Here is a 112349-nt window from a genome sequence, read left to right as displayed (position 1 = left end):
CAGCTTTTCCAGGGTTTCAACGGTCACGGTCATGGTCATCTCCAAAAAGAGGGCGGGGCCAGCCAGCCTGTCTGGCCGGCCCGGGAAACGGGGCTGTGGTGAGTCGTGGTGCGCGGGGGGGGACTCGAACCCCCACACCATTGCTGGCGTCAGGACCTAAACCTGGTGCGTCTACCAATTTCGCCACCCGCGCGCCGGCTTGTGCATCCGCCCGCGGCGCCGGGCGCCAACCCGGCCACGCGGCACCGGTGGCCACCTCACGGCAACCTTCGATTGTAGCCGCCCGGGGCGCCGCCGGGTCGCGGGTGGGGCTCTGCCGGGATGTCAGCCTGGCGTGACGCCCGGCGTGTCACGACGGATCCGGAACCACGCGGCGTACATCGCCGGCAGGGCCAGCAAGGTGAGCACCGTGGCCACGATCAACCCGCCCATGATCGCCACCGCCATCGGCCCCCAGAACACGCTGCGCGACAGCGGAATCATCGCCAGCACCGCCGCCGCGGCGGTGAGCACGATGGGGCGCATCCGGCGCACGGCCGCTTCCACGATGGCCTCCCACGCCGGCACGCCACGCGCGCGGTCCTGCTCGATCTGGTCGATCAGGATCACCGAGTTGCGCTGAATCATGCCCATGAGCGCAATCACCCCCAGCAGGGCGACGAAGCCGAAGGGCCGGTTCAGCAGCAGCAGCGCCAGCGCCACGCCGGCAATGCCCATGAATCCGGTGAGGAAGGCCAGCATCGACCGGCTGAAACTCTGCAGCTGGATCATCAGCAGCGTGAACACGATGAAGAGCATCACCGGAAGACCGGCGGCGATGGAGCTAGATCCCTTGCTGCTCTCTTCCACAGCGCCGGCGACTTCAATGCGCACGTCGTTGCGCCCTTCGCTGCGCCAGCGCGCCTGCAAGCCATCGAGCACGGGTTTGAGCTGGGCCGTCACCGTGGCGCCCTGCAGCCCTTCCACCACATCGCTTTGCACCGTGATGGCGTACTCGCGGTTCTCGCGCCACATGACACCCGGCTCCCAGCCAAACCGCGGCTGGGCGATTTGCAGCAAGGGCACCGGCGGCCCGCTGGCGGTGGGCAGGTAGGCGTTGGCCAGGTCGGTCATGGCGTCGCGCTCGGACAGTGGCTGGCGCAACACGATGTCGATGAGTTCATCGCCTTCGCGGTACTGGCCCACGGTGGTGCCGGACAGCAGCGTGCGCGCCGCCTGGGCGATGCTCTGGCTGGACACGCCGAGGGCGCGCGCCTTGGTCTGGTCGATGTCCAGCGTGAGGCGCTTGACCGACTCGTTCCAGTTGTCGTTCACGCCCCGCGTGTTGGGGTTTTCGCGGAACACCTGCTTCACCTCGTCGGCCAGGACGCGCAACGACGCAGGATCGCCGCCCACCACACGGAACTGCACCGGATACGGAACGGGCGGTCCGTTGGGCAGCAGCTTCACGCGACCACGGACCTCGGGGAACTCGGCGGCCAGCAGCGCCGGCAGCGCCTGGCGGATGCGCTCGCGTTCCTTCAGGTCACTGGGCAACACGATCATCTGCGACACGTTGGTCTGCGGGAAGATCTGGTCCAGCGGCAGGTAGAACCGCGGCACGCCCGACCCGACCCAGGTGGTCACGCTGTCCACGCCCGGCTCGTTCTGCAAGCGCTGCTCGAGCCGGCGGCTCACCGCATCCATCGCCGCGATGCTGCTGCCTTCGGGCAGCCAGATGTCGACAAGGATCTCTGGCCGGCTGGAATCGGGGAAGAACTGCTGCTGCACCTTGCCCATGCCGACGATGCCCAGCACAAAGGTCAGGATCGTCAGGCCGATGGTGATCCAGCGGTGCTGCACGCACCAGTCGACCAGCCCCCGAAAGCGCACGTAAAACGGCCCGTCGAACACCTCGTGCGGCTCGTCGCCCGCGCCGTGCGGCTTTACCTTGAGCAGCTTCACGCCGAGGTAGGGAACAAACATCACCGCCACAAACCACGAAATCACCAACGCGACCACCGTCACGGCAAAGATCGCGAAGGTGTATTCGCCGGTGGTGGACTTGGCCAGCCCGATCGGCAGGAAGCCGGCCGCGGTGATCAGCGTGCCGGTGAGCATCGGCATGGCGGTGGCGTCCCAGGTGTAGGTGGCCGCGCGCACCATGTCGTGGCCCTCCTCCAGCTTGCGGACCATCATCTCCACCGCGATGATCGCGTCGTCCACCAGCAGGCCCAGCGCGATGATCAGCGAGCCCAGCGAGATCTTGTGCAGACCGATGCCCCAGTACTGCATCACCAGAAAGGTGATCGCCAGCACCAGCGGAATGGTGATGAACACCACCAGCCCGGGGCGGGCGTCGATCGTGTAGCGGCGCCAGCCGGTGCCGCCGGGGCGCTTGTGCAGGCCCAGCGACAGGAAGCTCACCGCCAGCACGATCACCACCGCCTCGATCAGCACCTTCACGAATTCATTGACCGACCGCGCCACCGCGCGCGGCTGGTCCTGCACCTGCACCAGCGACATGCCCGCCGGCAGCGTGGCCTGGATCTGAGCCACCGTCCCCTGCAGCGCCCGGCCCAGCGCAATGATGTCGCCACCCTTGGCCATGGAGATGCCCAGCGCGATGCTGTCCCGCCCGTCGTGGCGCACCAACACCCGGGCCGGATCGATGCTCCCGCGCACCACCGTGGCGATGTCGCCCAGCCGCAGCTGGCGCCCGGCGGGCGTGCGGATCGGCATGGCCTGCAGGGCCTCGACCGAGTTGAACGCACCGCCCACGCGCACCTGCACCACGTCGTTGGGCGACTGCACCGTGCCGGCCGACACCACCGCGTTCTGCTGGCCCAGCTGCTCCAGCACCGCGTTGAGGTCCAGGCCCAGCGTGGCGGCGCGCTGCTGCGACAGCTCGATGAAGATCCTGGCGTCCTGCACGCCAAACAGCTCCACCTTGGCCACGTCCTTCACGCGCAGCAGCTGCTGGCGCACCGCGTCGGCCGCGTCCTTGCGCTCGGCGTCGGTGAAGCCCTCACCCTGCAGCGCGTAGATCACGCCGAAGACGTCGCCGAACTCGTCGTTGAAAAACGGACCCTGCACGCCGGCGGGAAGCTGCCCGCGGATGTCGCCCACCTTCTTGCGCACCGTGTACCAGAGCTGGGGCACCTCGTGCGGCGGCGAGGAGTCCTTGACCTGGAAGATGATCAGCGCCTCGCCCGGTTTGGCGTAGCTGCGGATCTTGTCGGCGTAAGGCACCTCCTGCAGCGTGCGCTCGATGCGGTCGCTCACCTGCTCGGCGACCTGCTGCGCGGTGGCACCCGGCCAGAACACCTGCACCACCATCGCGCGGAAGGTGAAGGGCGGGTCTTCGTCCTGCCCGAGCTGGAAATAGGCGGCGATGCCCAGCACCATCAGCACCACCATCAGGTAGCGGGTGAACGCCGGGTGGTCGATCGACCACTGGGACAGGTTGAATCGCGAGGTCACGCTCATGGCCGCCTCACTGCGCCGCGGCGACAAAACGCGTCACCTTCTGGCCCGGCGCCAGCACATGGCCACCAGTCACCACCACCTCGTCGCCCGGCTTGAGGCCACTGGCGATGACCAGCTCGTTGCCATCGGCGGTCGCCACCGTCACCGGGCGCGGCTGCACGGTGCTGCTGCCCGCGTCGAACACCCAGACCATGCTGCCGCGGCGGTCGCCTTCGGTGGATTGCATCAACGCGCTGGTCGGCAGCTTGATCGCCACCGGGGCTGCCCCGCCGGTCGCGGCCAGCGTGACCGTGGCGGTGGTGCCGAGGGCCACCGGCGCATCGGCGGGCAGCGAGACCTTGACCGCGAAGGTGCGCCCGGCCGCGTCGGCGCTGGCCGCCACCTCCCGCACCACGCCCGCCAGCGGCGCGGCAGCGCCACCCGAGGACCACAGCCGCACCTGCGCGGCCTGCCCCACCTTCACCTGCGCCACGCGGTCCTCCGGCACGCCGAACACCACATCCCGCGCGCCGTCCCGGGCCAGCACCACCACCGGCGCGCCCGCCGACACCACCTGCCCCGGCTCGGCCAGCACCGCCACCACCACGCCCGCCGCGTCGGCGGTCAGCCGCGCGTACGCCGCCTGGTTGCCCTGCACTGCGCCCTGCGCCTGCGCCTGCTGCAGCGTGGCTTCGGCCGCGCGCAGCGCGGTCTGGCGGCGGTCGAGTTCGGCACCGCTGACGAAGCCCTGGGCGACGAGGTCCTGCGTGCGCTTGAGATCCGCGGCGGCCAGGTCACGCTGCGTGCGCGCGGCCGTCACCGCGGCCTGCGCCGCCTGGCTGGCCAGCGCCAAGTCCTGCGCGTCCAGCGCGGCCAGGAGCTGGCCCGCGCCCACGCGTTGCCCCACCTCGGCCGGGCGCTGCACCAGCTTGCCGCCCACGCGAAAGCCCAGCCGCGATTCGGTGCGCGCGCGCACCTCGCCGGCGTATTCGGCGGTGGCGCCGATCGCGCCGGCACCCACGGTCATCAGCTTGACCGCGCGCACCGGCTCGGACGCTGCCGGCGGGCGGGAACAGGCCGCCAGCAGCACGGCGGCGGTCACGATCAGGACAAAATGCGGCGTTTTCATCGCAGAAACCCTCGAAATGGCGCCCCGCAAGCCGGGCTGGAATTAATGACTGACCGGTTAGTAAACAAAATTGTAGGGGAAAACCGCGACACGCCGATGCCGCTGGGCGGCACGGTCGGGCACTACGAGAATTTCCCCGTGGCCTCCTGGCTCTGCCCGGCCCACCTGCGCGCGGCGGTCGCGGCGATCTACCACTTCGCCCGCACGGCCGACGACATCGCCGACGAGGGCGACTCGCCCGCCGAGACCCGCCTGGCCGACCTCGCCGCCTACCGCGAGGCGCTGCAGCACACGCTGGACGGCCGCCCCGTGCCACGCTGGAGCGCCCTCTTCTTCGCCCTGGGCCGCGCCATCCGGGCGCACGACCTGCCCGCCGCCCCGCTGCACGACCTGATCAGCGCGTTCGAGCAAGACGTGCGCCACACCGCCGCCGGTCACGTGTACGCCGACCTGCCCGAACTGCTGGCCTATTGCCGCCTGTCGGCCAACCCGGTGGGTCGCCTGCTGCTGCACCTCTGGGGCGTGCGCGGCGAGGACGCGCTGCGCGAGAGCGACGCCATCTGCAGCGCGCTGCAGCTCATCAACTTCTGGCAGGACATCGGCCGCGACCTGCCGCGCGGGCGCTGGTACCTGCCCCGCGACGCCCTCGGCCGCCACGGCCTGACGCCGGACCGCTTCGCCAGCGGCGACCCGGCCGACGACGCCGCGCGGGTGGCGCTGGTGACCGAGTTGTGCGCCCACGCGCGGGGGCTGATGCAGATGGGCGAACCGCTGGTGCACCGCGTCGGCGGACGCGCCGGCTGGGAGTTGCGGCTGGTGGTTCAGGGCGGGCTGGGTGTGCTGGACGCCATCGCCGGCATCGGCCACCGCAGCTGGGCGCAGCGGGTGGCGCTCTCGCGCCGCGACGCACCGCGCCTGGCGTGGCGGGCGCTGTGGATGTGACAGCGGCGCCAGGATCGCCCGGCCAATCGCCGACGGGCGGTCGTTAAACCGCCCAACTGTCAACTTTTCGTGACATACTGGGCCGTCATGGGACAGCCCTTTCCTTTTTCCGCCATCGTCGGCCAGGACGAGATGAAGACCGCGATCCTGATCGCGGCCGTGGACCCGGCCATCGGCGGCGTGCTGGTGCTGGGCGACCGCGGCACCGGCAAGTCCACCGCGGTGCGCGCGCTGGCCGCGCTATTGCCGCCGATGAAGGCGGTCGCCGGCTGCCGCTACGGCTGCGATCCGGCCGACACCGCGGCGCGCTGTGACCAATGCGCCGCGCTCAAGCCCGGTGGCCGCGCCAAGGCCGTGGAAACCCGGCCGGTGCCGGTGATTGACCTGCCGCTGGGCGCGACAGAGGACCGCGTGGTTGGCGCGCTCGACCTGGAACGCGCCCTCACGCAAGGCGTCAAGGCCTTTGAGCCGGGCCTGCTGGCGCAGGCGCACCGCGGCTTTCTCTACATCGACGAAGTCAACCTGCTGGAAGACCACCTCGTCGACCTGCTGATCGACGTGGCCGCCTCCGGTGAAAACGTGGTCGAGCGCGAGGGCCTGTCGGTGCGCCACCCGGCGCGCTTCGTGCTGGTCGGCAGCGGCAATCCCGAAGAAGGCGAACTGCGCCCGCAACTGCTGGACCGCTTCGGCCTGTCGGTCGAGGTGCGCACGCCCGACCGGCTCGACCAGCGCATCGAGGTCGTGCGACGCCGCGACGCCTTCGAACACGACCGTGATGCCTTCGTGGCCCAGTGGCATAAGGCCGACGCGCGGATTCGCCGCCAGATCGTGGCGGCGCGACGGCGGCTGCCCGGCGTGACCGTGCCCGACGCGGTGCGCGAGCGGATCTCCGCGCTGTGCATGGCGCTGGGCACCGATGGCCTGCGCGGCGACCTCACGCTGCTGCGCGCGGCACGCGCCCTCGCCGCGCTCGACGGCGACGAGGCCGTCACCGCCGCCCATGTGCGCCGCGTGGCCCCGCCCGCGCTGCGCCACCGCCTGCGCCGCAACCCGCTCGACAACACCGGCTCCAGCGCCCGGGTCGAGCGCGCGGTGACCGAACACCTGGGCGCATGAAACCGCCGCCCGCCGCCGCGCGCACGGCCTGGGCCGACGACGCGCTGGCGCGGGCCACGCAGGACGCCGCCCGCCTGGGTGCGGACGACGCGCTCGCCGCCGCGCTGCTCGCGACCGACCCCCACGGGCTGGGCGGCGCCTGGCTGCGCGCCGCCGCCGGCCCGCGCCGCGATGCCTGGTTGGCGCTGCTGCGCGCCCTGCTGCCCATTCCCGCGCCGTGGCGCCGGGTGCCGGCCCACGCGACCGACGCTGCCCTGCTCGGCGGGCTCGACATCGCCGCCACCCTGTCGGCCGGCCGACCCGTCGCCCAGTCGGGCCTGCTCACCGACGCCGACGGCGGCGCGCTGCTGCTCGCCTCGGCCGAGCGGGTGGGCGCGGGCGTGGCCGCGCTGCTCGGCGGCGCGCTCGACCGCGGCGCCCTCGCCCTGCAGCGCGAAGGGCTCGCCGGCGAGGTGCCGGCCCGCTGGGCGCTGATCGCGCTCGACGAGGCGCCCGACGACGAACCCGGCCTGCCGGCCGCGCTGGCCGACCGGCTGGCGCTGCGCCCGCGCCTGCAGCCGCCGCACGACCTCGTCGATGACGCCGACGACCCCGACGCCGAGGCCATCGACTGGCAGCCCGGCGACATCGCCCGCGCCCGCCAGCGGCTGGCGACGGTCGTGCTCCCGCCGGCCATCGCCGACGCACTGTGCGCGGCGGCCGCCGCGTGGGGCGTGGACGGGCTGCGAGCGCCGCTGCTCGCGGTGCGGGCCGCCCGGGCGCTGGCCGCGCTGAGCGCCGCCCCCGCCGTGGACGCCGGCCACGCCGAACTGGCGGCGCGGCTGGTGCTCGCCCCGCGCGCCACGCGCCTGCCCGCCCCCGACACGCAGGACAGGCAGGACGAATCACGAGACGAATCACAAGACGATCCCCCCGACGACGCCCCGCCCGACGAGCCGCCCCAGCCCGACACCGAGGCCCCGCAGGACACCACGCCCGACACCGCGCCCGACGAGCCCACCGCCGCCCGCGCGCTGGAAGACCGCCTCGTGGAAGCGGTGCGCGCCGCGCTCCCGGCCGACCTGCTCGCCGCCCTCGCCCAGGCCGCCGCCGGACCGCGCACGCGGGCCGCCGGCAGCGCCGGCGCGTGGCAGAAAAACACCCCCCGCGGCCGCCCGGTCGGCACCCGCCGCGGCGACCCGCGCCGCGGTCAGCGGCTGCACCTGCTCGACACCCTGCGCGCGGCCGCCCCCTGGCAGACGCTGCGACGCCGGGCCAGCGGCCGCGATGGCCTGCAGGTGCGCCCCTCCGATTTCCACGTGCAGCGCCTGCGCCAGCGGCGCCCCAGCACCACGGTGTTCGTCGTCGACGCGTCCGGCTCCTCGGCCCTGCACCGGCTGGCCGAGGCCAAGGGCGCGGTCGAGCTGCTGCTGGCGGACTGCTATGTGCGGCGCGACCGCGTGGCCGTGATCGCGTTCCGAGGTGCGGGCGCCGAGCTGCTGCTGCCGCCCACGCGCTCGCTCGCCCGCGCCAAGCGCGAACTCGCCGGCCTGCCCGGCGGTGGCGGCACACCGCTGGCCGCCGGACTCGATGCCGCGCGCGAACTTGGCGAGCGGCTGGCCCGCGGTGGCGACAGCCCGCTGCTGGTGGTGCTGACCGACGGCAAGGCCAACATCGCCCGCGCGGGCGCGCCCGGCCGGGCGCAGGCCGCGGACGACGCCCGCGCGGCCGCCGAAGCGCTGCGCGCCGCCGGCCTCCCGGCCCTGCTGATCGACACCTCGCCCCAGCCGGCCGAGACCGCCCGCACCCTGGCCGTGCACCTGGGCGCCACCTACCTGCCGCTGCCCCACGCCGGCGCCGCGGGCCTGTCGCAGGCGGTTCAGCGGCTGGGCGGCGCCGGGCGATGACGCCGCTGTCCAGCCGGCAGGGCCCGCTCGACTGGGCGGTCGACGGCCCGCACTGGCCCCACGCGGGCCGCAGCGGCTTCGTGACCGCGGGTGGGCTGCGCTGGCATGTGCAGACCTGGCCCGGCCCCGCCCCCGACGCGCCCGCGCTGCTGCTCCTGCACGGCACCGGCGCCTCGACCCATTCGTGGCGCGGCCTCGCACCGCGGCTGGCGGCGCGCTGGCGCGTCATCGCGCCCGACCTGCCCGGCCACGCCTTCACCGGCCTGCCGCCAGGCGGCGCCGCCGACCCGCGGCTGAGCCTGCCCGGCATGGCTGGCGCCGTGGCCGACCTGGTGGCCGCGCTGTCGGTGACGCCCGATCTCGTCGTGGGCCATTCGGCGGGCGCGGCCGTCGCGGTGCAAATGGCACTGGCTGGGCGTTGCACGCCGCGCCGTCTGGTTGGGCTCAACGCCGCCCTGCTGCCGCTGGGCGGGCTGGTCGGCCCCTTGTTCCGGCCACTGGCGCGGCTGGTCGCGGCGGCGCCGGGCGTGCCGCGGCTGGCGGCCTGGCAGACCCGCCAGCCGGCGGTGCTGCGCGGGCTGATCGACAGCACCGGCTCGCGCCTGGACGCGGAGGGCACCGCGCTGTACCGCCGGCTCGTGGCCAGCGCGGTCCACCACGAAGGCGTGCTGGGCATGATGGCCCAGTGGGACCTGCCCGGGCTCGCCCGCGCGCTCCCGGGCCTGGCGGTCCCGCTGGACCTGCTGGTGGGCTTGGCCGACGCCACCGTGCCCCCGGCGCAGGCCGCCGAGGTGATGCAGCGCCTGGCCCCGGCCGTGCGCGGCGCGCTGCACGCGCTGCCGGCCCTCGGTCACCTGGCCCACGAAGAAGACCCTGCGGCGGTGGCGACGTGGCTGCTGGGTCGCTGATCGTTCGTTGATCGTTCGCTGATCGCTCGCTGACTCCCCCGCTGAACGGCCGTCGCCAGACCGGTCAGGTGGTCAGCGAGGGCAGCGCTGGCAGGCTCACCTCGAAGCGGCTGCCGCGGTCGGGTTCGGAATGCACCGCGATGCGCCCGCCGTGCAGCTCGGCGATCTGCTGGCACAACGCCAGGCCCAGCCCCGTGCCTTCGTACTTGCGGCGCAGGTTGAGGCGCTGGAACGGACGGAACAGCTTGCCCAGGTCGCCCTCGGCGATGCCGATCCCGTTGTCCGCCACCGTGACGATCACCCGGTCGCCCTCGGTCCGGGCACTCACCTCGATCCGCGGTTGCCGGCCTGGCGGCATGAACTTCAGCGCGTTGGCCGTGAGGTTCTGGAACATCAGCGACAGCAGGCTCGCGTTGCCCATCACCCGCGGCAGCGGGCCGACGCGCAGCTCGGCGCCGGAGGACTCGATGCGCCCGGCCAGCGCCAGGCGCAGGTCGGCAAACAGCTCGTCCAGCGCCACCGGTTCGGGCTTCTGCGGGTCGCGCGCGTGCAGCTGCGCGTAACGCAGCACGTCGTCGAGCAAGGTGCGCATGCGGCCGCTGCTGCGCTGGACCAGATCGAGATAACGCTGGGCGTCCGGCGAGAGCCGGTCGCGTTCCTCGGCGATCAGGCCGGTGAACTGGGTGACCGTGTTGAGCGGCTCTCGCATGTCGTGGGAGGCGATGTGCACGAACTGCTCCAGCCGGTCGTTGGCGTGCTTGAGGTCGCGCGTGCGCTGCTCCAGCCGCGACTGGCCATCGCGGGTCTGGGCAATCGCCGCGGCCAGCAGATGGCATGGGGCCAGCGCGCCGGCGCAGGCGAGGTACACGAACACGTCCTGCCAGGCGGCGGTCACCGGCGGCGGCACCAGCACCCCAAAGGCGAGACAGGCGGCGAAGATGACCGCCACCGCCAGCGCGGCCAGCGCGGTGCCGGTCTGCTCCAGGCTCACGGCCGCGAGCATCAGGGGGATCGCCAGATAGACGAACGGATACGGCAGGTAGGCCAGCGACAGCACCGCCACCGACCCGCACAGCAACACCGACGACAACACCGGCACCGACAGCAGCTCGTCGCGCACCTCGCTGCCGGGCCGCTGCAGCACCAGCGCGGCCAGGGGCAGCACGGCCAGCGCCCCCAGCGCCGCGCCGGTGAACCAGCGCAGCCAGCCCTCGGGCAGCGGCACACCATCCACCAGACCCAGGGTGAGTGCGCCGACCGCCGCGCCCACGGCCGACGGCAGCAGCCCGCCCCACAACAGCAACACGCCCATGCGGCGCGGGCTGCGCACGTCGTGCGCGTGCAGGCCGCGCCGGCGCAGCAGGTAAGCCGCCAGAAAAATCTCCACGAGGTTGGCGGGCACCAGCCGCATGGCGTGCCACCAGCCCTCGCTGGCCGGCCAGTTGGCCAGCCCGCCCGCCACCACCAGCGCCGCGACCACGCCCAGCCGCGCGCCGCGCGGCGCGAAGGTCAGCGCGGCCACCCCCACCGCGTTGGCGAACCACAGCGCGGCGATGCTCCCCGGTTGCTCGGACAAGCCGATCGACAGCCAGCCCAGCCCCAGGTAGAACAGCCCGGTGAGCGACGCCCAGCGCCAGGCGTCGCCCTGCCCGGCGCGCCACGCCTCAACCATCGCGCGCTCCCACCCGCCGCCACGCCAGGGCGAGCGCCAGCGCCAACGCGCCCAGCCCCAACCACGCCGGCCACTGCCGGCGCGGCGCCATCGCCTCCACCGGCAGCGACGCCATCCACCGATCGGTGATGGCGCGCCGCTCCGCCGCCGGCAGGGCGGCCAGCGCGCGGTCCAGGGCTTCCACCACCTGCGGCTGACCCAGCCGCACACCAAAGGACAAGGGGTAGCTGAAGCCCACCCGGCCCACGCTGCGCAACGCGCCCAGGCCATGGCGCTCGATGATCCAGGCGGCGCTGGCCGCGTCGACCACCGCCGCCGCGAAATCGCCGCGCGCCACCCCGATGAGGGCCACCGTGTCGTCGCTCACCGCCCGCCACGCCACGCCGGGGTGGGCCTCGCGCATCGGGCGCTCCACCGCATATCCCGCACCCACCGCCACCGGCTGCCCCGCCAGGGCGGCCAACCCCCGGTCGGCCACACGGGCCGGCGCGTCGTCGCGCGCGAGCAGGATGGCGGGGACCTCGACATAAGGCCGGGTGAACGCCAGAAACGCGGCGCGCTCCGGCGTGGGCCGCAGGGACGTGATGAGATCGGCCTCGCCGCGCTGCAGTTGTGAGAGCAGGGTCGCCAGCGGCTGCGGGGGCAACGGCTGGATGCGCAAGCCCGCGCGGGCGGCCGCGGCGTCCAGTACGTCGATGGACAGGCCACGCGGGGTGCCGTCCGCGTCCACAAACACGAAGGGCGGGTAGTCGCGCTCCACCGCCAGGCGCAGCTCGGCAGCGGCCGCGCTCACCGTCAGCGCCGACAGGCACCAGGCCCAGGTCAGCGCATGGCGTCTCACGGCAGCCCCAGGCGTTCCATGAGGCCCCGGAGTTGCGCGGGGGTCACGGGCTTGGTGAGGTAGTCGCGCACGATCGGGTGGCGGCGCGCGCGCGACTCGTCCAGCGGGTTGGGCGACGAGGACAACACCGCCACCGGCGGGGGTGGCGCGGGACGCGACTGCAGCGCGTCGAGCAGCTCAAACCCGTCCATCGCGGGCATGTTGATGTCCATCAGGATGAGCGCCACCGCCGGGCCGTCATCGAGCGTGGCCAGCGCGTCATCGGCGGTCTCACAGGCCTCCAGGGCCACGTCCAGCCCCGCCCGCTCGAACATGAGCCGCGTGTACAGCAGATCGCCCTCGCTGTCGTCGACGAGCACCACCCGGTGTGTCATGAAACGTGTCTTCCCTGAACTTTTGTTTCAGAGGATGCTAGCGCCAAGGCAATCCCGCGTGGTGCGGTGGGATGACCACAAACGGGGGACAGCCAGTCGCGGTCGGGTCAGCGCGACCGCTCAGGGCCGCACGCGGTCGATGCGCAGCCGAAGGCCCTGCGCCGGTACGGCCACCGCCCGCGCCTCGCCCACCCAGTCGCCCGCCTGCGGCAGCGGCTGGCCGCTGCGGCTGACCCGCGCCTCGATCACCACGCGCTCGTGGCCCGCCAAGCCCTGGCCCGCGACCATCGCCTGCGCGGGCCCCAGCAGGAAGGCGCTGGCCGCCGCGCGCGCCGGCTGGCGCCACACCGCCAGCGGCGGTCCGCCGCCCTGCGCGCGCCGGGCCACCACATACAACACGTCGTCGGGGCGGAGGTCGGCCGCGAGCGCGGGCGCGATTTCCACCGAGCCGCGCAAGCTCGGGCCCTCGGGCGGCGCCGTGGCGGTGGCGGCCACGGGCGGCGCGCCCAGCGCGGCGAGCGAGGCGGCCAGGCCCTGGGCCAGCGGGCTGCCCGGTGGCGCGTGGCGCAGGGCTTCGGTCCAGAGGCGCTGTGCCTCGACCAGGTCCTGGCGGGCGTGGGCCGCGGCTCCGGCCAGCGCCAGCGCCTTGGGGTGGTTCGGTGCCACGGTCAGGGCGCGCGCGATCAGCCGCTCGGCCTGTGCAGCGCGGTCCGCGCCGGGCACCAGACCGAGCAGGTCGGCCCGATCGGCCAGCCAGTCGGGCTGGTCGGGCTGGCGCTCCAGCGCCTCGCCCAGCGACCGCTCGGCGTCGGCCCAGCGCTGCAGGCCGGCCTGGGCGCGGGCCAGCATGGCCCAGGCCACGGCGTCTTCGGCGCGGCCAGCCGGCTGCGCCGCCAGCGAGCGGGCCATGCGGTCCACCATGTCGGCCACATCGTCGCGGGCGACAGCGCTGTCGGCGCGGGGCGCCGCGAGGTCGGGCCGGCCATGCACGAGGTAGGCGCCGAGGGCCACGGCCACGGCCAGCGCCAGCCCCACGGCGCCGGGCAGGCTGCCACCGGGGCGGGTCATCACCGGCGCGCGCGGCACCGCCTCGGCCAGCGCGCGCTGCGCGATTTCGGCCAGTGCGCGGGCGTGGTCCGCGTCGTCCAGCACCCCGGCGCTGCGCTGCGCCGCCAGCGCGCGCCGCTGTCCGCGCAGCAGGTCGAGCGCGTCCAACGCGCCGCTTTCGGCCGGCGGGGGGCGGCGCCAGGCCCGCCACAGCGGCCAGCCGCTGGCGCCGACCAGCAGCAAGGCGGCGAGCAGAAAAGGCAGCGCGGCGGACAGGCCGGCGGCGGTGGTGCTGAGATCGGTCATGGCGGACTCCGGGGTTCGTCCAGCAGGCGCTGCGCGCGGCGCCAGTCGGCCTCGCTGAGCGCGGGCGGTGGCGCGGGCCGGCGGTTGCGCCGCACGAGCAGCACCACCGCAGCCAGCAGCGCGGCAAACGGCCCGAGCCACAGCAGGCCGGTGCGGGCCGACCACGGCGGGCGGTAGAGCACAAACTCGCCGTAGCGCGCGACCATGAAATCGCGCACCTCCGCGTCGCTGCGGCCCGCGGCGAGCTGCTCGCGGATCTGCGCGCGCAGGTCCTGCGCCAGCTCCGCGTGGGAAGCGGCCACGGTTTCGTTCTGGCAGACCAGACAGCGCAGCTGCTCGCCCAGGGCCTGGGCGCGGGCGTCCAGCGTCGGATCGGCCAGCGCCGCGCCGGCCCACAGCGCCACGGTGAGCAGGGCTGCGCGGCGGATTCGCCCGGCCGCCATCACCCGGCCCCCGGCGCGAGTTCGCGCAACAGCGGCAGCACGCGCTGCTGCACGGCCTCGGGCGTCAACGGGCCGGTGTGCTTGAGGCGAATGACGCCGGCGCGGTCGATCACGTACGTCTCGGGCACGCCATACACGCCGAAATCGAGCCCCACGCGGCCGGCGCTGTCCTGCACGGTGGCGCGGTAGGGATTGCCGTGGCGCGCCAGCCAGGCGCTGGCGGCCGCGGGCTGGTCCTTGTAGTTCAGCCCGATCACCGGCACGCCGGCCTGGCGCGCGAGGTCGATCAGCACCGGGTGTTCCGCCTGGCAGGCCACGCACCACGACGCCCAGACGTTGACCACCCAGACCTGCCCGCGCAGGCTCTGGCTGGACAGCGTGGCCGGCGTGGCGGGCGTGGCGGCCAGCAAGGGCAGCTCGAAGGTCGGCGCGGCGCGGCCCACCAGCGGGGACGGCACGTCGCGCGGGTCGCGCTGCAGCCCGGCGCCCAGCAGGCCGACCAGGGCCAGAAACACCAGCAGCGGCCAGACGAAGCGCCTCATGCGAAATCCCCCACCGCGGCAGGCGCGGGCTGGGCGGCCGACGCGGGCGCGCGGCGGCGGTAGCGGGCGTCGGCCGCCGCGAGCAGGCCGCCGAGCGCCATCAGCAGGCAGCCGATCCAGATGCCGTTGACCAGCGGCTTGTGGTGCAGCCGCAGGCTCCAGGCGGTGTCGCTCACCGGCTCCCCGAGGGCGACGTAGAGGTCGCCGCGCCAGCCGCGGTGGATGGCCACCTCGGTCATCGGCATGCGGCTGACGTTGTAGACGCGTCGCTCGGGCCGCAGCGTGGCCACCGGCTCGCCGTCCTGCGTGACCGCCACCCGGGCCCGGACCGCGCTGTGGTTGGGGCCTTGCACCACATCGAGGGCTTCCAGCGTGAAGCGGCGGCCGGCGACCTCGGCCCACTGGCCGGGCTCCAGGCGCACGTCGCGCTCGGTCTGGAAGGTGCTGACCACGGTGACCGCCAGCACGAACAGCGCCACGCCGCCGTGCGCCAGCTGCAGGCCCCACCAGCGCGCCGGCGGCCAGCGCTGCGGCATCTCGCGCAGGCGCGGCCACGCGCCGGCCACGGTGGCGGCGGCGAGCCAGGCGGCCAGCGCCAGGCCCAGCCCGGCCAGCGGCGTGAGCGCCTGCAGGGCCAACGCGGCGGCGGCCGCACTCACCAGCGCCACGCCAGCGGCCACGCGCAGGCGCCGCCCCAGCTCGGGCAGGGCCGCGCGGCGCCAGCGCGCCAGCGGCCCCACGCCCATGAGAAACAGGGCCGGGGCCATCAGCGGCACGAACACCGCGTTGAAGTACGGCGGGCCGACCGACAGCTTGCCCAGGCCGAGCGCGTCCAGCGCCAGCGGGTAGAGCGTGCCCAGCAGCACCGCGCCCGTGGCGCACAGGAGCAGCACGTTGTTGGCCAGCAGGAAGGTCTCGCGCGACACCGCGGCGAACGGTCCGCCCTCGCCCAGCGACGGCGCGCGCCACGCGTAGAGCGCCAGCGACCCGCCCACCACCACCGCCAGGAAGCCGAGGATGAACACCCCGCGCGCCGGGTCGGTGGCGAAGGCGTGGACCGAGCTGAGCACGCCGGAGCGCACGATGAAGGTGCCCAGCAGCGCGAGCGAAAACGCCAGCAGCGCCAGCAGCACGCTCCAGCGCGTGAGCGCGCCGCGCGTCTCGGTGACCGCCAGCGAGTGCAGCAGCGCGGTGCCCACCAGCCAGGGCATGAAGGACGCGTTTTCCACCGGGTCCCAGAACCACCAGCCCCCCCAGCCCAGCTCGTAATAGGCCCAGAAGCTGCCCAGCGCGATGCCCAGGGTGAGGAAGGCCCAGGCGGCGGCGGTCCAGGGCCGCGAGGCGTGGGCCCAGGCGGTGTCGACGCGCCCGCCGAGCAAGGCCGCGACCGCAAAGGCAAAGGCGACCACGAAACCCACGTAGCCCATGTAGAGCATCGGCGGGTGGATCGCCATGCCCGGGTCCTGCAGCAGCGGGTTGAGGTCCAGCCCGTCCGGCGGGGCGGGCAGCAGGCGCTCAAAGGGGTTGGAGACGAGCAGCGTGAACAGCAGGAAACCGGCGCTGATCAGGCCCATCACGCCGAGCACCCGGGCGCGCATGGCGGCGTCCAGCCCGCGCACCGCCCACACCGAGACCGCCACGCTCCAGCCGGCGAGGATCAGGGCCCAGAGCAGGATCGAGCCTTCGTGGTTGCCCCAGACCGCGCTGAGGCGGTAGATCAGCGGCAGCGTGGTGTGGGAGTGCGAGGCGGCGAGCTTGACGCTGAAGTCGGAGATGACGAAGGCGTGGGTCAGGCCGGCGTAGGCCAGCAGCAGCAGCACGGCCTGCACGCGCGCCGCGGGCACGGCCAGCGCCATCGCACCGGCGTGGCCGCGCGCCGCGCCCCACAGTGGCACCAGCCCTTGCAGCAGCGCGGCGGCCAGGGCGAGGGCCAGCGCGAGGTGGGAGAGTTCGACGATCATCGCGCGGCCTCCGGCGCCACGGTGCCCTGCCCCGCGCGGGCCCGGGCCAGCGCGTCGGCGGCCTCGGGTGCCATGTAGTTTTCATCGTGCTTGGCCAGCACCTGCTCGGCGCGGAACACGCCGTCGGCCCCGAGCTGTCCTTGCGCGACCACGCCTTTGCCCTCCTGAAACAGGTCGGGCAGCAGGCCGGTGTAGGTCACCGGCACACGCTTGACCGTGTCGGTGACCATGAAGCGCACCGTCAGGCCCTGCGCGCCGCGCACGACGCTGCCCTCCTCCACCAGTCCGCCGACGCGGAAGGTGCGTCCGGCCGGCACCTGCTGGGCCAGCACGTCGCTGGGGCTGTGGAAAAACACGAGGTTGCTGCGGAAGGCGTTGAGCACCAGCGCGCTGGCGGCGCCCACGGTGCCCAGCCCCACGACCAGGGCGAGCAGGCGGCGGCGGCGCGGCGTCATGGCGCGCTCTCCCGGCGCGCGCGCTCGGCCGGCGCGGCGGCGAGCGAGCCGGTGAGCGAAGCGGTCACCGCCTCGTCGTCGCGCTGGCGCCGCTGCAGCCGCGCGCGCAGCACGAGCAGCGCCACCTCGGCCACCAGCACCGCGGCGCACATCGCCAGCGCGCCCCACACGTAGCGGCCGTGGCCGCCGAGTTCCCACCAGTCCGATGCGTTCATGACCCCACCTCCATCGAGCGTTGCGCCCACGCGGTGTGCGCCTCGCGCTCGCGCAGCTCCAGCCGCGCGCGCGCCAGCGCCACCGCGATGCAATACGCCCAGGCGGCCAGCGCCATGAGCACCATGCCCGCCAGCATGGGCGCGGCCATGCTGGGGGGTTTGTTCAGCGTGACCGAGGCGCCCTGGTGCAGCGTGTTCCACCACTGCACCGAGAAATAGATCACCGGCAGGTTGACCACGCCCACGATCGCCAGCAGCCCGGCGGCGCGGTCGGCGCGCCGCTTGTCCTCGATGGCGCCGTGCAGGGCCATGAAGCCGAGGTAGAGGAACAGCAGCAGCAGCTCCGAGGTGAGGCGCGCGTCCCACACCCACCACGCGCCCCAGGTCGGCTTGCCCCAGAGCGCGCCGGTCCACAGCGCCAGAAAGGTCATGAGCGCGCCGGTGGGCGCCAGCGACACCGCCAGCACACTGGCCAGCCGCGCGTTGAACACCAGCCCGACCGCGGCCCAGAAGGCCATGGCGGCGTAGACGATCATCGACATCCAGGCCGTGGGGACGTGCACATAAATGATCCGGTAGGCCTCGCCCTGCACCGCGTCGGTCGGCGCGACGACGAAGCCGACGAACAGGCCGGCCACGGCCAGCAGCGCCGCCACCGCGCCGTACCACGGCACCAGCCGCGCCGCCAGCCGGTCGAAGCGGGCCGGGGCGGCGAAATGGCTCCAGCGCAGGGGGCGGGCGTTCATGGGCGGCTCCGGGGGGACTGACGGGTCATGGCGGACTCATTCGGTGGCGATGCGCAGGGCGGCGGCGGTGGCCAGCGCGGCGCCGGGGGCGGCGAGCAGCAGGGCCGCGCCGAGCAGGGACAGGTGGGGCGTGGCGCCCAGGCCGGCGGCCTGCGCCTGCACCGCGCCCGCCCCGAAGATCAGCACCGGCGCCAGCAGCGGCAGCACCAGCAGCGCGCCGAGCAGGACGCCGCCGCGCAGACCCAGGGTGAGGGCCGCGCCGAGCGCGCCCAGCAGCGCGATCACCGGCGTGCCCAGCGCGAGCGACGCCATCAGCACCAGCGTCTGCGAACCATCCAGCCCGAAGGGCAGCGCCATCAGCGGGGCGGCCAGCACCAGCGGCAGCCCGGTGGTGACCCAGTGCGCCGCCACGCGCGCGAGCACCAGCAGCGCCAGCGGGTCGGGCGACAGCATCAGGCCGTCGAGGGTGCCGTCGGCGAGGTCGTCGGCCCACAGGTGCGACAGCGGCAGCGTGGACGCCAGCAGCGCCGCCACCCACAGCACGCCGGGGCCCAGCGCGGTGAGCTGCGCCGGCGACGGGCCCACGCCGAGCGTGAACAACACGATCACCAGCGCGCACAGGACCAGCGGGCCCAGCGCGTCGGCGCGTCGGCGCCAGGCCAGGCGCAGGTCGCGCGCGAACAGCGCCCGAGCGCCGTCGAGCAGGCCGGGTTCGGCCGCGCGGGCGTCGGACACCGGGGGGTGGGCCAGCGCGGGTGCCTGCGGCGTGTTCACAGCGCCAGCTCCCGCGCGGCCACGCCGTCCAGGGCCAGCGGCCAGTGGCTGGTGACCACCGCGCAGCCGCCGCGCGCGAGGTGGGCGCGCAGGAGGCCATGCAGCCAGCCGGTGGCGGCGGCGTCGAGCGCGTTGAACGGCTCGTCGAGCACCCACAGCGGCTGCGCGCGGGCGAGCGCCAGTCGGGCCAGCGCGGCGCGGCGCCGCTGGCCTTGCGACAGCCGGCCCACCGGCACCCGGCACAGCGGCGCCAGACCCGCCTCGGCCAGCGCCTGAGCGGCCTGCGCGGGCGCCACCGGGTGTCCGGCCAGCCGGGTGGCGGCGAGCAGGTTGTCGGTGGGGTCGAGGCCGTCTTTCAGGCCGGGCTCGTGGCCCAGGAACAGGCGGTCGCGGGCGAAGCGCTCGCGCTGCTCCGCCAGCGGCGCCCCGCGCCAGCACACCCGGCCGGCGGCCGGCGGCAGCAGCCCGGCCATCAGGCGCAGCAGGCTGGTCTTGCCGGCGCCGTTGGCGCCCGTCACCCGCAGCAACTCACCGCCGCCCAGGCGCAGGCTCACCGGCGCGAACAGCGCGCGCCCGCCCCGCTCGACGCGCACGGCGTCGAGGCTCAGGTCGGGGGTGTCGGACATCGTGACGCCTTGATTTGTCAATTTACATTGACACTTATATCATCGGACCATGGTTGACACAACGCCGCCGAGCGATCCTGCCCCCGCCCGGCGCCTGTGCACCGACTGCGGTCTCTCCCGCACCGCCGAGCCCGACCGCTGCGGGCAGGCCTGCCAATTTCTCCACCCGGACTACCCCGCGCTGGAAACCGCCGCCCACGGCCGGCCGCGCCAGACGCAGGGCGACGAACGCCTGTTTGGCCCCACGCAGGCGATGTGGCAGGCCGCGCTGCGCCAGCCGCTGGCCGGCGCGCAGTGGACCGGGCTGACCACGCGCCTGGCCGAGCGGCTGCTCGAACGCGGCGAGGTCGACGCCGTGATCGCCATGGCGCCCCACCCCGACGACCCCTGGCGGCCCCTGCCGGTGACCATCACCCGCGCCGCCGACATGGCCCGCTGCCGCGGCATGCGCATGGGTTTCGCGCCGTTGCTGGCGCAGGTGGAGCCGGCGCTGGCCGCCGGCCACCGGCGGCTGGCGGTGATCGGCATTCCCTGCCAGGTGCACGCGCTGCGCGCCATCCAGCCGCAGCTCGAGCGCGAGCACGGCCTGCAGCGCCTCATCGTGATTGGCACGCCCTGCTCCGACAACACCCACACCGAGCGCTTCCACGAGTTCCTCGCCCTGCTCGACGCCCACCCCGAAGACATCACCTACTGCGAATTCCGCGCCGACTACCACGTCGAGCTGCGCTGGCGCGACGGCCGCGTGCGCACCATCCCCTTCCTGCAGCTGCCACTGTCCACGCTGCCGGGCGACTTTTTCCCGCTCACCTGCCGCACGTGCGTGGACTACGCCAACAGCCTGTCGGACCTCACGGTGGGCTACATGGGCGGGCGCGGCGAGCAGTGGCTGCTGGTGCGCAACCCCACCGGGCAGGCCGTGCTTGACGGTCTGGGCGACGAGGTCCGCCTGCGGCCACCCGGCAGCGCCGGGCGCCGGGCGGGCGCGGTGCGGGGCTTCCTGGCCAACCTGCAGCGCGCCGCCGGTGGCCTGCCGCTGCGGCGCATGCCCGGCTGGCTGCGGCCGGTGGTGGGCTGGCTGATGCCGCGGGTGGGCCCGCGCGGGCTGGAGTTCGCCCGCGCGCGGGTGGAAATGAAGGCGCTGGAGACGGTGGTGCACCTGCACCGCGAGGCGCCCGCGCGGCTGCGCTCCATGGTGCCGGCCCACGTCGCGGCGGTGGCGCGCGAACACGGGCTCGACCCCGAGCCACCACCCCGGCGCTGAAAAGACCCCGGGGCGGGCGTTGACATTTGCTGGTGTCATGTTAGATTGACACTGTGATTGTCAGCACCTGTTGACAACGCCCACGCCGCGAGGGCCCCATGGACCTGCTGTCACGCCTCCAACACGCGCTCGACGCGACCCTGCGGCACGCCGAAGACCCCGGCACCCCCCCGCGCCTGCAAGGCGCCCTGCGCCACGCCGTCTTTCCCGGCGGCGCGCGCATCCGCCCGCAGCTCTGCCTGGCCGTGGCCAGCGCCTGCGGCGACGACGCGCCCGGCCTGAGCGACGCCGCGGCCGTGGCCATCGAGCTGCTGCACTGCGCCTCGCTGGTGCACGACGACCTGCCCGCCTTCGACGACGCCGACACCCGCCGCGGCCAGCCCACGGTGCACAAGGTCTACGGCGAACCGCTGGCGCTGCTGTCCGGCGACGCCCTGATCGTGATGGCCTTCCAGGCGCTGGCCCGGGCCGGCGCCGAACACCCGGCGCGGCTGGCCGGGCTGGTGGCCACCGTGGCCAACGGGGTCGGCGCGCCCCACGGCATCGTCGCCGGGCAGGCCTGGGAGTGCGAACCCACCGCCGACCTCGGCCGCTACCAGCGCGCCAAGACCGGCGCGCTGTTCGTCGCCGCCACCCGCGCCGGGGCGCTGGCCGCCGGCGCCAACCCCGCCCACTGGAGCGCGCTGGGCGAATGCCTCGGCGAGGCCTACCAGGTGGCCGACGACATCCGCGACGTGCTGCTCGCCAGCGACCAGCTCGGCAAACCCGCCGGCCAGGACGCCGCCCACCACCGGCCCAGCGCCGCCAATGACCTCGGCCTGCGTGGGGCGCTCGACCACTTCCACGGCCTGATGCAGGCCGCGGTGGACGCCGTGCCGGAGGGGCCGGCCCGCGGCGCCCTGCAGGCGCTGGTCAGACACGAGGCCGAGCGCCTGCTGCCGGCCAGCGCGCTGCAGCGCCTGGGCCGCCTGCCTGTGGCCGTGGAAGCCACGCCGGTCCGCCGCGCGGTGGCCTGAGCCCATGGACACCGCCCCCGCCGGCAACCCGATGCCCCCGGTGACGCCCTCGTGGCGCGCCCGCTGGGCGCGGCAGGTCGACCGCTGGATGACCAGCCCCGCGCTGGGCGCCTGGGCCGCGGCCAACCCGCTCACCCGCGGCCTTGTGCGCCGCCGCTCCCACGACCTGTTCGACCTCATGGCCGGCTTCGTGCACAGCCAGGTGTTGCTGGCCTGCGTGCGGCTGCGGCTGTTTGAGCGCGTGCTGGCGCAGCCGCAGACCGTGGGCGAGATGGCCGAGGCGCTGCGACTCCCCGCGGCCATGCTGCAGCGGCTCACCGACTCGGCCGTGGCGCTGCGCCTGCTGGAGCGCCGCCCAGGCGGCCGCCTGGGCCTCGGTCCGCTCGGCGCGCCGGTGGCCACGCACGCCGGCATCCGCGACATGGTCGAACACAACGCCACGCTCTACGCCGACCTGACCGACCCGATCGCTCTGCTGCGCGACCCCGACCGCGCCCGCATGCACGCCTGGTGGCCCTACACCGACCACCGCGACGGCGAAGCGCAGCCGCCCGCACCGGCCGAGCATTTCGAGCGCTACTCGGCGCTGATGGCCAGCTCCCAGCGCTTCGTCATCGACGAACTGCTCGCCAGCCATGATTTCCGCCCCCACCGCACCGTGCTCGACGTCGGCGGCGGCCTGGCCGGCTGGCTGATCGCCCTCGCCCACGCCCACCCCCACCTGCGCCTGATCCACATGGACCTGCCGCCGGTGTCGGCGCTGGCGGCCGATCGCATCGCCACCGCCGGCCTCACCGAGCGCATCACCACCCACCCCGGCAGCTTCACGCAGGACGAGCTGCCCACCGGCGCGGACCTGGTCACGCTGGTGCGCGTGGCCCACGACCACCCGGACGCCACGGTGCTGGCCCTGCTGCGCCGCATCCACGCCGCGCTGCCGCCCGGCGGCGCGCTCCTGCTGGCCGAACCGATGGCCGAGGCCAGCGGCAGCCCCGCCCCGCCCGACCCGTACTACCACTTCTACCTGCTCGCCATGGGCTCCGGGCGGCTGCGCACCCCGGAAGCCCTCACCGCGCTGCTGCGCCAGGCCGGTTTCGCCACCGTCGACCGGCCGAGCAGCCGCCTGCCGTTGCACGCCACGCTGCTGCTCGCGCGCCGCGCCGGCGCACCGGCTGTCGGACCGGCCGCGGGTTTTCCCGCCGAGACACGCGATAGCGTCAATTTAAATTGACAGTTGTGTTTGTCACGCGTTAAATACACCTCATGAAAGCCAGCGCCATCGTCTTCCAGAGCCCCTGCCACCTGTCGGTGCGGGCGCTGCCGCTGCGGGCCCTGACCGACGGCGACATCGACGTGGCGGTGGAACACAGCGGCATCAGCACCGGCACCGAGCGCCTGCTCTGGGACGGCAGCATGCCGCCCTTCCCCGGCATGGGTTACCCGCTGGTGCCCGGCTACGAAACGGTGGGCCGGGTGCGCCGCGCCCCGGCCAACAGCCCGCTGCGCGAAGGCGACCGAGTGTTCGTGCCCGGCTCCTACAGCTTTGAAGGCGTGCACAACCTGTTCGGCGGCGCCGGTTCGCGCCTGGTGGTGCCCGCCGACCGGGTGGTGCGCCTGAAAGAAGGCGTGGCCGACGGCGCGGCCGCCGTGCTGCTGGCGCTGGCCGCCACGGCCTATCACACGGTGAGTTACGGCGGCACCCGCGATCCCGACACACCGCCCGACCTCATCGTCGGCCATGGCGTGATGGGCCGCCTGCTGGCGCGCCTGACCGTGGCCGCCGGCGCGCCCGCCCCGGTGGTCTGGGAAACCCAGGCCGCGCGCCAGGGCGGGGCCGACGGCTACGCCGTGATCCACCCGGACGACGACGACCGGCGCGACTACCGCGCGGTCTACGACGTCAGCGGCGACGCCGCGATCCTCGACCGCGTGATCCCGCGCCTGGCCAAGGGCGGCGAGGTCGTGCTGGCGGGCTTCTACACCCAGGACCTGCGCTTCGCCTACGCGCCGGCCTTCCTGCGCGAGGCCAGCATCCGCGTGGCCGCGGAATGGAAGCGCGCCGACCTGCTCGCCGTGACCGAACTGGTCAACACCGGGCGCCTGTCGCTCGACGGCCTGATCACCCACACCGAAAGTCCGCTGCGCGCCCACGGCGCCTACGAGACGGCCTTCGGCGACCCCCACTGCCTCAAGATGGTCCTCGACTGGAGACTCGGATGAACGCACCGGAAATCAGGGTCCACCCGGCCCATTACATGGACCGGCTGCGCGACGAAGCGGCCCAGGAACCACCGCCCGTGGCCACCGGCGAGGTGAAGAAAGAGACCCAGATCATCGCGATCTACGGCAAGGGCGGCATCGGCAAAAGCTTCACGCTGGCCAACCTCAGCTACATGATGGCGCAGCAGGGCAAGAAGGTGCTGCTGATCGGCTGCGACCCGAAGAGCGACACCACCAGCCTGCTGTTTGGCGGCAAGGCCACGCCCACCATCATCGAGACCAGCAGCCGCAAGAAGCTCGCCGGCGAGCCGGTGTCCATCGGCGACGTCTGCTTCAAGCGCGACGGCGTGTTCGCGATGGAGCTCGGCGGCCCCGAGGTCGGCCGCGGCTGCGGCGGACGCGGGATCATCCACGGCTTCGAGACGCTGGAGAAGCTCGGCTTCCACGACTGGGGCTTCGACTACGTGCTGCTGGATTTCCTAGGCGACGTGGTCTGCGGCGGCTTCGGCCTGCCGATCGCCCGCGACATGTGCCAGAAGGTCATCGTGGTGGGCAGCAACGACCTGCAGTCGCTCTACGTGGCCAACAACGTGTGCAGCGCGGTCGAGTATTTCCGCAAGCTCGGCGGCAACGTCGGCGTGGCCGGCATGGTGATCAACAAGGACGACGGCACCGGCCAGGCACAGGCCTTTGCGGCCAACGCCGGCATCCCGGTGCTGGCCAGCATCCCGGCCCACGAGGACATCCGCCGCAAGAGCGCCAGCTACGAAATCATCGGCAAGCCCGATGGCGAGTGGGGCCCGCTGTTCGCCGAACTGGCGAAAAACGTCGCCGAGGCGCCGCCGCAGCGGCCCAAGCCGCAGACGCAGGACGAATTGCTCGGCCTGTTTTCCGCCGAGGTCACCGGCCGCGACTTCCAGATGGAGCCGGCGACGCTGTTCGACATGTGCGGCCGCCAGGACCTGGTCAAGCCGTCGCTCGAAGTCGTGTACGACCAGGCCTGATCGATGAACCAGCCCGTCATCCCCATCGTCCCGGTGGCCGTGCCCACCGCGCTGGAAGGCGACGGCATGGGCTGCCACGCCGGCGGCGAGGCGCTGCTGGGCGCGGCCCGCCAGGCGGGCAAGAGCGAGGTGCTGGCGCGCTACGCGGCCGACTACCCGACCGACGCCGCGCGCGGCCCGCACGACCAGCCGCAAAGCATGTGCCCGGCCTTCGGCTCGCTGCGCGTGGGCCTGCGCATGAAGCGCACCCTGAGCATCCTCTCGGGCAGCGCCTGCTGTGTCTACGGCCTGACCTTCACCAGCCACTTCTACGGCGCGCGCCGCAGCGTGGGCTATGTGCCGTTCAACAGCGAGACGCTGGTGACCGGCAAGCTGTTCGAGGACATCCGCGAGGCCGTGCACGCGCAGGCCGACCCGGAGAAGCTTGACGCCATCGTCGTGACCAACCTGTGTGTGCCCACGGCCAGCGGCGTGCCGCTGCAGCTGCTGCCCAAGGCCATCAACGGCGTGCGCATCGTGGGCATCGACGTGCCGGGCTTCGGCGTGCCGACGCATGCGGAGGCCAAGGACGTGCTGGCCGGCGCGATGCTGCGCTACGCCCGCGACGAGGTGATGGCCGGCCCGGTACCGGCGCCGGCGCGCGGCCGCGGCGACCTGCCCGCTGTCACGCTGCTGGGCGAAATGTTTCCGGCCGATCCGGTGGGCATCGCGCAGCTGCTCGCCCCGATGGGCCTGGCGGTCGGCACCGTGGTGCCCACGCGCGAGTGGCGCGAGCTTTACGCGGCGCTGGACGGCGCGGTGGTCGCCGCCATCCACCCCTTCTACACCGCCAGCGTGCGCGAATTCCAGGCCGCGGGCCGCCCCGTGGTGGGCTCGGCGCCGGTGGGCGTGGACGGCACACACGCCTGGCTGGCCGCCATTGGCGACGCGCTGAACATCGCGCCGGCCGCGGTGGGCGCGGCGCAGGACCGCGCCACCAGCGCGATCCGCGGCCTGCTCGCGCAGCAGCGGATCCAGGGCCGCATCACGCTCTCCGGCTACGAGGGCTCCGAGCTGCTGGTTGGCCGGCTGCTCGTGGAGTGCGGCGCCGATCTGCGCTACGTGGGCTCCGCCTGCCCGGCCACGCCCTGGAACGCGGCCGATGCCGCCTGGCTGCAGGCCCACGGCGTGCAGGTGCGGTTCCGCGCCTCGCTGGAAGACGACATCGCCGCGGTGCACGAACACCGCCCCCAGCTGGCGATCGGCACCACGCCAGTCGTGCAGGCGGCCAAGCAGGCGCGCATCCCGGCGCTGTACTTCACCAACCTGATCTCGGCGCGGCCGCTGATGGGCGTGATGGGCGCGGGCTCGCTGGTGCCGGTGATCAACGCCGCCATCGCCAACCAGGCCCGCTTCGACCGCATGAGCGATTTCTTCGGCCAGACCGGCGAGGGCGACCGCGCCGGCGTCTGGACCGACGAGCCCGAGCTGCACCCCGAGTTCCGCGCCGAGCACAAGCGGCGCATGGACAAGGCCGCCAAGCGCCGCAAGGCAGAAGAGACGGGGCCCTGACATGCTGATCCTCGACCACGATCGCGCGGGCGGCTACTGGGGTGCCGTGTACGTGTTCACCGCCATCAAGGGCCTGCAGGTCGTCATTGACGGCCCGGTGGGTTGCGAAAACCTGCCGGTGACCAGCGTGCTGCACTACACCGACGCGCTGCCGCCGCATGAACTGCCGATCGTCGTGACCGGCCTGGCCGAGGAGCAACTCGGCCGCGAAGGCACCGAGGGCGCGATGAAGCGGGCCCACGCGGTGCTCGACCCCGAGCTGCCGGCCGTGGTGGTCACGGGATCCATCGCCGAGATGATCGGCGGCGGCGTCACCCCCGAAGGCACCGGCCTGCTGCGCTTCCTGCCGCGCACCATCGACGAAGACCAGTGGCAGTGCGCCAACCGCGCGCTGATGTGGCTCTGGACCGAGTACGGCATGAAGAAGGTGCCGGCCCGCGAACACCGCCCCGGCGTTCGCCCGCGCGTGAACCTGATCGGCCCGAGCTACGGGGTGTTCAACGGGCCGAGCGACGTGGCCGAAATCAAGCGGCTCGTGCAAGGCATCGGCTGCGAGGTGAACCTCGTGTTCCCGCTGGGCAGCCACCTGGCCGATGTGTCGCGCCTGGTGGAGGCCGACGTGAACATCTGCCTGTACCGCGAATTCGGACGTGGCCTGTGCGAGATGCTGGAGCGCCCGTACCTGCAGGCCCCGATCGGCCTGCACAGCACGACCGCGTTCCTGCGCGAGCTCGGCCGCCTGACCGGGCTGGACCCCGAGCCCTTCATCGAGCGCGAGAAGCACACGACGATCAAGCCGGTGTGGGACCTGTGGCGCAGCGTGACGCAGGACTTCTTCGCCACCGCGAGCTTCGGCATCGTGGCCGGTGAGACCTACGCCCGCGGCCTGCGGCACTTCCTGGAAGACGAGCTGGGTCTGCCCTGCCGCTTCGCGGTGTCGCGCAAGGCAGGCGAGAAAACCGACAACGCCGCGGTGCGCGAGCTGGTGCACACGAAGACGCCGCTGGTGCTGTTTGGCAGCGTCAACGAGCGCATGTACCTCGCCGAAGCGGGCAGCACCGGACCAATGCGCGCGGCCTACATCCCCGCGTCCTTTCCCGGCGCCATCATCCGCCGCGCCACCGGCACGCCCTTCATGGGCTACGCCGGGGCGACGTATGTGGTGCAGGAGGTGTGCAACGCGCTGTTTGACGCGCTGTTCCACATCCTGCCTCTGGGCACCGACATGGACCGCGGCGAGGCCACGCCCGCCCGCGAAAGCGCCCGCAACACGCCCTGGGACGACGCCGCGCAGGCCCGTCTGCAGGCCATCGTGGCGGGCCAGCCGGTGCTGGTGCAGATCAGCGCGGCGAAGCGGCTGCGCGATGCCGCCGAGCAGCAGGCGCGCACCCGCGGCGATGGCTGCGTGCAGACCGATCACGTCAATGCGGCCGGGCGAGCGCTCGGCCTGGGAGTGCCGGCATGAGCCAGACCCGCACCCCTCACCCACACGGTCCGCGCCGCGCGCGGACCACCCCGATGTCGAGGCGTTCTGCCCCGGCTGCCCACGGTCGCGCGGGTTGGGCGCACCACAGGCCAACCGGCCTTTAACGAGAAGGAGCCATCCATGTCATCTCGGACTTCCATATCCGGCCTGACGGACGACGAAGCTCAGGAGTTCCACCAGTACTGGGTCCAAGGCTTTGTGGGTTTCACGGCGATTGCCGTGGTCGCCCACTTGCTGGTCTGGTTCTGGCGGCCCTGGCTGTAAGTCAATCCGTTTCCCGCTCATGAGAGGAGAACTGCCATGAACGACGTCACCCATGCCGGCCACAAGGCCCCCGTCCGCGGGGACCGGCTGTCATTTGCGCTGATCTTCGCCCCGTGTTTCGTGTTGCTGCTCACGCTCGCGCTGCTTGGCCAACTGGTCGGGCTGCACTGGCAGGTGTGGCTGCCCGGTGCGGAGCACAAGGCCAGCATCTTTGCCGGCGTCCATGCCGCGGTTTACACCCTCATGTCCCACATCATCTAAGGAGCTCACATCATGTGGCGAATCTGGCGTTTGTACGACCCGCTGCGGGCCATGGTGGTCCAAGGCGTTTTCCTGTTCACCCTGGCGGCGATGATCCACCTCATCCTGCTCAGCACGAACAAGTTCAACTGGCTCGACGGTCCGAAGGCCAAGCCCGCCAACGCGGCGGTGATGCCTGCGGCGACCCCCGCGGCCAAGACCTCGTAGTCCCCACGAGGTCCGCAGGCCCGGTCGCACCCGGCGGTGCACCGAGCCTGCGCCCTCACCCCCCTTTCCTTGCTCTCGTCCCGAACAACGACTACCCCTGACTGGAGGGCCGAACCATGGCCATGCTGAACTTCGAGAAGAAATACCGGGTCCGCGGCGGCACCCTCGTCGGCGGCGACCTGTTCGACTTCTGGGTGGGGCCGTTCTATGTCGGTTTCTTCGGCGTCACGACCATCTTCTTCGCTGTGCTGGGCACAGCGATGATCCTGTGGGGTGCCTCACAGGGTCCGACCTGGAACCTCTGGCAGATCAACATCGCGCCCCCCGACCTGTCCTACGGCCTGCGTTTCGCGCCGTTGATGGAGGGCGGCCTGTGGCAGCTCATCACGGTCTGCGCCATCGGCGCCTTCGGCTCGTGGGCGCTGCGCGAGGTGGAGATCTGCCGAAAACTGGGCATGGGCTACCACGTGCCCGCGGCCTTCTCGGTGGCCATCCTGGCCTACGTCACGCTGGTGGTGATCCGCCCCGTGCTCATGGGCGCCTGGGGCCACGGCTTCCCGTACGGCATCTTCAGCCACCTCGACTGGGTGTCCAACGTGGGCTACCAGTACCTGCACTTCCACTACAACCCGGCACACATGCTGGCGGTGACCTTCTTCTTCACCACCACGCTGGCGCTGTCGCTGCACGGCGCCCTGGTGCTGTCGGCCACCAACCCGAAGAAGGGTCAGCCGGTCAAGGCGCCCGAGTACGAAGACACCTTCTTCCGCGACATCATCGGCTACTCCGTGGGCACCCTGGGCATCCACCGCCTGGGCCTGTTCCTCGCGCTGGCCGCCGTCCTGTTCAGCGCCCTGTGCATCGTGATCAGCGGCCCCTTCTGGAGCCGCGGCTGGCCGGAATGGTGGGGCTGGTGGCTGAACCTGCCGATCTGGGCCCAGTGGCCGCTGAAGTAAGCAACGGTCCGCACTCGAGGAGAACACCATGGCGCAATACCAGAACCTCTTCACCACCGTGCAGGCCGTCGGGCCGCTGCACCACGGGGTGGAACTCGGCCACGGCAACAGCCCCCGCACGGGCGAGCCGTTCCTGCTCTACTGGGCCGGCAAGCTGGGCAACGCCCAGATCGGCCCGATCTACCTGGGCGGTCTCGGCATCGCCTCGCTGATGCTGGGCCTGCTGGCCTTCAACATCATCGGCTTCAACATGCTGGCCTCGGTCAACTACGACCCGATCCAGTTTGTGCGCCAGCTCTTCTGGCTCTCGCTGGAGCCGCCGGGCCCGAACCACGGCCTGGGCCTGGCGCCGCTCAACCAGGGCGGCTGGTGGCAGATCGTCGGTCTGTTCCTGACCGCCTCGATCCTGCTGTGGTGGGTGCGCACCTACCGCCGCGCCCGCGAGCTGGGCATGGGCACGCACGTGCCCTGGGCTTTCGCCGCCGCCATCTGGCTGTTCCTGGTGCTGGGTCTCTTCCGCCCGGTGCTGATGGGCACCTGGAGCGAGGCCGTGCCCTTCGGCATCTTCTCCCACCTGGACTGGACGGCCGCCTTCTCGCTGCGCTACGGCAACCTGTTCTACAACCCGTTCCACGCGCTCTCCATCGCCTTCCTGTACGGCTCGGTGCTGCTGTTCGCGATGCACGGCGCCACCATCCTGGCGGTGGGCCGCTACGGCGGCGAGCGCGAGATCGAGCAGATCACCGACCGCGGCACCGCCAGCGAGCGCGCCGCCCTGTTCTGGCGCTGGACCATGGGCTTCAACGCCACGATGGAATCGATCCACCGCTGGGCGTGGTGGTTCGCCGTGCTGTGCCCGCTCACCGGCGGCATCGGCATCCTGCTCACCGGCACGGTGGTGGACAACTGGTACCTGTGGGCCATCAAACACGGTGTGGCGCCACCCTACCCCGATGTGTTTCCCGCGGTGACCGACCCGGCCCTGAACCTCGGAGGCAAGTGATGAACCGCAGCACCACCCCCCACCCTGCCGGTCGCGCCCGCGCCTGGCTGACCGCCGCGGCCCTCGCCGGCCTGGCCCTGCTCAGCGGCTGCGAGCGCCCGCCGATGGAAAGCGTGCAACACGGCTACCGCGGCACCGGCATGGTTCAGGTCTACAACCCGCGCACGCTGCTGGAAGTGGATGCCGCCAACGTGCTGCCGCCGGCCCAACCGCCGGCCGACGCCAGCGGCCCCAAAGCCGGCGCGATCTACCAGAACGTGAAGGTGCTGGGCGACCTCAGCGTGGGTGAGTTCACCCGCCTGATGGTGGCCATGACCGCCTGGGTCTCGCCCGAGCAGGGCTGCACCTACTGCCACGCCGGCGCCAACTTCGCGGACGACAGCCTCTACACCAAGGTGGTCGCCCGCAAGATGATCCAGATGACGCAGCACATCAACAGCGACTGGAAGCCCCACGTCAAGGAAACCGGCGTCACCTGCTACACCTGCCACCGCGGCCAGAACATCCCGCAGAACATCTGGTTCACCGCGAAGAGCGAGCCCTACGGCTCCAACTTCATGGGCGACAAGGCCGGCCAGAACACGCCCGCGCCGTCGGTGGGCCTGAGCACCCTGCCCTACGACCCCTTCACGCCCTACCTGCTCGGCGCCGAGCCGATCCGGGTGAACGCGAAGAACGCGCTGCCCATCAGCGGCCAGCAGGGCGAAAGCATCCGCCGCACCGAGACCACCTACGGCCTGATGATGCACATGTCGCAGGGTCTGGGCGTGAACTGCACCTACTGCCACAACTCGCAGAACTTCGGCAAGTGGGAGGGCGGCCCGCCGCAGCGCGTGACCGCGTGGCACGGCATCCGCATGGCCCGCGACATCAACCTGGCCTACATGGAGCCGCTGACCAACGTGTTCCCGGCGCACCGCAAGGGCGAGCTGGGCGACGTGGCCAAGGCCAACTGCGCCACCTGCCACAACGGTGCCTACAAGCCGCTGCTGGGCCAGTCGATGCTCAAGGACCACCCGGAGCTGGCCGCGTACCGGCCCTACACCGCCGCCGCTGCCGCGCCGGCGGCCCCGGCCGACGCCCCCCCGGGCGCCGCGCCCAAGCAGTGAGCCCCACCGCGGTGGCCGGCCCGGAGCGTTCGATGGAACTGGTCCTGGCCCAGCCCCGCGGTTTCTGTGCCGGGGTGACCCGCGCCATCGACACGGTGGAGCGGGCCTTGGCGCGTCACGGCGCGCCGGTCTACGTTTTCCACGAGATCGTCCACAACCAGTGGGTGGTCGATGACCTGCGCCAGCGCGGTGCGGTGTTCGTCGAAACCCTGTCGGCGGTGCCGGCCGGCGCGGTGGTGGTGTTCAGCGCCCACGGCGTGGCCCAGGCGGTGGTGGACGAGGCCGGCCAGCGCGGCCTGCGCGCCATCGACGCGACCTGCCCGCTGGTGAGCAAGGTGCACCAGCAGGCGCAGCGCTTTGCGCGCCAGGGACGGCGCCTGATCATGATCGGCCACGCCGGCCACGAGGAGGTGGTGGGCACGACCGGGCGGGTCCACGCGCCGGTGGCCCTGGTCGCTGCGGCGGCCGAGGTGGCCAGCCTCGACCTGCCGGTGTCCGCCCCCGCGGCGTACGTGACACAGACCACCCTCAGCCTGGACGACGCGCGCGAGACCATCGCCGCGCTGCAGGCCCGGTTCCCGGACCTCGCCGGCCCCGACACCGACGACATCTGCTACGCCACCCAGAACCGCCAGAACGCGGTCCACGCGCTGGCCCGCGAGGTCGACCGGGTGCTGGTGGTGGGCGCTCGCAACAGCAGCAACAGCAACCGCCTGCGCGAGGTGGCCGAGCGCGCCGGCGTGCCGGCCCGGCTGGTGCAGGACGCCACCGAGATCGACCACGACTGGCTGCTCGGCGCCCGGCGCGTGGGCATCACCTCCGGCGCCTCCACGCCGGAGCTGTTGGTCGAGCAGGTGATCGACGCCCTGTGCGCGCGCGGCGCCCGCGCGGTCACCCACCTGGGCGGCGTGCGCGAGGACGTCAGTTTTCGGCTGCCCGCCGATCTGGCGGTCTGACATGAACGCCGTCGCCCCAGACATCGTCACCCTCTCCGGGGTGGTCGTGGTGGTGCTGGTGAACTACCTGCGCCCCCACCAGGGCTGGGGCTGGATGCGCCTGATGCAGGGCCCGGGCGCGTTGCGCGATGTGCCGGGTCTGGCCTTCGCCAAGGTGATGGGCAGCGGCCACGGCGGCGGCTTCGGCCTGCGACCCAGCGCGACCCACCAGGGCCTGATCGCCCTGTTCGACCACGCCGACCAGGCCACGGCCTTCCTGCAGGGCGACACCGTGGCCGCCATGCGCGAACGGGCCGGGGACTGTTGGCGCGGGGTGCTGGAGGTGGTGTCGGCGCGCGGTCAATGGGACGGGCAGGCCTGGGGACCGACCTCGGCCGACCAGCTCGGCGCATGGGAGCCCGCCGCCAACGACGACGACGGTGATCCCCGCCCGCTGGCCGTGCTCACCCGGGCCAGCATCCGCCCGGCCAAGGCCATGGCGTTCTGGCGCAACGCGCCGCCGGCGCAGAACGCCATGCTCACCGCGCCGGGCTGCCGCCTGGCGATGGGCCTGGGCGAAGCGCCGCTGGTGCGCCAGTGCACGTTCAGCGTGTGGGACGACACGCCCGCCATGCTCGCCTATGCCCACGCCGGCGCGCACCGCGCGGCGATCGAGGCCGCCCACCGGCAACAGTATTTCGCCGAGTCGCTGTTCGCGCGCTTTCGGGTGCTTCACCAGGAAGGCCAGTGGCCCGCGCCGCACACCCTGCCCCAACCCACCGGAGTCCGCCATGACTGACACCGAACGCGTGGTCGTCGTGGGCGCCGGCATCGGCGGCCTCGTCACCGCCCTGAGACTGGCCCACGCCGGGCTGGACGTGACCGTGGTCGAGGCCGCGGCCACACCCGGCGGCAAGCTGCGACAGATCGAGGTGGACGGCGCCCCCATCGACAGCGGCCCCACCGTCTTCACGCTGCGCGGCGTGTTCGACAGCCTGTTCGACACGGTGGGCACCCGGCTCGAATCCGAGCTGCGGCTGAACCCGCTGCCGGTGCTCGCGCGCCACTGGTGGGCCGAAGGCGGCACGCTCGACCTCTACGCCGACGCCGAACGCTCGGCGCAGGCGGTGGCGAACTTCGCCGGCGGCGACGAAGCGCGCCGCTTCGAGGCCTTCTGCCGGCAGGCGCGCGAGGTCTACCGCACGCTGCAAGGCCCTTACATGGACGGCCCGCGCCCCACGATGGCCGGTCTGGGCCTGTCGCTGGGCTGGCGCGGGATGGGCGTGCTGGCCGGGCTGGGGCCGATGAGCAGCCTCTGGAGCAGCCTGGGCCGCCATTTCCGCGATCCGCGCCTGCGCCAGCTGTTCGCCCGCTACGCCACCTACACCGGCTCCTCGCCGTGGCAAGCGCCGGCCACGCTGATGCTGATCGCGCAGGTCGAGCTCGACGGCGTGTGGTCGGTCGACGGTGGCATGCACGCCCTGGCCCGCGCCCTGGAGCGCCTGGCCCGCGCGCGCGGCGCCCGCTTCCGCTACGGCCAGCGCTGCGAGCGCATCGAGCTCACACGCGGGCGGGTCAGCGGCGTGTTGCTGGCGCAGGGCGAGCGCCTGCCGGCCGAGCGCGTGGTGTTCAACGGCGACGCCGCCGCCCTGCGCGGTGGCCTGCTCGGTCAACCCGTGCAGCACGCGGTGCCGTCGCGGGCGCCGCCGCGCTCGCTGTCGGCCGTCACCTGGTCGGTGCACGCGCCCACCCGCGGCCTGCCGCTGGACCGCCACAACGTCTTCTTCCACAGCGACTACGCCACCGAGTTCCAGGACATCTTCGGCCACGGCCGCCTGCCCTCGCGCCCCACGGTGTACGTCTGCGCGCAGGACCGTGGCGCCGGCCTGCCCACGCCCGAGGGCGCGGAGCGGCTGCTGTGCCTCGTCAACGCGCCCGCCGTCGGCGACGGGCCCTCACTCACGCCGGAGGCGATCGACGAATGCGAGACCACCAGTTTTCAATTGCTGCGCCGCTGCGGTCTGAAGATCCGCCACGCGAATCCCCCCGCGGTGCGCACGACGCCGGCGGATTTCCACCGCCTCTTCCCGGCCACGGGTGGAGCGCTCTACGGGCAGGCGACCCACGGCTGGATGTCGCCGTTCCAGCGACCGGGCGCGAACACGCCGGTGCCGGGCCTGTTTCTGGCGGGGGGCAGTGTGCACCCGGGACCGGGGGTGCCGATGGCGGCGCTGTCCGGCCAGCGGGCGGCCGAGGCCGTGCTGGCGAGCCTCGCTTCGACCAGCCGGTCCCCCCGGGTGGCTACCTCTGGTGGTACGTCGATGCGCTGAGCGACGACGGCCAGTTCGGCCTGACGATCATCGCCTTCGTCGGCAGCGTCTTTTCACCCTATTACGCCTGGGCGCGCCGCGGCGGCGCCACGACCGACCCGGAGGCGTTTTGTGCCCTCAACGTGGCGCTCTACAGCCGCCACGCCCGGCGCTGGACCATGACCGAGCGCGGCCGGCGCCACAACGCCCGCAGCCGCACCGACTTCGTCATCGGGCCCAGTCACCTGCGCTGGGATGGCGACGCGCTGATCATCGACATCAATGAAGTGGGTGTGCCGATCCCGCACCGCGTGCGCGGCCGGGTGGTCATCCACCCGCAGCAGCTGTTCACTTTCAGCACCCCGCTGGACGCGGCCGGCCGTCACCGCTGGGGCCCGCTGGCGCCGCGGGCGCGGGTGACCGTGAGCCTGGGTTCGCCCGCCCAGCAATGGCAGGGCACGGCCTACCTCGACAGCAACGAGGGCGACGAGCCGCTGGAGCGCGCCTTCACCGAGTGGGACTGGTCGCGCAGCCCGCTGGCCGACGGCAGCACGGCCGTGATCTACGACGTGGAGCCCGGCCAGGCGCACGAGCGGCTGCTGGCCTTGCGTTTCCGCCCGGACGGCGGCGTCGAGCCGTTCGACGCGCCCCCCATCCACCGCCTGCCGCGCACGGCCTGGCGCCTCGACCGCCGCCTGCGCAGCGAACACGCCCCGCGCGTGCACGAGTCGCTCGAAGACACGCCCTTCTACCAGCGCGCCACCGTGCACCACCGCGTCCTGGGGGAAGACAGCCTGGCCTTTCACGAAACGCTGCACGTGCCCCGGCTGGTCTCGCCGGTGGTGCAGGCCATGCTCCCGTGGCGCATGCCGCGGCGGCGCTGAAGCCCGTGGGCGGCCATCGCTCCCGGTCGTTGCCCGGCCATCGGTGTCCCCCGTTGATGGGAAATAAAAAAGCCCGCTCGCGCGGGCTTTTTATTGCAACTCGCCGGATCGAAGAATTACTTCTTCTTGCAGGCTTCCTTGTCGGCGTTCTCTTTCTTCGAGCAATCCACCTTCTCGTCCATCTTGCCGCCGGCGTGGGCAGCGGCGAAGGCGGGGGCGGAGGCCAGGGCGAAGGCGGCGACGATAGCGGAGATCAGCAGTTTCATGGGATTGTCCTCGGGTAAAACAACGTTGTCTCGAACATTGCAGAATGGGCGAATTCCCGAATCTGCAGGCGCTATTCTCTGCCCAATACCGACCCGTGTTTGTTAACGCCGAGTTAACCGTGAAAATTGCTCTGGATTGTTTTGGATTCAAGGGAAAACCCTTGGGTTTATCCCTGAACCGGGCAGTTAGCGCGGTATTTGTCACGCTGCTGGCGGGCGGAGCCAGCGCGCAGGCCCGGTTTTCGCCCCCGCCGGCCCAGGTGGTGGTGCCGCAGTCGGTGTTTGCGGCGGCCGGCGGCGCCGAGATGCGGGCGGCCGAGCGCGCCTGGCGGGCCAACCCGCGCGACGAAGCCACCGCGCTGCGCTATGCGCGGGCGGTGTTTGTGCTGGGCCTGAGCGAGGGCGATCTGCGCTGGTACGGCGCGGCCAAGGCGGCGATCCAGCCGTGGTGGGACGCGCCCCGCCTGAGCGCCGAGGGCCACTACCTGCGCGCGCTGGTGCGCCAGGGCTTTCACGACTTCGCCGGCGGGCTGCGCGACCTCGATGCCGCGATCGCCCTGGACCCGGCGCCGGCGGAATACTGGTCGTGGCGCTTCTCGCTGCACCTGCTGACCACCCAGCTCGACCGTGCCCGGGCCGACTGCGCCGCCATCACGCAGCGCCTGGGCGCCGACGAAGGCAGCGCCTGCGAAGCCACGCTGGCCTACCGCACCGGCCGCGCCGCCGAGGCCGTGCCGCGCTGGGCGCGGCTGGTGGCGCTGCCCGATTACCAGGGCGGCCTCACGCAGGACTGGCTGCGCTACCACCAGGGCATGACGCTGGCCGCGGCGGGCCGCGTGGACGAGGCGCTGGCGGTGTGGCGCGCGCACCTGCAGCGGCGTCCGCGGGCGCACCTGGTGCGCCTGTCGCTGGCCGAGTGGCTCAACGCCACCGGCCGCGCGGCCGAGGCGCTGGCGGTCAGCACGGTCGACGCGCTGCCCAGCGACTCGCTGCTGGTGCAGGCCCTGATCGCCGCGCGGGCGCTGGGCGACCCGCGGGCCGCCACCTGGCAGGCCCAGATTGCGCAGCGTCTGGACGCCAGCGACCGCCGCGGCGACACGCTGATCGAACGCTCGCAGCTGATGTTCCTGATCCGCGCCGGCCGCGACGTGGCCCGCGGGCTGGCGCTGGCCGAGGCCAGCTGGGCCGAGCAACAGGAGCCGGCCGACGCGGTGCTGCTGGCCGAGGCCGCGCTCTCGCTCAAGCGCCCGCAGGCCGGCCGGCCGGTGCTCGAGTGGATGCGTGCCACCGGCTACACCGACCCGCTGCTCGCCCCGCTGGCCGAGCGGCTGCGCGCCGGGAGCGGCTCATGACCGGCTGGCGAGCCCGCGTTGCCCACGTCACCCGCGCGCTGGCCGCGGCCTGGCTGGTCGTGGCGGCCACCGGCGCGCTGGCCCACTCCAGCAGCAACAGCTACCTCGCGCTGGAGGCCCAGGACGGCCGACCGGTGCTGCGGGTGGACATCCACCTGCGCGACGTGGACCTGCGCATCGACCTCGACGCCAACCGCGACGGGCAGGTCACCTGGGGCGAGACGCTGGCCCAGCGCGACACCCTGATCGACTGGCAGCGCCAGGGCCTCGCCGCGCGCAGCGACAGCGGCGCCTGCACCCTGCGCCCGCGCGACCTGCTGGCCAGCGAACGCGGCGACGGGCTGTACCTGAGCACCGCCTTCGACCTGGACTGCCCGCAAGACCGGCTGGACGGGTTGACGCTGCGCTACACGCTGCTGTTCGATCAGGACAACCTGCACCGCGGCCTGCTGCGGCTGGACTGGGCGGGCCAGCAAGCCAGCGCCCTGTTCAGCCCCGACCAGCCCGAAGCCGCCCTGCTGGCCGCCGCGCCCGGCGCGTGGCCGGTGTTGCGGCGCTACGTGGTCGAGGGCGTGTGGCACATCTGGATCGGGCTGGACCACATCCTGTTCCTGCTCGGTCTGCTGCTGCTGACGCCGCTGCAGCGCGAGCGCGGCTGGGTGGGGCGCTGGGCGGCACGGCCCGCGCTGCGCCCCGCGCTGTGGGACGTGTTCACCGTGGTGACGGCCTTCACGGTGGCCCACAGCCTCACGCTGGCGCTGGCGCTGTTCCGCGTGGTGGAGCCGCCGCGCGCGATCGTGGAAACGCTGGTGGCCCTGTCGGTGGTACTGGCGGCGCTGAACAACCTGCTGGGCTGGTTCGCGCTGGACCGCTGGCGACTGGCCTTCGTGTTCGGCCTGATCCACGGCTTCGGCTTCGCCACCGCGCTGCTCGATCTGAACCTGCCCCGCGCCCAGCTGGCGATCGCCCTCGGCGGCTTCAACCTCGGCGTGGAGGCGGGGCAGCTGGCCATCGTGGCGGCCTTCATCCCGCTGGCCTGGTGGCTGCGCCACACGCGCTTCTACCGCTGGGGCGTGGTGGGCATCGGCTCGCTGGTGATCGCCGCCGTGGGCAGCGTGTGGCTGCTCCAGCGGCTGGGGGTCGTCTCATGAGGCCCTGCATCCAAGCCGCCGCCGCGCGCGTACCCTGCCAAGATCAGCCTCCCTTGTCCCCCGCCGCTCGGCGACCCATTGATTCCCTTTAGTTTCCTTTTTCCCGGAGACCCCCATGCGCCCTGACCGCCGCCCCGCCGCCGTTTTCGCCCTGCTCGCCTGCCTGCCGCTGCTGCTGGCCACCCCGCTGGCCCACGCCCACGCCGACGCGGCCAACCTCGCCGGTGGCTTCGCCAGCGGCTTTGTGCACCCCATCGTTGGCTGGGACCACGTGGTGGCCATGGTGGCCGTGGGCTTGTGGGGCGCCTTCATGGGCGAGCGCGCGGTCTGGACGCTGCCGGTCGTGTTTCCGGCGGTGATGGCGCTGGGCGGGGTGCTGGGCCTGCTCGGGGTGCCGGTGCCGCTGATCGAGCCGGGCATCGCGGCCTCGGCGCTGGTGATCGGCGCCATGATCGCGCTGGGCACCAAGCCGCCGTTGTGGCTGGCCGCGGTGGTGGTGGGTGCGTTTGCCATCTTCCACGGCTACGCCCACGGCACCGAGCTGCCCGAGGCGGCCAACCCGGTGATGTACACGGTCGGCTTCATGATCGCCACCGGTCTGCTCCACCTCGGCGGCATCGTGCTGGGCATGGCCGTGCGCTGGCCGGCCGGCGTGGCCGCGGTGCGCGGCACCGGCGCGGTGATCGCGCTGGCGGGGCTGGGCTTCCTCACCGGCCTGCTGTGAGCGGCACGCGAGCGCTGCGCTGGATCGGGGCCGCCGCGGCGGCGTGCCCCGCGGTGGCCTTGGCCCACGGCGAGATCCCGGGCGCCACGCCCTTCTACGCCGGGCTGCTGCACCCGCTGCTGGCGCCGGCCCACCTGCTGGCGCTGCTGGGTCTGGGCCTGTACCTCGGCCGCACCGAGGAGTCCCACAAGGATGGCGCCGTGACCGCGCTCGCCGTGGCCCTGGCGGTGGGCGGGGCGCTGTCCCTGCCGCTGGGCGACCCGGGCACCGACCGCTGGCTGCTGGCGCTGTCGCTGCTGGCGGCGGCGCTGGTGGCCGCGCTGCGCCCGGGCGCGGCGGTGCCGGGCTCGGCCTTCAGCGCGGCGCTGGCCGCGGCCGTGGGGCTGGCGGTGGGGCTCGGGTCGGGCGATCCGGCCTTCACCCCCTGGAACCGCTTCCTCGCCATCGGCGGCAGCGCGGTGGGCGCCCTGCTGCTGGTCGGTCAGCTCGGGTTCTGGATCGACACCCTCGGCCGCAGCGGTCTGGCGCGCAGCGTGGGCATCGGTGTGCGCATCGTCGCCGGCTGGCTGGTGGCGATCAGCCTGCTGATGCTGGTCATGGCCTTCGTCACCCCCGGCGCACGCTGAGTCACCCGGCTGGCCTACCATCCGGCGCATGGCCGACCCGCAGGCATCCGCCCCCGCTTCCCCTCCCGCTGCGCCGCCCGCGCCCACCCGCGCCGAAGCCTTCCGCTTCTGGCTCAAGCTCGGCTTCGTGAGTTTCGGCGGCCCGGCCGGCCAGATCGCGCTGATGCACACCGAGCTGGTGGAGCGCCGCCGCTGGATCAGCGAGCGCCGTTTTCTGCACGCGCTGAACTACTGCATGCTGCTGCCCGGCCCGGAGGCGCAGCAGCTCGCCACCTACCTGGGCTGGCTGCTGCACCGCACCGCCGGTGGCCTGATCGCCGGGGTGCTGTTCGTGCTGCCTTCGCTGCTGCTCATGATCGGGCTGAGCTGGGTGTACCTGCGCTTCGGGCAGGTGCCGGCGGTGGCGGGGCTGTTCTACGGGCTGAAGCCAGCGGTCACGGCCATCGTGCTGCACGCCGCCCACCGCATCGGCACGCGCGCGCTGCGCAACCGCTGGATGGTGGCCCTCGCCGCCGCCGCGTTTGTGGCGCTGGCGGTGTTTGACGCGCCCTTCCCGGCCATCGTGCTGGCCGCGGCGCTCATCGGTGCGGTGGGCGCGCGGGTGGCGCCCGCGGTGTTCGAGCCCGCCGGCGGCCACGCCACCCGCGGCCTGGCGCAGGCGCCGGCCGTCATCGACGACGACACGCCCACCCCGGCCCACGCCCGTTTCAGCCGCGCCCGGCTGGCGCGCGTGGTCGGCGCCGGCCTGGCGCTCTGGGCCACCCTCCTGGGCGCGGTGGTCGCCGCCTTCGGCTGGGACGCCACGCTCACGCGCATGGGCCTGTTCTTCAGCCAGGCGGCGCTGGTCACCTTCGGCGGCGCTTACGCGGTGCTGCCCTACGTCGTGCAGGGCGCGGTCGACACCCACGGCTGGCTCAGCGGGCCGCAGATGATCGACGGCCTGGCCCTGGGCGAAACCACGCCCGGCCCGCTGATCATGGTGGTGGCCTTCGTGGCCTTTCTCGGCGGCTGGCAGCACGCGATCCTCGGCCCGGACGCGCTGCTCGCCGGCGGCGCGCTCGCCGCGCTGCTCGTCACGCTGGTCACCTTCCTGCCGTCCTTCGTGTTCATCCTCGCCGGCGGTCCGCTGGTCGAGGCCACCCACGGGCGCCTGGGCTTCACCGCGCCGCTGACCGCGATCACCGCCGCGGTGGTCGGCGTGGTGCTCAACCTCGCGCTGTTCTTCGCCAGCCACGTGGTCTGGCCGCGGGGTCTCGACGGCCCCTTCGACGCCGTGGCCGCCGGCTTGGCGGTGATCGCCGCGCTGGCGCTGTTCCGCGGGCGCGTCGGCGTCATCCCGCTGCTGGCCGCCAGCGCCGCAGCCGGATGGGCGCTCACCACCGTGTGGCCGGCGCTGCTGCCGGCCGCCGGCTGAGCCACCCGCCGGAACCCGCGCGACACGCCCCGCTCCAACCCCCACCTCACCGTCCCCTCACCACCCACCCATCAGCCGCCCACCACCATGCGCCGCCGCACGCTCGCCCTGACCGCTGCCGCCCTGTTTGCCACCGCCGCCCAGGCCGAAGCCCCGCCGCGCGAGCGCATCGGCGCGCTCGACTGGGACCGCCACGAAGTCACCATCGCCGCGTTCGCCCGCTTTGCGCAGGCCACCGGCTTCGTCAGCCGCGCCGAGCGCGAGGGCGGGGGCTTCGAATACGCGGGCGGCTGGACGCGCCGCGCCGGCTGGACCTGGCGCACGCCCGAAGGCCGTGCGCCCGCCAGCGACCGCCTGCCGGCGGTGCACCTCAGCTTCGACGAAGCCGCCGCCTACTGCCGCTGGGCGGGCGGACGCCTGCCCACCGCCGCCGAGTGGGACGCCGCCGCCTACACCGAGCAACGCGCCCAGCCGCCCGCCCCGCTGCAGCGCGGCACCACCTACGCCTACCCCACCGGCGCCGCGCCCGCGGGCGCCAACACCAGCGCCAGCGACCCCTGGCCCAGCGCCAGCCCCGCCGGCGCCACGCCCGCCGGTGTCAACGGCCTGCAGGACATGGGCGCCAACGTGTGGGAGTGGGCCAGCGACGCGCGCGGCAGTGGCCCGGACACCGAGCGGCGCACCATGGGCGGCTCCTGGTGGTACGGTGCCTCGCAAATGCAGGCCGGCGTCAACGCGTGGAAGCCCCAGGGCTTCTACGCGGTCTACATCGGGCTGCGCTGCGTGTACCCCCGCTGAGCCGCAGGTCGCCGCGCCGTCAGCCGGTCCGGCACGGGTCAGAAAATGAACAGTACACTTATTAGTTGAACCGGCGAACCCCAGCCGCGCATCCCCACACAACCACCCGAGGAGACCCCATGACCCGCCACGCCTTCATCTGCGACGCCATCCGCACCCCCATCGGCCGCTACGGCGGCGCGCTGTCCAGCGTGCGCACCGACGACCTGGGCGCGATTCCGCTGAAGGCGCTGATGGCCCGCAACCCCGGCGTCGACTGGGCCGCGGTGACCGACGTCATCTTCGGCTGCGCCAACCAGGCGGGTGAAGACAACCGCAACGTGGCCCACATGGCCAGCCTGCTGGCGGGCCTGCCGCTGGAAGTGCCCGGCGCCACCATCAACCGCCTGTGCGGCTCCGGTCTTGACGCCGTGGGCACCGCCGCGCGGGCCATCAAATCGGGCGAGGCCGGGCTGATGATCGCCGGCGGCGTGGAGAGCATGAGCCGCGCGCCGTTCGTGATGCCCAAGGCCGAGAGCGCGTTCTCGCGCGCCAACGCGGTGTACGACACCACCATCGGCTGGCGCTTCATCAACAAGCTGATGAAGGAAAAGTACGGCGTGGACTCGATGCCGGAGACCGCGGAGAACGTGGCCACCGATTACCGCATCGAGCGCGAGGCGCAGGACCGCATGGCCCTGGCCAGCCAGCGCAAGGCGGTGGCGGCGCAGCAGGCCGGCCACCTCGCGCGCGAGATCACGCCGGTGACCATCCCGCAGAAGAAGGGCGATCCGGTGGTGGTCAGCGTGGACGAGCACCCGCGCGAGACCAGCCTGGAAGCGCTGGCCAAGCTCAAGGGCGTGGTCCGGCCGGACGGCACGGTCACCGCCGGCAACGCCAGCGGCGTGAACGACGGGGCCTGCGCGCTGCTGCTGGCCGACGAAGCCAGCGCCGCGAAACACGGTCTCGCCCCCAAGGCGCGCGTGGTCGGCATGGCAACCGCCGGCGTGCCGCCGCGGGTGATGGGCATCGGCCCGGCGCCGGCCACCGAGAAGGTGCTGGCGCTCACCGGCCTGTCGCTGGCGCAGATCGACGTGATCGAACTCAACGAAGCCTTCGCCGCGCAGGGCATCGCCGTGCTGCGGATGCTGGGCCTGGCCGACGACGACGAGCGCGTGAACGCCTGGGGCGGCGCCATCGCGCTGGGCCACCCGCTGGGCGCCAGCGGCGCGCGCCTGGCCACGACCGCTGTCAACCGCCTGCATGCCACCGGCGGCCGCTACGCGCTGTGCACCATGTGCATCGGCGTGGGCCAGGGCATCGCGGTGGTGCTGGAGCGCGTGTGAGCCTCGGCGCCGACGCCGCGCTGGACCTGCCGCTGCGCGCGCTGGCCGCGCGGCTGGCGCGTCGGGAGTGGTCGGCCGAGGCGCTGGCCGCTGCCTGCGCGGCCCGCGTGGCGGCGCACGAGCCGACGCTGCGGGCCTGGGCGGCCTTTGACGCGACGGCGCTGACCGCGGCCGCGCGCGCGCTGGACGCCGGCCCGGTGCGGGGCGCGCTGCACGGCGTGCCGGTGGGCGTCAAGGACCTGATCGACACCGCCGACTGGCCCACCGCCTATGGCTCGCCGCTGTACGCCGGCCACCGGCCCGCGGTGGACGCGGCCTGCGTGGGCCAGCTGCGCGCGGCCGGGGCGCTGATCGCGGGCAAGACGGTGACCACCGAATTCGCCGCGATGCACCCGGGCCCCACGCGCAACCCGCGCGCCCCGGCCGGACGCACCCACACGCCCGGCGGCAGCTCCAGCGGCTCGGCCGCGGCGGTGGCGGCCGGCCTGGTGCCGCTGGCGCTCGGCACCCAGACCGCCGCCTCGGTGGTGCGGCCCGCGGCGTTTTGTGGCGTGGTGGGCTACAAGCCCACCTATGGGCTGCTGCCGGTCACGGGCGTGAAGCTGCAATCGCCCAGCCTGGATACGGTGGGCGTGTTCACCCGCGCCGTGGACGACGCGGCCTTCGCCGTGGGCGCGATGAGCGGTCTGGACCTGACGCCGCAGCGCCCCGCGCGGCTGCGGGTCGGGCTGTGCCAGACCCCCTGGTGGCTCTCGGCCGACGAACACGCGCGGCGCGCCTGGGCCCGGGCGGGCGAGCACCTGGCGGCGCGCGGCGCGGCCGTGAGCGCGGTCGACCTGCCGGCCGACTGGGCGGCGCTGGCCGAGGCCCAGCGCGACCTCATGACCTATGAAGCCGCCGCCGCGTTTGCCCCGGAGCGGCGCAGCGGCGTGGAGCGCATCAGCGCGGCCTTCCGCGCGGTGCTGGACGCCGGCGCAGCGATGCCGCTGGCGCGCATCGCCGCCGCCCACGCCCGGCTCGACGCCGCGCGGGCGGCGCTGCCCGGGCTGATGCGCGACGTCGATGTGCTGGTCGCGCCCAGCGCGCCGGGCGCAGCCCCCGAAGGCCTCGCCGGCACCGGCGACCCGCTGTTCAGCCGGCTGTGGAGCGCCCTTGGCGTGCCCTGCGTGCAGGTGCCGGTGGATGCCACCGACGACGGCCTGCCGCTGGGCGTGACCGTGGTGGCCCCGCGCTGGCACGACGCGCTGGCGCTCGGCGCGGCGCAGTGGCTCGAAGGACCGGCCGGCGCCTGAGTCCGCGCCGGGCTTGACCGGCGTCAAGCCGCCTGCGGGGGGCGCGTGCTGCAATGGCCACATGCCCGATCCCTCCCCGCCGGTGTTTGTGGCCCGGGGCCTGACCAAGACCTACGGCGATGGCCCGACCGCCGTGCATGCCCTGCGGGGCGTGGACCTGGACATCGCGCGCGGCGAATTTGTGGTGCTGCTCGGCGCCTCAGGCAGCGGCAAGAGCACGCTGCTCAACATCCTGGGTGGTCTTGACAGCGCCACCAGCGGCTCGGCGCGCTGGAGCCACGGCGGCACCACCCACGAGCTGACCGGCGCCAGCGATGCCGAACTCACCCGCTACCGCCGCGAGCACGTGGGATTCGTCTTCCAGTTCTACAACCTGATCCCCAGCCTGACCGCGCGCGAGAACGTGGCGCTGGTGACGGAGCTGGCTGAGGACCCGATGCGACCGGAAGACGCGCTGGAACGGGTTGGCCTGGGACACCGGGTGGACCACTTCGTGTCCCAGCTCTCCGGGGGCGAACAGCAGCGCGTGGCGATCGCGCGCGCCATCGCCAAGCGCCCGGCGGTCCTGCTGTGCGACGAGCCCACCGGCGCGCTGGACTGCGCCACCGGGGTGCTGGTGCTGCAGGCGATCGAGACGGTCAACCGGGACCTCGGCACCACAACCATCGTCATCACCCACAACGCCCCGATCGCGGCCATGGCGGACCGCGTGCTGCGGCTGGCCGACGGCCGTGTGGTGGCGACCGAACTCAACCCGGCCCAGCAGCCCGCGTCCGGCCTGCGCTGGTGAGACACGCGCCATGCACGCCCTGACCATCAAGCTCGGCCGAGACCTCCGGCGCCTGGGCAGCCAGGTGCTCACCAACGCGCTGGTGGTGGCGATCGGCGTGGGCGGCTTTGTCGGCCTGTTTTCGGTCCACGCCTCGCTGCTGCAGGCCCGCGACGACTTCTACGCCACCCACCGGCTGGCCGACGTGTTTGTGACCGCCCGGCGCGCGCCCCTGGCGCTGCGCGAGCGGCTGGCCGACCTGCCCGGCGTGACCGCGGTGCAGACCGGGCTGTCGTGGGACGCCACGGTGGATCTCGGCGATCCCGGCGCGCCGGTGACGGGGCGCTTTGTCGCGCTGGGCGGACCGCCCGGCGCGCCGGGCGAACAGCGCCTCAACGCCGTGCGTCTGCGCGACGGTCGCTGGCCCCAGACCGACGGCCCGCTGGAGGCGGTGGTCAGCGAGGCTTTTGCCCACCAGCGCGGGCTGCGCCCGGGCGCGCGGGTCAGCGCGGTCATCAACGGGCGGCACCAGTCGGTGCGCGTGGTGGGGATCGCGATTTCGCCCGACACGGTGTTCGCCTCGGCCGGCGGCGCGCCCGACGACACCAGCTTCGGCATCTGGTGGGTCGATGCACGGCGCCTCGCCGCCCTGCTCGACATGGAGGGCGCCTTCAACACCGCGGCGCTGCAGCTCGCGCCGCAGGCCTCGCCCGGCGCCACCATCGAAGCGGTGGACCGCCTGCTCGCCCCACACGGTTCGCTGGGCGCGGTCGCGCGCGCGGACCAGCTCTCGGCCCGGGTGGTCGACGACGAGCTCGACCAGCTGCGGGTGATGGGCACGGTCCTGCCGGGCCTGTTCCTCGCGGTGGCGGTGTTCATCCTCAACGGCGTGCTGGCCCGGCAGGTCGCCACCCAGCGCGCGCAGATCGCGGCGCTCAAGGCACTGGGCTACCCGGACCGCCGGATCGGCACCCACTACCTGCAGTTTGCCCTCGCCATCGCCGCGTTGGGGGCGGTGGCCGGGCTGTTGCTCAGCGGGGTCATCGGCCGGCTGATGCTGGGCCTGTACGAGCCGGTGTTCCGCTTCGACGCCCTGGCCTACCGCACCGAGCCCGCGCTGGTGGCGGTGGCGCTGCTGGTGGCGGCGGGCGGCGCGGCGCTGGGGGCGTGGACCTCGATCCGCGCGGTGCTGCGCCTGCGGCCCGCCCAGGCCATGCAACCGCCGGCCCCGCCGCGCTACCGGCGCACCCTGGCCGAGCGGCTGGCTGGCGCCCGGCGCCTGAGCCCGCGACTCACGATGATCGTGCGCGACGTCGAGAACCGGCCCTGGCGCAGCGCCTTCACGGTCGGCGGGGTCGCGCTGGCCATGGCGCTGCAGATCGCCGGCGCCTTCTGGCTCGACGCCATCGCCCACATCGTGGATGTGCAATTCCGTCAGGTGCAGCCGGGCGACGTGATCGTGCATCTGGAGCCGGGCGTGCCGGCCAGCGGCCTGGCGTCGCTGCAGCGCCTGCCCGGCGTGTGGCGGGCCGAGGGCTACCGCACCGAGGCCGTGCGGGTGACGGTGGGCCACCGCCGGCAGGACGCCACGCTCACCGGCCTGGCGCCCGATGCCCAGCTGCTGCGCGCGGTGGATGCGCGCCACGGTCCGTTCACACCGCCGCCCGACGGCATCGTGCTCTCGCAGCTGCTCGCGCGGGCCGTCGGCGCGCGGGTGGGCGACCGGGTGAGCGTGCAGTTCCGCACCGGGCGCCAGGCCAGGGTGGAGCTGACGGTCGTCGCAGTGGCCCACACGCTCATGGGCCAGCAAGCCTGGATGGACCTGCCCGCATTGCGCCGCATCACCCGCGACGGCGCCGCATTCACCGAGGCCGCACTGCTGGTCGACAGCCAGGCGTGGCCTGCGTTCTGGGCGGCGGTGAAGGGCCTGCCCGGCGTGCAGGGCGTGTTCGACAAGCGGGCAGCGGCGCAGGCCTTCGACGAACGCACGAAAGCCAACATGGGCGCCTTCAGCGCCATCCTGACGCTCTTTGCCGTCGCCATGGCGGTGGGCATCACCTACAACGCCGCGCGGATCGCGCTGTCCGAGCGCGCCTGGGACCTCGCCAGCCTGCGGGTGCTGGGCATGACGCGCGCCGAGGTGTCCTGGCTGCTGCTGGGTCAGCTGGCGGTGGAGCTGTTGCTGGCCTTGCCGCTGGGCATGGCCGCCGGCTGGGCCCTGGCCACGCTGCTGATGCGGCTGATGTCGTCGGACAACATCGATTTCCCCGTCGTGATCGCGACGTCCACCTACGCGTGGGCCGCGGTCATCGTGCTGGCCGCCGGGGTGGCCAGTGCCCTGCTGGTGCGCCGCCGCGTCGATCGACTCGATCTGGTGGCCGTGTTGAAAGTGCGCGAATGAACGAGAAACTGCCCTTGCACCGCCGCCGTTGGCCCTGGCTGGCGGGCGTTGGCGCGTTGGCCGGCATCGGCCTGCTGGTCTGGGCCCTGCGACCCGCGGCGCTGGCGGTGGAGACCGCGGCTGCGGACCGGGGGCCGGTGACGCTGGTGATCGAAGAAGAAGGCGTGCTGCGCCTGCTGCAGCGCCACACCGTGGCCGCGCCCACCAGCGGCGAGTTGCAGCGGCCGGGGCTGCGCGTGGGCGACACGGTGGCCGCAGGCGAGGCGCTGGCGGTGCTCCGGCCGGTGGCGCCAGCGATGATCGACAGCCGCACGCGCACGGTGTTGCAGCAGCGGCTGGGCAGCGCGCAGGCGGCGCAGGCCGCGGCCGAGGCGCAGCAGGCGCGGCAGCAGGCCGCGCTGGCGCAGGCCGAGGCCGATGTGCGGCGGCAGACCGAACTGGCGCGGGCGCAGTTTGTGGCCCCCGCGGCGCGCGAACAGGCCGAGCTGGCGCGGCGGCTCGCCGCGCAGGCGGTGGCGGCGGCCGACGCGGAGCGCCGCGTCGCGGCCTTCGGGCTGGCCGAGGCGCGCGCCGCCCTCGCCCGCGCCGACACGCCGGCCAGCGACGACGGTCTGTGGACGCTGCGCAGCCCGGTCGACGGGCGGGTGGTGGCGGTGCACCGCGAGAGCGCCGGCCCGGTGAGCGCCGGTCAGCCGCTGATGGACATCGGCGACACGACCCGTCTTGAAGCGGTGATCGACCTGCTGTCGTCTGACGCCGCCCGGGTACCGCGCGGTGCGTTGGTCACGCTCAGCGCCGGCCCCGGCGTCCCGCCCCTGTCGGGTCGGGTGGCGCTGGTGGAGCCGGTGGCGTTCACCCGCGTGTCGGCGCTGGGCATCGAGGAACAGCGCGTGAAAGTCCACGTGGCGCTGCCCGATGCCCTCCCCGCGGGCGGTGCGCTGGGTGATGGCTACCGGGTGGACGCCCGCGTAGTGGTTCAGGCCATCGACGGGGCGCTGCGTGTGCCGGTGGCCGCTCTGCAGCGCCAGGGCGATGGGTGGGCGGTGTTTGTGGTGGACGATGGCGGGCAGGCGCGGCTGCGGGCGGTGGCGCTGGGCCCGCGCAGCCAGGACCACGCGGTCGTGGAACGCGGGCTCGCCGACGGCGAACGCGTGGTGCTGTTCCCGGGCAATGGTGTGCGCGACGGCGCGCGGGTGCGGCAGCGCTGACGACCGTCCAGTGTGGGGCGGCGCCGGCGTGTACAGTGCCCCGCCATCGACCCACCACGCCACCGCGCCATGGACCTGCCCTCCCACCAGCTGAGCATGACCGTGCTCATGACCCCCGACATGGCCAATTTTTCCGGCAACGTGCACGGCGGCACCGTGCTCAAGCTGCTCGATCAGGTCGCCTACGCCTGCGCCAGCCGGTATGCCGGCCGCTACGTGGTCACGCTGTCGGTGGATCAGGTGATGTTCCGCCAGCCGATCCATGTGGGCGAGCTGGTCACGTTTCTCGCCTCGGTCAACCACACCGGCACCTCGTCGATGGAGGTCGGCATCAAGGTGGTGGCGGAAAACATCCGCACGCAAGTCGTCCGCCACGCCAACAGCTGCTTCTTCACCATGGTGGCGGTGGACGATGAAGGCCGTCCGGCGGCGGTGCCGCCGTGGCAACCGGTGACGCCGGACGAGCAGCGGCGCCACGCCGCGGCGCGCGTGCGGCGCGAACTGCGCCAGGAATTCAACCGCCGTTTCGACGCGCTGCGCGCCCCCGCGGCCTGAGGGCGGCGATGGGTCAGCGCGCGCCGCGCCCGTTGAGCCGTTCGCTCAGGCGTTGCTGCTCCAGCCGCTCAAAGAGCTCGATCATCCACACCACCCGCTCGCGCACCGGCCGGGCCAGCGCCGGCACCACCGCCGCGGCGCTGGCGTCGTCGCAGTGGTCGATGAGGTAGCGGATCGCCGGCAGCGGGGCCGGCGCATGGCGGGCTTCGGGGGCGCGGGTGCGACCGGCAAGCCACCAGGCCTGCGTCAGCAGCACCAGCTTGCGCGCCGCCGGCACCACCGCGCGGCGGCTCACCGGGTCCAGCCCGTCGCGGCGCAGTTGGGCGCCGATGTCGGCGTAGATCAGCCGCGCGGCCAGGATGGCGGCCTGGCAGTCGCGCGGCAGGCAGGCCACGCCGCCGGTGGCCTGGGCGTACAGCCGCTCGGCCTCGACCAGCAGGCGCTCGACGACACGCTGCAAGGGCGGCGTGCAGACCGGCGCGGCGAGCCAGGCCTCGGGGTCCAGGCCAGCCTCCCGCAGCCACTGCCGCGGCAGATACAGGCGACCGAGCCGCGCGTCGTCGCCGACGTCGCGCGCGATGTTGGTGAGTTGCATGGCCACGCCCATTTCGCAGGCGCGCGCCAGCGCCACGGGCGAGCGGGCGCCCATGATCCAGCACATCATGGCGCCCACACTGCCGGCCACGCGCGCGCCGTACCCGTGCAGGTCATCGACGGTCTCGTACTGCCGGCCGCGCGCGTCCCAGGCGAAGCCGTCAAGCAGCGCGTCCAGCAGCGGACGCGGCAGCCGGTGGCGCTGCACGACGGCGGCCAGCGCCCGGTCTTCGACCGCGTCGCCCGGGCGGCCGGCGTACACGGCGTCGAGCCGCCGGCCCAGCAAGGCGAGGCTGTCGTCCACGCTGTGCGGCGGGTCATCGACGAGATCGTCGGCCACACGGCAGAACGCGTAGAGCGCCACCGCGTCCGGCCGCACGCGGGCGGGCAGCAGCCGGGCGGCGGCGAAAAAGCTGCGCGAGCCGGTACGCATGAGGGCCAGGCAGGCCTGCAGGTCGCGGTCGGCGTCGCTGACCGCGGCACCGCCCGGCGGGGCCTCGTGGGTGGCGGCTGGGGTGGCGGTTGGCTGGGTCATCGGGTGGCGGCCGGTGTGGGGTTGTCGCGCTGGAAGACGGCGGCGTCGGGCACCACGCTGTCCAGCGCCTTGGCCGACATCAGCACCCCTGGCACACCAGCGCCCGGGTGCGTGCTGGCGCCCACCATGTAGAGGCGGTCCACGTCTTCGCTGCGGTTGTGCGGGCGGAACCACGCGCTTTGCAGCAGCAAGGGCTCCAGACCGAAAGCCGCGCCTTTGTAGGACAGCAGGCGGTCCTGGAAGTCCTGCGGCGTGGTGATCAGGGACGCCGTGAGGCGCGACTCGAAACCGGGCAGCACGGTGCGGTCCAGCACCTCGGCGATCGCCTGCCGGAAGGTACCGGCGCGCAGGCTCCAGTCGGTGCCGCTGTCGAGGTGGGGCACCGGCGCGAGGGCGTAGAAGGTGTCGTGGCCGGGGGGCGCCATCGAGGCGTCGTGGGCGCTGGGCCGGTGAAGGTAGAGGCTGAAGTCGTCGGCCAGCCGGTGGCGCTTGAAGATGTCGGTCAGCAACTCGCGGTAGCGCGGGCCCAGCAGCATCATGTGCTGCGGCACCTGCTCGTAGCGCCCGCGCACGCCGAAGTACCAGACGAACAGGCTCATCGAGTAGCGCCCGCGCGCGATGCGGGCGTCGCTCCAGCGGCGGCGGTGCTCGGGCGCGACAAGGTGTCGGTAGGTCCAGGCGGTGTCGCCGTTGCTGACCACGATGTCGGCGGCGATCCGCTCGCCGCTGGCCAGCGTGACGCCGGTGGCACGGCCGCGGTCGACCTCTATGCGGCGCACCTCGGCGTGGCAGCGCAGCGTGCCACCCTGCCCTTTCATCAGGCCGACCAGGCCTTGCACCAGACGCCCGGTGCCGCCCTCGGCCCAGTGCACGCCGTGGCGGCGCTCCAGCGAGTTGATCAGGCTGTAGATGCAGGTCACCGAAAACGGGTTGCCGCCGATGAGCAGGCTCTGCAGGCTCATCGCGATGCGCAGCTTGGGGTGGCGCAGGTGGCTGGCGACCATGCCGTGCAGGCTGCGCCAGCCCCGCATGCGCAGGATGGCCGGACTGGCCTTGATCAGGTCGCCCACCGTGTCGAAGGCCTTGTCGCCGAGCGCCTCGAAACCGAGGCGGTAGCAGTGGTCGGCCTCGGCGGTGAATCGGTCGTAGCCCGCCAGGTCGTCGGGGCTGATGCGGCGGATCTCGGCGCGCTGGCGCTCGGGGTCACCGCTGTAGTCGAAGTGGTCGCCGTCGGCAAACCGGATGCGGTAGAACGGGTCGAGCGGGCGCAGGGTCACGTCATCGGCCAGTCGCCGGCCCGCCACCTGCCACAATTCCTCGAAGAGGTAGGGCACGGTGATGATGGTGGGGCCGGCATCGAACACGTGCCCCCCCTGATGGTGCACATAGGCCCGGCCACCGGGCGCGTCGAGCTTTTCCAGCACGGTCACGCGCCAGCCGCGTGCGCCCAGCCGCACCGCGGCGGCCAGCCCGCCGAAGCCGCTGCCGATGATGACCGCGTGGGGCCGGGTGTCGGGTCCGGCCGGTTCGCCGAACCCGGTGTCTTCGCCGCGTCGCCAGGCGTTCATGCGCCTTCTCCCTTGACGCCGCTGCGCGCGGCCATGGCCCAGCCCCAGAGTTTCTGCATCGGCACCGGGAACACCATGATCAGGTGCTCCACGATCGCCAGCCCCAGCAGCGCGGCCAGCAGCACCCAGCCGGTGCTCACCTCGGTCTGCCCGGTCGCCAGGCGGTGGACCATCCAGGCCCACACCACGCAGGCCACGCCCACCGACAGAAAGAAAAAGGCGCTGATGGAGCCGCGCCGGAAATAGGAGGCGAGGTAGGCGAGGTGGCGCGGCAGGTACTGCTCGCCGACCTCGGGCACGCCGAAGAACAGGTTCATCTTGGCCGAGAAGCGCATGCACCACAGCAGCGCGAACGTGCAGATCGCCACGTGGCTGGGCTGGCCTTGCTGCATCAGCAGCAGCACGGCGAAATTCGCCAGCAGCGCCAGCTCGTGCCACAGGATGGCCTGCACCGAGTGCACAAAGCGCGACCAGCCGCAGCTGCCAGGCGGCAGCGGGCCGCGGCGCGGGCCGGTGAGCCAGCCCGTGAGGAAGGCCAGCTCGTGCCAGCTCCACATCAGGATCACGCTGGCGAAGGCCAGGTAGGCGTGTGCCGGGGTGGCCGACTGCATGCTCACCGCGGTGGCCCAGAAACTCAGTCCCAGCAGCGCGGTGCCCAGCCCCATGCTCCAGCCGAAGGTCGCCGGGCGACGGCGCACCAGCCACAGGATCGCGCCCGTGCCGAACCACCAGCACAGCAGCGCAAACAGGGCCGGGGCGGCCAGGGAGCCGGGCAGTCCGGTCATGGGGCGGGCCGGTGCGGGCTCACCACGTGGGCTGCAGCCGCACGTCCTTGGGCAGGTCGTGGCGCTTGACGGGCAGGATCAGCAGACGCCCGAAGGTCAGGGCGGCGCGCGCCGCGCACCAGCCGCGCTGCAGCGTGCCGATCACGCCGCCGCGCGCGACCGCGCGGTCGTTGGCCTGGGAGATCGCCAGCAGGCGGTCCAGGCCGGCACGGAAAGCCGGGTGGTCGATGTCGAGCTCCACCGGGAACACCTGCCGGCAGATCTCGCTGGTGATGCGGAAGACCTCGTAGTCGTAGGTGGTGGCCTCCAGGCCCATGGCTTCGTGCATCAGCGGGCGGGTGTGGTCGCGAACGTACATCGTGGCGTACACGGCCAGGATGAAGAAGCGGATCCACCAGGTGTTGGCGCCGCGCAGCAGGTGCGGTTGGGCGCGCATCATCAGCGCGAAGGATTCGCCGTGGCGGAATTCGTCGTTGCACCAGCGCTCAAACCAGCGAAAGATCGGGTGGAAGCGCTTCTCGGGGTGGCGCTCGAGCTGCCGGAAGATGGTGATGTAGCGGGCGTAGCCGATCTTCTCGGACAGGTAGGTCGCGTAGAAGATGTATTTCGGCTTGAAGTAGGTGTAGGCCTTCACGCGCTTGAGGCTGCCCAGGTCGATGCCGAGGTTGAAGTCCTTGAGTGCCTGGTTGATGAACCCGGCGTGGCGCGACTCATCGCGCGCCATGTAGGCCATCAGCTGCTTGATGTCGGGGTTGCTGATGTGCTTGCGGATCTCGTTGTAGAGGATGCAGCCGGAGAACTCCGAGGTGCAGGAGCTGATGAGGAAGTCCATGAACTCCTGGCGCAGCTCGGGCGAGAGCTGCGGCAGCAGCGCCCGCAGTTCCTCGGCAAACGCGGCGTCGCGCTTGAAGTGGTCCTGGTTGTTGTCGCCCTCGTACTCGGCCATCATCGCGTCCCATTCGGCGCGCACCGGCGACACATCCAGCCGGTCCATGGCGTCGAAGTCGGTGGTGTAGAAGCGCGGCGTGAGCATGGTGCTGCGCGCGGCGCGGGCGGTGGCGTCCTCGGTGTCGCGCAAGGTGTCCATGAGCGCGGCGACGTGGTCGGTGTTGCTGTCGAAATCGGTGGTGTTCATCGGGAAGCTCCGGAAACAGGGTCGGTCGAGCCCACCGGCCGGGCGTCGCGAAGCACGGCGAACACGGCGAGGTTGGTGGGTCCGAACGACTCCAGGGAAATGCGCTGCCCGGTCGCGGGATCGGACAGCACCAGCCGGCCGTCGCGGTGGGCGGTCAGCACGAAGGGCTGCTGCGGCCCGAGGCCGCTTTGGGCCCGCGCGCGCGCCAGGGCGCGCAGCGTGCCGCGGGCGAAGCCCTGCTCGCCCTGAAAACGGTGGACCTCCGCGCCCTGCGGGCCGGCGGTCGGATCGATGACGGCGATGTCGCCGTTGGGCCGGTCTTCAAAGCGCAGGCTGCGCTGCCACAACACGTCGGTGACCGCGGCCTCGGCGCGCGGGGCATTGACGTGTTCCCAGCGCTGCCAGGCCACCACGGCCAGCGTGGCCAGCATCAGGCCGCCCAGGGCCCAGACGGGCCAGGGCGTGACCGGGCCGAACGGCGCGTCGTGGTGGCTCATGCGGTGGCCGCCGGCAGGCGGTCCTCTCGGGTGTCGACCGCCATCGGCGCCGCCGGCGTGGGCCGCAACGGCACCACGTTGCTGCCGGCGGGACGCGCAGGGGCGGCCGACACCGCGGCCACCGGCGCGGCCTGCAGGGCCGTCCAGTGGCGCTGGATCAGCGCGCCCACGGCCGCGGCATCGGGCACGCAGCGCAGGCTCGGCTCGGGGCGCGCCAGGCGCCAGGCCCGGGCGTGCGGCCACAGGTTGGCGTAGCCGATGCGTTCGCGCCCGGCGAGCTGCAGCGCGATGTCGCCGCGGCCGCCGGACAGCGGTCGCAGCGAGGCACCCGCCAGACAGCGCAGCGGCAGGTTGAAGGTCAGCGTGAGCACGATCCCGATGCGCATGACCACGCGACGGTCGGTCACGGTGTAGAGCGCGGTGCGGGCCGACAGCCACGCGGTGGTGGCCAGCAGCGCCAGCGCCAGACCCGCCAGCACCGCGCTCGTGACCAGCGGCGCGATCGCGAACGGGCTGGGACGTCCGACCAGATAGGCCGCCTGCACCGCGAGCATCAGCCCGAAGTAGATCGCGATCTTGCGCACATGGAAGGCATGGATAGCCAGGGACCGCCAGTCCGGCCGGCCCTGCCAGAGCAGCTGCTCGCCACGCGGCAGCGGCTCGGGCAGCCCCGGGGCGGCCTCAAACTCGTGCTCGTGGCTCGCGTTCATACCAGCGGCTCCTGGCGCTCGGGCGTGGCATACAGCGTGCCCGCGCCGTAGTAGGCGCTGATCTTTTCTTCTTCGAGCAGGGTGATCTGGTCGGGGTGGCGGGTGGTGGGCACGTTGGCGAACTGGTCGGCCAGCAGCGCGTGCACGTGCACACCGCTTTTGCGGATGCGGGCAAACGGCACCGGCAGCAGCACCGTGCGCCCATTGGGCAGCGCCACTTCAAGGTAGCGGAACATCATCTCGGAGCGGTCAACCCACAGGTCCTTGACCTGACCGGCCACTTCACCGTCGGCCCCCGTGACCGGGAGGCCGCGGGGATCGGTGTCCTGGCGCGCGATGCCGAAGTCGCCGGCGCTGCGCAGCGGCACGATCTTGGCTTCGTTCTCGATGGTCATGTCCGGGTGGTCGGCGCGGGCCGCCCAGGCGCCGGGGCCCACACCGGCCAGCAGCGGATCGCCGACGGGCTCCAGCGGCGCGCCGTTGAAGCGGTGGGCGGGCCGGGCGCTGTAGGCGCCGTCGGGCCGATTCACATCGGGAGCGATGGTTTCACCGCCGTGCAGCAGCTTGAAGGTCTTGGGCTCCGGGACCGGCCAACCGTCGATCTTGGGGCCGTTTTCCCGGCCCGGGTCCATGGGATAGCCCTCGCGGTGGCTTTCGCGCTGGAGGTAATAGATGAGGCCGAAGAAGAAGAACCAGAACGCGTAAAGCACGAGCTGGGCCACGTCGACGTACTGGGTGATGGCGCCTGTTTCCATGGTGGTCTCCTGGGGGGATGGCGGGGAACGCGGTGAGGGTGGGTGAGCGTGATGGGGCGGGGTCAGCCGGGCAGTTCGGCCAGCCCCATCGGCTGACCGGGTGAACGGGGTGCGGGCGGGCTGTGGCGGCGGGCCAGCGGGCCCAGCGCGATCAGCACGACGAACAAAAGGTAGATCTCCAGGTGGAACACCACGCTGTAGGCGGTGGCCGGCGAGTCGAGCGGCCCGCCGAGCCAGCCGGCGTCCACCGCCGCGGCCACCAGGTCGCGCAGCACGCCACCCAGCGCCATCGCCAGGCCGGCGGCGGTGGCCTGCACCGCGCCCCACGCGCCCAGCACCAGGCCGGTGTGTTCCCGCTCGGGCAGTTCCATCGCGGTCAGCAGCATGCCCACCGAGAACAATCCTCCGCCGAAGCCGATGAGGGCTGCGCCGATCTCGTACAGCAGGGGCGAGGACAGCGGCGCCGAAAAGATCACGCAGGCAAAGGCCGGCAGCCCGGTGAGCGCGCCCGCGGCGGCCACGCGGATCGTGTCCAGTCCGCGGCCAAGCAGGCGGGTCGACAGCGCAAAGGCGAGCAAGGCCCCGCCGGCGCTCAGCGCCGTGACTGTGCTGGTCAGCCCCACGTCGAGGCCGAGCACCTGCCCGCCGTAAGGCTCCAGCACGATGTCCTGCATGCTGAAGGCCACCGTGCCCAGCCCGACGGTCCACAGGAAGCGGCGCATCTGGGGGATGGCCATCAGGCGCTGCCAGCTGCGCGAGAAGCCATCGGCCTCGCGCGCGCCGCGCCGCGTGCCGCGTGCTTCCTGCTTCCACAGCGAGGTCAGGTTGAGCAGCACGGTGAGCACGGCCGCACCCTGCACCACCTGGATCAGGCGCTTCGGGCTGAAGTCCGCCAGCAAGGTGCCGAGCAACGCGCTGCCGGCGATCAGGCCGACGAGCAGCATGGCGTACAGCAGGGCCACCACGCGCGGGCGCTTGTCGGCAGGCGCCACGTCGCTGGCCAGCGCGAGGCCGGCGGTCTGCGTGATCTGCATGCCCGCGCCGACCAGCAGGAACGCCAGCGCCGCGCCGATGCGGCCCGCCCACACGCCCAGTGCGCCCGGGGGCGGGTCGGACAGCAACAGCAGGGCAAACGGCATGATCGCCAGCCCGCCGAACATCAGCAGGCTGCCCATCCACAGATACGGCAGGCGGCGCAGGCCGAGCGCGGAGGGGTGCGTGTCGCTGCGGTAGCCGATCAGCGCCCGCAGCGGTGCAAAAACCAGCGGCAGCGCCACCGACACCGCCACCCACCAGGCCGGCACGCCCAGCTCCACGATCATCACGCGGTTGAGCGTGCCCACCAGCAGCGCGGTGGTCATGCCGATGGCCAGCTGGAACAGGGAGAGCCGCAACAGCCGCCCCAGCGGCAGGTCGGGGCTGGCCGCGTCGGCGAACGGCACGTACCGCTGGGCGATCTGGGCCGCCCAGGCCGGCATGAGCCATCGGGTGAGCGTCTTCACCGGCTCCACTCCCAGGCGTGCGAGGTGTAGAAGCCGCTGGCCACGCGGCGCTGGCGGCCGGGCGCAAAGCCCAGCGGCGCCACCTGCGGCGCGAGCGCCGCGGCCAGCAGCGGCTGCGACACCGGCGTGAGCGCAGGCGATCGGTCGCTGCGCGGGAACAGGCGGCCCACGCGGTGCATCGCCGCCAGCAGCGGCGTGCGCGGCGCGAAGGTGAACAACAGGCTGCCACGCGTGCGCAGGCCCAGCCGCTGCAGCGCGGCCACGATGTCGGGCACGTCGTAGTGGATCAGCGAGTCCATCGCCACCACGTGGTCGAACTGGCCAAGCGACGGGTCCAGCATGTCGCCCGAGGAGAAGAGCAGCGTGCCCGCACCGCGGGCCTTGGGCGTGGCGGCCCAGCGCTCGCGCGCCAGGTTGACCAGCGTGGGCGAGAGGTCGATGGCCACGACGTCGGCGCCGCGCTGCGCGGCCTCCATCGCCAGCGCGCCGGTGCCACTGCCGGCGTCCAGCAGCCGCAGGCCGCGCAGGTCGGCCGGCAGCCACGACAGGAGGGTCGCGCGCATGTCGTCGCGCCCGGCGCGCACGGTGGCGCGGATGCGGCCCACCGGCGCGTTGCTGGTCAGGCGCGCCCAGGCCTGGGCGGCGGTGCGGTCGAAGTAGGTCTCGATCTGCGCGCGGCGCTGGAGGTAGGGAGAGTGGTCCATGGTCTGAGCGGCTCCGGGGGTTCAGTCGTAACCCAGCAGGTCGAAGATGTCGCGGTCCTTCATCGGCACCGCCGGCAGCGGATCGCCGCCGCGCCACAGCACATCGGCCAGGCGCATGTACTCATCGCGCACGGCCTGCACGTCGGGCGAGTCCTCCATCTCGAACAGCGTCGACTTTTTCAGCCGGCTGCGGCGGATGGCGTCGAGGTCGGGGAAGCGCGCCGCCAGGCGCAGGCCGGTGCGGTCGTTGTATTTGTCGATCTGGTCGGTGGCCGCGCTGCGGTTGGCGATCACGCCGCCCAGGCGCACGCCGTAGTTCTTGGCCTTCGCGCCGATGGCCTGCACGATGCGGTTCATCGCGAAGATCGAGTCGAAGTCGTTGGCCGTGACGATCATGGCGCGGTCGGCGTGTTGCAGCGGGGCCGCAAAGCCGCCGCAGACCACATCGCCCAGCACGTCGAAAATCACCACGTCGGTGTCCTCGAGCAGGTGGTGCTCCTTGAGCAGCTTGACGGTCTGGCCGACCACGTAGCCGCCACAGCCGGTGCCGGCCGGCGGCCCGCCCGCTTCGACGCACATCACGCCGTTGTAGCCGGGGAAGACGAAGTCCTCGGTGCGCAGTTCTTCAGGGTGGAAATCCACCGCCTCCAGCGCATCGATCACGGTCGGCAGCATCTTCTTGGTCAGGGTGAAGGTGCTGTCGTGCTTGGGGTCGCAGCCGATCTGCAGCACGCGCTTGCCCAGGTGGGAAAACGCGGCCGAGAGGTTGGAGCTGGTCGTGCTCTTGCCGATGCCGCCCTTGCCGTAGATGGCGAACACCTTGGCGGTGCCGATCTTCAGGCTCGGGTCAAGCTGCACCTGCAGGCTGCCTTCCCCGTCTTCACGGGGCGGCACCGGCCGCGCCGCGCGGCGCAAGTCGGTCAGGGGGACGCTGGTTTCCATCATGCGGTGGCTCCTTCGATCACGCCTTCCAGGCGGTCTTCCAGTTCTTCACTGGCTTGCCGCAGGGCTTGCAGCGTGCGGGCGTCGGGGCTCCAGAACTGTCGTTCCGAGGCCTCGATGAGCCGGTTGGCCATCCGCGCGGACGCGGTGGGATTCAGTTCTGCCAGGCGACGACGCATCTCGGGATCGAGCACGAAGGCCTGGGTGAGCTGTTCGTACACCCAGGGCTGGACCTGGCCGGTCGTGGCCGACCAGCCCAGGGTGTTGGTGAGGTGGACTTCGATCTGGCGCACGCCTTCGTAGCCGTGCTTGAGCATGCCTTCGGTCCATTTGGGGTTGAGCATGCGGGTGCGGGTTTCCAGCGCCACCTGCTCGTTGAGCGTGCGCACCGTGCCGCCGCCGTGGGCGTCGCGGGTCTGGTCGCCGATGTAGACCGGCGCCATCGCGGCGGTGCTGCCCTGCGCCTGGGTCTTGGCGCGCTGGATGGCGCGGCTGATGCCGCCGAGGGTGTCGAAATAGGTGTCCACCGTGGTCACGCCCAGTTCGACCGAGTCGAGGTTCTGGTAGGCGAGGTCCACGCGGGTCAGCGCATGCTGCAGCAGCGCGCCCTGGGCCATCGGCCGGCCGGCGCGGCCGTAGGCGAATCCCTTGCGGCGGGTGTAGGTCTCGGCGAGTTCATCGCCATCGTCCCAGCGGCTGTTGTCGATCAGGCTGTTGACGTTGGCGCCATAGGCGCCTTCGGCGTTGCCAAACACGCGCAGGGACGCGGTTTCCAGGTCGCCGCCGTGCTCGGCCTGCCAGGCCAGCGCGTGGTCGCGCAGGTAGTTCTGGTCGCGCGGCTCGTCGGCGCTCGCGGCGAGGAACGCCGCCTCGGCGAGCAGCTTGATCTGCAGCGGCAGCAGGTCGCGAAAGATGCCCGAGAGGGTGATCACGACGTCGATGCGCGGGCGTCCCAGTTCGGCCAGCGGGATCAGGGTGGCGCCGGCCAGCCGGCCGTAGCTGTCAAAGCGCGGGCGCGCGCCCATGAGCGCCAGCGCCTGCCCGATCGGGCCGCCTTCGCTCTTGAGGTTGTCGGTGCCCCACAGGACCATGGCAATCGACCGCGGCAGTGGGTGGCCGTCGGCGGTGTGCCGGGCGAGCAGCCGCTCGGCTTGCCGCGCGCCATCCTGCACGGCGTAGGCGCTGGGCAGGCGGAAGGGGTCAAAGCCGTGGAGGTTGCGGCCGGTGGGCAGGATCGACGGCGTGCGCAGGAGATCGCCGCCCGGCGCGGGACGCAGGTAGCGGCCGTCGAGGGCGCGCAGCAGGCCGTCGATTTCGTGGTCGTCGGCCAGCAGGCGGTCGGTCGCGGCGAGGTCGGTCAGCAGCGCGGCCTGGGCGTCGTCGGCCGGCGTGGGCGGGACGCCGTCCACCACGGCCTGCACCCACTCGCGCGGCAGGCGCTGGCCGTGCGCGGCCTCGGCGTGGCTGAGCAGCAGGTCGACCCGTTCGGCCGGCGTCGGTGCGCGGCCCACCACGTGCAGCCCGTGGGGAATCAGCGTGTACTCCACCTCCAGCACGGCCTCGGCCAGGCGGGCGATCGCGCGCTCGGCGTCGTCGCCCCAGGCGGGCTCGGCCGGGGCCAGCTCCAGCGTGGCGGCCAGGGCCTGGATCATGGGCACGAGTTCGGCGCGTTCGCGCTGGGCCTCCGGCTCCAGCGAGCGGAAGCGCTCCAGCGCCTCCTTCAGGTCCACCAGACCCTTGTACAGACCGGCCTGGGCCACGGGCGGTGTGAGGTAGCTCACCAGGGTGGCGGCGGCGCGGCGCTTGGCGATGGTGCCTTCGCTGGGGTTGTTGCTGGCGTAGAGATAGAGGTTGGGCAGGTCGCCGATGAGGCGGTCGGGCCAGCAAGTGGCCGACAGGCCGGTCTGTTTGCCGGGCATGAATTCCAGCGCGCCGTGGGTGCCGAAGTGCAGCACCGCGTGGGCGCCGAAGTCCTCGCGCAACCAGCGGTAGAACGCGGAGAACGCGTGGGTCGGCGCGAAGCCGCGCTCGAAGAGCAGGCGCATCGGGTCGCCCTCGTAGCCGAAGGCGGGCTGGATGCCGACAAACACATTGCCGAAGCGTTCGCCCAGCACGAAGATCGACGCACCGTCGCTTTGCTGCTGGCCGGGCGCCGGGCCCCAGGCGGCCTCGATCTCGGCGAGGTGGCGCTCGCGGCGGACGTGGTCGTCGGCCGCGATGCGGGTGTGCACGTTGGCCATCGCGCCGAAGCGGGCGGCGTTGCCCTCGATCAGCTGGCGGCGCAGCGCGTCCACGCTGGCCGGCACCTCGACGGTGTAGCCCTCGCGCTGCATGGCCAGCAGCAGGTTGTGCAGCGACTCGAACACCGAGAGGTGGGCCGCGGTGCCGGTGGCGCCGGCGTTGGGCGGGAAGTTGAAGATGACCGCGGCCACGCGGCGCTCGGCGCGTTCGCTGCGACGCAGGTCCACGAGCTTGCCCACCCGCGCGGCGAGCATGTCGGCGCGCTCGATGCAGCTGTGCATGTCGTGGGCATCGGGCGCGCGCTCGAAGCGGCAGCCCTGGCTGCAGCCGGTGCAGGTGTGGTGCGCCGCGTTGCCACGGCCGCCGAACACCATCGAGCCGGTGGCGCCGTCCAGCTCGGGGATCGCGACCATGATGGTGCTCTCCACCGGCATCAGCCCGCGCGGCGAGCCGCCCCACTGGTCCAGCGTCTGGAACTCCAGCGGATGCACCGCGAGGTAGGGCACGTCGAGCCGCGCCAGCACGTCTTCCGCGGCTTTGGCGTCGTTGTAGGCCGGGCCCCCGACGAGCGAGAAGCCGGTGAGCGACACCAGCGCGTCGATGGTCGGGCGCCCGTCCTGGAAGAAGAAGGCCTCGATCGCCGGTCGCTGGTCGAGCCCGGTGGCAAACGCCGGGATCACGCGCAGCCCGCGCGCCTCCAGCGCCGTGATCACGCCGTTGTAGTGTTCGGCGTTGCCGGCCAGCAGGTAGGAACGCATGAGCAGCAGGCCCACCGTGCCGCGACGGCCGGTGGTGGCACAGCGCGGGAGCGCCTGCACCCGCTCGGCCATGTGGGCGACCGCCTCCACCGCGTCCATCTTCGGGTGGTAGACGCCGACCTCCGGGTAATTGACCGGATCGGCCGGCCGGGCCACACCGCGCAGCGCCGCGCGCGGTCCGCTGGCGTAGCGGTCCACGAGGTAGTGGACCAGGTTGACCATGTTCTGTTCGGACCCAGCCAGCCAGTACTGCAAGACCAGGAAATAGGCCCGCACGTCCTGCGCCGTGCCGGGGATGAAGCGCAGAAGCTTGGGCAGCATGCGCAGGGTTTTCATCTGCTGGGCGCCGGCGCTGGCCGATGGCCCGTCTTTCCCTGCCTTGCCGGCGTTGCCGCGCAGGCGCTTCAAAAAGGCGAGCGCGCCGCTGGCCGGTGCACTCATGTCGAAGCGGCCCATGCGGGTCAGGCGGGTGACCTCGGCGGCCGACATCGCGCAGACCATGGCGTCGCAATGGTCCCGGCGGGCGCGCAGCGCATCGATGATCGGCAAGAAGTGGTCTTCCATGAAGAGCATCGTGACGATCACGATGTCGCCGCGCGCGATGTCGTCGCGGCAGCGCGCCAGCGCGGCCGGGTCATCGCCCCACTCGGCCGCGGCGTGGACCGTCAGCGTCAGCCCGGGCAGGTCGCGCGAGAGCCGCCGGGCGGCCCGCTCGGTGGCGCTGGCGGAATGGCTGTCCATCGTCACCAGCACCGCGCGGGTGGCGGCGGCGGGGGCGCGGCCTTCAGCGGCTGAAGTGGGCTTTGGCATCGTAGAGGGTCTCCAGCGTGATCAGCGACAGGCCGCGGTCGCGAGCGAACAGCTCGGTGTTGCGGCGGGCCTTGCCGCGCACGAAGAAGGGGATCTTTTTCAGCTCGCGCTCGGCGTCGTCGCCCCACACGGTGGCGGTCGGGGCCGAGGACGCGCCCGCGGGCGCGGCGGTGGGGGCGGCGGGTTCGGCCGCCGGTGGCGGGGTCTCGCGCGGGCGGGCCACCGTGCCGCCGAGGTGGGACGGGGCGGCGTCGGCGTGGAACTCGCTGTCCTCGCGGAACATGCCGATCAGGTGTTCTTCCAGCCCCATCATGAGCGGGTGGACCCAGGTGTCGAACAGCACGTTGGCACCTTCAAAACCCATGACCGGCGCGTAGCGGGCCGGGAAGTCCTGCACGTGCACCGGCGCGGAAATCACCGCGCACGGGATGCCCAGGCGCTTGGCGATGTGGCGCTCCATTTGCGTGCCCAGCACCAGCTCCGGCTGCGCGGCCGCGATCGCGGCCTCGACGTCGAGGTAGTCGTCCGTGATCAGCGGCTCCAGTCCCAGGCCGCGGGCGGCCTCGCGGATGTCGCGGGCGAATTCCCGGGTGTAGGTGCCCAGCCCGACGACCTCGAAACCCATGTCCTCGCGGGCGATGCGCGCGGCGGCCACGGCGTGGGTCGCGTCGCCAAAGATGAACACGCGCTTGCCGGTGAGGTAGGTCGAGTCGACCGAGCGCGCGTACCAGCGGGCCCGGTAGGCGGCCTGGCGCAACACCGGCTCGGGATCGATACCGGCCAGGGCCGCGACCTCGCGGATGAAGTCCAGCGTGGCGCCGGTGCCCATGGGCACGGTGCGGGTGGATGGCTGGCCAAAGCTGCGCTGCAGCCAGGCGGCGGCGGTGCCGGCGATCTCGGGGTAGAGGACGACGTTGAAGTGGGCCTCGCCCAGGCGGGCGATGTCCGCCGGCCGGGCGCCCATGGGCGCAACCACGTTGATGTCGACGCCCAGCTCTTCCAGCAGGCCGCGGATTTCACGCAGGTCATCGCGGTGGCGGAAGCCCAGCGCGGCGGGGCCGAGGATGTTGCAGCGCGGCCGGTCGCCGGGTTGGCGTGGCGCGGCGCGGCGCGCCGGGTCGGCCAGCGTGCGCACGATCTGGTACAGCGTTTCGGCCGCGCCCCAGTGTTCTTTGCGCTGGTACGACGGCAGCTCCAGCGGCACCACCGGCACGGGCAGCGCCAGCGCCCGGCACAGGCCGCCCGGGTCGTCCTGGATCAGCTCACCGGTGCAGGAAGCGCCGACCACCAGCGCCTCGGGGCGGAAGCGCTCCCAGGCCTCGCGTGCCGCGGTCTTGAACAGCTCGGCGGTGTCGCCACCCAGGTCGCGCGCCTGGAAGGTGGTGTAGGTGACCGGCGGGCGCTCGGCGCGGCGCTCGATCATGGTGAACAGCAGGTCGGCGTAGGTGTCGCCCTGCGGCGCGTGCAGCACGTAGTGCACGCCTTTCATGGCGGTGACCACGCGCATGGCGCCGACGTGCGGCGGGCCTTCGTACGTCCAGAGCGTCAGCTGCATCTCAGGCCTCCAGCCACCGCTCGGGCGCGGCCTGCGGATCGGGTCCGAGACGCTCGCGGCGCCGCAGCGGACGGGCGAACAGCTCGGCGAGGTCGCCGGCCTGCTCGTAGCCCTGGATCGGGGTGAACACGAGTTCAATCGCCCACTTGGTGGTCATGCCTTCGGCCTCCAGCGGGTTGGCCAGCCCCAGACCACACACCACCAGGTCAGGCTGCAGGGCGCGGCAGCGGTCGAGCTGGCGGTCCACGTCCTGGCCCTCGCTCAGCGACGTCTCGGCGGGCAGGCGCTCCAGTTCGGCGCCGAGCAGCGCGCGGTGCAGGTAGGGCGTGCCGACCTCGGTGAGCCGCATGCCGGTTTCGCGGGACAGAAACCGCGCCAGCGGAATCTCCAGCTGCGAATCGGGGAAGAAGAACACGCGACGGCCTTCGAGCGCGGGGCGCTGGCGGGCCAGCGCGGCGCGGGCGCGCTCGCGGCCGGCGCCGGTGACGGCCTCAAAGCGCGCGGCGCTCACGCCGAACGCGGTGGCAGCGGCCTGCAGCCAGGCGGTCGTGCCCTCCTCGCCCAGCGGAAACGGCGCGTCCAGGCGCTGCGCCCCGCGGGACTCCAGCGCCCGCGCGGTGTCGGCGAGGAAGGGCTGGGCCAGCAGGAAGCGCGTCTGGGGGCCGACCGGCGGCAGGTCCGCGGCGCGCCGCGGGGGGAAGAAGTGCACCGGACCGATGCCCAGCTGGGCCAGCAGGCGAGCGAACTGGTCCTCGACCACATCGGCCAGCGCCCCGACCACCATGAGGGCCGGCGCAGCCAGCCGGTCGTCGGCCGGCAGCGTGGGCACGAGGGCCGCCAGACACGCGTCCTCGCCCTGCGTGAAGGTCGTCTCGATGCCGCTGCCGGAGTAGCTCAGCACGCGGGTGCGCGGTGCGGTGCGGCTGTTCAGGCGCTGCGCCGCGCGCGTGAGGTCGAGCTTGATCACTTCCGACGGACAGGAACCGACCAAAAACAGCAGCCGGATGTCCGGGCGCCGCTCCAGCAGGCGGTTCACCACGCGGTCGAGTTCGTCGTGGCAGTCGGCCAGCCCGGCGAGATCGCGCTCGTCGATGATGGCCGTGGCAAAGCGGGGCTCGGCAAAGATCATCACGCCGGCGGCGCTCTGGATCAGGTGCGCGCAGGTGCGCGAGCCAACCACGAGAAAAAACGCGTCCTGGATCTTGCGGTGCAGCCAGATGATCCCGGTCAGGCCGCAGAACACCTCGTGCTGGCCGCGCTCGCGGCGCACCGGGGCGGTGCTGCAACCCGCGCCAGCGGCCTCGGCGCGGATCGGGATGGTCGCGGTGTTCATGCGGGGCTCCCTTGCAGACGCGCCGCCCGCAGCTTGATGAGGAACTGGGCCGCGTTGATGACGTAGGCGGCATAGGCGGCCAGGGCCAGCCCCATCAGCGCCCGCGGCGCCAGCCAGCCCGCGACCAGCGCAGCGAGGTAAGCGGTGTGCAGCGCCAGCACCAGCATGCTGAACACGTCTTCCCAGAAAAAGGCCGGTGCGAACAGGTATTGCCCGAACACGACCTTCTCCCACACACAGCCCGTGACCATGATCAGGTAGAGCAGCAGCGTCTTGATCACCACCGACACGGTGGCGGCCGCCTCGCCCTGGCCCGTGGCCAGAAAGCGCAACACCAGGGCCAGACTGACCAGGAAGACCAGGAACTGCAGCGGCGCCAACACGCCTTGCACCAGCGTCCAGCGCGTGCTGTCCCGGCGCTGGCGCTGCGCCGGCGTGTACAGCGGCGCGGCGCGGCGGAGAACCGGGGCGGAGGCGGAGGTGGAGGCCATGGACCCAATTTAGGCGCTTGGGGCCACGGTGTCAATCTAAATTGACGTTCAATTAAATTGACATTCGAGGCGGAGGGAGTAAAGTCGGCGTGACGGCCTGCACAGCCCGGTGTGATCAACTCCCGTGACACCGACTCCAGGCCCAGCCCGGTCCGCCGCTGTTACACACCTGTCAGGCAGGCGTGGCACGATGGCCGGCAACGGATGGCTCCGGCCCTGAGACAAGGCCCCTGCCGATCGGCAATGCGCGTCACGCGCGGAGGACTTGGAACATGGGCTCGTACTCTCGACTCAGCCCCCCGAAGCCGGGGGACTACCTGAGCCCCCAGCCGGGGGAGTCTTACCTGCCGGATCTCGACGGCATGCTCGACGGCATCCCCGACACCCTGCCCCCGACGGACACCGTGCGGTCGGTGTTGCTGAGCAAGGCCGTTGAATACGAAATCATTCCCCGGCTGATCCTGGCGCATCGCGAGACACCGGCCTGCGCGCCCTCGCCCTATGCCCCGGTGACCCGGGTACAGCCGGAAGACGTGGCGCTGTTTGCCGAGCTCGTGCTCCACGAGGACGATGCGGTGGTGCAGTCCGCGGTCGATGACATGCTCGCGCGCGGGATCCCGGTCGAAGGGATCTTCATGGACCTGCTCGGGCCCGTAGCCCAGCACCTGGGCGTGCTGTGGGAGCGCGATCTCTGCGACTTCACCGCGGTGACCATGGGACTCGGACGGCTTCAGCAGGTGCTGCGCCACAACAGCCAGGGGTTTCGCCAGCTGCAGGAGGCGGTGCCGGTGGCGCCGCACGGGCGGCGGGTCCTGCTCGTGCCCAACCCCGGTGAGCAACACACCCTGGGCCTGTCGGTGGTGAGCGAGTTTTTCCACCGCGCCGGCTGGGAGGTGGACATCTGCCTGCTGTCCGACCAGCCGGTGTCCGAGCGTGTCCACAGCACCTGGTACGACGTGGTCGGTTTCACCCTCGGATCGGTCGGTGGGATCGCACGGCTGGGCATCACCATCGCGCAGGTGCGCCGCTGCAGTGTCAACCCCCACGTCTCTATAATCGCCGGCGGTGCGGTGTTCGGTCTCATACCGGGCATCGCCGACCAGATTCAGGCCGATGCCATCGTCTCCGATGGCGCCCAGGCCCCGCAGGTCGCCGACCGCCTTCTTGCCGAGCGATCCGGCAAGAAGTAAGTCGAAAGAATCAGTTATAACAAGCGACACCCCTACCCGGAAGCCCACCATGCCCCAGGCATCGCCCGTTCCTGCCGAGCACCTGTTCGCCGCGCCGGAACGCCACCTCGCCGGCCTGGGTGCCGATGCGGTGGCCGACATCGTCAGCGCCGCGGCCGATGTGGTGCTGGTGGTGGACCCAGCGGGTGTGATCCGTGATCTGGCGTGCCGCGCCGACGACGGCATGGGCGAGCGCTGCCGCGACTGGATTGGTCGCGCGTGGCGCGATTGCGTCACCCAGGAAAGCCGCAACAAGGTCGAGGCCCTGCTCGCCGACGCGGCGACCGATGCGGCCGGTCCGCGCTGGCGCCACGTCAACCAGACCCTCAGCGACGGCGGCGACTGGCCGGTGTCGTTTGCGGTGGCGGCCCTGGCCCGACCCGGCGTGCAAGACGGCTGGCGCCTGGCCTTCGGCCGCGACCTGCGCAGCCAGGTGGCGCTGCAGCAGCGGCTGGTGTCGGCCCAGTTGTCGATGGAGCGCGACTACTGGCGCCTGCGGCAGGTGGAAACGCGCTACCGGCTGCTGTTCCAGATGGCCAGCGAGCCGGTGCTGATCCTGCAGGGTGCGCTGGACAAACTGGAAGAGGCGAACCCGGCGGCCTACGAGTTGTTTGGTGAGCGCATGCGCGCGCCAAACTGGACGCTGAGCGACAGCCTCGACGAGCGCAGCGTGGGCGCCCTGCGCGACATGCTGGAGCGCCTGCGCGCCACCGGCCGGGCCGACCCCTGCACCGTGCGGCTGGTCGACGGCACCGACGACATGACCGTGGCGGCCTCGCAGTTCCGCCAGGACAACGTGGTGCACTTCCTGCTGCGCTTCACCCGCCCGCAAGACAGCCTGGCGCCCAGCCTGACCAGCGGCCGCCAGCAGCTGCTCCAGGTGACCGAAGCCGCGCCCGACGCGGTGGTGGTCACCGACCTCGATGGCCGCATCCTGAGCGCCAACCGCAGTTTTCTCGACCTCGGCCAGCTGGCCAGCGAGGAGCAGGCGCGCGGCGAACCGCTCGATCGGTGGCTGGGCCGCACCGGCGTGGACTTTCGCGTGCTGCTGACCAACCTGCGCCAGCACGGCTCGGTGCGGCTGTTTGCCACGCAGCTGCGCGGCGAGTACGGTGCCACGGCCGAGGTCGAGGTGTCGGCGGTGGCGGTGCAGAGCGGCCTGCAGCGCTGTCTGGGATTCACCATCCGCGACATGGGCCGCCGCCTCAGCCTGGATGGCCGGGCCAACAAAGAGCTTCCGCGCTCGGCCAGCCAGATGACCGAACTGGTCGGCCGGCTGCCGCTGAAGGACATCGTGCGCGAGACCACCGACCTCATCGAGCAGCTGTGCATCGAGGCCGCGCTGGAGCTCACGGGCGACAACCGCGCCTCGGCCGCCGAAATGCTGGGCCTGTCGCGCCAGAGCCTCTACATCAAGCTGCGCCGCTTCGGCATCCTCGACGGCGCCAGCGACGAGCCCAACTGAGGGCCCGCCGGCCCGGCCGGCGATCGGTAAGTGTCAATTTTTGTTGACGCTATTTGATGTAAAGCGTACAACGGCGCATGGCCCGCCCTGCCCTGTCCGCCGTCACCGAGCTGTTCAAGCCCATCACCTGGTTCCCGCCCATGTGGGCCTTTGCCTGCGGCGTGGTCGCCTCCGGGCAGCCGCTGGCCGAACGCTGGTGGCTGGTGCTGGTCGGGGTGGCGCTGGCCGGGCCGCTGGTCTGCGCGACCAGTCAGGCGGTCAACGACTGGTTTGACCGCCACGTGGACGCGATCAACGAGCCGCAGCGCCCGATCCCCTCCGGCCGCATGCCAGGTCGCTGGGGCCTGTACCTGGCGGTGGGCTGGACGCTCTTGTCGCTGCTCGTGGCCACGGCGCTGGGCCCGTGGGGCTTTGGCGCGGCGGCGCTCGGCCTGTTGCTGGCCTGGGCTTACAGCGCCCCGCCGCTGCGCCTGAAGGAAAACGGCTGGTGGGGCAACGCGGCCTGCGGGATCAGCTATGAGGGCATCGCCTGGATCACCGGCGCAGCCGTGATGGCGGGCGGCGCCATGCCGGGCGGCGAATCGCTCGTCCTGGCCGCGCTGTACAGCGCGGGCACCCACGGGATCATGACCCTCAACGATTTCAAGGCCGTCACCGGCGACCGGCTGATGGGCGTGCGCTCGCTGCCGGTGCAGCTGGGGGTGGACCGCGCGGCGCGCGTGGCCTGCTGGTTCATGGCCCTGCCGCAGGTGCTGGTGATCGCGCTGCTGTGGCAATGGGACCGACCGCTGCACGCCGGCGGCGTGGCGGCGCTGCTGGCGGTGCAGGCTGTGCTGATGCGCCGCTTCCTGGCCGATCCGGTGCCGCGCGCGCTGTGGTACAGCGGCTTTGGCGTGCCGCTGTTTGTGGCCGGCATGATGGTCAGCGCCTTCGCGCTGCGCAGCCTGGGGGTCGGGGCATGACGCCCTTTGGCTGGGGATCGGTGGTCCGCCTGGGGCTGGTGCAGGCCGCGCTGGGCGCCATCGTGGTGCTCACGACGTCCACGCTCAACCGGGTGATGGTGGTCGAACTCGCGCTGCCGGCACTGCTGCCGGGCGTGCTGGTGGCGCTGCACTACGCGGTGCAGATCGCCCGCCCGCGCATGGGTTTTGGCTCTGACGTGGGCGGCCGACGCACGCCCTGGATCGTGGGTGGCATGGCGGTGCTGGGCGCCGGCGCCGTGACGGCCTCGCTGGCCACCGTGGTGCTGGCGCAGGACCGCGCGCTGGGCATCGTGCTGGCGGTGGTGGGCTTTGTGATGGTCGGGCTGGGGGTGAGCGCGGCCGGGACATCCCTGCTGGCGCTGCTGGCCAAGCGCGTGCCCGACGCCCACCGCGGGCCGGCCGCCACCCTGGTCTGGATGATGATGATCGTGGGCTTCGCGCTCACGGCCGGCGTGGCCGGCAAACTGCTGGAGCCCTATTCGCCCGAGCGACTGCTGGCGGTGAGCGCGGGCGTGGCGGTGCTGGCCTGGGTGCTGGCGGTACTCGCCGTGCGCGGCGTGGAGGGACGCGGCAACCCACCAGCGGCGGTGGCCTCGGGCGGCGAGCGTCCGGCCTTCCGCGCCGCGCTGGCGGCGGTGTGGGACGAGCCGGTGGCGCGCCGCTTCACAGTGTTCGTGTTCGTCTCCATGCTGGCCTTCAGCGCGCAGGACCTGATCCTGGAGCCCTTCGCGGGCACCGTGTTCGGCTATTCGCCGGGCGCCTCGACCCAGCTCTCCGGCGTGCAGCACGGCGGGGTGCTGCTGGGCATGCTGATGGTGGCCGGCAGCGGCCTGCTGGCCGCGCGCTTCCCCGGGCGGCCGGCGCTGGTCCGGCTGGCGTCGCTGCGCGGGTGGACGGTCGGTGGCTGCCTGGCCTCTGCCGTGGCACTGGGTCTGCTGGCCGCGGGCGGTGTGCACGGGGCGCCGTGGCCGCTGGCGGCGACCGTGTTCGCGCTGGGCGCGGCCAACGGCGCGTTTTCGATCGGAGCCATCGCGTCCATGATGCGGCTGGCCGGGGCCGGCGGCAGTGGCCGCGAAGGCCTGCGGCTGGGCCTGTGGGGCGCCGGGCAGGCGGTGGCTTTTGCCCTCGGCGGTCTGGTCGGCACCGGCGCGAGCGACCTCGCGCGGTTCCTGATCGTCGATGCCGGCGCGGCCTACGCCATCGTGTTTGCCCTGGAAGCCCTGGCCTTCGTGGCCGCCGCCGCGCTGGCCTGGCGCATCGGTCTGACCTCCGCCCCCCGCCGCCCGACGGCGCCGCAGTCCGCGGGACTTCCCCCGCGCGGCCTGCCTACGAGACAACACCCATGAACCACGAGTCCGCCGACTACGACGTGGTGGTGATCGGCGGCGGCCCCGCCGGCGCCACCGCCGCCCACACCCTGGCCCGCGCCGGACGCCGCGTGCTGCTGCTCGACCGCGCCGGGCGCATCAAGCCCTGCGGCGGTGCCATCCCGCCTCGCGCCATCCGCGACTACGACATCCCCGACAGCCAAATCGTCGCCCGCGCCCGCTGCGCCCGCATGATCGCGCCCTCGGAACACCGGGTGGACATTCCGATCGACAACGGCTTCGTCGGCATGGTCGACCGCGGTCCGTTTGACGAATGGCTGCGGGCACGCGCCGCCGCCGCGGGCGCGGAGCGCCGGACCGGCCGCTTCACCGGCCTCTCGCGCGACGCGCAAGGGCGCGCGGTGGTGCAGTTCAGCGCCGCGGCCGGCGACGGCGACGACGAAAACACCGCCGACCGCCGATCGACACACACCGTGACCGCCCGCGCGGTGATCGGTGCCGACGGCGCCAAGTCCGCCGTGGCGCGGCTGGGCGGCGTGCCGGGCGCCGAGCGCACGAAATACGTGTTCGCCTACCACGAGATCCTGCAGACGCCGGCCGCGGCCGAGCGACCGCCGGGCTACGACGAGACACGCTGCGACGTCTACTACCAGGGGCGCTTCTCACCCGATTTCTATGGCTGGGTGTTCCCACACGGGGACACGCTGAGCATCGGCACCGGCAGCGCCGACAAGGGCTTCTCGCTGCGCGACTCGGTGCAACGCATGCGCGCCGCCACCGGCCTGCAGGGCGCCACCACGCTGCGCCGCGAAGGCGCGCCGCTGCCGCTCAAGCCGCTTCCGCGCTGGGACAACGGCCACAACCTCGTGCTCGCAGGCGACGCCGCCGGCGTGGTGGCCCCGGCCTCGGGCGAGGGCATCTACTACGCCATGCTGGGCGGAGAACTGGCCGCCGACGCGGTCCACGCCTTCCTCACCTCCGGCGCCGCGGCCGACCTCAAACAGGCCCGGCGGCGCTTCATGCGCGAGCACGGCACGGTGTTCTGGGTGCTCGGCGTGATGCAGTGGTTCTGGTACCGCAGCGAGCGCCGGCGTGAGCGATTCGTGAAGATCTGCGAAGACCGCGACGTGCAGCAGCTCACGTTCGAGTCCTACATGAACAAGAAGCTCGTGCGCAAAAAGCCCATGGCGCACCTGCGCATCTTCCTCAAGGACGTGGGCCACCTGCTGGGTCTGGCCAAGGTCTGAGTGTGACCACGGCCACGCTGACGCTGCTGCTGGACGCGGTGATGGCGCTGACGGTGCTGGAGGGCGCGCTGCTGTGGGCGCTGCACCGGGGCGGCCGGCAGGTGCCGGCGCCGGGCGAGGTTTTGCCCAACCTGGTGTCGGGCCTGTGCCTGATGCTCGCCTTGCGTGCCGCGCTGGCGGGCTGGCCGTGGGGGCTGGTGTGGGCCTCGCTCGCGGCCTCGGGAATCATCCACGCGGGCGATCTGTGGCGGCGCTGGCCGCGCCGCTGACCGCCCGCGAATCCGGCGATCAGCCGGCCTTCTTCACCCAGGCGCTGCACCAACCCTTGGTGGCCACCTGCTTGCCCGGGAAGATGCCGCAGCCGCCAGCGGCGTCGGTCGGCTTGCCCACGAAGAGCTGGCAGTTGCCGCAGATCTGGCCGGCGGCGTACTTCGGGTACTTCTTGGTGTCGGTCTTGGTGGCGTCGGCCACATAACCGAGGCTGACGGCCTGCGGGTCCTTTTCATTGACCATCGGCGCACCCTGCGCCATCGCAGCCGAACCGGCCACCAGCGCGGTGCCGCCCAGGGCCACTTGCATCATGAAAACGCGACGATTGGATTCACTCATGGGAACACCTCGTGGGGAAATGGTTGTGAAGCAACGCAGTTGCGAGCAACTTGCCAACGCATGCTACGAGCCGCAGTCTGAAGCGAAGGTTAAGGTGTCGAAGCGCTTGACAAAGACAGTGCGGCATTGCGCGCCGCCGGCTGCGTACACTCCCACGACCGCCCCGCCCCGCTCCCCATGACGCCCCAAGAGTACGTCCAGCAGAAAGCCGCCGCCTCGGGCAGCAGTTTTTATTACGCCTTCCTGTTTTTGCCACCGCCCCGGCGCGCGGCGATCACCGCGTTCTATGCCTTCTGCCGCGAGGTGGACGACGTGGTGGACGAGGTGAGCGACCCGGGGGTGGCGCAGACCAAGCTCGCGTGGTGGCGCCAGGAGGTGCAGCGGGCCTTTGCGGGCGAACCGACCCACCCGGTCCTGCGCGCGCTGCAGCCGCTGGCCGGCGAGTACGGCATCGAGGCCCGCCACCTGCAGGCGGTGATTGACGGCTGCCAGATGGACCTGGAACAGAACCGGTACCTCGACTTCGCCAACCTGCAGCGCTACTGCCATTTGGTGGCCGGCATCGTGGGCGAGGTGGCCGCGCGCATCTTCGGCCAGACCGAACTCGCCACCACCGAGTACGCCCACCGCCTCGGGCTGGCGTTCCAGCTCACCAACATCGTGCGCGACGTGGGCGAAGACGCGGTGCGCGGGCGGATCTACCTGCCGGTCAACGAGTTGCAGAGTTTCAACGTGAAGGCCCACGAGTTGCTCAAACGCGGCCCGGCCCCGGGGACCGACGCAGGCGATTTCGAGCGCCGCTTCCGGGCGCTCATGGCCTTCCAGTGCGAGCGCGCGCGGCGCACTTACGACGAAGCGCTGGCGCTGCTGCCGGCCGCGGACCGGCGCAGCCAGAAGCCGGGCCTGATGATGGCCAGCATCTACCGCACGCTGCTCACCGAGATCCAGGCCGACCCCATGCTGGTGCTCACGCGGCGCGTCAGCCTGACCCCGCTGCGCAAGTTCTGGCTGGCGTGGAAGGTGCAGGCGCTGGGTCGGCTGTGAGCGGACTGCGCGTGGCGGTGGTCGGGGCCGGCTGGGCCGGGCTGGCCGCGGCCGAGGCCTGCGTCCGCGCCGGCGCCGCGGTGACGCTGCTGGAAGCCACCGCCCAGCCGGGCGGCCGCGCGCGTGCCCTCGCGGTGCCCCACAGCGACGGCACCGCGCTGCCACTCGACAACGGCCAGCACATCCTGATCGGCGCCTATGTGGACACGCTGGCGCTGATGGAGCGCGTCGGCGTGGATCTGGGCACCGCGCTGTGGCCGATGCCGCTGGCCCTGCCGTTTGCCGACGGCGGCGGGCTGGACACGCCACGCTGGGCCGCCGGCTGGCCGGCGCCGCTGGCCGCCCTGGCCGCCATCGCGACCGCTGGCGGCTGGGACGGGCGCGACCGCGCCGCGCTGGTGGCGCGGCTCGTGCGTTGGCGGCTCGGTGGCTTTCGGGCGCCGGCCGGGGCCACGGTCAGCGCGGTGTGCGCGGGGCTGCCGCCGCGGGTGGTGGACGACCTGATCGAGCCGCTGTGCGTGTCGGCGTTGAACCTGCCGGCCGCCCAGGCCAGCGGCGCGGTGTTCCTGCGCGTGCTGCGCGACGCATTCACCGGCCGCGGCCACGCGGGCTGGGCGCCGTCGGCGCTGCTGCTGCCGCGCACGGACCTCGGCGCCCTGCTCCCGGCGCCGGCCCTGCGCTGGCTGGGCGAGCGCGGCGCGTCGGTGCGGCTGGGGACGCGCGTGACCGGCGTGACGCGCGACGGCGGCGGCTGGGCGCTCGCCTTGGGCGACGACAGCTTGCTCGCCGACCGCGTGGTGTGGGCCACCGGGGCGGCCGCCGCCGCGAAGGGGCTGAGTCCCGTGGCGCCGGCCTGGGCCGCGCAGACCGGCGCCCTGCCCCACACGGCGATCGCCACGGTCTGGGCGCATCACGCGGGCGGTCTCGGCCGGCCGATGGTGGCGCTGCGCGGCGGGCCTGCGCAGTTCGCCTTCGACCGCGGCGCGCTGGCGCCCCAGGAGCCGGCCCTGCGCGGGGTGCTGGCCTTCGTGGCCAGCGCGGCCGAGGGCGAGCGCGACACCTTGCAGGCCGGCGTGTTGGCGCAGGCGCAGGCACAGCTGGGGCTGGCGGTCACGCCGCTGCAGACCGTGGTGGAGCGGCGCGCGACCTTTGCCTGCACACCCGGCCTGGTCCGCCCCGCGCCGGTCGTGGCCCCAGGGCTCTGGGCCGCGGGCGACTACGTGGATGGTCCCTACCCGGCCACGCTGGAAGGCGCGGTGCGCAGCGGGCGGGCAGCGGCCGCTGCCGCGCTCGCCTGAGCCACCGAACTCAGCCGGCGCGGCGCAGCCCGGTGTAGGCCGGGCGCTCCATGCAGCGGCGGATCCAGTCGTGGGTCAGCGGATGCGCGGCCATCAGCCGGGCGGCCGGCCGCGCCCAGTTGAGCACGGCGGCGGTGCACAGGTCGGCCACGGTGAAGCGCGCCGCGGCGAGGTGGGCGTGGCCGGCCGCCTGCTGCGCCGCGAGATGCGACTCGATGACGCCCAGCGGTACCGCCAGCCGCTTCTCGGCCGCGTCGGCCAGTTCGGGGCGCCGCCGCGCCTCGGGCATGGCCATGCGGTGCATCAACACGGTCAGCGCGTCGGCCTCCACCTCATTGGCCGCCCAGAAACTCCAGCGCAGGGCCTCGGCGTCTTCCCGCGGCGTGGCCGGGGTGATGGACGTGCCGTCGGCGGGGCCGTGGTGGCGGGCGATGTACAGCGCGCAGGCCATGCTCTCCCACACCACCACCTCGCCCTCGGGGCGTCGGTCGATGACCACCGGGATGTGGCCATTGGGGTTGAGGGCGAGGAAGGCCGGCGTGCGGGTGGCGCCGCCTTCAAACGGCGTGGGCACGTGCTCGTAGGCGACGCCGAGTTCGGCCGCCGCCCACAGGGGGCGGATGGCGCGGGAGGCGACGATGCCGTGGATGGTGAGACTCATGCAGAAAACTCCCGGGGATCAGGCTGCCATTCAGGCGGTGAGGCCGAGCTGGGCGCACAGCGCGCGCAGATCGGTGACGGTGGTGTGGGGATGCAGGGGAGCGTGTTCCCAGGGGGCGCCGGGGCGGTTGAGCCAGGCGGCCTGCAGGCCGGCGCCGAGGGCACCCACGGCATCGAGGTGGGCGTCGTCGCCGACGTGCAGCACCGCCTCGGGCGGCACGCCCGCGGCGGCGGCGGCGGCGTGGAAGATGCGCGGGTCGGGCTTGCCGACGCCGAATTCGCGGGCGCTCAGGCTGGCGCGGAAGTGCGCGCCCAGGCCAACGCGCGCCACGTCGGCATTGCCGTTGCTCACGGCCACCACCGGGAAGCGCGCGGCCAGCGCCTGCAGCGCCGGCAAGGCGTCGTCGTACAGCACCACTCGCTGGCGCTCGGCGAAAAACACCTCGAACGCCGGCTCAGCGAGCGCCGGGTCATCGCCCGCGCGCTCCAGCACCGCGCGGATGGACTCGCGGCGCAGCGCGCTGAGGTCGTGGTGCAGGTCGGGCCGCTCGGCGTGGACGCGCTGGCGCGCCGCGCGCAAAGCCGCCGGATCGCCGGCCAGCGCGGCCGCGGCGGGCGCGTGTTCGTGCAACCAGGCGGACAGCGCGCGCTCGGCACGCTCGATGGTCGGCCAGATCGGCCACAGCGTGTCGTCCAGATCGAGGGTGATGGCGCGGATGCGCGCCACGTCCAGCGCCGGCGGGCGGGCGGCTACGGGGGTATTCATGCTTGCGGGAGAATAGCGCATGGCATTCAACCGCGAACCGCACTTCCAGCACGGCCAGGCGCCGCGCACGGCCATCGTGCTGTGCAACCTGGGCACCCCCGACGAGCCCACCGCGCCCGCCCTGCGGCGCTACCTCGCCGAGTTCCTGGGCGATCAACGCGTGGTGGAGATCCCCAAGCCGGTGTGGTGGCTGATCCTGCACGGAATCATCCTGCGCGTGCGGCCCAAGAAGTCGGCCGCCAAATACGCCGGCATCTGGACGCCCGAAGGCTCGCCCCTGAAGGTCTGGACGGAGAAGCAGGCCACGCTGCTGCGCGGCTACCTCGGCGAGCGTGGCCACGTGGTCACCGTGCGCTACGCGATGCGCTATGGCAACCCGGGCATCCCCGCGGTGCTTGATGAGTTGAAAGCCGAAGGCGTGACCCGCCTGCTGGTGCTGCCGGCCTACCCGCAGTACAGCGCCACCACGACGGCCAGCGTGATGGACGGCGTGATGCAGTGGGCGCTGAAGGTGCGCAACGTGCCCGAGCTGCGCTTCATCAACCGCTACCACGACGACCCCGGCTACATCGAGTCGCTGGTGCGCCGCGTGCGCGAGCACTGGCAGGCCCACGGCCAGGGGGATCGGCTGGTGATGAGTTTTCACGGCGTGCCCGAGCGCACCCTGCTGCTGGGCGACCCGTACCACTGCGAGTGCCACAAAACCGCGCGCCTGCTCGCCCAACGCCTGGGGCTGCTGGCCGACCGCGTGACGGTGACCTTCCAGTCGCGTTTCGGTAAGGCGAAGTGGCTGGAGCCCTACACCGAACCCACGCTGATCGCGCTCGCCCAGCAGGGCGTGAAGCGGGTCGATGTGATCTGCCCCGGCTTCACCAGCGACTGCCTGGAAACGCTGGAGGAGATCAACATGGAGGCCCGCGAGGCGTTTCTCCACGCGGGCGGCGAGCGCTTCGAGTACATCCCCTGCGTCAACGACTCGCCCGAGTTCATCCGCGCGCTGGCCGACCTGGCCGAGCGCCACCTGCAGGGATGGCCCACGCGCGAGCTGCCCGATGCCGAGGCGCTGCAGGCCAGCCGCGACCGCGCCCTGGCCATGGGGGCACCGCGCTGATGGGTGCCGCCAGCGCGCCGGCCGCCCCCCGCGTGCGGCTGGACAAATGGCTCTGGGCCGCGCGGTTCTTCAAGACACGCGCCCTCAGCGCCGAAGCCATCGACAAGGGCCGCGTCATGGTCAACGGCGCACCGGCCAAGCCCGGTCGCGAGGTGCGTCTGGGCGACACGCTGTCGCTGCGCACCGGCCCGGACGAGCGCGTCGTGGAAGTCCTGGGCCTGAGCGATGTGCGCGGCCCCGCCCCGGTGGCCGCCACGCTGTACCGCGAAACAGCAGCGTCGCTGGCCCGGCGGCAGGCCGCCGCCGAGGCCCGGCGTCTCGCCCCCGAACCCGCGCTCACCCAGGCCGCCGGCCGACCCACCAAGCGCGACCGCCGCACACTGGCGGGCTGGAACGAGCGCTGGAGCGCCTCGGCCGACGGCTGAGCCGTTGCGCGCCGCTCACGGACTGCGGCGCAACCCGAGCCACATGACCGTGGCCACCACCAGCAGCGCGCCGGCCACCTGCACCGCCGCCATCGCCTGCCCCAGCACCGCCCACGCCAGCACCAGGGCAAACACCGGCTCCACATTCATGATCGCCGAGTTGCCCACCACGCCCAAGCGCGGCAACACGGTGAACATCACGGTAAAGGCCGTGCCATACAACACCGTCAACCCGGCCAGCCCCCACCAGCCGGCCAGCGACTGCGGCCATGCCGGCCCGCCCTGGGCCGACAGCACCGCGCCGGCCAGCAGCGCCACGATGCTCAGCGTGCAAGCGCTGCGCAGGCGGCCGTCCAGGCCCCCGGTGGCCTGCTGGGTGAGCACCAGCGCGCCACCAAACGCCGCCGCCGCCAGCATGGCAAACCCGATGCCGGTGCCGATGGCGGCCCAGTGACCGGACAGCCCCGCGCCGGACGCGACGCCCGACACGTCCAGCGCCAGCGCCAATCCCACCAGGAGCACCGGCATGGCCCGCAGCACGCGCGGCTCGGGCCGCTGACCGTAGACCACACGCGCCCACAGCGCGGTCCACAAGGGATAGGTGTTGAACGCCAGCAGCGCCAGCGCCACCGGCACCCGCGCAACCGCCGCGTACAGGCACAGGCTCTGCACGCCGATCAGCAGCCCGATCACCGGCAGTGCACGGCGCTGTCGCGGCGTGAAGGTCAGGGGCACGCGCCACAACACCAGCATCACGGCCAGCACCAGCGCGGTCACCGCACTGCGACACAGCACCGCGGTGACCACGCCCGCGCCCGCGTCAAACGCCAACCGCGCCGCCACGTGATTGGCCCCCATCAGACAGGCCACCGCCAGCAGCGTGGCAAACGCCGCAGGGCGGAGCGCGGCAGAGGCGGTCATGGCGGCAGACATCGGCAGCGACGGTAACGGACGTCCCGGAAAAACAAAAGCCCCGCAGCCGGGGGCTGCGGGGCGGGGACTCTGGCGGAGTGAGAGGGATTCGAACCCTCGATGAGGCTCTACACCCCATACTCCCTTAGCAGGGGAGCACCTTCGGCCACTCGGTCATCACTCCAGAGGAGACGCGCATTATGCCTCAATTCACCCGCCTCCCCGGGCCGCGTCAGGCCAGGCTGGCGGGTGCCGCGGCACTCAGCGAGCGAGGGTGTCGGCCGTCTGATCGAGATCGAACTCGCGGTGCAGCGCGCGCACCGCGAGTTCCATGTACTTCTCGTCGATCACCACCGAGGTCTTGATCTCCGAGGTGGAAATCATCTGGATGTTGATGCCTTCGGTGCTCAGGCAGCGGAACATGCGGCTGGCCACGCCCACGTGGCTGCGCATGCCGATACCCACGATGCTGACCTTGCAGATGCGGTTGTCGCCCACCACGTCGGCCGCGCCCAGCGCCGGCACCACCTGTGCCTTGAGCAGGTCGAGCGTCTTTTGGTAGTCGTTGCGGTGGACCGTGAAGCTGAAGTCGGTTTTGCCGTCCTTGCTCAGGTTCTGGATGATCACGTCGACCTCGACGTTGGCATCGGCCACAGCGCCCAGGATCTGGGCGGCGATGCCGGGCTTGTCCGGCACGCCAAGCACGGAGACCTTGGCTTCGTCGCGGTTGAAGGCAATGCCGGAAACGACGGCTTGTTCCATGGTTTCGTCTTCCTCAAAAGTGATCAGGGTGCCGGAGGCGGCCTCTTCGGCCAGGTCAATGTCCCAGGGCGTGAAGCTGGAGAGCACGCGCAGGGGCACGCGGTACTTGCCCGCGAACTCCACCGAGCGAATCTGCAGGACCTTGGAGCCCATGCTGGCCATCTCCAGCATTTCCTCGAAGCTCACGCGCAGCAGCCGCCGCGCCTCCGGCACGACGCGCGGGTCGGTGGTGTACACGCCGTCGACGTCGGTGTAGATCAGGCACTCGGCGGCCTTCAGCGCCGCCGCCACGGCCACCGCCGAGGTGTCGCTGCCCCCACGGCCCAGCGTGGTGATGTTGCCGCCTTCGTCGACGCCCTGGAACCCGGTGACGATCACCACCTTGCCGGCAGCCAGGTCGGCGCGCACGCGCGCGTCGTCGATGCTCTCGATACGGGCCTTGGTGTAGGCGTCGTTGGTCCGGATGGGAACCTGCCAGCCTGCGTAGCTCACCGCCTCCAGGCCCTCGGCCTGCAGGGCGATGGCGAGCAGCGCCGACGATGCCTGCTCGCCGGTGGCGGCCAGCATGTCGAGTTCGCGGTAATAGGGGGTGCCCGGCTTGGCCGGCGCCACTTCCTTGGCCAGGGCCAGCAAGCGGTTGGTTTCGCCGCTCATGGCGCTGGGCACGACCACCATCTGGTGACCGGCTTTGTGCCATTTGGCGACACGGCGGGCGACGTTGCGAATGCGCTCGGTGGAACCCATGGAGGTGCCGCCGTACTTGTGAACGATCAGGGCCATCGGAGAGAGGGGGATGAGCGGGTCGGAAAGGCGGGCTGGCTGGCGGCACCGCAGGGCGGTGTGCCAGGAGGTCCGCCGCCGGGCAAAACCTTGGGATTATACCGAGGGGGTGTACGACAAGCGCTCGCCGTCGCGCACCACGTGGCCAGCCGCCACGCGCAGGTGCAATCGGTGGCCGCGGGTGCGGCAGGCCGCGACCTGGTCGAGCAGTTCGTCCAGCTGCGCGGCGCTCGGGGCGACGCCGTGAACGGTTCGCAACCAATGCCGCAACGCGTTGGCCTGCCGGTCGCGGTCCAGGGTCTGCAAGGCCGCGATCGCGGGCGGGGCGCCGGTGCGGGCGAGGTCTTCGCGCGCCAAGGCATCCAGCAGGCGCTGTGCCTGGGCCGCGTGGGCGGCCGTGCGGGCGAGCGCGGCATCGGCGCCGGGGAAGGCCTCGCGCCAGCCGGGCAGTACGTGCTGCCGCAGGCGGTTGCGCGTGAATCGCGGGTCCGCGTTGCTCGGGTCGTCGATCCACGACTCGCCCGCTTCCCGCAAGGCTGCGCGGGTCACCGCGGGGTCCAGTCCGAGCCACGGTCGGGCGAAGCGCACCCCGTGGCGCTCAAAGCCCACCGGCATGGCGGCCAACCCGGGCAGCCCGGCACCGCGGCTCAACGCCAGCAGCACGGTCTCCGACTGGTCGGCCGCGTGGTGGCCCAGCAGCACCACCGCCCCGGTGGGCGCCAGACCGGCCAGCGCGCGGTAGCGCGCGCGGCGCGCGGCGTCTTCGGGGCTTTCGCCCGGTGCGGGTCGGGCTGACACGTGGGCCACGCGGACCGGCAGCTCCCAGCGGGAAGCCGCTCCGCGCACATGGGCCTCAAAGGCATCGGCCGCCGCTTGCAGGCCGTGGTGAACGTGGAGTGCGACAACGGCACCGGGCCAGCGCTCGGCCGCGGTCTGCAACAGCGCGAGGGAATCGGCGCCGCCGCTGCAGGCCACTGCCACGGTCGTCGGCGCCGCCCGGGAATCGTCGGCAGATCGCCGCACCCAAGCGTCGAGGGCCGCGCGGCAGGCCGCGCGGGCGCTGCCGGCGCCGGGGGCCTCAGCGCTTGTCGCGCGCTTCGGCTTTGGTGTCGGTGAATCGGCCATAGCCGTCGAGCCGCGCGTGACGGCGCTCGATCAGCTCCTTGACCTTGAGATCGGCGAGCTGGCGCCACGCGTCGTTCAGCGCGCGCTTGAGGAAAGCAGCCATCTGCTTGTGGTCGCGGTGGGCGCCACCGACCGGCTCGTTGACGATCTTGTCGACCAGGCCGAGCGCCTTCAGGCGATGGGCCGTAATGCCCAGCGCCTCGGCGGCGTCGCTGGCGCGCTCGCTGGTCTTCCACAGGATGGAGGCGCAGCCTTCGGGGCTGATGACGGAGTACACCGAGTACTGCAGCATCAGCACCTGATCGGCCACCGAAATGGCCAGCGCACCGCCGGAGCCGCCCTCGCCGATGATGGTGGCGATGATCGGCACCTCCAGCTGGGCCATCTCGAAAATGTTGCGGCCGATGGCTTCGGACTGGCCGCGCTCCTCGGCGTCGATGCCGGGGTACGCGCCGGGCGTGTCAACGAAGGTGAAAACCGGCAGCTTGAATTTCTCGGCCAGCTTCATCAGGCGCAGCGCCTTGCGGTAGCCCTCCGGCTTGGTCATGCCGAAGTTGCGCAGGCCACGCTCCTTGGTGTCCCGGCCCTTCTGGTGGCCGATCACCATGCAGGGCTGCCCGTTGAAGCGCGCCAGCCCCCCGACGATGGAAAGATCGTCGGAGAAATGGCGATCGCCGTGCAGCTCGGTGAAGTGCGTGAAGATCTCGCGCACGTAGTCCAGCGTGTACGGCCGGTCGGCGTGGCGGGCGATCTTGGTGATCTGCCACGGCGTGAGGTTGCTGTAGATGTCCTTGGTGAGTTGCAGGCTCTTGTTGGCGAGCTGCTCGATCTCGGCGGAGATGTCCACCGCTGATTCGGTCTGCACGTAACGCAGTTCCTCGATCTTGGATTCGAGCTCGGCGATCGGCTGCTCGAAATCGAGAAAGTTCTTCTTGGCCAAGGTGGGCTCCTTTGCCCGGGCGGCTGCGCCCGGCAGAAAACCGTCAGTAACTGACGGGAACGGGGTCCAACGACCGCCAAATATACCAAGTGGCCACGCTGCAATACGGGGCCCACGAGCCGGCCACCTCACGGATTTCGCTGCGGCTGACCGGCTCGCCGGAGAAGTAGGCGCGGCTGATGCCGTTTTGCAGGCCAATGTCGTCCAGCGGCAGGACATTGGGACGCATGAGGTGAAAGATCAGGAACATCTCGGCGGTCCAGCGACCGATGCCGCGGATGGCCACCAGCTCGCCGATGATGGCCTCGTCGTCCATCTCGGCCCACTGCTTGACGTGGACCTGGTCGTTGACAAAGTGCAGCGCGAGGTCGACGAGGTACTCGACCTTGCGGGCCGACAGACCCGCAGCGCGCATGTCATCGACCTTGAGCTTGAGCACCTGCGCCGGCGTCATGCGGCGCGGCAGCGCCTCGAAGCGCTCCCACACCGACTGGGCGGCCTTCACCGAGATCTGCTGTCCCACGATGCTGCGCGCCAGGGTGACGAACGCATCGCCGCGGGACTGCAGGCACACACCCGGGTGCTGGGGGATGAGCTTCTTCATCACCCGGTCGCGCTTCATCAGGTGCCGGCAGGCGTCGGCCCAATAGCCCGGCGCGTCGTCCCCCCACACCGGTGCCGCGGACGGGGCCATCAGGCACGCTCCCAGGTGGTGCCGGCGGGGCCGTCCTTGAGCACGATGCCCTGTGCGAGCAGCGACTGGCGGATGCGGTCGGCTTCGGCGAAGTCCCGGGCTTGCTTGGCGGCAGCGCGGGCGGCGATCTGGGCGCCGATGGCGGTCTCATCCACCGCATCGCCAGCACCACCGCCCTTCAGATACGCGGCCGGGTCGGCCTGCAGCAGCCCCAGCAGACCGCCGAGCGCGCGCAGCAGCCCGGCGCGTTGCGGATCGCGGCCGCGGTTGACCTCCCCCGCCAGTTCAAACAGCACCGCGAGTGCCTCGGGCGTGTTGAAGTCGTCGTCCATCGCCGCACGAAACCGGGCCGCGGCCGGGTCGGCCCAGTCGGGCACCACCGGGTCGGCGCTCACCTGCGAGAGCGCGGTGTACAGGCGCTTGAGGGCGGCGCGCGCGTCGTCGAGGTGGGCGTCGCTGTGGTTCAGGGCGCTGCGGTAGTGTGCGCGCAGCATGAAGAAGCGCACGGTCTCGGCGTCGTACTTGGCGAGCACGTCGCGGATGGTGAAGAAGTTGCCCAGGCTCTTGGACATCTTCTCGTTGTCCACCCGCACGAAGCCGTTGTGCATCCACACACGGGCCAGCGGCTGGCCGGTGGCGCCTTCGCTCTGGGCGATCTCGTTCTCATGGTGGGGGAACTGCAGGTCGGCACCCCCACCGTGGATGTCGAAGGTCTCGCCCAGCATGTCGCAGCTCATGGCGGAACACTCGATGTGCCAGCCGGGCCGGCCGCGGCCGTAGGGCCCGTCCCACTGGGCTTCCGCGGGCTCCTCGGGCTTGGCGGCTTTCCACAGCACGAAATCCAGCGGATCGTGCTTGCCGTCGTTCACGGCCACGCGCTCGCCGGCGCGCAACTCGTCCAGCGACTTGCCCGACAGCTTCCCGTAGCCCGGAAAGCGGCGCACGGCGTAATTCACGTCGCCGTTGTCGGACCGGTAGGCCAGACCGCGCTGCTCCAGACGCCCGATGAGGGACAGCATCTGCGGCACGTAGTCGGTGGCGCGGGGTTCATGGGTGGGCCGCTCGATCCCCAGCGCGTCCGCGTCGCGGTGGAGCTCGTCGATCATGCGGTTCGTCAGCGCGGTGATGGTTTCGCCGTTCTTGAGGGCGCGGGCGATGATCTTGTCGTCGATGTCGGTGACGTTGCGCACGTAGGTCACGCGCCAGCCGATCGCCTTGAACCAGCGCTGCACGATGTCGAAAGCCAGCATGGCCCTCGCGTGGCCGAGGTGGCAGAGGTCGTACACGGTCATGCCGCAGACATACATGCGCACGTGACCGGCTTCCATCGGCTCGAACGGCTCCAGCCGCCGCGTCAGCGAGTTGTGGATTTTCAGGGTCATGGAAACGGGAGCGGGGGCGTGAGGGGCGATGGGCATGAACGCGCGGCGGGTCAGCCCGGCAGAGATGGTCGGCGTGGCCGGTGGCCGGATACCCCTCAGATACAATGGGTCGGAGTATAGCCAGCCGGGCGCGCGCGGCCTGTGCCGTCCGGCATTCGAACGCCCTTCCGCAGTCGCCTGCACCACCGCCGAGGTCCCATGCTCCGAGCCGCGCTTCCCCAGGATTCCTCCCCCCTCTCCGGTCTGCGCCGCCTCGGTGTGGCGGCTGCCCTTGCCGCCTTGCTGACTGCGCCTGCGCTGGCGCAGGGGGACGAAGTGGCGGAGGTGAATCGCCTGCTGCGCGCCGGTCAGTACGCCGAAGCCCTGGGCAAGGCCGATCAAGCGCTGGCCGCCCGGCCCAAGGACGCGCAGCTGCGTTTCCTCAAGGGCGTGATCCAGAGCGAAAGCGGCAAGACAGCCGATGCGGTGATCACCTTCACCCAATTGACCGAAGACTTCCCCGAACTGCCCGAGCCCTACAACAACCTCGCGGTGCTCTACGCCGGCCAGGGCCAGTTTGACCGGGCGCGCGTGGCGCTGGAAATGGCGATTCGCACCAACCCCAGTTACGCCACGGCGCATGAAAACCTGGGTGATGTGTACGCCAAACTCGCCAGCCAGGCGTACAGCAAGGCACTGCAACTCGATGGCAGCAACACGGGTGTCGCGCCCAAGCTCACGCTGATCCGCAACCTGTTTGCTGGCCCAGGTGCGGCGCGTCCGGCATCGGCGGCCATGAGTGCGCCGGGTTCGAGCGTGCGCGCGGCGGCGCCTGCCGCGGCCGCACCGGTCGCCGCGCCCGCGCCCAGCGGCGCCGCACCGGCTGACGTGCAGCGCGACGTGCAGGCGGCCATCCAGGCCTGGTCGCAGGCGTGGTCTGCCAAGAACATGGGCGGCTACCTCGGCGCCTACAGCCCCGACTTCGTGCCCGCCTCCGGCCAGACGCGCAGCGCCTGGGAAGCCGAGCGCCGCAACCGCATCGAACCGCGGTCGCGCATCGCCGTCAGCGTCAGCGACCTGAGCATCACCGGCGATGCCACGCGTGCGACCGCGCGTTTCCGCCAGGACTACAGCTCCGACGGCCTGAACATCGTCAGCCGCAAGACCCTGGAAATGGTCAAGGTGGGCAACCGCTGGCTGATCGTGCGCGAGACCTCGAGCTCCTGATGCCTTCGTCCGCCGCGCCATCCGGGACCGCCGGTGTGGCGCTGCCATGGCGCTGGGTCGTGCGCGGTGGAGGCGTGGCGCGGCGGCCCGGCCGGGTAGCCACCACCATCGGGCTCGCGGTGCTGGCCGCGCTGTGCTTGCCGCTGGCGCTCGGGTGGCTCGACGCGCCGCCCCCCGCCGAGTCCGCCCCCAGCGCGCCGGTCATCCTGCTGGAACCCGGCAGCCCCGAAGGCGACGTGCCGCGCGACCCCGCCGGCCGCAGCACGGACACCGGGCTGGTCGCGCAGCCGCTGTCGGCGGCCAAGCTCGCCCAGCTCAAGCCCAGGCTGGGTGATGCCGAAGCGCGGTTGCTCGCGATCTATCAGCTGATCGCGCTGGGCGACCACCGCCACGCGCTGGCGGCGACCGAAGCGCTGGTGGCCGACCACCCCAATTACGCGCTGGCGCAGCTCCTGCGCGGCGACCTGCTGAGCCTGCAGGCGCGGCCGGTGCGCCGGCTCGGCGATGTGCCGGACACGCTGGCGCTGAGCGCCTCGCGCGCGCTGGGCACGCTGCGCGAAGAATCGCGGCGCCGCCTGCAAGCCCTCATCGAACGGCCGCCCGAAGGCGCGGTGCCCGATCAGTTCCTGCGCCTGCCGCCGGGCACGCGCCACGCCATCGCCATCGACACCAGCCGTTCGCGGCTGTACCTGTTCGAAAACGGCGCGCGCGCGGGCGACGAACTGCCGCGCCTGCGCCTGGTCAGCGACTTCTTCATCACCGTCGGGTTGCATGGCGTGGACAAGCGGGTGGAGGGCGACAAGCGCACCCCGCTGGGCGTCTACCACATCACCGGGTCGCACGACCCCGAAGCGCTGCCCGACCTGTATGGCACCGGCGCGCTGCCGCTGAACTACCCGAACGCGCTGGATGTGCAGCGCGGGCGCACCGGCAGCGGCATCTGGCTGCACGGCACGCCCAGCGACCAATTCGTGCGCGCGCCGCAGGCCTCCGACGGCTGCGTGGTCTTGGCCAATCCCGACCTGGACCGGCTGCTGGCCACGGTGAGTCCGCGCCAGACGCCGGTGGTGATCGCGCGCGAACTCGTCTGGGTCGCGCCCGAGGCGCAGCGCGAGGCCGTGGCAGCTTTCGACACCACCTGGCGGGCGTGGCTCTTGGCCCGTGAACGCGGCGACACCGACGCGCTCAAAACCTTCCACGCACCGCGCGCCAGCGTGGCCCGCGACACCGCGCCCGGCCCGGTGGGCGAGGTCTCGCTGCTGCGCTGGCAAGACACGCCGGACGGACCGCCCACGCTGGTGGTGACCTTCGAGGTCAGCACCCCGCAAGGCCCGCAAACGCGGCGTCAATACTGGAGCCGCGACAATGCGCGCTGGCTCATCACCTACGAAGGAGTGATCGGATGACTCTCGCCCGCCGCCGACTGATCGGCCTGTTCACCGCCGCCAGCCTGGCGCTTCCCCTGGCCGCTGCCGCCCAGGACAAGGCGCCCCGCGTGCGCCTGACCACCTCGCTGGGCGACGTGATCGTCGAGCTCGACCCGCAGAAGGCGCCCAAGACCGTGGAGAACTTCCTGCAGTACGTGCAGGACAAGCATTACGACGGCACGGTGTTCCACCGCGTGATCGGCAACTTCATGATCCAGGGCGGCGGCTTCACCGCCGACATGCAGCAAAAGCCCACGCGCGCCCCGGTGCCGCTGGAAGCCACCAACGGCCTGAAAAACGACCGCGGCACCATTGCCATGGCACGCACCTCCAACCCCAACTCGGCCACGTCGCAGTTCTTCATCAACGTCGTGGACAACGCCGGCCTGAACGCCCCGTCGCCCGACGGCTTCGGCTACACCGTGTTCGGCAAGGTCGTCGCCGGCATGGACGTCGTCGACAAGATCCGCGCCGTGCCCACCGGCAACCGCGGCCCGTTCCAGAACGTGCCGCAAACCCCCGTCACCATCCTCAAAGCCAGCCTGGAGAAATGAACATGGCCCAACCCAAAGTCGAACTGCACATCGCCGGTCACGGCGTCATCACCCTCGAACTCGACGCCGAAAAGGCGCCGCTGTCGACGGCCAACTTTCTCGCCTACGTGAACAAGGGCCACTACAACAACACGATCTTCCACCGCGTGATCCCCGGCTTCATGATCCAGGGCGGCGGCTTCGAGCCGGGCATGACGCAAAAGCCCACCGACAAGCCGATCAACAACGAGGCCAACAACGGCCTGAAGAACGAGGTCTACACCATCGCGATGGCGCGCACCAACGACCCGCACTCCGCGACCGCCCAGTTCTTCATCAACGTCACCAACAACGGCTTCCTCAACCACACCGCGCCCAGCGCCCAGGGCTGGGGCTATGCCGTGTTCGGCAAGGTGGTCGGCGGCACCGACATCGTCAAGGCGATCGAAGGCGTGCCCACCGCGCGCAAGGGCTTCCACGACGACGTGCCGAAGACCGACGTGGTGATCGAAAAGGCGGTCGCGCTCTGACGCACGCCCTGCGGCGCCCCGGGGCGCTTTGCGCATGAACGACACCGCTTCGCTCATCCACGCCCCGCCCCACTGGCGCACGGTCGATCTCATCAGCGACCTGCACCTGCACCCCGGCGATCCCGCCACCGCCACGGCGTGGCGGCGCTACCTGGACACCCCCGAGGCGCCCGACGCCCTGTTCATCCTGGGCGACCTGTTCGAGGTCTGGGTGGGCGACGACGCGCTCGACGCGCCCGGGCCCGAGAGCGAGTTCCTGCGCGCGGCTTGCGCGGCCCTGCGGCGCTTCGCCGCCCGCGCGCCGGTGTACTTTCTGGCGGGCAACCGCGACTTCCTGCTCGGACAGGCGGCCTGCGCCGCCGCCGGCATGCGCGCCCTGCCCGACCCCAGCGCGCTCGACTTCGCGGGTCATCGCTGGCTGTTGAGCCACGGCGACGCGCTCTGTCTCGACGACCACGACTACCAGGCCTTCCGGGCCACCGTGCGCAGCGCGGGCTGGCAACAGGACTTCCTGGGCCGACCGCTCGCACAGCGCCTGGCCGTGGCCCGCGACCTGCGCGCCCAGAGCGAGGCCCGCAAGCAATCGCTCGGCCACGACCCCGCGCTGTGGGCCGACGTGGACGCCTCGGCCGCGCGCGACGCGCTGCGCGCCCAGGGGGGCACCACGCTGATCCACGGCCACACCCACCGCCCCGGTGACCACGATCTGGGCGACGGCCTGCGCCGCGTGGTGCTCAGCGACTGGGACGCTGGCGCACGCCCGCCGCGCGCCCAGGTGCTGCGCCTGAGCCCAGCCGGCATCGCGCGCCTGGATCTCCCGGTGGAGGCCGCATGAGCCTGTGGCTGGACCTGCGGCGCCGCTGGCGCCGGCCAGTGACCGTGCCCGACGCGCTGTGGCGGGGCGTGCTGGCCGAGCATCCCTTCATCGCCGGACGATCCTCCGCCGACCGGGAGCGCCTGCGCACCCTGTGCGCCCACTTTCTGGCGGAGAAGGAATTCCACGGCGCCAACGACCTGCGCGTGACCGACTCGATGGCCTTGGCGATCGCCGCGCAGGCCTGTCTGCCCTTGCTTGGCATGAGCCTGCCCGGCGGGCGCCCGCCGCGCCATGACCACCAGCTGCTCGCCTGGTACGAGGACTTCGTCGGGGTGGTGGTGCAGCCGGGCGCGGTGCTGGCGCGGCGCAGCGTGCGCGACGCCACCGGCGTGGTGCACGACTACACCGAAACCCTCGCCGGCGAGGCCATGGACGGCGGTCCGTTGATGCTCAGCTGGGACGAGGTGGCGCGGGCCGGCGAACTGGCGGCGCTCGGCCACAACGTGGTGATCCACGAATTCGTGCACAAGATGGACATGCACGACAGCGTGCTCGGCGACCACCCGGACGGCGCGCCGCCGCTGCCCCGCGGCTTTCTCGGCACACACCGCCCGGCCGACGCGGCGCAGCGCTGGCGCGACACGATGCGCGAGGCGCACGACCGTTTCCGCGAGGCGGTGTCGCTGGCCGAGCGCTTCGGTGGCGCGGCCCCGTGGCTCGACAGCTACGCCGCGCAAGACGCGGCGGAGTTCTTTGCCGTCACGAGCGAGGCCTACTTCGTGAACCGGCCGCGCTTCGCGACCGAGTTTCCCGACCTGATGCCGCTGTACGACGGCTTCTACTTCAGCGCTTCAGCAGCGCCTTGAGCACGGCCTGCAGCCGGCGCGCAGCGCCGTCGTCGTGGGGCGAGGCCAGCACGCGCGCCACATCCTGCGCCCAGGTGTCGGCGGGCGCGGCCTCGTGGCGGCGCGTGAGCAACTGCAGCTGCAGCAGCCGGCGGGCGCTGAGCTGATCGGCCGGCGTCGGCACGTCGGCGGCGATTTCCAGGCGCAACAGCGTGTCCGCGGCGCCAGCGGCCGCACCCGGCGCCGCCGATGAACCCAGCGCCTGCACCCAGGCCTGCCGGGCGGCGGGCGCGACCCGGCTCCCCAGGGCCGCGGCGGCGGGCAGCTGGGTGGCGTCGCGCGCCGCCCAGGCGCCCAGCACCTGCGTCACCACGGCGCCGTGGGCCTGCTCGGCCAGTCGGCGCAGACCAGCCTGCGCGTTCTCCAGGGCCTGGCGCTGCGCGCGGAACGCGGCGTCGCCCAGTCGCGGGCCACGCGGGGCGCGGGCGTCCCAGCGGTCACCCGATCGGTCCGCGCGTTCACCCCGGTCGCCGCGCGGGCCGCGGGCGTCGCGGTCGTCCCGGCCCCGGCCGGGGCGCGCATCGGCCCGCGCGGGCGCGGCTTCGGCGCGGCGGGCACCGGGTCGGTCGTCGCCCCGCACGGCCACCAGCTTGCGCGGGGCGGTCTCGGTCGGCGCGGCCGGTGCCGCGTCACCGCTGACCGCGGCCGCGGGCGTGGCATCAGCGGCCGCGGTGGCCGGCGCTGCCTGAGCCGCCTGCTCCAGCGCCGCCATCGCCGCGCGAATGCGCGCCGCGTCGCCCGCGGCGGTGGCCTCGTCGAGCGCGCGCGCCGCGTCAATCACGGCCTGGTCGTGGGCGCTGAGGGCGGCGTGTTGACGCTGCCGGTCTTCGTGCTTGCGGGCGAACGCGGCATCGATGGGCGCGCGGAAGGCCTCCCAGAGCTTCTGTTCCTGCTTGCGGTCCAGCGGCACCGCGTGGGCCTCTGCCTGCCAGCGCTGCTGCAGGGCCTTGACCGCGTCCAGCCGCAGCGGCGACGCCTCGGCCAGCGCCGTGGCCTCGGCAATCAAGGCCTGCCGGCGCGCCACGCTGTCGGCCTGCGCCGCCTCCAGCCGGGCGTGGGCGGCCTGCATGGCGGCCTTCCAGCGCGGTTGCATGTCGGCAAACGCCTTTTCACTCAGGTGCCCGGCCTCGCGCCAGCGTTCGGCAAAGCCGTGCAACTCGCGGATCTGGGCTTTCCAGTCGGTGTGGTCGGCGTGCGCCGCGGTCCATGCCTGCAGGGCGTCGATGATGGCCTGCCGCTGGGCGCGCGACTGCTCGTTCTGGGTCTTGATCTGGGCCAGCCAGGCTTCGACAACCTGGTACGCCTGGTTGCAGGCGTCGTCAAACCGTTTCCACAGGGCGTGGTTGGGCACACCGCCCTGATCGGTGGCTTTCCACTGCTCGCGCAGGCCGCGCAGGGTTTCCTGCATCTTGCGGCCACCGAGCCGCTGGCCTTCGGGCGCGCGCACCAGCGCCTCGGCCTTGGCGACCAGCTCTTCGCGCAGCTGGTCGGCGCGCCAGCGTTGCCAGCCTTCGAGCTCGCCGGCCTGACCGAGCGCCGCGTGGGCGCGGGCTTCCAGGGCCGCGGGAATGAAACGGCCATGGCTCTTGAGCTGGACACGCAGGTCGGCCGCCACCTTCGGCGTCGTCTTGCCATGGCCCTGAGCGACCTCCGCCTCCAGCGCGGCGATGGCCTGCTCCACCTCGGCCACGGCGCGCTGGCGGCGCTCCTGCTGGGCCTGGGCGTCGGCGGCCTGCTGCTCGGCGGCAGCGGCCGGCTCCAGCCCGCGGGCCGCGCGCAACTCGTCGGCCCACACCGGCACGGCGGGCAGCGGCGCCTGCGGATCGCTGTCGGCGGCCACGGCCTGGGCCAGGGCGGCGTCGAAGGCGTCCCAGACCAGCTGGAGTTGCTGGCGCGAGCCGTCGAGCAAGGGCGGGAACTTGGGCTCCACGCTGGCCCAGTGCGGGTTGTCCGTCAGGCCGGCCACCTGCGTCTGCCACTGGGCCACGTCCGCCCGCAGCGCGTCGGCGGCCTGGCGTGCCTCGCGCCACGGCTTGGTCGAGAGGATTTCAATGCGCTGGGCAATCAGCACCGCCGCCTCGCGCTCGACCTGCACCGCGTGTTGCAGGTCTTCAATGGCCTTGACGCGCTCGGCGAGCTGCTGGCGCAGCGTGGCCAGCGGCTCGCGGGACAGCGGCGCGCCGGCGCGGGCGGCGTCGCGCTGCCAGGCCAGGGCGTCGGCGAGGTTCAGGCGGGTCGGCGCCAGCAGCGCCTCGGCGCGCTGCGCCCACTCGGCCGCCATCTGTTCCTGCGTTTTCTGGCGGCGCAGCTCGTCCAGCTTTTCTTTGAGGGGTTTGGCCGCGCCTCGGTCGCGGTGCGACATTTCCTTGAACACCTCGTTCATCTGCTCAACGCCGGGCTCGGTGGCGAGCCACTCGCGCAGGCGCGCGGCGCGTTCACCGGAGGTCGGTGCGGAAAACGCACCGCCGGTGAGCGCGTCGAGCGGGTGCGGGGTGGCGGGCGGCTTGGGCGGGGTCGGCGTGTTCACGGCGGGCTCGGCGGCGGGTTTGCGCAGGGAGAACAGGGACATGAGGCAATGGGTCGTGGGCGCGCCGAGGCCGGCGCGCGAAGCCGCGTATTGTCGCCGGCTTTGCGCTGGCCGCGCCCCGCGCCAACGCCCCACGCACCGCCGGGTCCCGGCCCGGGGAGGGCTCGGCGACCGGTTCAGCGTGTGGTCAGCGCGTGGCCAGTGTGAGTTCCGCGCGCGGCGCCCAGTCAGCACCCGCCGCACCGACCCGCGGCGCCCCGAGGAACAGGCGCTCTTCCCCCAGGCCTCGCGCGGCAAGGTAGTCCTTCACTGCCACCGCGCGCGCCACCGCGAGGTCACGCAGCGCGTTGTCGGTGACGGGCACCGCCGCCATCAACAGCTTTTCCATCTCGGGCACCGGCAGGTCTTTGGCCAGGCCCACGAGGTTGCGCGGCTTGGCGATGTCGGCGCGGCGATAGACCTCCTTGAGCAAGGCCGGGTATTCGTCCGCAGACACCGTGACCACCGGCGGCACCGTCCCGCCAGCGCGGGCCAGCGCGCGGCGCTTTTCGGCGCGCACCTGCTCGTCCAGCCGCGCCCGGCGCACGCCGTCGCGCTCGCGCTCGGGATCGCTCTGGCCCTGCACCGTCAGGCGCAGCGCCGGCCGGTTGGTCAAGGCCTTGGCCACGGCGTCCAGGCGCTCGCGGCCGGTGGCGTCGAGGTCGGCGGTGCCGGCCGGAAACGCCACCTGGCTGAGCTCCGGTCCGCCGCCGCCCAAGGCGGAGGCGATCAGCGAGAACGGGGCGGTGATCGCCTTGCCGATCAGGTTGAAGATGACTTTGACGATCACCGGACCGAGCCGGAACTGCGGGTCGTTGAGCGAGCCGCTGATGGGCAGGTTGATGTCGATCACGCCGTCACGGTCGGCCAGCAGGGCCACGGCCAGCTTGACCGGCAGGTTCGGCGCGTTGCTGCCTTCGATGCGCTCGCCGAAGGTGAGTTGGTTGAGCACGATCTGGTTGCTCGCGTTGAGCTGACCGTCCGGGTCGACGCGGTAGGCCAGATCGACGCTGAGCTTGCCGCGCTCAATGCCGTAACCGGCGTACTTCGCGCTGTAGGGCGACAGCGGCGGCAGCTCCAGGTTGCGCACCTGCGCCTTGATATCCAGCGCCAGCGGCCGGGCCAGCGGGTTGAGGCGTCCGCCGATGTCGAGCGCCGCCGTGCCTTCGGCGCGCCCCTTGAGCGACAGGTCGGCCAGCGCCGGCGGCTCACCGGGGGCGGCCGGCTGGCTGGCGAAGGCGCTGAGCGTGCCGGTCAGTTCGCTCAGGTTGGCGGTGTAGTTGGGCTGGATGAAGCGATCGGAGAAGCGCACCCGGCCGTTGACGAGGCTGACCGGACCGAAACGGATGTCGGGAGCGGCGCCGGCCACCGGGGACGGCGCGGCGGGCGCCGCCGTGGCAGCGGCAGTGGCCTTGGTGACGGCAGGGGCGGCCGGGCTGACGGCGGCCGTCGCCGGGCCGGCGTCGGCGGCGGGGGCCGGCGACCCCGGCGTGGCGGCCGGGCGGACCAGATTCTGCAGGTTGATGCGGCCCTGCTCGTCGATGAGCACGCGGGCGAAGTAATCGCTCAGCGCGGTTTCCGCCACCGACAGGCGCAGCGGCTGGCCGGGTTGGGCGCGGGTCTTCAGACCGCGCATCTGCAACGACTTCCACGACAGCAACTCTTCCGCGGGTTCGCGGGTGTGGGCGAGCAGGTCTTCGATGGCGAGGTCGAGGGCCGCGTCGTGGCGCAGTCCGTCGGGGCCGAGCTCCAGCTCCACGGTGCCGCGCGCGCTGGCGTCGGCGCGCAGCAGTTCGAGGTTCAGGCGCTCGCTCACGTACGGCTCGAGCGCGTGCAGCGGAAACCGGTCGACCTGCACCCGCTGGCGCAGGCGCAGCGGCGATGCGGGGCCGGGAGGCTGCACCGTGCCCTCCAGACGCAGGCGGCCGGGATCGCCACCGCGGGCCCCCGCCACGCGCGCCTGCAGCGACACCGTGGCGGCGACCGGGCGGTCGGCCAAAGGCTGCAAGTCCTGCGCCTTCAACGACAGCGCCGACACCCGCAGGCTCACCGGCCGGGCGGGCTGTCGGTCATCGAAGCCCAGCTGGGGCGCGTCCAGCGTGAATTCGCGCACCCCCACGCGCCACGGCGGCGCCGTTTCGCCCGTCGGCGGGTCACCGCCGCCATCGGCCGCCGCGCGCCACCAGTCCTGGGCCATCCAGCGGCCGGCGCTGTCGCGCTGCACGGCGGTGCGCAAACCGGCCACAGAAAGCTGCCCCAGCGAGACGTCGCGACCGACGAGGTCCACCCGGGCGTCGCTCAGCGCGATCCGGTCGGCGGCGAGAAGCGGCTGGCGGTTCGGGCCCAGCCGGAGGGACTGCACCTCCAGCGTCCGGGCCTGCACCGACAGCACCGGTGACTCCGGCGACAGCGGCGCTGGTGCCTCGCTGCCGCCTCGGCCCGCCCGCCAGCGCAGCGCCACGTCGCCGGCCATCCGGGCGTCGAGCGCCGGCACCAGCCGGGTGGCGAGGTACGGGGCGTAGGGCGCGGGCACGAGGTCGCGCCAGCTCAGGTCGAGTTCGGCCTCGCGGTCGCTGGCGCGGCCCTGCCCACGGACGGCGGCGTCGGCGACGCGGGCCTCCAGCGACACGGCCGCGGGTTCCGTCATCGGCCACCGCAGCGCCTGCACGGACAGCGCGATGTCCCGCACCGGCACGGCCGCGGCCGGCCGGATGGCCTCGTCCCGCCAATCCACGCGGCCGTCGGTCACGGCCAGCGACGCCAGCGTGGCCTGCCAGGCCGGAACGGCGGGCGGGGTGGACGTCGGGCTGACCGGCCGGGGCGGCGCGATGGCCGCCGCGTGGCGCTGCCAGTTCAACCGGCCCTGGGCATCCCGGGCGACCGCGAGGCTGACTCCGTCGAGCGTCACGGCCCCGACGCTGGCGCGGCGCGCCAGCGGCTCGATTCGATCGAGCACCACGGACAGCCGTCGCCACCCGAGCACCGGAGGCGCACCCGGGGCGACGCCGGCCTCGTCGATCGCCAGTCCATCGAGGGACACGGTGCCGCTGAGGGCCACCTGAGGCGTCTCGCGCTGCTCAAAGGCCAGGCGAAGATCGGCGTCCAGAACACCCGCGCGCAGGCGCAGCGGCCAGGCCGCCGGCCAGTAAGCCTGGTAGCGAGCCAGGTCCACGCCCTGCAGCCGCAGGCGGGCCTCGGTGCGGTGGCTGTCGTCGAACGGCAGCGTGGTGGCCTCGGTGTCGAAGCGGTCACCGTTGAGATCGAACGCGAGCCGCGGCTCGGTGGTGACCGTGCGGCGCGAAGGCAGGTTGCTCAGGAAGGGCACCGTGAGCGTCAGATCGCTGAGCCGATGCACCGTGGCGGCCGGGCGGTCGTCCACGGTGATCTCGCCGCCCGTCAGCGCCATATTAAATAGCGCGAACCGCAGCGGTTCTCCTGGGGGCGGCGCGTCGGCGGGCGGCGCCAGGCGGGCCAGCACGTCGTCCACATCCCAGCGCCCCTCGCCCAGGTGGGCCAGGCGCAGGCGCGGCGCGGTGAGCGTGAGGCCGTCGACCACCGGGCCACCGCGCAACAGCGACGACAGTTCTGCGTCCACCCACAGGCGTTCCAGGCTGAACTGGTCGGCGGTGCCGTCGGCCGTGGACACCCGCAAACCCTCCAGGCCCAGCGACATCGACCACGGCCGCACGATCACGCGCTCCACCGACACTGCACGCCCCAGCCGCTCGCCCGCCAGGCGCTCGAGCTGCCACTTCACCACCGGTGGCATCGCCAGCCACAACAGGACCCACAAGCCCAGAACCGAGAGCACCAGGGCGCGCCAGCGCCGCCGCCAGGGCGTGGCGCCCCAAGCGCGCCAGCCGGCGGACAGAGAAGTCAAAAGGGTGTCAGCCATGGCGAGAGTGTCGCCGAGGACCAGACGCACGGCATGGGAATCCCACCAACAAGAAGCCCCGGCGGGCCAGGGCCTGCCGGGGCGGGTGACGGTGCGACAGGAGCACGACCGTCGGGGTGGGCCTGCCGGGAGAGTCGCGTCCCGGTGGCCACGGGGGCAAGGTATTGCCCCCAAGGGGGCTGGCTGGGCGGCTGCACCGCCGGGGCCAGCAAACGCCGACTTCAAGCCGGCGATGCCAGCGTACGCCCGCCACCGCAGGCGATCAAGGGGTTGCCCGCCGGGCGGTCATGAATGTTTTCGATGGACAGACGGCCCACCATGAACACCGTGAAAAACGCCGCAATCGACCATCAACGGTGGTCCCAACCCGACGAACGGCAAAAGCATCCCCACACGCCCGGACAGACGGTGAACCCGCCGGAAACCCGCATGAACACTGGGCTGGCGCGCTACAGGCGACGTTCCAAACGGGGCTGAACAGCGTTTTGTTCAGATCGATAGGTAATAAAAAGAAGCCACTTAAACATTGACTCGATATGTTTGCCTGCCTACCATTCGCCCCGCTTTGCCCGTGAGGGTAAACCCCAGCCGCTGCCGTGAACGGCCACGGCGGACCCGCAGCACTGCGGTGATCCGCCGATAGCGACCCAATCCAACGGGACCGATGCTCGCACCGGCCCCGCCATGAAAGGAAGCGACCATGACCGCGAAAACGACCGCGCCACAGAAGAGCACGTCCAGTGCCTTGGCCGCCCTGAAGACCGCGTCGAGCGACGTGTACCGGGGATTCATTGAGATCACGCACAACAGCCTCGCGCTGCTCGGCACCGCCCTGGCGGTGGCCGTGCTCGTGCTGGGCTTCCGTGCCGACCTGCGCGCCAGCGCCGAGCAACAGCTGCTCGGCTGGCTGCTGGAGCGCCAGGAGGCCGCGCAGGAGCCGGTAGCCATCGCCGCCGAACCCACCGCGGTGGACCGCGTCACGGCGCAGCCGGTGGCCGAGCTGCCGGCCGACCAGGCCAAGGTGACGCAGTGGCTGAGCCGCAAATACCGCGTGGCGCCCGAGCCGCTGGCCGCGCTGGTGGCCGAGGCCTTCGACATCGGCGCCCGCGTCAACCTCGACCCGACGCTGATCCTGGCCGTGATGGCGGTGGAATCTCGCTTCAACCCGTTCGCCCAGAGCCCGGTGGGCGCGCAGGGGCTGATGCAGGTGCTGACACGGGTGCACACCGAGAAGTACGAGGACTTTGGCGGCCACATGGCGGCCTTCGACCCGGTGGCCAACCTCCGCGTGGGCGTGCAGGTGCTCAAGGAAGCGGTGCAGCGCGCCGGTTCGATCGAGGGCGGGCTGCGGCTGTACGTGGGCGCGGTGTCCACCGACGGCAGCTGGTACATCGACAAGGTGCTCGCCGAGCATGCGCGCATCCAGAGCGTGGCGCTGGGCCGTGCGGTGCCCCGACCGGTGCCCACGCCGGTGCCGGTGCCGCCCACGGCAACGCCCATCCCGGTGATCCAGCCCGCGGCCAAGCCGACGGAGGCTGAGCTGGAGGCGGTGGTCCCCGCCACCGCACCGCCCGCCCCCACCTCCCTGCCCTCCTGAGCAGGCGCCGGGGACTTCGCCGACCGACGGCAGGGCTCAGGCTAAAATCCCACCCGTGCGCAACTGGCGATAGGCCGCCATCCCCCGGGATCGGCGGCTGACGTGGCCCCCCGCTCGACCCTCTGGTCGTCGGGACAACCACTGGGAAGCGCACCGCCTGAGCCGCTGGCCGGGCGTTCAGCCGTTCGCCTGGGCAGCCCTTGTCAACGCGCAAGGATTCACGTCTCACAGGACTGCCATGTACGACCGCCGCACCCTCATCGAACAGACCGACCCCGAGTTGTGGGCCGCCATCCAGGCCGAAAACGCGCGCCAGGAGCACCACATCGAGCTGATCGCCAGCGAAAACTACGCTTCGCCCGCCGTGATGGCCGCGCAAGGCACCCAGCTGACCAACAAATACGCCGAGGGTTACCCCGGCAAGCGCTACTACGGTGGGTGCGAAAACGTCGACATCGCCGAGCAGCTCGCCATTGACCGCGTCAAGCAGCTCTTCGGCGCCGACGCCGCCAACGTGCAGCCGCACTGCGGCGCTTCCGCCAACGAAGCGGTGTTCCTCGCCTTCCTCAAGCCGGGCGACACCATCATGGGCATGAGCCTGGCCGAAGGCGGCCACCTGACCCATGGCATGCCGCTGAACATGTCGGGCAAGTGGTTCAACGTGGTCAGCTACGGCCTGGACAAGCACGAGGCGATCGACTACGACGCCATGGAAGCCAAGGCGCGCGAGCACAAACCCAAACTGATCGTCGCCGGTGCCTCGGCCTACTCGCTGCACATCGACTGGGCCCGCTTTGCCAAGGTGGCGCAGGAGGTGGGCGCGATCTTCATGGTGGACATGGCGCACTACGCTGGCCTGATCGCCGCCGGCGTGTACCCCAACCCGGTGCCGCACGCCGATGTGGTGACCTCCACCACCCACAAGAGCCTGCGCGGCCCGCGCGGCGGCATCATCCTAATGAAGGCCCAGCACGAGAAGGCCATCAACAGCGCCATCTTCCCCGGCCTGCAGGGCGGTCCGCTGATGCACGTCATCGCCGCCAAGGCGGTGGCCTTCAAAGAAGCGCTGAGCCCGGCGTTCAAGGCCTACCAGCAACAGGTGGTGAAGAACGCCCAGATCGTCGCCGAGACGCTCACGCAGCGTGGCCTGCGCATCGTCAGCGGCCGCACGGAAAGCCACGTCATGCTGGTGGACCTGCGCGCCAAGGGCATCACCGGCAAGGAAGCCGAGGCCGTGCTGGGCGCCGCCCACATGACCATCAACAAGAACGCGATCCCCAACGACCCGGAAAAACCGATGGTCACCAGCGGCGTGCGCATCGGCACGCCCGCGATGACCACGCGCGGCTTCAAGGACGAGGAAGCCCGCATCACCGCGCACCTGATCGCCGACGTGCTGGACAACCCGCGCGACCCGGCCAACATCGAGGCCGTGCGGGCCAAGGTCAACGCCCTGACCGCGCGCTTCCCGGTCTACCGCTGATGGCTGGGCGGGCGGCGCTCCGAACCGCGCCCGCCCGCTCTGCTCGCCACGCGCCATGAAGTGTCCCTTTTGCGGTCATCTGGAAACCCAGGTCGTGGAGACCCGGGTGTCGGAGGACGCTGACTTCATCCGGCGCCGGCGCCAGTGTGGCCACTGCGAGAAGCGCTTCACCACCTACGAGCGCCCTGAGGTGAGTTTTCCGGCGGTGGTGAAAAAGGACGGCCGCCGCGTCGACTACATCCCCGGCAAGCTGCGCGCCTCGTTCGCGCTGGCGCTGCGCAAGCGCCCGGTGAGCACCGAGCAGGTCGACGCCGCCATCGAGCGGATTGAAGAAAAGCTCCTCAACCTCGGCGCCCGCGAGGTGCCGGCCTCGCGCCTGGGTGAGATGGTCATGCGCGAGCTGCGCAAACTCGACAAGGTGGCCTACATCCGCTTCGCCAGCGTCTACCGCAGCTTCGAAGACATCGACGAGTTCCGGGCGCTGGTGGACGAGGTCAAGCGGTGAGCCGCACACTCAAGGACAAACACCCGTCCTGAGCGAACTCACCGCAGCACGGCCCGAGGCGGTCAAACTGACCTCACGGCCTTGGCGATCGGCTGTTCTCGGCTGCGGACACAGACGGAAACTCGCGACCGTGGCTCCCACGCCCACCGCCTGAAACTCCACCATCCCCGGTGGCCCCTCCAGGGAGATACCCGCGGGTAGCGCCGCCTGCACCAGGATCACGGAATTGGAGCCGGGGTGCAGCACGATCCAGCCCTGCTCCCACCCGCCAGAAGCGGCGCATGTTGCGCCATCGACCGAGCGGCAAAGCCGCACCATGTCATTTCGCTTGATGGCTTCGCTGCGCCCGAGCTGAATCGACGCCAACAGGGTGTTGGCCAGGCTGGTCAGGCGCTGGCCAATGATCACGTTGCGAAAGCTCGGTGCCGCCAGCGCGAGCAAGACAGCCACGAGGGACACCGTCACCATCAACTCAATCAGCGTAAAGCCCCTGGACCGAGCCATGAAAGTGCCGCCTGATCCGGACCACGACATACCTGCGTTCACTGCCGGAGGAACCAGAAAACGCGGTTCAGCGGCTTCACCGAGGTGGACGGCTCCGGAGCCACCTGACTTTCCAGCGGCGATTCGGTGCGGCAGCCAATGCAAAACGAGACCACACGCCCATCTTCCAGCTTGACTTGGCCCCCAACCGGCGAAGGTGGCAGACCTCCGCCCGCGACCTCGCCGTAGGGCAGCGCTTCATTCGAGGCGCTGAACGCATTGAGGTAGTTGATGTTGTACACGCGGGTGGTGCCGAGGTTGGCTCGGCACGTTTCGGCATTGACCAAGGGCGCTTGGCTCGTGCTGAAAGTGGTCACGCCAAAGAGCGTCAACGCCGAGGTGACCACCTGCTCGCCCGAGGTCAGACCGAGGTACCACCCTTTCTTCGCCGACAGGGCGGCGTCGGTGGGCTTGATACCGGCTGTGATCGGTGCGAGTGAGTCGCGGCACAGCAGCGCGTTCCCGAGTCCGCAGCCTGCGGCCGTGGCCTCGGCATCCAGCCAGGAGGCATCACCCGGCCGGTCCTGCAGCATGAAGAAATGATTGGCCACGGCGCGCGTGGCCGCCGAGTCGGCCGTGGGCTTCTCGCGATCACCCGAACCGAGCAGGATGCTGTAAGTCACACCGTCATCGGCCGTGACCACGCTGGGCGCGAACATGAACTTCCGGGTTGAGGGGCGGAAGGAGCAATCACCTTCCGCGGGGTCGTCACAACCCAGCGCCGCAATCTTGCGGATCGTCCAAGCCGCCGACGCTCCAGCAAATCGCAACCGATACACGTTGCCGCCCAGATCAGCGGCATAACCCATGGTCACCCGGCCGGCGCCGTCCCGCACGAGGGTGACATCACCGATCACCGCACGGTCGGTGTCGAAGGCCTTCACGAGCGTACCGGCCACGGCATCGATCACATAGATCTTGTTGCCCTTGCTGGCTGCGGTGCAGCTGTGGTTCCGACGAGTCGTCACGCCAGCCACGGTGGTGATGGAATCGGTGTCTTCACATCGGTCATACCCCCCACCCGCGATCACCAGAGGGCTCGCGGTGGAGTACCCCTCGACGATCATGGGCTTCAGGGAAGACCAGGTTTGCCCCAAGCCGGAGAAGCCGGTCGAACATCCGGTGTCATTGCCGAGGTTGGGACAACCCCACCGCCACAGCAAGCTCGGCGACAGCGGATTGGTGACATCAAACGCGTAGATCACCCGCCCTCCACGGCGCAGGGTGACGAAGAGCAGCTTGCGCGGCGTGCCGGCCACGGTACCCTGGTAGGCGGTGATGGCGCCGTCCACCCCGTAATCCTTGGGAGCCCGGTTGGCGTCAGGCGCGCCGGGCAAGGTGATCGACGGCGCGTTGTCATAGAGACGCTTGATACGGCCGTAGAACTCCGGCGGCAGGAATGTCCACAACTCCGCGCCAGCGGCCACGGTGGCGCCACCCAGGGTTTGCGTCGCTCCTTGGCTGCCCGCGACTGCGCGCAGCATGCCGTCATTGCCACCATAGAAGACGACCACACTGGGCTGGTCGTCGGTGCCGTAGTTGACGGCCACAGGCCGGGAGTGGACGACATCGCCGTGAACGGAGGGGCGCATGGCGGTGATGGGCTTGACCAGCTCTGCATCGCCGTTGCGGTCGTTGAGGCCACGAGCCCAGTTGATGAGATTGGTCCGCTGGGCGGCGCCGCTCGCGCCCAGCAGCGAAGCCGTCACCGCGGTGTTGGCGTCATCGAACGAGGTCAGCGTGGTACAGGCATCGCCGGGGGCGCACGTGCGCACCACCCGGTTGGCGGGTGCCAACTGGCGGAGCCAGTGGGCCTGGGCGCCTTTCTCCACGATGTTGCCGTCTGGGGAGTTGGACACCTCAGTGGCGGGGGAGCAATCGCCGCGGGGTTGCTCGGACCAGTAATCGTCGGCTGTCGCTGGGGTCCAGAAGGACCGCGCGCAACCCGAAATGAAGCCGGTCTGCGGGTTGATGGCCGGGGTGCCGGTAGCGTCGACCGTGCGCAACTGGTTGTCGATCATGGCCAGCCGGTACTGTTTGAGATTCCCGTACCAGCGCGGCCTGAAATTCTCGTCAGGCCGGAACTGCCCCACGAAGACCTGGTTCAGATAAGAACCTTGGGTGTTGACGCTGACTGGAAGACTGACGGACGCGAATGCCGTGTTGACGGCGATGATGCTGTTAATCGCGGTGCTGAAGGCTGCGTTCAGCTCGTTGAAGTTGTTGGTGGGGAAGTAACCACCACCACCCACCTCCTGAGACCCGAGCTTCTCCAGGTGAGCAGCGTACTCCGCGTTGCAGGTGGGACCCAGTACACCGATGCTGTAGGTGTTGGTCCCTTGTGCCCGCAGGTAGGCCGCCCAGTTCAGCGCGTAAGCGCCCCGCCCTTCTGCGGTCTCCAGCACCACATTGCTGGCGCTGCAGCTGGTGCGGAGACTGCCGGTGATGGACTGGCGCTGCTTGTCCGTGGCTGGCGGGGACGCGTTTTTCAACGCGGTGGCGCTTTGCCCGAACAGCGGCAGCCTGGGGCTGTTGGCCTCGTTGGTGAGATCGCCCGGGGCGTTGTTGTTGCGGTAGGCGTTGCCGACGAAGATGATGCTCTTGCCGCCACACTGCGAGGGCGGCGCCACATTCGCGTAATTGCGCCCGGACACCCCCGTTCGCCCATTCAGGTAGGCCCAGGCCTCCTGCATCACCGCGCCATTGGCCGAGTTGTTGCTCGTGATCACGTAGTTGGCACCGTAAGCCGCGGTGGATTTCGCCCACTTTCGAATCCATTCGAGCACGCGGGGTGCGTTGGTGGCGTTAAACCGTGTGAACGGGAGCATCAAGCATCCCCCGGTGTTGCCAACGCAGCTCTGGGAAAAACTGTCGCTGGCTGCGTTGTAGGAACGCATGCCGGTGGCGTTGAAGCCCATCACCGCGATGTTGAACTCCGCCGCCCGCGCATTGGCCGCGCGGGCCGAGGCGGCGTCGGATTGCAGCTTCTTCAGCGCGCTGTACAAGGCGCACTGCTCAACAGCGGCCGCCGTGCCATCCAGCGCGGTCGGATGCGCTCCCGCACCAGAGGTATCCACCGCCCCGGTGGTTGGGTGGATGCTGCATCGCAGGCCCACCACGTTGGCCGCGAAGTTGGCACCGTTGTCCAACACCATGACGATGTTGGCGACGCCCCCCTCCGATCCTGCGCCAGCGGCAAAAATGTCAATGTCTTCCGCCCACAGGGCGGGTGAAGTGATGAGCAACGACGCGCCCAGCAGGACCAATGAAGCGCGGTAAGAGTTATTTCGGATCACGGAGGTCTCCCAGAGCTCAGGGTGGAATGGGTCCGCAGCGGGCGACCCGGTCGGACTGCGACAGACGACGTCGCACCCCCTGCCGGAGTTCAAGGGCTGTGCCTGTCGCAGCGTCGTTGACGACCGCGGTCAATTCGAAATCGACATCCCAGGTGCTTTCGGTGGAAATGGCAGGCTGGAACTCGACATCGCTGGGCGGCGGTGGTGCAGCACGGACTGCACGCAAGCACACGGGCTCGGCAACCTGAACCACGTAGCTGATGGGCTGGGTGTTGTCGTTGTTGAATGACACCGTCGTTTGATAGCCGCCTGGCGCGGCCGCGGTAAACACCTCGGCCGTGCTGATGAGCTGCTCCATGTAGCGGTTGGCCGCGGCGATGGCTTCACTGCGCGACTGCTCGTTGCCGACCGCCTTGGCGTTGGTCAGGCTCAGGGTGGATGCACTCACCACGATGAACGTGAACACCACCAGCACGATCAGGCTGACGATCAGCGCAGCGCCGCGGGCATGGCGCCGTGACGCCGGATGGGACTCCGCCGCGCGCGACCTGGGCATCACGGTGTCTCCCGTCGACCAGACACGTTGGTCAGGCGAATGGTCTTGCTGAAGACATGGCGGCGGATGTCATCGTTGAACGGCCCCATGCTCACGCCGCCAAGGTTGTACGTCTTGGTGTCCACATGACCGGGCGTACGCTGATCGGCGCGCACCAACACATGCACAGTCACCGATACGGCGTTCATCCATTGGGCAGCGGTGCAGGGCGAAGCCGTGGTGCAGCGCACATAAGCACCATCCGGGATGCCATCCCCTCGGTTGCGGGGACTCGTCTCGGCGCCCGCACTCGCCCAATCGATGGCCCGGGTGAAGTCGACGGCCTCGCCGGCATCGCTCACGGTGTCAAAACCGTAGGCGATGCGAATCGCCTCCACGCCATCAATCATGGCCTGCGCCGACTCATGGGCCGGCTGCCCGCCGACCACCCCGAAGTCGGAGCGCATCAGCGTCGGAACGCCCGATACATCACGGACGTAGTAAATGCGCGAGACAAACTGCCGGATCTCAGAAGGGCCGTCACAACGCACGTTCTGGAAAGCCAGTCCACTGATCCCAAACTGGTAGCCGAGTGCGCCGAGCGTTGAACCGCAACGCTGTACCTGGACAAAAAGCCGCTGGTTACCGGCCGGCGTCGCGGTGAGACAGTTGGCGCCACACTTCTGGGCGTGGCGCAGAAAAATGATGTCTGAGTCAGGACGCGGGTTTTGAATTGGCCCACCAGCGCCCGCGCAGACCGGGGCGGGGGGCGATGACGCGGGATTGGGGATGTCGATGCTGTGCAGGGCGATCCCGACCAAGTTGTTTCGATCCGTGGCGGTCCAGCTGCCAAACGGAGCACAGGGGTCGGCCACGGCCGACGGAACATCGTCCGGCACATCGGCATTGATCAGGTCATCAAAGCGCGGAACAAAGCCGCCCCAGTAGCCCGCATGGACAAGGTCAGCCTCTAGCAACTGGAGGGTGTATCGCCCGTTTTCGATCAATCGGTTGGAGACGCTCAGTGCTGTGTTGTTTCGGTTGATGTTGATCAGCAGCGTCACCAAGGCCGCCACCAGCAGCAACCCCAGCGCCACCGACACCATCAACTCGACCAGGGTGAGTCCCGCCTGAGAACGGGTGCGCGCTCCCAACGGCTTCCTGGGCTTCACGACGCCGCTCCCAGGTTCGCGATTCGCACGATGGTGGTGACATAGCGACGACAACGGTCTTCCACGCAGCCGCTTCCATCCGCAGCGTCATACTGATTTACGCCACAAGCGATGGACGAGGGAGGGGCCGACAAGGGCGTCAGCCCCTGCCACACCACGGTCACCCGGTACTCCACCGAAGGTTCCAGCTCTTCAATACAGCCGCGCCCGCCGATCATCGCGCCCACCCGCTGCGTGCCGCCCTCTTGCGTTTCAGACGCACCCTGCAACGCGGCACACCAAGCGGCGAGGTCGCGACTGACCAGCGTGGCGTTGTCGCCCGGGCACGTCATGCCTGCGCCGAGGGGAGCTGCGGCGGTCGCTTGTCCGGCGTATTGCGCGGCCGATTGGCGGTTCAGCGCCAATCGGTGTCCCATGTCACCCACCAGAAGCAACGCTTGGCTGCGCTGGTACGACTCCACCTCCGAGGTCTGCAGCCGGGCATGCATTCCGCCCAAGCCCAGCAGACCCAACAAGATGAGCACCACCGCCACGAGGACCTCAATCAACGATGTACCCCGCTGGCTCACGGCAAAGCGGCTTTCGATCGTCACCATTTCTCGGCCGGCGTCTTTCTTCCCGCGCTGTTCAGGGCGAGAACACCATCGCGGATCTGAGGACCGATGGGGCTGAAGGCGATGACAAAGCTGGGGGCCGGGCCATTGCCCAGGGTCACGTCATACGTGTACCGAGCGGCCACATCCTCGGGCAACCGGTAACCACTGCTCTCCAGCGCAGCCTTGGTCGCGTAGGCGCGATTGGCCAGCAAGAACTGCTGCTGCCGGTTGGCCAGATCCAGCATCTGGGCTTGTGCCGCCGCCCTGTGCCCCCGGATGACATGCTGCTGGTACGAGGGATAGGCGACCGCCGCCAAAATCGCGACGATGGCCACGGCGATCATCAACTCGATCAAGGAGAAGCCCCGAAACCTTGGAAACCTCATGTGATGCCCCTTTACAGTTCGATGCTAGGTTGCGGCGCAAAGCAGTCCCGAGCGGCCTAGACAAGCGGGCCATATGTAATACCGAATGGCTATTTATGGGACATTTTTAGCATCAAAGTGAACATTCCTAGCTCCAATCCGATGCGGGACGCGCTCACCTTGGCGGCCAGCGCGATCAACCTGTCCAACCCGAACCCCAGAGTGGGCTGCGTCATCGTGGGCGCGGACGGGCGCGTGCTGGGCGAGGGCCACACGCAGGCCGCCGGCGGTCCGCATGCAGAAATCGTCGCATTGCGACAGGCACAGGCCGGCGGCAATTCACTGCGCGGCTCCACCGTGTACGTCACGCTCGAGCCCTGCGCGCACCACGGACGTACTCCGCCCTGCTGCGACGCGCTGATTGCAGCGGGCGTGACCAAGGTCGTGCTCGCCACCATCGATCCCAATCCGCTGGTGGCCGGGCAGGGGATTCAGCGGATGACCGCAGCGGGCGTGGAGGTGCTGGTCCTGCCGGCGAGCGACCCGCTGGCTGTTGAATCACGCGAACTCAATATCGGATTCTTCAGCCGCATGCTGCGCCAGCGACCCTGGGTGCGGGCGAAGGCGGCCATCTCCCTGGACGGCAAGACCGCCCTGGCGAATGGGCAGAGCCAATGGATCACCGGAGAGGAAGCCCGATCAGACGGCCACACCTGGCGGGCGCGATCTTGCGCGGTGCTCACGGGGGTTGGGACCATACGGGAGGACGACCCCCGCCTCGATGCCCGCGTGCCCGGTCTGTCGCGACAACCCCACCTGGTCATTGTCGACAGCCGCCTCGAAACACCGCCCACAGCCCGCGTGTTCGATCCGTCCTCCAGCGGGCTTGCGCGCGAAGTCTGGATGTTTCACGCGAGCGCCGCGGCAGAGAAGGCCGTCCCGCTGGCGGCGCGCGGTGCGGTGCTCACGGAGTGCTCAGGCCCTGGAGGAAAAGTCGGGCTTTCTGCCATGCTGGAGACACTTGCCGTTCGTGGCGTGAACGAACTCCACATCGAAGCCGGTCATGCCCTCAACGGCTCTCTCTTGCGAGAAGGCCTGATCGACGAATGGCTGATCTACCAGGCTCCCGTGCTCTTGGGCGACGACGCCATGGGCCTGGCCCGATGGGCAGGACCGCCGTCACTGGACAGTGCATCCCGCTGGCGCTTCCTCTCTGCGGTGGCTTTCGGCCCAGATATGCGCCTGATCGCCCGCGCCGTCGGACACGACGACTTCCTCAAGCGCACGCCCTAGTCTCCACCCCGGCGCGTCAGGGGCCGCTGCCGGCCAAAAATCCCGTGCGCTTTCGCACACCTGCCACAGACCCATCCCTCGACGGCAGCGTTGAAGGGATGAGCGCATCCGGGTTTGCATGTAGTTCTTAAAAATTAACTCTAGAATCGATCGACACCTTTAGTAGTATTTTGGTGATCGATCCATGACCATCTTTGCAACACAACACGCTGTCTCCACGGCCGGCCCGGCCCGGGGGGTAACGCTGATCGAGCTGATGGTCGGGGTCGCGGTACTCGCGGTACTGCTGACGCTCGGTCTGCCGTCCTTCCAGGATCAACTGGCTTCCTGGCGGCGGGACTCGGCCATTCAGGCCTTCACCAACCATGTGCAGATAGCGCGAACGACGGCACTGCGCACATCACGGCCCGTGGTCATGTGCACGAGCAGCGACGGACAGGGCTGCGACAACACCGCCTCCACCGGTGACTGGCGGCAAACCTGGCTGGTATTCGTTGACACAAACGGCAACGGCGGCTTGGACGCGGGAGACCGGCTGGTGGCGGTGCGCGCACCCCAGTCTGGTCTGGACCAAATGGCAGGCAATGCCGCGCGAGGCCGATTGGCGTTTCGACCCTCCGGGCTGCTGGCCAGCGGAAGTACCACCATCACCGTGGTCGCCTCGTCAGCGACTGACAACGTCTCACCCATCGCCATTCGCGTCAACACGGTCGGACGCGTCTCGGTGGGGATGCCATGAAGACACCGCTGGCGATCGGTCGATCTCCTGCGCGCTGTCAACAGCGGGGCGCGGGACTGGTGGAGGTGCTGGTCGCCTTCCTTCTGATTTCCCTGGCAACCCTGGGCGTGGTCCGCCTGACGGCCAACAACATCGGCATCGACAAGGGCACGCAGCTCAGGCTTACCGCCCTCTCCCTGGCCAACCAGTACGCAGAGCGCGCCCGTCTGAACGTTTACGGGTTCGATCTGGGCCTGTATGCGATATCGCCGCAGGATGCGGTTCCGCCAGACCAGGTGATCAACGCCGACGCCGATGACTTGGCCGCTGCCACCGCCGTGGCGGCAATGGACCGCCGCGGCTTGCAGCTGGCAGCCGCCCAGGCGCTGCCCGGCGGCCGGGTGCTTGTCAGGACCAACCCGTCGGCCGCAGCGCGCAACCTCGACCTCTGGCTGATCTGGGGCGAAGCCGCCACATCCCTGTCCGCCGATCTTGCCGCGCCCAACGAGAGTCGATGCCCGGCCGGCGTGACCGGCAGCCAGTGCCTCTATCTGAAGGTCAGCCTGTGACGCCGCCGTTGAATCACCCGTCCCAGCACGCCAAGGGCTTCACGCTGGTGGAACTCATGGTGGCGCTGGCTTTGGGTCTCGTCCTCATCTTGGTGGTGACCTCCCTGTACCTGTCCACCGCGGCGAACAGCCGGACAACCCGGCTCATGGCCCAGATGAACGAAGACGGCGCGCTGGCGTTGGAGATCCTTCAGGAACAGCTCCAGCTTGCCGGATTTTCGACGCAGGCGCCGACCGGCGCCAGACAGTTCACCGGCTTGGCCCTGCGTGCGTGCGACGGAGGCTTCACATCCGCCACAGAACGCGGCGCTTTTGACAACCTGACCTGCAACGCCGCAGCAAGCGCGCCGGACGCACTCGCCATTCGGTATGAGGCCACAGTGCTCAACACCAGCGCCGTGACGGACAACGGGGGCGTGGTGCGCCCGTCCAACTGCAGCGCCACCGGGATCCTTGCCACGGCTGTCCCATCGGGCACACCCGCTGCGCTGGCCGACAACCGATTTTTCATCGCGCCGGATGCCCAGAACGGCAACACCCCCACCTTGTATTGCAGGGGCTCCGACGGCCCCAACAGCTTCAGCCCGTCGGCAGCGTTGATCCCAAACATTGAAGATCTGCAGTTGACCTTTGCAATCACGAGGCTGCCGGTGACAGGCGAGGTGATCCCGCATCAAGTCACCGCCCATGTCGCCGCTGGGCATGCCGCGCTGGCCGTTGCTGCCGGCTGGCCGAGGGTGGCCGCCGTTCATGTGTGTCTGCTGGCTCGTACCGCCACCCCCATTCCCACGGGGGACAACAGCGCAGCCGACTTCAACCGGTATCTGGACTGCGACGGCGTGGTGCGCATGGCTGCTGACGGTAGGGCTCGTCGGGCCTATCGAACCACTGTCTATCTCCGAAACACACGCCCGGGCCTCCCTGCCGCGTTCAACAACAGCGACGGCACAGCCAAGAACCCCTATAGCCACCTCAGTAACGATGGATCCTGACATGACGCCCTACAAGCCGCCCCATCAATCGCCTCTCCACCGCCACCAAGGTGTGGTGCTGCCCGTCTCCCTGATTCTGCTCATCGTGATCGCCATGGCCGGGCTGGTCGCGGCCCGGGGCAGTGTCGCCCACGATGCGGTGGGTCACAACCTGAGGACCCGCGAAGTGGCGACCCAGCACGCGGAATCGGCGCTGCGACACTGCGAAGGCATCGCCAAGGACCTCAAAGACAACGGGGGTGCCACGTTCCCGGTCGAAACGGCCCGCATCCCCGCCGCGGTACTCAACGGCGCGGATGACGATGGCAGTCAGTGGCGTCGCCTCGCCAGCTGGCAGCCAGAGAGCCCGCTGCTGATCACGGTCCCGGTGGCGTACGACCGGGATGCGCGGGCCACGGTTCGCTCCGGGCCAGCGCCACAGTGCGTGATTGAACGCCTGACCCAGGACCGCTTCCTGATCACAGCGCGTGGTCTGTCGGCGGACGCCACGTTCGACAACGCCGGGCAGCTCCTGAGCGGCAGCGAGATTTGGCTCCAGTCGATCCTCTCGCCGACCCTGCCTGTCTTGGCCGAGGGGGGCGGCAATGTGTGACATGAATACCATCGCTGTGGCCCACGCCACGCACCGATTGCGAGCCCTTGTCCTGCTGATGGGTGCGTTGCTTCCAAGCCTTGCTGCGCACGCCCAGCCGGCCCAGCGCCCGCTGCTCAGCACCACCGTCACGGCGCGGCCCAATCTCATGATCACGCTGGACAACTCGGCGTCCATGACCAAGCCCTACGGTGACGACTACACGGTAGGCCAGCACAAAAAGGTCGGCGATGCGGTCTGGATCGCCCAGCGCGCGGCCGAAATCAACCGCCTCTACTACAACCCCCGCATCACCTACCTGCCGCGGAAGGACGCCGCCGGGCGCGACGTCACACCCACCGACGGCGTGGTGTTCGTCTCCAACCAAAGCAGTGCCTCGTTCGACCGCAAGGTGCACTCGTCGGCGACGGTCGCGACAGCCGATGCACCCGTGGTGGACGTGCACAGCAGCTTTTCCCCAGCGCCTGCGGTGCCCAGTGGCTGGCATCAGGTTTCGAGCGAAACTGACGACGCGATCTACGCGCCCGTGCATGTCGCCCACCGAGCCACCGATAACCCTCTGTCGGCGCCCGCATTCACCTACGCGGTCTGCACCACCTACACCAGGTCCACAAACAGCCAAGCCTGCAGTGCCTGGAATCAGGTGGATCTCAGATACGGAGCGGCCGGCACTGTCAGCCTTCCTTTCGACAACAGGCGCACCGACTGCGGCCCGCGTCCAGCCACGACCTGCAGCACGGCGCAAGAGATCAACAACGT

106 protein-coding genes and 2 tRNA genes (2 of these 108 only partly in view) are annotated in these 112349 nt (G+C 71.6%); 59 read left to right on the top strand and 49 right to left on the bottom strand.

What is annotated here, in order from left to right:
* From tig to AC2D80_RS05170, 4 genes are all read right to left on the bottom strand, one after another.
* Positions 1 to 33 carry the start of a trigger factor gene (gene tig / locus AC2D80_RS05185; protein ID WP_484631910.1) on the bottom strand. 1275 nt of this gene lie to the left of the window's left edge, so 33 of the gene's 1308 nt are visible here — the first part of the coding sequence; the start codon lies at positions 31 to 33; its stop codon lies beyond the left edge, outside the window.
* 73 nt (positions 34 to 106) lie between these two features.
* Positions 107 to 193, bottom strand: a tRNA-Leu gene (locus AC2D80_RS05180).
* A 131-nt stretch (positions 194 to 324) separates the two neighbouring features.
* Complete coding sequence (locus AC2D80_RS05175; RefSeq protein ID WP_484631909.1) at positions 325 to 3468, bottom strand: efflux RND transporter permease subunit; 3144 nt, start codon at positions 3466 to 3468, stop codon at positions 325 to 327.
* Positions 3469 to 3475: 7 nt separating this feature from the next.
* The gene (locus tag AC2D80_RS05170) at positions 3476 to 4576 is read right to left on the bottom strand and encodes an efflux RND transporter periplasmic adaptor subunit (RefSeq protein ID WP_484631908.1); all 1101 of its coding nucleotides are present in this window, start codon (positions 4574 to 4576) and stop codon (positions 3476 to 3478) included.
* Between AC2D80_RS05170 and hpnC the strand changes: the two genes are divergently transcribed.
* The 4 genes from hpnC to bchO all read left to right on the top strand — a co-directional run bounded on the left by hpnC (position 4562) and on the right by bchO (position 9428).
* Entirely contained in the window at positions 4562 to 5518 is a 957-nt protein-coding gene (gene hpnC, locus AC2D80_RS05165) for a squalene synthase HpnC (RefSeq protein ID WP_484631907.1), read from the top strand. The genes AC2D80_RS05170 and hpnC overlap by 15 nt on opposite strands.
* Before the next feature lie 87 nt (positions 5519 to 5605).
* Entirely contained in the window at positions 5606 to 6634 is a 1029-nt protein-coding gene (gene bchI, locus AC2D80_RS05160) for a magnesium chelatase ATPase subunit I (RefSeq protein WP_484631906.1), read from the top strand.
* Complete coding sequence (locus tag AC2D80_RS05155) at positions 6631 to 8520, top strand: magnesium chelatase subunit D (RefSeq protein WP_484631905.1); 1890 nt, start codon at positions 6631 to 6633, stop codon at positions 8518 to 8520. The genes bchI and AC2D80_RS05155 overlap by 4 nt, the downstream gene beginning before the upstream one ends.
* Positions 8517 to 9428 carry an alpha/beta fold hydrolase BchO gene (gene bchO / locus AC2D80_RS05150; RefSeq protein ID WP_484631904.1) on the top strand — a complete coding sequence of 304 codons (912 nt, stop codon included), beginning with the start codon at positions 8517 to 8519 and terminating at the stop codon, positions 9426 to 9428. Before AC2D80_RS05155 ends, bchO begins: the two co-directional genes overlap by 4 nt.
* 64 nt (positions 9429 to 9492) lie before the next feature.
* Here bchO and AC2D80_RS05145 read toward each other — a convergent pair whose 3' ends face one another.
* From AC2D80_RS05145 to ccmA, 12 genes are all read right to left on the bottom strand, one after another.
* Complete coding sequence (locus tag AC2D80_RS05145) at positions 9493 to 11100, bottom strand: sensor histidine kinase (RefSeq protein ID WP_484631903.1); 1608 nt, start codon at positions 11098 to 11100, stop codon at positions 9493 to 9495.
* On the bottom strand, positions 11093 to 11941 hold the full coding sequence (locus AC2D80_RS05140; RefSeq protein ID WP_484631902.1) for a transporter substrate-binding domain-containing protein: 849 nt from the start codon (positions 11939 to 11941) through the stop codon (positions 11093 to 11095). The genes AC2D80_RS05145 and AC2D80_RS05140 overlap by 8 nt, the downstream gene beginning before the upstream one ends.
* Complete coding sequence (locus AC2D80_RS05135) at positions 11938 to 12315, bottom strand: response regulator (protein ID WP_484631901.1); 378 nt, start codon at positions 12313 to 12315, stop codon at positions 11938 to 11940. Before AC2D80_RS05135 ends, AC2D80_RS05140 begins: the two co-directional genes overlap by 4 nt.
* 120 nt (positions 12316 to 12435) lie before the next feature.
* The gene (ccmI, locus tag AC2D80_RS05130) at positions 12436 to 13668 is read right to left on the bottom strand and encodes a c-type cytochrome biogenesis protein CcmI (protein WP_484631900.1); all 1233 of its coding nucleotides are present in this window, start codon (positions 13666 to 13668) and stop codon (positions 12436 to 12438) included.
* A complete protein-coding gene (locus tag AC2D80_RS05125; protein ID WP_484631899.1) occupies positions 13665 to 14111 on the bottom strand; it encodes a cytochrome c-type biogenesis protein in 447 nt (148 codons plus the stop codon). Before AC2D80_RS05125 ends, ccmI begins: the two co-directional genes overlap by 4 nt.
* Complete coding sequence (locus tag AC2D80_RS05120) at positions 14111 to 14653, bottom strand: DsbE family thiol:disulfide interchange protein (protein ID WP_484631898.1); 543 nt, start codon at positions 14651 to 14653, stop codon at positions 14111 to 14113. Before AC2D80_RS05120 ends, AC2D80_RS05125 begins: the two co-directional genes overlap by 1 nt.
* Entirely contained in the window at positions 14650 to 16614 is a 1965-nt protein-coding gene (locus AC2D80_RS05115; protein ID WP_484631897.1) for a heme lyase CcmF/NrfE family subunit, read from the bottom strand. The genes AC2D80_RS05120 and AC2D80_RS05115 overlap by 4 nt, the downstream gene beginning before the upstream one ends.
* On the bottom strand, positions 16611 to 17069 hold the full coding sequence (gene ccmE / locus AC2D80_RS05110) for a cytochrome c maturation protein CcmE (RefSeq protein ID WP_484631896.1): 459 nt from the start codon (positions 17067 to 17069) through the stop codon (positions 16611 to 16613). The genes AC2D80_RS05115 and ccmE overlap by 4 nt, the downstream gene beginning before the upstream one ends.
* Complete coding sequence (gene ccmD / locus AC2D80_RS05105) at positions 17066 to 17284, bottom strand: heme exporter protein CcmD (RefSeq protein ID WP_484631895.1); 219 nt, start codon at positions 17282 to 17284, stop codon at positions 17066 to 17068. The genes ccmE and ccmD overlap by 4 nt, the downstream gene beginning before the upstream one ends.
* Positions 17281 to 18030, bottom strand: coding sequence for a heme ABC transporter permease CcmC (ccmC, locus tag AC2D80_RS05100; protein ID WP_484631894.1), 750 nt, complete (start codon positions 18028 to 18030; stop codon positions 17281 to 17283). The genes ccmD and ccmC overlap by 4 nt, the downstream gene beginning before the upstream one ends.
* A gap of 36 nt (positions 18031 to 18066) precedes the next feature.
* Positions 18067 to 18735 carry a heme exporter protein CcmB gene (gene ccmB / locus AC2D80_RS05095; RefSeq protein ID WP_484632645.1) on the bottom strand — a complete coding sequence of 223 codons (669 nt, stop codon included), beginning with the start codon at positions 18733 to 18735 and terminating at the stop codon, positions 18067 to 18069.
* Positions 18736 to 18800: 65 nt separating this feature from the next.
* Positions 18801 to 19430 carry a cytochrome c biogenesis heme-transporting ATPase CcmA gene (gene ccmA, locus AC2D80_RS05090; RefSeq protein ID WP_484631893.1) on the bottom strand — a complete coding sequence of 210 codons (630 nt, stop codon included), beginning with the start codon at positions 19428 to 19430 and terminating at the stop codon, positions 18801 to 18803.
* A 49-nt stretch (positions 19431 to 19479) separates the two neighbouring features.
* Between ccmA and AC2D80_RS05085 the strand changes: the two genes are divergently transcribed.
* The 17 genes from AC2D80_RS05085 to AC2D80_RS05005 all read left to right on the top strand — a co-directional run bounded on the left by AC2D80_RS05085 (position 19480) and on the right by AC2D80_RS05005 (position 35899).
* Positions 19480 to 20694 carry a Coenzyme F420 hydrogenase/dehydrogenase, beta subunit C-terminal domain gene (locus tag AC2D80_RS05085; RefSeq protein WP_484631892.1) on the top strand — a complete coding sequence of 405 codons (1215 nt, stop codon included), beginning with the start codon at positions 19480 to 19482 and terminating at the stop codon, positions 20692 to 20694.
* A 98-nt stretch (positions 20695 to 20792) separates the two neighbouring features.
* The gene (locus tag AC2D80_RS05080; RefSeq protein WP_484631891.1) at positions 20793 to 21710 is read left to right on the top strand and encodes a polyprenyl synthetase family protein; all 918 of its coding nucleotides are present in this window, start codon (positions 20793 to 20795) and stop codon (positions 21708 to 21710) included.
* 4 nt (positions 21711 to 21714) lie between these two features.
* The gene (locus AC2D80_RS05075) at positions 21715 to 22941 is read left to right on the top strand and encodes a methyltransferase (RefSeq protein WP_484631890.1); all 1227 of its coding nucleotides are present in this window, start codon (positions 21715 to 21717) and stop codon (positions 22939 to 22941) included.
* Between the two features lie 32 nt (positions 22942 to 22973).
* Complete coding sequence (bchC, locus tag AC2D80_RS05070) at positions 22974 to 23930, top strand: chlorophyll synthesis pathway protein BchC (protein ID WP_484631889.1); 957 nt, start codon at positions 22974 to 22976, stop codon at positions 23928 to 23930.
* Positions 23927 to 24934: a chlorophyllide a reductase iron protein subunit X gene (locus AC2D80_RS05065; protein WP_484631888.1), complete on the top strand. Its 1008-nt coding sequence runs from the start codon at positions 23927 to 23929 to the stop codon at positions 24932 to 24934. Before bchC ends, AC2D80_RS05065 begins: the two co-directional genes overlap by 4 nt.
* A 3-nt stretch (positions 24935 to 24937) precedes the next feature.
* The gene (gene bchY / locus AC2D80_RS05060) at positions 24938 to 26485 is read left to right on the top strand and encodes a chlorophyllide a reductase subunit Y (protein WP_484631887.1); all 1548 of its coding nucleotides are present in this window, start codon (positions 24938 to 24940) and stop codon (positions 26483 to 26485) included.
* Between the two features lies 1 nt (position 26486).
* Entirely contained in the window at positions 26487 to 27950 is a 1464-nt protein-coding gene (gene bchZ / locus AC2D80_RS05055) for a chlorophyllide a reductase subunit Z (RefSeq protein WP_484631886.1), read from the top strand.
* A gap of 141 nt (positions 27951 to 28091) precedes the next feature.
* Positions 28092 to 28235, top strand: coding sequence for a light-harvesting antenna LH1, beta subunit (pufB, locus tag AC2D80_RS05050; protein WP_484631885.1), 144 nt, complete (start codon positions 28092 to 28094; stop codon positions 28233 to 28235).
* A gap of 36 nt (positions 28236 to 28271) precedes the next feature.
* Positions 28272 to 28496: a hypothetical protein gene (locus AC2D80_RS05045; protein WP_484631884.1), complete on the top strand. Its 225-nt coding sequence runs from the start codon at positions 28272 to 28274 to the stop codon at positions 28494 to 28496.
* A 12-nt stretch (positions 28497 to 28508) separates the two neighbouring features.
* Complete coding sequence (pufA, locus tag AC2D80_RS05040; RefSeq protein ID WP_484631883.1) at positions 28509 to 28703, top strand: light-harvesting antenna LH1, alpha subunit; 195 nt, start codon at positions 28509 to 28511, stop codon at positions 28701 to 28703.
* 116 nt (positions 28704 to 28819) lie between these two features.
* On the top strand, positions 28820 to 29659 hold the full coding sequence (gene pufL / locus AC2D80_RS05035; protein ID WP_484631882.1) for a photosynthetic reaction center subunit L: 840 nt from the start codon (positions 28820 to 28822) through the stop codon (positions 29657 to 29659).
* 28 nt (positions 29660 to 29687) lie between these two features.
* Complete coding sequence (pufM, locus tag AC2D80_RS05030; protein ID WP_484631881.1) at positions 29688 to 30662, top strand: photosynthetic reaction center subunit M; 975 nt, start codon at positions 29688 to 29690, stop codon at positions 30660 to 30662.
* Positions 30662 to 31771, top strand: coding sequence for a photosynthetic reaction center cytochrome PufC (gene pufC / locus AC2D80_RS05025; protein WP_484631880.1), 1110 nt, complete (start codon positions 30662 to 30664; stop codon positions 31769 to 31771). Before pufM ends, pufC begins: the two co-directional genes overlap by 1 nt.
* A 32-nt stretch (positions 31772 to 31803) precedes the next feature.
* Positions 31804 to 32727 carry a 4-hydroxy-3-methylbut-2-enyl diphosphate reductase gene (gene ispH / locus AC2D80_RS05020; RefSeq protein ID WP_484631879.1) on the top strand — a complete coding sequence of 308 codons (924 nt, stop codon included), beginning with the start codon at positions 31804 to 31806 and terminating at the stop codon, positions 32725 to 32727.
* 1 nt (position 32728) lies between these two features.
* On the top strand, positions 32729 to 33505 hold the full coding sequence (locus AC2D80_RS05015) for a hypothetical protein (protein ID WP_484631878.1): 777 nt from the start codon (positions 32729 to 32731) through the stop codon (positions 33503 to 33505).
* Positions 33498 to 35036, top strand: a complete 1539-nt coding sequence (gene crtD, locus AC2D80_RS05010) for a 1-hydroxycarotenoid 3,4-desaturase CrtD (RefSeq protein WP_484631877.1) — start codon at positions 33498 to 33500, stop codon at positions 35034 to 35036. Before AC2D80_RS05015 ends, crtD begins: the two co-directional genes overlap by 8 nt.
* Before the next feature lie 122 nt (positions 35037 to 35158).
* Positions 35159 to 35899, top strand: a complete 741-nt coding sequence (locus AC2D80_RS05005; RefSeq protein ID WP_484631876.1) for a carotenoid 1,2-hydratase — start codon at positions 35159 to 35161, stop codon at positions 35897 to 35899.
* A gap of 116 nt (positions 35900 to 36015) precedes the next feature.
* Here the strand turns inward: AC2D80_RS05005 and AC2D80_RS05000 are convergent, their stop codons facing one another.
* A complete protein-coding gene (locus AC2D80_RS05000; RefSeq protein WP_484631875.1) occupies positions 36016 to 36165 on the bottom strand; it encodes a hypothetical protein in 150 nt (49 codons plus the stop codon).
* 161 nt (positions 36166 to 36326) lie between these two features.
* Between AC2D80_RS05000 and AC2D80_RS04995 the strand changes: the two genes are divergently transcribed.
* From AC2D80_RS04995 to AC2D80_RS04940, 12 genes are all read left to right on the top strand, one after another.
* Positions 36327 to 37517 (top strand): tetratricopeptide repeat protein, encoded by a 1191-nt coding sequence (locus tag AC2D80_RS04995; protein WP_484631874.1) that lies wholly within the window; start codon positions 36327 to 36329, stop codon positions 37515 to 37517.
* Entirely contained in the window at positions 37514 to 38668 is a 1155-nt protein-coding gene (locus AC2D80_RS04990; protein ID WP_484631873.1) for a HupE/UreJ family protein, read from the top strand. The genes AC2D80_RS04995 and AC2D80_RS04990 overlap by 4 nt, the downstream gene beginning before the upstream one ends.
* Positions 38669 to 38783: 115 nt before the next feature.
* A complete protein-coding gene (locus AC2D80_RS04985; RefSeq protein ID WP_484631872.1) occupies positions 38784 to 39392 on the top strand; it encodes a HupE/UreJ family protein in 609 nt (202 codons plus the stop codon).
* Positions 39389 to 40018, top strand: coding sequence for a HupE/UreJ family protein (locus AC2D80_RS04980; protein ID WP_484631871.1), 630 nt, complete (start codon positions 39389 to 39391; stop codon positions 40016 to 40018). Before AC2D80_RS04985 ends, AC2D80_RS04980 begins: the two co-directional genes overlap by 4 nt.
* 28 nt (positions 40019 to 40046) lie before the next feature.
* Positions 40047 to 41432: a chromate efflux transporter gene (gene chrA, locus AC2D80_RS04975; RefSeq protein ID WP_484631870.1), complete on the top strand. Its 1386-nt coding sequence runs from the start codon at positions 40047 to 40049 to the stop codon at positions 41430 to 41432.
* Positions 41433 to 41519: 87 nt separating this feature from the next.
* Positions 41520 to 42230 (top strand): formylglycine-generating enzyme family protein, encoded by a 711-nt coding sequence (locus tag AC2D80_RS04970; protein ID WP_484631869.1) that lies wholly within the window; start codon positions 41520 to 41522, stop codon positions 42228 to 42230.
* 119 nt (positions 42231 to 42349) lie between these two features.
* Entirely contained in the window at positions 42350 to 43555 is a 1206-nt protein-coding gene (gene pcaF / locus AC2D80_RS04965) for a 3-oxoadipyl-CoA thiolase (protein ID WP_484631868.1), read from the top strand.
* The gene (locus tag AC2D80_RS04960) at positions 43552 to 44847 is read left to right on the top strand and encodes an amidase (RefSeq protein WP_484631867.1); all 1296 of its coding nucleotides are present in this window, start codon (positions 43552 to 43554) and stop codon (positions 44845 to 44847) included. Before pcaF ends, AC2D80_RS04960 begins: the two co-directional genes overlap by 4 nt.
* A gap of 61 nt (positions 44848 to 44908) precedes the next feature.
* Positions 44909 to 45637, top strand: coding sequence for an ABC transporter ATP-binding protein (locus AC2D80_RS04955; protein WP_484631866.1), 729 nt, complete (start codon positions 44909 to 44911; stop codon positions 45635 to 45637).
* A gap of 10 nt (positions 45638 to 45647) precedes the next feature.
* Positions 45648 to 48017, top strand: a complete 2370-nt coding sequence (locus AC2D80_RS04950; RefSeq protein ID WP_484631865.1) for an ABC transporter permease — start codon at positions 45648 to 45650, stop codon at positions 48015 to 48017.
* Complete coding sequence (locus tag AC2D80_RS04945) at positions 48014 to 49225, top strand: efflux RND transporter periplasmic adaptor subunit (protein WP_484631864.1); 1212 nt, start codon at positions 48014 to 48016, stop codon at positions 49223 to 49225. Before AC2D80_RS04950 ends, AC2D80_RS04945 begins: the two co-directional genes overlap by 4 nt.
* Before the next feature lie 69 nt (positions 49226 to 49294).
* Positions 49295 to 49780: an acyl-CoA thioesterase gene (locus AC2D80_RS04940; RefSeq protein WP_484631863.1), complete on the top strand. Its 486-nt coding sequence runs from the start codon at positions 49295 to 49297 to the stop codon at positions 49778 to 49780.
* A gap of 13 nt (positions 49781 to 49793) precedes the next feature.
* Here the strand turns inward: AC2D80_RS04940 and AC2D80_RS04935 are convergent, their stop codons facing one another.
* From AC2D80_RS04935 to bchF, 14 genes are all read right to left on the bottom strand, one after another.
* Entirely contained in the window at positions 49794 to 50909 is a 1116-nt protein-coding gene (locus tag AC2D80_RS04935) for a phytoene/squalene synthase family protein (RefSeq protein ID WP_484631862.1), read from the bottom strand.
* Positions 50906 to 52477: a phytoene desaturase gene (locus tag AC2D80_RS04930; RefSeq protein ID WP_484631861.1), complete on the bottom strand. Its 1572-nt coding sequence runs from the start codon at positions 52475 to 52477 to the stop codon at positions 50906 to 50908. The genes AC2D80_RS04935 and AC2D80_RS04930 overlap by 4 nt, the downstream gene beginning before the upstream one ends.
* Positions 52474 to 53262, bottom strand: a complete 789-nt coding sequence (puhE, locus tag AC2D80_RS04925) for a putative photosynthetic complex assembly protein PuhE (protein WP_484631860.1) — start codon at positions 53260 to 53262, stop codon at positions 52474 to 52476. Before puhE ends, AC2D80_RS04930 begins: the two co-directional genes overlap by 4 nt.
* Before the next feature lie 19 nt (positions 53263 to 53281).
* Positions 53282 to 54397: a magnesium-protoporphyrin IX monomethyl ester (oxidative) cyclase gene (acsF, locus tag AC2D80_RS04920; RefSeq protein ID WP_484631859.1), complete on the bottom strand. Its 1116-nt coding sequence runs from the start codon at positions 54395 to 54397 to the stop codon at positions 53282 to 53284.
* Positions 54394 to 54894, bottom strand: coding sequence for a photosynthetic complex assembly protein PuhC (puhC, locus tag AC2D80_RS04915; protein ID WP_484631858.1), 501 nt, complete (start codon positions 54892 to 54894; stop codon positions 54394 to 54396). The genes acsF and puhC overlap by 4 nt, the downstream gene beginning before the upstream one ends.
* On the bottom strand, positions 54891 to 55604 hold the full coding sequence (gene puhB, locus AC2D80_RS04910; RefSeq protein WP_484631857.1) for a photosynthetic complex putative assembly protein PuhB: 714 nt from the start codon (positions 55602 to 55604) through the stop codon (positions 54891 to 54893). The genes puhC and puhB overlap by 4 nt, the downstream gene beginning before the upstream one ends.
* A complete protein-coding gene (gene puhA, locus AC2D80_RS04905) occupies positions 55601 to 56359 on the bottom strand; it encodes a photosynthetic reaction center subunit H (RefSeq protein ID WP_484631856.1) in 759 nt (252 codons plus the stop codon). Before puhA ends, puhB begins: the two co-directional genes overlap by 4 nt.
* A gap of 62 nt (positions 56360 to 56421) precedes the next feature.
* Positions 56422 to 57861, bottom strand: coding sequence for a BCD family MFS transporter (locus tag AC2D80_RS04900; RefSeq protein WP_484631855.1), 1440 nt, complete (start codon positions 57859 to 57861; stop codon positions 56422 to 56424).
* Positions 57858 to 58565: a magnesium protoporphyrin IX methyltransferase gene (gene bchM, locus AC2D80_RS04895; protein ID WP_484631854.1), complete on the bottom strand. Its 708-nt coding sequence runs from the start codon at positions 58563 to 58565 to the stop codon at positions 57858 to 57860. Before bchM ends, AC2D80_RS04900 begins: the two co-directional genes overlap by 4 nt.
* 21 nt (positions 58566 to 58586) lie before the next feature.
* Positions 58587 to 59510, bottom strand: coding sequence for a ferredoxin:protochlorophyllide reductase (ATP-dependent) iron-sulfur ATP-binding protein (gene bchL / locus AC2D80_RS04890; RefSeq protein ID WP_484631853.1), 924 nt, complete (start codon positions 59508 to 59510; stop codon positions 58587 to 58589).
* Positions 59507 to 63316: a magnesium chelatase subunit H gene (locus tag AC2D80_RS04885; RefSeq protein ID WP_484631852.1), complete on the bottom strand. Its 3810-nt coding sequence runs from the start codon at positions 63314 to 63316 to the stop codon at positions 59507 to 59509. The genes bchL and AC2D80_RS04885 overlap by 4 nt, the downstream gene beginning before the upstream one ends.
* The gene (gene bchB, locus AC2D80_RS04880) at positions 63291 to 64871 is read right to left on the bottom strand and encodes a ferredoxin:protochlorophyllide reductase (ATP-dependent) subunit B (protein ID WP_484631851.1); all 1581 of its coding nucleotides are present in this window, start codon (positions 64869 to 64871) and stop codon (positions 63291 to 63293) included. Before bchB ends, AC2D80_RS04885 begins: the two co-directional genes overlap by 26 nt.
* A 1-nt stretch (position 64872) precedes the next feature.
* Positions 64873 to 66204, bottom strand: coding sequence for a ferredoxin:protochlorophyllide reductase (ATP-dependent) subunit N (locus AC2D80_RS04875; RefSeq protein WP_484631850.1), 1332 nt, complete (start codon positions 66202 to 66204; stop codon positions 64873 to 64875).
* Positions 66201 to 66695 carry a 2-vinyl bacteriochlorophyllide hydratase gene (bchF, locus tag AC2D80_RS04870; RefSeq protein ID WP_484631849.1) on the bottom strand — a complete coding sequence of 165 codons (495 nt, stop codon included), beginning with the start codon at positions 66693 to 66695 and terminating at the stop codon, positions 66201 to 66203. Before bchF ends, AC2D80_RS04875 begins: the two co-directional genes overlap by 4 nt.
* Before the next feature lie 272 nt (positions 66696 to 66967).
* Between bchF and AC2D80_RS04865 the strand changes: the two genes are divergently transcribed.
* The 6 genes from AC2D80_RS04865 to AC2D80_RS04840 all read left to right on the top strand — a co-directional run bounded on the left by AC2D80_RS04865 (position 66968) and on the right by AC2D80_RS04840 (position 73216).
* Complete coding sequence (locus tag AC2D80_RS04865; RefSeq protein ID WP_484631848.1) at positions 66968 to 67885, top strand: cobalamin B12-binding domain-containing protein; 918 nt, start codon at positions 66968 to 66970, stop codon at positions 67883 to 67885.
* Positions 67886 to 67934: 49 nt separating this feature from the next.
* Positions 67935 to 69389, top strand: a complete 1455-nt coding sequence (gene ppsR / locus AC2D80_RS04860; RefSeq protein ID WP_484631847.1) for a transcriptional regulator PpsR — start codon at positions 67935 to 67937, stop codon at positions 69387 to 69389.
* 77 nt (positions 69390 to 69466) lie between these two features.
* On the top strand, positions 69467 to 70351 hold the full coding sequence (gene chlG / locus AC2D80_RS04855) for a chlorophyll synthase ChlG (RefSeq protein ID WP_484631846.1): 885 nt from the start codon (positions 69467 to 69469) through the stop codon (positions 70349 to 70351).
* Positions 70348 to 71718 (top strand): BCD family MFS transporter, encoded by a 1371-nt coding sequence (locus tag AC2D80_RS04850; RefSeq protein WP_484631845.1) that lies wholly within the window; start codon positions 70348 to 70350, stop codon positions 71716 to 71718. The genes chlG and AC2D80_RS04850 overlap by 4 nt, the downstream gene beginning before the upstream one ends.
* A complete protein-coding gene (locus AC2D80_RS04845) occupies positions 71715 to 72947 on the top strand; it encodes a geranylgeranyl diphosphate reductase (RefSeq protein ID WP_484631844.1) in 1233 nt (410 codons plus the stop codon). The genes AC2D80_RS04850 and AC2D80_RS04845 overlap by 4 nt, the downstream gene beginning before the upstream one ends.
* A 2-nt stretch (positions 72948 to 72949) precedes the next feature.
* Entirely contained in the window at positions 72950 to 73216 is a 267-nt protein-coding gene (locus AC2D80_RS04840) for a hypothetical protein (RefSeq protein WP_484631843.1), read from the top strand.
* A 19-nt stretch (positions 73217 to 73235) separates the two neighbouring features.
* On the opposite strand, the gene AC2D80_RS04835 is transcribed toward AC2D80_RS04840, so the two are convergent.
* Positions 73236 to 73556, bottom strand: a complete 321-nt coding sequence (locus AC2D80_RS04835; RefSeq protein ID WP_484631842.1) for a high-potential iron-sulfur protein — start codon at positions 73554 to 73556, stop codon at positions 73236 to 73238.
* A 177-nt stretch (positions 73557 to 73733) separates the two neighbouring features.
* Here AC2D80_RS04835 and hpnD point away from each other — a divergent pair, with 177 nt between their 5' ends.
* Together hpnD and hpnE are read left to right on the top strand one after the other, a co-directional pair.
* Positions 73734 to 74600 (top strand): presqualene diphosphate synthase HpnD, encoded by an 867-nt coding sequence (hpnD, locus tag AC2D80_RS04830; protein ID WP_484631841.1) that lies wholly within the window; start codon positions 73734 to 73736, stop codon positions 74598 to 74600.
* Positions 74597 to 75898 (top strand): hydroxysqualene dehydroxylase HpnE, encoded by a 1302-nt coding sequence (gene hpnE / locus AC2D80_RS04825; protein WP_484631840.1) that lies wholly within the window; start codon positions 74597 to 74599, stop codon positions 75896 to 75898. The genes hpnD and hpnE overlap by 4 nt, the downstream gene beginning before the upstream one ends.
* Positions 75899 to 75908: 10 nt before the next feature.
* Here hpnE and AC2D80_RS04820 read toward each other — a convergent pair whose 3' ends face one another.
* A complete protein-coding gene (locus AC2D80_RS04820; RefSeq protein ID WP_484631839.1) occupies positions 75909 to 76559 on the bottom strand; it encodes a glutathione S-transferase family protein in 651 nt (216 codons plus the stop codon).
* A 30-nt stretch (positions 76560 to 76589) separates the two neighbouring features.
* A complete protein-coding gene (locus tag AC2D80_RS04815) occupies positions 76590 to 77324 on the bottom strand; it encodes an HAD family hydrolase (RefSeq protein WP_484631838.1) in 735 nt (244 codons plus the stop codon).
* A gap of 19 nt (positions 77325 to 77343) precedes the next feature.
* On the opposite strand from AC2D80_RS04815, the gene hemH reads away from it, so the two are divergent.
* Both hemH and AC2D80_RS04805 read left to right on the top strand, forming a co-directional pair.
* Positions 77344 to 78435, top strand: a complete 1092-nt coding sequence (hemH, locus tag AC2D80_RS04810) for a ferrochelatase (protein ID WP_484631837.1) — start codon at positions 77344 to 77346, stop codon at positions 78433 to 78435.
* Positions 78435 to 78860, top strand: coding sequence for an RNA-binding S4 domain-containing protein (locus AC2D80_RS04805; RefSeq protein WP_484631836.1), 426 nt, complete (start codon positions 78435 to 78437; stop codon positions 78858 to 78860). Before hemH ends, AC2D80_RS04805 begins: the two co-directional genes overlap by 1 nt.
* A 15-nt stretch (positions 78861 to 78875) precedes the next feature.
* On the opposite strand, the gene AC2D80_RS04800 is transcribed toward AC2D80_RS04805, so the two are convergent.
* The 7 genes from AC2D80_RS04800 to cysS all read right to left on the bottom strand — a co-directional run bounded on the left by AC2D80_RS04800 (position 78876) and on the right by cysS (position 85455).
* Positions 78876 to 79781 (bottom strand): DMT family transporter, encoded by a 906-nt coding sequence (locus AC2D80_RS04800; protein WP_484631835.1) that lies wholly within the window; start codon positions 79779 to 79781, stop codon positions 78876 to 78878.
* A gap of 82 nt (positions 79782 to 79863) precedes the next feature.
* Positions 79864 to 79956, bottom strand: a tRNA-Ser gene (locus tag AC2D80_RS04795).
* A 77-nt stretch (positions 79957 to 80033) separates the two neighbouring features.
* A complete protein-coding gene (locus AC2D80_RS04790) occupies positions 80034 to 81314 on the bottom strand; it encodes an aspartate kinase (RefSeq protein ID WP_484631834.1) in 1281 nt (426 codons plus the stop codon).
* Positions 81315 to 81410: 96 nt separating this feature from the next.
* The gene (gene tilS, locus AC2D80_RS04785) at positions 81411 to 82295 is read right to left on the bottom strand and encodes a tRNA lysidine(34) synthetase TilS (RefSeq protein WP_484631833.1); all 885 of its coding nucleotides are present in this window, start codon (positions 82293 to 82295) and stop codon (positions 81411 to 81413) included.
* A gap of 97 nt (positions 82296 to 82392) precedes the next feature.
* Entirely contained in the window at positions 82393 to 83379 is a 987-nt protein-coding gene (locus tag AC2D80_RS04780) for an acetyl-CoA carboxylase carboxyltransferase subunit alpha (protein WP_484631832.1), read from the bottom strand.
* Between the two features lie 43 nt (positions 83380 to 83422).
* On the bottom strand, positions 83423 to 84073 hold the full coding sequence (locus AC2D80_RS04775) for a DNA-3-methyladenine glycosylase family protein (protein WP_484631831.1): 651 nt from the start codon (positions 84071 to 84073) through the stop codon (positions 83423 to 83425).
* Complete coding sequence (gene cysS / locus AC2D80_RS04770; RefSeq protein ID WP_484631830.1) at positions 84073 to 85455, bottom strand: cysteine--tRNA ligase; 1383 nt, start codon at positions 85453 to 85455, stop codon at positions 84073 to 84075. The genes AC2D80_RS04775 and cysS overlap by 1 nt, the downstream gene beginning before the upstream one ends.
* A 198-nt stretch (positions 85456 to 85653) precedes the next feature.
* Between cysS and AC2D80_RS04765 the strand changes: the two genes are divergently transcribed.
* The 6 genes from AC2D80_RS04765 to AC2D80_RS04740 are packed head-to-tail and all read left to right on the top strand — an operon-like array spanning position 85654 to position 90834.
* On the top strand, positions 85654 to 86661 hold the full coding sequence (locus AC2D80_RS04765) for a YybH family protein (RefSeq protein WP_484631829.1): 1008 nt from the start codon (positions 85654 to 85656) through the stop codon (positions 86659 to 86661).
* Positions 86661 to 88067: a L,D-transpeptidase family protein gene (locus AC2D80_RS04760; RefSeq protein WP_484631828.1), complete on the top strand. Its 1407-nt coding sequence runs from the start codon at positions 86661 to 86663 to the stop codon at positions 88065 to 88067. Before AC2D80_RS04765 ends, AC2D80_RS04760 begins: the two co-directional genes overlap by 1 nt.
* A complete protein-coding gene (locus AC2D80_RS04755; protein WP_484631827.1) occupies positions 88064 to 88642 on the top strand; it encodes a peptidylprolyl isomerase in 579 nt (192 codons plus the stop codon). The genes AC2D80_RS04760 and AC2D80_RS04755 overlap by 4 nt, the downstream gene beginning before the upstream one ends.
* A 2-nt stretch (positions 88643 to 88644) precedes the next feature.
* Positions 88645 to 89151: a peptidylprolyl isomerase gene (locus tag AC2D80_RS04750; protein WP_484631826.1), complete on the top strand. Its 507-nt coding sequence runs from the start codon at positions 88645 to 88647 to the stop codon at positions 89149 to 89151.
* A gap of 34 nt (positions 89152 to 89185) precedes the next feature.
* Positions 89186 to 89986 carry a UDP-2,3-diacylglucosamine diphosphatase gene (locus AC2D80_RS04745; RefSeq protein ID WP_484631825.1) on the top strand — a complete coding sequence of 267 codons (801 nt, stop codon included), beginning with the start codon at positions 89186 to 89188 and terminating at the stop codon, positions 89984 to 89986.
* On the top strand, positions 89983 to 90834 hold the full coding sequence (locus tag AC2D80_RS04740) for a M90 family metallopeptidase (protein WP_484631824.1): 852 nt from the start codon (positions 89983 to 89985) through the stop codon (positions 90832 to 90834). Before AC2D80_RS04745 ends, AC2D80_RS04740 begins: the two co-directional genes overlap by 4 nt.
* Here AC2D80_RS04740 and AC2D80_RS04735 read toward each other — a convergent pair.
* Together AC2D80_RS04735 and AC2D80_RS04730 are read right to left on the bottom strand one after the other, a co-directional pair.
* Positions 90812 to 93442 (bottom strand): DUF349 domain-containing protein, encoded by a 2631-nt coding sequence (locus AC2D80_RS04735; RefSeq protein ID WP_484631823.1) that lies wholly within the window; start codon positions 93440 to 93442, stop codon positions 90812 to 90814. The two genes, AC2D80_RS04740 and AC2D80_RS04735, sit on opposite strands and share 23 nt — an antisense overlap.
* Positions 93443 to 93587: 145 nt before the next feature.
* Entirely contained in the window at positions 93588 to 97334 is a 3747-nt protein-coding gene (locus tag AC2D80_RS04730) for a DUF748 domain-containing protein (protein ID WP_484631822.1), read from the bottom strand.
* A gap of 318 nt (positions 97335 to 97652) precedes the next feature.
* Here AC2D80_RS04730 and AC2D80_RS04725 point away from each other — a divergent pair, with 318 nt between their 5' ends.
* The 4 genes from AC2D80_RS04725 to nrdR all read left to right on the top strand — a co-directional run bounded on the left by AC2D80_RS04725 (position 97653) and on the right by nrdR (position 100919).
* Positions 97653 to 97811 (top strand): hypothetical protein, encoded by a 159-nt coding sequence (locus AC2D80_RS04725; protein ID WP_484631821.1) that lies wholly within the window; start codon positions 97653 to 97655, stop codon positions 97809 to 97811.
* Between the two features lie 223 nt (positions 97812 to 98034).
* Positions 98035 to 98931: a transglycosylase SLT domain-containing protein gene (locus tag AC2D80_RS04720; RefSeq protein WP_484631820.1), complete on the top strand. Its 897-nt coding sequence runs from the start codon at positions 98035 to 98037 to the stop codon at positions 98929 to 98931.
* A gap of 238 nt (positions 98932 to 99169) precedes the next feature.
* Positions 99170 to 100414 carry a serine hydroxymethyltransferase gene (glyA, locus tag AC2D80_RS04715; protein ID WP_484631819.1) on the top strand — a complete coding sequence of 415 codons (1245 nt, stop codon included), beginning with the start codon at positions 99170 to 99172 and terminating at the stop codon, positions 100412 to 100414.
* 55 nt (positions 100415 to 100469) lie between these two features.
* Positions 100470 to 100919 carry a transcriptional regulator NrdR gene (gene nrdR / locus AC2D80_RS04710; protein ID WP_484631818.1) on the top strand — a complete coding sequence of 150 codons (450 nt, stop codon included), beginning with the start codon at positions 100470 to 100472 and terminating at the stop codon, positions 100917 to 100919.
* A gap of 9 nt (positions 100920 to 100928) precedes the next feature.
* Here the strand turns inward: nrdR and AC2D80_RS04705 are convergent, their stop codons facing one another.
* The 6 genes from AC2D80_RS04705 to AC2D80_RS04680 are packed head-to-tail and all read right to left on the bottom strand — an operon-like array spanning position 100929 to position 107405.
* Positions 100929 to 101423 (bottom strand): GspH/FimT family pseudopilin, encoded by a 495-nt coding sequence (locus AC2D80_RS04705; RefSeq protein ID WP_484632644.1) that lies wholly within the window; start codon positions 101421 to 101423, stop codon positions 100929 to 100931.
* 38 nt (positions 101424 to 101461) lie between these two features.
* Positions 101462 to 104758, bottom strand: coding sequence for a pilus assembly protein (locus AC2D80_RS04700; protein WP_484631817.1), 3297 nt, complete (start codon positions 104756 to 104758; stop codon positions 101462 to 101464).
* Between the two features lie 16 nt (positions 104759 to 104774).
* Positions 104775 to 105314, bottom strand: a complete 540-nt coding sequence (locus tag AC2D80_RS04695) for a pilus assembly PilX family protein (RefSeq protein ID WP_484631816.1) — start codon at positions 105312 to 105314, stop codon at positions 104775 to 104777.
* On the bottom strand, positions 105314 to 106465 hold the full coding sequence (locus AC2D80_RS04690) for a PilW family protein (protein WP_484631815.1): 1152 nt from the start codon (positions 106463 to 106465) through the stop codon (positions 105314 to 105316). The genes AC2D80_RS04695 and AC2D80_RS04690 overlap by 1 nt, the downstream gene beginning before the upstream one ends.
* Complete coding sequence (locus AC2D80_RS04685; protein WP_484631814.1) at positions 106462 to 107061, bottom strand: pilus assembly protein; 600 nt, start codon at positions 107059 to 107061, stop codon at positions 106462 to 106464. Before AC2D80_RS04685 ends, AC2D80_RS04690 begins: the two co-directional genes overlap by 4 nt.
* Complete coding sequence (locus tag AC2D80_RS04680) at positions 107055 to 107405, bottom strand: type IV pilin protein (protein ID WP_484631813.1); 351 nt, start codon at positions 107403 to 107405, stop codon at positions 107055 to 107057. The genes AC2D80_RS04685 and AC2D80_RS04680 overlap by 7 nt, the downstream gene beginning before the upstream one ends.
* Positions 107406 to 107588: 183 nt before the next feature.
* Between AC2D80_RS04680 and ribD the strand changes: the two genes are divergently transcribed.
* The 6 genes from ribD to AC2D80_RS04650 all read left to right on the top strand — a co-directional run.
* Complete coding sequence (ribD, locus tag AC2D80_RS04675; RefSeq protein WP_484631812.1) at positions 107589 to 108719, top strand: bifunctional diaminohydroxyphosphoribosylaminopyrimidine deaminase/5-amino-6-(5-phosphoribosylamino)uracil reductase RibD; 1131 nt, start codon at positions 107589 to 107591, stop codon at positions 108717 to 108719.
* A gap of 184 nt (positions 108720 to 108903) precedes the next feature.
* The gene (locus AC2D80_RS04670) at positions 108904 to 109458 is read left to right on the top strand and encodes a GspH/FimT family pseudopilin (RefSeq protein ID WP_484631811.1); all 555 of its coding nucleotides are present in this window, start codon (positions 108904 to 108906) and stop codon (positions 109456 to 109458) included.
* Positions 109455 to 110006, top strand: a complete 552-nt coding sequence (locus AC2D80_RS04665) for a type IV pilus modification PilV family protein (RefSeq protein WP_484631810.1) — start codon at positions 109455 to 109457, stop codon at positions 110004 to 110006. The genes AC2D80_RS04670 and AC2D80_RS04665 overlap by 4 nt, the downstream gene beginning before the upstream one ends.
* Positions 110003 to 110998: a PilW family protein gene (locus AC2D80_RS04660; protein WP_484631809.1), complete on the top strand. Its 996-nt coding sequence runs from the start codon at positions 110003 to 110005 to the stop codon at positions 110996 to 110998. The genes AC2D80_RS04665 and AC2D80_RS04660 overlap by 4 nt, the downstream gene beginning before the upstream one ends.
* Position 110999: 1 nt before the next feature.
* Positions 111000 to 111590 carry a pilus assembly PilX family protein gene (locus AC2D80_RS04655; RefSeq protein ID WP_484631808.1) on the top strand — a complete coding sequence of 197 codons (591 nt, stop codon included), beginning with the start codon at positions 111000 to 111002 and terminating at the stop codon, positions 111588 to 111590.
* Position 111591: 1 nt separating this feature from the next.
* Positions 111592 to 112349, top strand: partial view of a pilus assembly protein gene (locus tag AC2D80_RS04650; protein ID WP_484631807.1) — the 5' portion only. It continues 3043 nt past the right edge of the window; only the first 758 of its 3801 coding nucleotides appear in the window; its start codon is at positions 111592 to 111594; the stop codon falls past the right edge of the window.

Source organism: Hydrogenophaga sp. T66 (genome assembly GCF_057219855.1).
Note: the sequence above shows the minus strand (reverse complement) of the source record. Positions and strands in the feature narration are given on the sequence as shown.

Coding starts and splice junctions, on each gene's coding strand:
- AC2D80_RS04655 (WP_484631808.1), top strand. CDS start 111,000: ATGACGCCCTACAAGCCGCCCCATCAATCGCCTCTCCACCGCCACCAA.
- AC2D80_RS04680 (WP_484631813.1), bottom strand. CDS start 107,405: ATGATCGCCGTGGCCATCGTCGCGATTTTGGCGGCGGTCGCCTATCCC.
- AC2D80_RS04800 (WP_484631835.1), bottom strand. CDS start 79,781: ATGACCGCCTCTGCCGCGCTCCGCCCTGCGGCGTTTGCCACGCTGCTG.
- AC2D80_RS04740 (WP_484631824.1), top strand. CDS start 89,983: ATGAGCCTGTGGCTGGACCTGCGGCGCCGCTGGCGCCGGCCAGTGACC.
- puhE (WP_484631860.1), bottom strand. CDS start 53,262: ATGACCGGACTGCCCGGCTCCCTGGCCGCCCCGGCCCTGTTTGCGCTG.
- bchM (WP_484631854.1), bottom strand. CDS start 58,565: ATGGACCACTCTCCCTACCTCCAGCGCCGCGCGCAGATCGAGACCTAC.
- AC2D80_RS04725 (WP_484631821.1), top strand. CDS start 97,653: ATGAACACCGTGAAAAACGCCGCAATCGACCATCAACGGTGGTCCCAA.
- AC2D80_RS04885 (WP_484631852.1), bottom strand. CDS start 63,316: ATGCCAAAGCCCACTTCAGCCGCTGAAGGCCGCGCCCCCGCCGCCGCC.
- AC2D80_RS04670 (WP_484631811.1), top strand. CDS start 108,904: ATGACCATCTTTGCAACACAACACGCTGTCTCCACGGCCGGCCCGGCC.
- puhA (WP_484631856.1), bottom strand. CDS start 56,359: ATGGAAACAGGCGCCATCACCCAGTACGTCGACGTGGCCCAGCTCGTG.
- AC2D80_RS05075 (WP_484631890.1), top strand. CDS start 21,715: ATGGACACCGCCCCCGCCGGCAACCCGATGCCCCCGGTGACGCCCTCG.
- AC2D80_RS05135 (WP_484631901.1), bottom strand. CDS start 12,315: ATGACACACCGGGTGGTGCTCGTCGACGACAGCGAGGGCGATCTGCTG.
- chrA (WP_484631870.1), top strand. CDS start 40,047: ATGGCCGACCCGCAGGCATCCGCCCCCGCTTCCCCTCCCGCTGCGCCG.
- bchY (WP_484631887.1), top strand. CDS start 24,938: ATGAACCAGCCCGTCATCCCCATCGTCCCGGTGGCCGTGCCCACCGCG.
- AC2D80_RS05000 (WP_484631875.1), bottom strand. CDS start 36,165: ATGAAACTGCTGATCTCCGCTATCGTCGCCGCCTTCGCCCTGGCCTCC.
- ccmE (WP_484631896.1), bottom strand. CDS start 17,069: ATGACGCCGCGCCGCCGCCGCCTGCTCGCCCTGGTCGTGGGGCTGGGC.
- AC2D80_RS05085 (WP_484631892.1), top strand. CDS start 19,480: ATGGTTGACACAACGCCGCCGAGCGATCCTGCCCCCGCCCGGCGCCTG.
- AC2D80_RS04745 (WP_484631825.1), top strand. CDS start 89,186: ATGAACGACACCGCTTCGCTCATCCACGCCCCGCCCCACTGGCGCACG.
- AC2D80_RS05080 (WP_484631891.1), top strand. CDS start 20,793: ATGGACCTGCTGTCACGCCTCCAACACGCGCTCGACGCGACCCTGCGG.
- AC2D80_RS04755 (WP_484631827.1), top strand. CDS start 88,064: ATGACTCTCGCCCGCCGCCGACTGATCGGCCTGTTCACCGCCGCCAGC.
- AC2D80_RS04705 (WP_484632644.1), bottom strand. CDS start 101,423: ATGGCTCGGTCCAGGGGCTTTACGCTGATTGAGTTGATGGTGACGGTG.
- AC2D80_RS04955 (WP_484631866.1), top strand. CDS start 44,909: ATGCCCGATCCCTCCCCGCCGGTGTTTGTGGCCCGGGGCCTGACCAAG.
- AC2D80_RS04930 (WP_484631861.1), bottom strand. CDS start 52,477: ATGAACGCCTGGCGACGCGGCGAAGACACCGGGTTCGGCGAACCGGCC.
- hpnD (WP_484631841.1), top strand. CDS start 73,734: ATGACGCCCCAAGAGTACGTCCAGCAGAAAGCCGCCGCCTCGGGCAGC.
- AC2D80_RS04775 (WP_484631831.1), bottom strand. CDS start 84,073: ATGGCCCCGTCCGCGGCACCGGTGTGGGGGGACGACGCGCCGGGCTAT.
- AC2D80_RS04750 (WP_484631826.1), top strand. CDS start 88,645: ATGGCCCAACCCAAAGTCGAACTGCACATCGCCGGTCACGGCGTCATC.
- AC2D80_RS04790 (WP_484631834.1), bottom strand. CDS start 81,314: ATGGCCCTGATCGTTCACAAGTACGGCGGCACCTCCATGGGTTCCACC.
- AC2D80_RS04820 (WP_484631839.1), bottom strand. CDS start 76,559: ATGAGTCTCACCATCCACGGCATCGTCGCCTCCCGCGCCATCCGCCCC.
- AC2D80_RS04850 (WP_484631845.1), top strand. CDS start 70,348: ATGACGCCCTTTGGCTGGGGATCGGTGGTCCGCCTGGGGCTGGTGCAG.
- AC2D80_RS05120 (WP_484631898.1), bottom strand. CDS start 14,653: ATGAGGCGCTTCGTCTGGCCGCTGCTGGTGTTTCTGGCCCTGGTCGGC.
- pufM (WP_484631881.1), top strand. CDS start 29,688: ATGGCGCAATACCAGAACCTCTTCACCACCGTGCAGGCCGTCGGGCCG.
- AC2D80_RS04935 (WP_484631862.1), bottom strand. CDS start 50,909: ATGACCCAGCCAACCGCCACCCCAGCCGCCACCCACGAGGCCCCGCCG.
- AC2D80_RS04815 (WP_484631838.1), bottom strand. CDS start 77,324: ATGAATACCCCCGTAGCCGCCCGCCCGCCGGCGCTGGACGTGGCGCGC.
- hemH (WP_484631837.1), top strand. CDS start 77,344: ATGGCATTCAACCGCGAACCGCACTTCCAGCACGGCCAGGCGCCGCGC.
- AC2D80_RS05155 (WP_484631905.1), top strand. CDS start 6,631: ATGAAACCGCCGCCCGCCGCCGCGCGCACGGCCTGGGCCGACGACGCG.
- acsF (WP_484631859.1), bottom strand. CDS start 54,397: ATGAACACCACCGATTTCGACAGCAACACCGACCACGTCGCCGCGCTC.
- AC2D80_RS04735 (WP_484631823.1), bottom strand. CDS start 93,442: ATGTCCCTGTTCTCCCTGCGCAAACCCGCCGCCGAGCCCGCCGTGAAC.
- AC2D80_RS04985 (WP_484631872.1), top strand. CDS start 38,784: ATGCGCCCTGACCGCCGCCCCGCCGCCGTTTTCGCCCTGCTCGCCTGC.
- bchZ (WP_484631886.1), top strand. CDS start 26,487: ATGCTGATCCTCGACCACGATCGCGCGGGCGGCTACTGGGGTGCCGTG.
- bchI (WP_484631906.1), top strand. CDS start 5,606: ATGGGACAGCCCTTTCCTTTTTCCGCCATCGTCGGCCAGGACGAGATG.
- AC2D80_RS05175 (WP_484631909.1), bottom strand. CDS start 3,468: ATGAGCGTGACCTCGCGATTCAACCTGTCCCAGTGGTCGATCGACCAC.
- ribD (WP_484631812.1), top strand. CDS start 107,589: ATGCGGGACGCGCTCACCTTGGCGGCCAGCGCGATCAACCTGTCCAAC.
- AC2D80_RS04730 (WP_484631822.1), bottom strand. CDS start 97,334: ATGGCTGACACCCTTTTGACTTCTCTGTCCGCCGGCTGGCGCGCTTGG.
- cysS (WP_484631830.1), bottom strand. CDS start 85,455: ATGACCCTGAAAATCCACAACTCGCTGACGCGGCGGCTGGAGCCGTTC.
- ccmA (WP_484631893.1), bottom strand. CDS start 19,430: ATGTCCGACACCCCCGACCTGAGCCTCGACGCCGTGCGCGTCGAGCGG.
- AC2D80_RS04805 (WP_484631836.1), top strand. CDS start 78,435: ATGGGTGCCGCCAGCGCGCCGGCCGCCCCCCGCGTGCGGCTGGACAAA.
- AC2D80_RS04760 (WP_484631828.1), top strand. CDS start 86,661: ATGCCTTCGTCCGCCGCGCCATCCGGGACCGCCGGTGTGGCGCTGCCA.
- AC2D80_RS04865 (WP_484631848.1), top strand. CDS start 66,968: ATGGGCTCGTACTCTCGACTCAGCCCCCCGAAGCCGGGGGACTACCTG.
- puhC (WP_484631858.1), bottom strand. CDS start 54,894: ATGAGCCACCACGACGCGCCGTTCGGCCCGGTCACGCCCTGGCCCGTC.
- AC2D80_RS04720 (WP_484631820.1), top strand. CDS start 98,035: ATGACCGCGAAAACGACCGCGCCACAGAAGAGCACGTCCAGTGCCTTG.
- pufB (WP_484631885.1), top strand. CDS start 28,092: ATGTCATCTCGGACTTCCATATCCGGCCTGACGGACGACGAAGCTCAG.
- ccmC (WP_484631894.1), bottom strand. CDS start 18,030: ATGAACGCCCGCCCCCTGCGCTGGAGCCATTTCGCCGCCCCGGCCCGC.
- AC2D80_RS04970 (WP_484631869.1), top strand. CDS start 41,520: ATGCGCCGCCGCACGCTCGCCCTGACCGCTGCCGCCCTGTTTGCCACC.
- pufA (WP_484631883.1), top strand. CDS start 28,509: ATGTGGCGAATCTGGCGTTTGTACGACCCGCTGCGGGCCATGGTGGTC.
- pcaF (WP_484631868.1), top strand. CDS start 42,350: ATGACCCGCCACGCCTTCATCTGCGACGCCATCCGCACCCCCATCGGC.
- pufL (WP_484631882.1), top strand. CDS start 28,820: ATGGCCATGCTGAACTTCGAGAAGAAATACCGGGTCCGCGGCGGCACC.
- AC2D80_RS04950 (WP_484631865.1), top strand. CDS start 45,648: ATGCACGCCCTGACCATCAAGCTCGGCCGAGACCTCCGGCGCCTGGGC.
- nrdR (WP_484631818.1), top strand. CDS start 100,470: ATGAAGTGTCCCTTTTGCGGTCATCTGGAAACCCAGGTCGTGGAGACC.
- AC2D80_RS04695 (WP_484631816.1), bottom strand. CDS start 105,314: ATGCCCAGGTCGCGCGCGGCGGAGTCCCATCCGGCGTCACGGCGCCAT.
- AC2D80_RS04945 (WP_484631864.1), top strand. CDS start 48,014: ATGAACGAGAAACTGCCCTTGCACCGCCGCCGTTGGCCCTGGCTGGCG.
- AC2D80_RS04990 (WP_484631873.1), top strand. CDS start 37,514: ATGACCGGCTGGCGAGCCCGCGTTGCCCACGTCACCCGCGCGCTGGCC.
- AC2D80_RS04835 (WP_484631842.1), bottom strand. CDS start 73,556: ATGAGTGAATCCAATCGTCGCGTTTTCATGATGCAAGTGGCCCTGGGC.
- bchF (WP_484631849.1), bottom strand. CDS start 66,695: ATGGCCTCCACCTCCGCCTCCGCCCCGGTTCTCCGCCGCGCCGCGCCG.
- bchL (WP_484631853.1), bottom strand. CDS start 59,510: ATGATGGAAACCAGCGTCCCCCTGACCGACTTGCGCCGCGCGGCGCGG.
- puhB (WP_484631857.1), bottom strand. CDS start 55,604: ATGAACGCGAGCCACGAGCACGAGTTTGAGGCCGCCCCGGGGCTGCCC.
- ccmI (WP_484631900.1), bottom strand. CDS start 13,668: ATGACCGATCTCAGCACCACCGCCGCCGGCCTGTCCGCCGCGCTGCCT.
- ispH (WP_484631879.1), top strand. CDS start 31,804: ATGGAACTGGTCCTGGCCCAGCCCCGCGGTTTCTGTGCCGGGGTGACC.
- AC2D80_RS05045 (WP_484631884.1), top strand. CDS start 28,272: ATGAACGACGTCACCCATGCCGGCCACAAGGCCCCCGTCCGCGGGGAC.
- AC2D80_RS04940 (WP_484631863.1), top strand. CDS start 49,295: ATGGACCTGCCCTCCCACCAGCTGAGCATGACCGTGCTCATGACCCCC.
- AC2D80_RS05170 (WP_484631908.1), bottom strand. CDS start 4,576: ATGAAAACGCCGCATTTTGTCCTGATCGTGACCGCCGCCGTGCTGCTG.
- AC2D80_RS05145 (WP_484631903.1), bottom strand. CDS start 11,100: ATGGTTGAGGCGTGGCGCGCCGGGCAGGGCGACGCCTGGCGCTGGGCG.
- bchC (WP_484631889.1), top strand. CDS start 22,974: ATGAAAGCCAGCGCCATCGTCTTCCAGAGCCCCTGCCACCTGTCGGTG.
- ppsR (WP_484631847.1), top strand. CDS start 67,935: ATGCCCCAGGCATCGCCCGTTCCTGCCGAGCACCTGTTCGCCGCGCCG.
- ccmD (WP_484631895.1), bottom strand. CDS start 17,284: ATGAACGCATCGGACTGGTGGGAACTCGGCGGCCACGGCCGCTACGTG.
- AC2D80_RS04845 (WP_484631844.1), top strand. CDS start 71,715: ATGAACCACGAGTCCGCCGACTACGACGTGGTGGTGATCGGCGGCGGC.
- AC2D80_RS04875 (WP_484631850.1), bottom strand. CDS start 66,204: ATGAACACCGCGACCATCCCGATCCGCGCCGAGGCCGCTGGCGCGGGT.
- AC2D80_RS05115 (WP_484631897.1), bottom strand. CDS start 16,614: ATGATCGTCGAACTCTCCCACCTCGCGCTGGCCCTCGCCCTGGCCGCC.
- bchO (WP_484631904.1), top strand. CDS start 8,517: ATGACGCCGCTGTCCAGCCGGCAGGGCCCGCTCGACTGGGCGGTCGAC.
- AC2D80_RS05065 (WP_484631888.1), top strand. CDS start 23,927: ATGAACGCACCGGAAATCAGGGTCCACCCGGCCCATTACATGGACCGG.
- AC2D80_RS04685 (WP_484631814.1), bottom strand. CDS start 107,061: ATGGTGACGATCGAAAGCCGCTTTGCCGTGAGCCAGCGGGGTACATCG.
- AC2D80_RS04765 (WP_484631829.1), top strand. CDS start 85,654: ATGCTCCGAGCCGCGCTTCCCCAGGATTCCTCCCCCCTCTCCGGTCTG.
- hpnC (WP_484631907.1), top strand. CDS start 4,562: ATGCGGCGTTTTCATCGCAGAAACCCTCGAAATGGCGCCCCGCAAGCC.
- chlG (WP_484631846.1), top strand. CDS start 69,467: ATGGCCCGCCCTGCCCTGTCCGCCGTCACCGAGCTGTTCAAGCCCATC.
- AC2D80_RS05015 (WP_484631878.1), top strand. CDS start 32,729: ATGAACGCCGTCGCCCCAGACATCGTCACCCTCTCCGGGGTGGTCGTG.
- AC2D80_RS05125 (WP_484631899.1), bottom strand. CDS start 14,111: ATGGCGGCCGGGCGAATCCGCCGCGCAGCCCTGCTCACCGTGGCGCTG.
- glyA (WP_484631819.1), top strand. CDS start 99,170: ATGTACGACCGCCGCACCCTCATCGAACAGACCGACCCCGAGTTGTGG.
- AC2D80_RS04665 (WP_484631810.1), top strand. CDS start 109,455: ATGAAGACACCGCTGGCGATCGGTCGATCTCCTGCGCGCTGTCAACAG.
- crtD (WP_484631877.1), top strand. CDS start 33,498: ATGACTGACACCGAACGCGTGGTCGTCGTGGGCGCCGGCATCGGCGGC.
- pufC (WP_484631880.1), top strand. CDS start 30,662: ATGAACCGCAGCACCACCCCCCACCCTGCCGGTCGCGCCCGCGCCTGG.
- bchB (WP_484631851.1), bottom strand. CDS start 64,871: ATGCAGCTGACGCTCTGGACGTACGAAGGCCCGCCGCACGTCGGCGCC.